105 protein-coding genes, 2 tRNA genes and 5 pseudogenes are annotated in these 113,319 nt (G+C 59.4%); 56 read left to right on the top strand and 56 right to left on the bottom strand.

Annotation, left to right across the window (positions count from 1 at the left end):
• Positions 1-97 precede the first annotated feature (97 nt).
• The 3 genes from pomA to greA all read left to right on the top strand — a co-directional run bounded on the left by pomA (position 98) and on the right by greA (position 2,382).
• Positions 98-856: a flagellar motor protein PomA gene (pomA, locus tag ACPW74_RS14675; protein WP_029314770.1), complete on the top strand. Its 759-nt coding sequence runs from the start codon at positions 98-100 to the stop codon at positions 854-856.
• Positions 857-866: 10 nt separating this feature from the next.
• Positions 867-1,760, top strand: a complete 894-nt coding sequence (locus tag ACPW74_RS14670; RefSeq protein WP_042878323.1) for a flagellar motor protein MotB — start codon at positions 867-869, stop codon at positions 1,758-1,760.
• Between the two features lie 145 nt (positions 1,761-1,905).
• Positions 1,906-2,382: a transcription elongation factor GreA gene (gene greA, locus ACPW74_RS14665; RefSeq protein ID WP_010675378.1), complete on the top strand. Its 477-nt coding sequence runs from the start codon at positions 1,906-1,908 to the stop codon at positions 2,380-2,382.
• A 47-nt stretch (positions 2,383-2,429) separates the two neighbouring features.
• On the opposite strand, the gene ACPW74_RS14660 is transcribed toward greA, so the two are convergent.
• On the bottom strand, positions 2,430-3,023 hold the full coding sequence (locus ACPW74_RS14660; RefSeq protein WP_043153235.1) for a PilZ domain-containing protein: 594 nt from the start codon (positions 3,021-3,023) through the stop codon (positions 2,430-2,432).
• Positions 3,024-3,128: 105 nt separating this feature from the next.
• Positions 3,129-3,425: a ribosome assembly RNA-binding protein YhbY gene (gene yhbY / locus ACPW74_RS14655; protein ID WP_010675376.1), complete on the bottom strand. Its 297-nt coding sequence runs from the start codon at positions 3,423-3,425 to the stop codon at positions 3,129-3,131.
• 97 nt (positions 3,426-3,522) lie between these two features.
• Between yhbY and rlmE the strand changes: the two genes are divergently transcribed.
• The 16 genes from rlmE to ACPW74_RS14575 all read left to right on the top strand — a co-directional run bounded on the left by rlmE (position 3,523) and on the right by ACPW74_RS14575 (position 20,304).
• Positions 3,523-4,152, top strand: coding sequence for a 23S rRNA (uridine(2552)-2'-O)-methyltransferase RlmE (gene rlmE, locus ACPW74_RS14650; protein WP_010675375.1), 630 nt, complete (start codon positions 3,523-3,525; stop codon positions 4,150-4,152).
• 45 nt (positions 4,153-4,197) lie between these two features.
• Positions 4,198-6,150 carry an ATP-dependent zinc metalloprotease FtsH gene (gene ftsH, locus ACPW74_RS14645; protein ID WP_039040290.1) on the top strand — a complete coding sequence of 651 codons (1,953 nt, stop codon included), beginning with the start codon at positions 4,198-4,200 and terminating at the stop codon, positions 6,148-6,150.
• Positions 6,151-6,234: 84 nt separating this feature from the next.
• Positions 6,235-7,080 (top strand): dihydropteroate synthase, encoded by an 846-nt coding sequence (folP, locus tag ACPW74_RS14640; RefSeq protein ID WP_029314768.1) that lies wholly within the window; start codon positions 6,235-6,237, stop codon positions 7,078-7,080.
• An 18-nt stretch (positions 7,081-7,098) separates the two neighbouring features.
• Positions 7,099-8,433 carry a phosphoglucosamine mutase gene (glmM, locus tag ACPW74_RS14635; RefSeq protein WP_039040289.1) on the top strand — a complete coding sequence of 445 codons (1,335 nt, stop codon included), beginning with the start codon at positions 7,099-7,101 and terminating at the stop codon, positions 8,431-8,433.
• A gap of 131 nt (positions 8,434-8,564) precedes the next feature.
• Positions 8,565-9,329: a triose-phosphate isomerase gene (gene tpiA / locus ACPW74_RS14630; RefSeq protein ID WP_104452435.1), complete on the top strand. Its 765-nt coding sequence runs from the start codon at positions 8,565-8,567 to the stop codon at positions 9,327-9,329.
• The gene (gene secG, locus ACPW74_RS14625) at positions 9,330-9,656 is read left to right on the top strand and encodes a preprotein translocase subunit SecG (RefSeq protein ID WP_010633113.1); all 327 of its coding nucleotides are present in this window, start codon (positions 9,330-9,332) and stop codon (positions 9,654-9,656) included.
• 7 nt (positions 9,657-9,663) lie between these two features.
• Positions 9,664-9,748: transfer RNA gene (locus tag ACPW74_RS14620), tRNA-Leu, on the top strand.
• A 91-nt stretch (positions 9,749-9,839) separates the two neighbouring features.
• Positions 9,840-9,916 (top strand) — tRNA-Met (locus ACPW74_RS14615).
• Positions 9,917-10,082: 166 nt separating this feature from the next.
• Positions 10,083-10,541: a ribosome maturation factor RimP gene (gene rimP / locus ACPW74_RS14610; RefSeq protein ID WP_223924460.1), complete on the top strand. Its 459-nt coding sequence runs from the start codon at positions 10,083-10,085 to the stop codon at positions 10,539-10,541.
• A 14-nt stretch (positions 10,542-10,555) separates the two neighbouring features.
• Complete coding sequence (nusA, locus tag ACPW74_RS14605) at positions 10,556-12,058, top strand: transcription termination factor NusA (RefSeq protein WP_010675369.1); 1,503 nt, start codon at positions 10,556-10,558, stop codon at positions 12,056-12,058.
• A 20-nt stretch (positions 12,059-12,078) separates the two neighbouring features.
• The gene (infB, locus tag ACPW74_RS14600) at positions 12,079-14,781 is read left to right on the top strand and encodes a translation initiation factor IF-2 (protein ID WP_043153231.1); all 2,703 of its coding nucleotides are present in this window, start codon (positions 12,079-12,081) and stop codon (positions 14,779-14,781) included.
• A gap of 55 nt (positions 14,782-14,836) precedes the next feature.
• Positions 14,837-15,271: a 30S ribosome-binding factor RbfA gene (gene rbfA, locus ACPW74_RS14595; RefSeq protein WP_010675366.1), complete on the top strand. Its 435-nt coding sequence runs from the start codon at positions 14,837-14,839 to the stop codon at positions 15,269-15,271.
• A gap of 1 nt (position 15,272) precedes the next feature.
• Positions 15,273-16,223, top strand: coding sequence for a tRNA pseudouridine(55) synthase TruB (truB, locus tag ACPW74_RS14590; RefSeq protein ID WP_010675365.1), 951 nt, complete (start codon positions 15,273-15,275; stop codon positions 16,221-16,223).
• A 135-nt stretch (positions 16,224-16,358) separates the two neighbouring features.
• Positions 16,359-16,628, top strand: a complete 270-nt coding sequence (gene rpsO, locus ACPW74_RS14585) for a 30S ribosomal protein S15 (RefSeq protein WP_010675364.1) — start codon at positions 16,359-16,361, stop codon at positions 16,626-16,628.
• A 180-nt stretch (positions 16,629-16,808) separates the two neighbouring features.
• A complete protein-coding gene (gene pnp, locus ACPW74_RS14580; RefSeq protein ID WP_201996361.1) occupies positions 16,809-18,950 on the top strand; it encodes a polyribonucleotide nucleotidyltransferase in 2,142 nt (713 codons plus the stop codon).
• A 142-nt stretch (positions 18,951-19,092) separates the two neighbouring features.
• On the top strand, positions 19,093-20,304 hold the full coding sequence (locus tag ACPW74_RS14575; protein WP_052815990.1) for an MDR family MFS transporter: 1,212 nt from the start codon (positions 19,093-19,095) through the stop codon (positions 20,302-20,304).
• Positions 20,305-20,307: 3 nt separating this feature from the next.
• On the opposite strand, the gene ACPW74_RS14570 is transcribed toward ACPW74_RS14575, so the two are convergent.
• The gene (locus ACPW74_RS14570; protein WP_010675361.1) at positions 20,308-20,661 is read right to left on the bottom strand and encodes a DsrE/DsrF/TusD sulfur relay family protein; all 354 of its coding nucleotides are present in this window, start codon (positions 20,659-20,661) and stop codon (positions 20,308-20,310) included.
• A 160-nt stretch (positions 20,662-20,821) separates the two neighbouring features.
• Here ACPW74_RS14570 and ACPW74_RS14565 point away from each other — a divergent pair, with 160 nt between their 5' ends.
• Positions 20,822-21,214, top strand: a complete 393-nt coding sequence (locus ACPW74_RS14565) for a DUF1090 domain-containing protein (RefSeq protein ID WP_039041125.1) — start codon at positions 20,822-20,824, stop codon at positions 21,212-21,214.
• A gap of 205 nt (positions 21,215-21,419) precedes the next feature.
• On the opposite strand, the gene ACPW74_RS14560 is transcribed toward ACPW74_RS14565, so the two are convergent.
• The 3 genes from ACPW74_RS14560 to ACPW74_RS14550 all read right to left on the bottom strand — a co-directional run bounded on the left by ACPW74_RS14560 (position 21,420) and on the right by ACPW74_RS14550 (position 24,636).
• Positions 21,420-21,668: a YfhL family 4Fe-4S dicluster ferredoxin gene (locus tag ACPW74_RS14560; RefSeq protein WP_010675358.1), complete on the bottom strand. Its 249-nt coding sequence runs from the start codon at positions 21,666-21,668 to the stop codon at positions 21,420-21,422.
• A gap of 1 nt (position 21,669) precedes the next feature.
• Positions 21,670-23,034, bottom strand: a complete 1,365-nt coding sequence (yegQ, locus tag ACPW74_RS14555) for a tRNA 5-hydroxyuridine modification protein YegQ (protein ID WP_010675357.1) — start codon at positions 23,032-23,034, stop codon at positions 21,670-21,672.
• A gap of 397 nt (positions 23,035-23,431) precedes the next feature.
• A protein-coding gene (locus tag ACPW74_RS14550; protein ID WP_117027705.1) for an IS3 family transposase occupies positions 23,432-24,636 on the bottom strand; the annotation gives its coding sequence in 2 pieces (ribosomal slippage) (positions 23,432-24,318 and positions 24,318-24,636; 1,206 coding nt in all).
• Between the two features lie 492 nt (positions 24,637-25,128).
• Here ACPW74_RS14550 and ACPW74_RS14545 point away from each other — a divergent pair.
• The 11 genes and pseudogenes from ACPW74_RS14545 to ACPW74_RS14495 form a co-directional block, all read left to right on the top strand.
• Positions 25,129-26,001: pseudogene (locus ACPW74_RS14545) on the top strand (IS5-like element IS5 family transposase); the annotation flags it as partial.
• A gap of 114 nt (positions 26,002-26,115) precedes the next feature.
• Positions 26,116-30,570 carry an EAL domain-containing protein gene (locus tag ACPW74_RS14540; protein ID WP_069785369.1) on the top strand — a complete coding sequence of 1,485 codons (4,455 nt, stop codon included), beginning with the start codon at positions 26,116-26,118 and terminating at the stop codon, positions 30,568-30,570.
• On the top strand, positions 30,563-32,035 hold the full coding sequence (locus tag ACPW74_RS14535; protein WP_125117135.1) for a GAF domain-containing protein: 1,473 nt from the start codon (positions 30,563-30,565) through the stop codon (positions 32,033-32,035). The genes ACPW74_RS14540 and ACPW74_RS14535 overlap by 8 nt, the downstream gene beginning before the upstream one ends.
• Positions 32,010-32,585 carry a biliverdin-producing heme oxygenase gene (locus tag ACPW74_RS14530; RefSeq protein WP_069785370.1) on the top strand — a complete coding sequence of 192 codons (576 nt, stop codon included), beginning with the start codon at positions 32,010-32,012 and terminating at the stop codon, positions 32,583-32,585. Before ACPW74_RS14535 ends, ACPW74_RS14530 begins: the two co-directional genes overlap by 26 nt.
• Positions 32,586-33,019: 434 nt before the next feature.
• On the top strand, positions 33,020-34,294 hold the full coding sequence (locus ACPW74_RS14525) for an IS4-like element ISApu2 family transposase (protein ID WP_011191341.1): 1,275 nt from the start codon (positions 33,020-33,022) through the stop codon (positions 34,292-34,294).
• A gap of 82 nt (positions 34,295-34,376) precedes the next feature.
• On the top strand, positions 34,377-35,606 hold the full coding sequence (locus ACPW74_RS14520) for a sensor domain-containing diguanylate cyclase (protein WP_059169886.1): 1,230 nt from the start codon (positions 34,377-34,379) through the stop codon (positions 35,604-35,606).
• Positions 35,607-35,749: 143 nt separating this feature from the next.
• The gene (locus ACPW74_RS14515) at positions 35,750-36,697 is read left to right on the top strand and encodes an IS30-like element ISAeca1 family transposase (protein WP_012564931.1); all 948 of its coding nucleotides are present in this window, start codon (positions 35,750-35,752) and stop codon (positions 36,695-36,697) included.
• Positions 36,698-36,728: 31 nt separating this feature from the next.
• Positions 36,729-36,905 (top strand): annotated as a pseudogene (locus ACPW74_RS14510) (IS1595 family transposase); the annotation flags it as partial.
• 69 nt (positions 36,906-36,974) lie between these two features.
• A complete protein-coding gene (locus ACPW74_RS14505; RefSeq protein ID WP_223936901.1) occupies positions 36,975-38,240 on the top strand; it encodes a sensor domain-containing diguanylate cyclase in 1,266 nt (421 codons plus the stop codon).
• A gap of 45 nt (positions 38,241-38,285) precedes the next feature.
• Positions 38,286-39,098 (top strand): annotated as a pseudogene (locus ACPW74_RS14500) (IS5-like element IS5 family transposase); the annotation flags it as partial.
• Positions 39,099-39,174: 76 nt separating this feature from the next.
• Positions 39,175-40,256, top strand: a pseudogene (locus tag ACPW74_RS14495) (IS3-like element ISAs20 family transposase); the annotation flags it as partial.
• Between the two features lie 20 nt (positions 40,257-40,276).
• On the opposite strand, the gene ACPW74_RS14490 reads toward ACPW74_RS14495, so the two are convergent.
• Together ACPW74_RS14490 and umuD are read right to left on the bottom strand one after the other, a co-directional pair.
• On the bottom strand, positions 40,277-41,347 hold the full coding sequence (locus tag ACPW74_RS14490) for a Y-family DNA polymerase (protein WP_232097871.1): 1,071 nt from the start codon (positions 41,345-41,347) through the stop codon (positions 40,277-40,279).
• A 3-nt stretch (positions 41,348-41,350) separates the two neighbouring features.
• A complete protein-coding gene (umuD, locus tag ACPW74_RS14485) occupies positions 41,351-41,773 on the bottom strand; it encodes a translesion error-prone DNA polymerase V autoproteolytic subunit (RefSeq protein ID WP_010676201.1) in 423 nt (140 codons plus the stop codon).
• Positions 41,774-41,865: 92 nt separating this feature from the next.
• On the opposite strand from umuD, the gene vapB reads away from it, so the two are divergent.
• Positions 41,866-42,132, top strand: a complete 267-nt coding sequence (vapB, locus tag ACPW74_RS14480; RefSeq protein ID WP_321203459.1) for a type II toxin-antitoxin system VapB family antitoxin — start codon at positions 41,866-41,868, stop codon at positions 42,130-42,132.
• A gap of 650 nt (positions 42,133-42,782) precedes the next feature.
• On the opposite strand, the gene ACPW74_RS14475 is transcribed toward vapB, so the two are convergent.
• Complete coding sequence (locus ACPW74_RS14475; RefSeq protein ID WP_223936767.1) at positions 42,783-43,919, bottom strand: Fic family protein; 1,137 nt, start codon at positions 43,917-43,919, stop codon at positions 42,783-42,785.
• 699 nt (positions 43,920-44,618) lie between these two features.
• Complete coding sequence (locus ACPW74_RS14470; protein WP_425858267.1) at positions 44,619-45,050, bottom strand: hypothetical protein; 432 nt, start codon at positions 45,048-45,050, stop codon at positions 44,619-44,621.
• Between the two features lie 543 nt (positions 45,051-45,593).
• Here ACPW74_RS14470 and ACPW74_RS14465 point away from each other — a divergent pair.
• Positions 45,594-46,520, top strand: coding sequence for a L,D-transpeptidase family protein (locus ACPW74_RS14465; protein ID WP_041212511.1), 927 nt, complete (start codon positions 45,594-45,596; stop codon positions 46,518-46,520).
• 71 nt (positions 46,521-46,591) lie between these two features.
• Here the strand turns inward: ACPW74_RS14465 and ACPW74_RS14460 are convergent, their stop codons facing one another.
• The 4 genes from ACPW74_RS14460 to fldB all read right to left on the bottom strand — a co-directional run bounded on the left by ACPW74_RS14460 (position 46,592) and on the right by fldB (position 50,987).
• Complete coding sequence (locus ACPW74_RS14460; protein WP_010673739.1) at positions 46,592-46,969, bottom strand: VOC family protein; 378 nt, start codon at positions 46,967-46,969, stop codon at positions 46,592-46,594.
• A gap of 141 nt (positions 46,970-47,110) precedes the next feature.
• A complete protein-coding gene (locus ACPW74_RS14455; RefSeq protein WP_425858265.1) occupies positions 47,111-48,451 on the bottom strand; it encodes a TldD/PmbA family protein in 1,341 nt (446 codons plus the stop codon).
• Between the two features lie 106 nt (positions 48,452-48,557).
• A complete protein-coding gene (locus ACPW74_RS14450; RefSeq protein ID WP_045525639.1) occupies positions 48,558-49,958 on the bottom strand; it encodes a TldD/PmbA family protein in 1,401 nt (466 codons plus the stop codon).
• Between the two features lie 510 nt (positions 49,959-50,468).
• The gene (gene fldB, locus ACPW74_RS14445; protein ID WP_041212516.1) at positions 50,469-50,987 is read right to left on the bottom strand and encodes a flavodoxin FldB; all 519 of its coding nucleotides are present in this window, start codon (positions 50,985-50,987) and stop codon (positions 50,469-50,471) included.
• Between the two features lie 184 nt (positions 50,988-51,171).
• Here fldB and xerD point away from each other — a divergent pair, with 184 nt between their 5' ends.
• Positions 51,172-52,071 carry a site-specific tyrosine recombinase XerD gene (xerD, locus tag ACPW74_RS14440; RefSeq protein ID WP_042014490.1) on the top strand — a complete coding sequence of 300 codons (900 nt, stop codon included), beginning with the start codon at positions 51,172-51,174 and terminating at the stop codon, positions 52,069-52,071.
• A 74-nt stretch (positions 52,072-52,145) separates the two neighbouring features.
• Here xerD and mscL read toward each other — a convergent pair whose 3' ends face one another.
• Positions 52,146-52,556 carry a large-conductance mechanosensitive channel protein MscL gene (gene mscL / locus ACPW74_RS14435; protein WP_010673746.1) on the bottom strand — a complete coding sequence of 137 codons (411 nt, stop codon included), beginning with the start codon at positions 52,554-52,556 and terminating at the stop codon, positions 52,146-52,148.
• A gap of 259 nt (positions 52,557-52,815) precedes the next feature.
• On the opposite strand from mscL, the gene ACPW74_RS14430 reads away from it, so the two are divergent.
• From ACPW74_RS14430 to nqrE, 6 genes are all read left to right on the top strand, one after another.
• Positions 52,816-53,520, top strand: a complete 705-nt coding sequence (locus tag ACPW74_RS14430) for a disulfide isomerase DsbC N-terminal domain-containing protein (RefSeq protein WP_039041117.1) — start codon at positions 52,816-52,818, stop codon at positions 53,518-53,520.
• Positions 53,486-55,216 (top strand): single-stranded-DNA-specific exonuclease RecJ, encoded by a 1,731-nt coding sequence (gene recJ / locus ACPW74_RS14425; protein ID WP_425858261.1) that lies wholly within the window; start codon positions 53,486-53,488, stop codon positions 55,214-55,216. Before ACPW74_RS14430 ends, recJ begins: the two co-directional genes overlap by 35 nt.
• A gap of 149 nt (positions 55,217-55,365) precedes the next feature.
• A complete protein-coding gene (locus ACPW74_RS14420; protein ID WP_425858259.1) occupies positions 55,366-56,547 on the top strand; it encodes a MerR family transcriptional regulator in 1,182 nt (393 codons plus the stop codon).
• Positions 56,548-56,587: 40 nt separating this feature from the next.
• Positions 56,588-57,091: a GNAT family N-acetyltransferase gene (locus tag ACPW74_RS14415; RefSeq protein WP_104455447.1), complete on the top strand. Its 504-nt coding sequence runs from the start codon at positions 56,588-56,590 to the stop codon at positions 57,089-57,091.
• A 306-nt stretch (positions 57,092-57,397) separates the two neighbouring features.
• Positions 57,398-57,691 (top strand): hypothetical protein, encoded by a 294-nt coding sequence (locus ACPW74_RS14410; RefSeq protein WP_010673751.1) that lies wholly within the window; start codon positions 57,398-57,400, stop codon positions 57,689-57,691.
• Positions 57,692-57,882: 191 nt separating this feature from the next.
• A complete protein-coding gene (gene nqrE / locus ACPW74_RS14405) occupies positions 57,883-58,482 on the top strand; it encodes an NADH:ubiquinone reductase (Na(+)-transporting) subunit E (RefSeq protein ID WP_010673752.1) in 600 nt (199 codons plus the stop codon).
• 33 nt (positions 58,483-58,515) lie between these two features.
• Here nqrE and ACPW74_RS14400 read toward each other — a convergent pair whose 3' ends face one another.
• The 16 genes from ACPW74_RS14400 to leuS all read right to left on the bottom strand — a co-directional run bounded on the left by ACPW74_RS14400 (position 58,516) and on the right by leuS (position 73,933).
• Positions 58,516-59,004, bottom strand: coding sequence for a GNAT family N-acetyltransferase (locus ACPW74_RS14400; RefSeq protein WP_408813161.1), 489 nt, complete (start codon positions 59,002-59,004; stop codon positions 58,516-58,518).
• A gap of 146 nt (positions 59,005-59,150) precedes the next feature.
• Positions 59,151-60,116, bottom strand: coding sequence for a lipoyl synthase (lipA, locus tag ACPW74_RS14395; RefSeq protein WP_039041111.1), 966 nt, complete (start codon positions 60,114-60,116; stop codon positions 59,151-59,153).
• A gap of 85 nt (positions 60,117-60,201) precedes the next feature.
• Positions 60,202-60,894, bottom strand: coding sequence for a lipoyl(octanoyl) transferase LipB (lipB, locus tag ACPW74_RS14390; RefSeq protein WP_408813163.1), 693 nt, complete (start codon positions 60,892-60,894; stop codon positions 60,202-60,204).
• Positions 60,895-60,987: 93 nt separating this feature from the next.
• On the bottom strand, positions 60,988-61,251 hold the full coding sequence (gene ybeD / locus ACPW74_RS14385) for a DUF493 family protein YbeD (RefSeq protein WP_010673756.1): 264 nt from the start codon (positions 61,249-61,251) through the stop codon (positions 60,988-60,990).
• A gap of 279 nt (positions 61,252-61,530) precedes the next feature.
• Positions 61,531-62,760, bottom strand: coding sequence for a D-alanyl-D-alanine carboxypeptidase family protein (locus ACPW74_RS14380; RefSeq protein ID WP_039041110.1), 1,230 nt, complete (start codon positions 62,758-62,760; stop codon positions 61,531-61,533).
• Positions 62,761-62,925: 165 nt separating this feature from the next.
• A complete protein-coding gene (locus ACPW74_RS14375; protein ID WP_425858256.1) occupies positions 62,926-63,849 on the bottom strand; it encodes a septal ring lytic transglycosylase RlpA family protein in 924 nt (307 codons plus the stop codon).
• Positions 63,791-64,789 carry a lytic murein transglycosylase B gene (gene mltB / locus ACPW74_RS14370; RefSeq protein ID WP_201887862.1) on the bottom strand — a complete coding sequence of 333 codons (999 nt, stop codon included), beginning with the start codon at positions 64,787-64,789 and terminating at the stop codon, positions 63,791-63,793. The genes ACPW74_RS14375 and mltB overlap by 59 nt, the downstream gene beginning before the upstream one ends.
• A complete protein-coding gene (gene rodA, locus ACPW74_RS14365; protein ID WP_010673760.1) occupies positions 64,789-65,892 on the bottom strand; it encodes a rod shape-determining protein RodA in 1,104 nt (367 codons plus the stop codon). Before rodA ends, mltB begins: the two co-directional genes overlap by 1 nt.
• The gene (gene mrdA / locus ACPW74_RS14360) at positions 65,889-67,802 is read right to left on the bottom strand and encodes a penicillin-binding protein 2 (protein ID WP_010673761.1); all 1,914 of its coding nucleotides are present in this window, start codon (positions 67,800-67,802) and stop codon (positions 65,889-65,891) included. Before mrdA ends, rodA begins: the two co-directional genes overlap by 4 nt.
• A 64-nt stretch (positions 67,803-67,866) precedes the next feature.
• Positions 67,867-68,334 (bottom strand): 23S rRNA (pseudouridine(1915)-N(3))-methyltransferase RlmH, encoded by a 468-nt coding sequence (gene rlmH / locus ACPW74_RS14355; RefSeq protein WP_005298242.1) that lies wholly within the window; start codon positions 68,332-68,334, stop codon positions 67,867-67,869.
• Between the two features lie 21 nt (positions 68,335-68,355).
• Positions 68,356-68,697: a ribosome silencing factor gene (rsfS, locus tag ACPW74_RS14350; RefSeq protein ID WP_010673762.1), complete on the bottom strand. Its 342-nt coding sequence runs from the start codon at positions 68,695-68,697 to the stop codon at positions 68,356-68,358.
• A gap of 212 nt (positions 68,698-68,909) precedes the next feature.
• Complete coding sequence (nadD, locus tag ACPW74_RS14345; RefSeq protein WP_270806833.1) at positions 68,910-69,563, bottom strand: nicotinate-nucleotide adenylyltransferase; 654 nt, start codon at positions 69,561-69,563, stop codon at positions 68,910-68,912.
• Positions 69,557-70,591: a DNA polymerase III subunit delta gene (holA, locus tag ACPW74_RS14340; RefSeq protein ID WP_223919825.1), complete on the bottom strand. Its 1,035-nt coding sequence runs from the start codon at positions 70,589-70,591 to the stop codon at positions 69,557-69,559. The genes nadD and holA overlap by 7 nt, the downstream gene beginning before the upstream one ends.
• Positions 70,591-70,734 carry a hypothetical protein gene (locus ACPW74_RS14335; RefSeq protein WP_043153204.1) on the bottom strand — a complete coding sequence of 48 codons (144 nt, stop codon included), beginning with the start codon at positions 70,732-70,734 and terminating at the stop codon, positions 70,591-70,593. The genes holA and ACPW74_RS14335 overlap by 1 nt, the downstream gene beginning before the upstream one ends.
• Positions 70,735-70,761: 27 nt before the next feature.
• Positions 70,762-71,244 carry an LPS assembly lipoprotein LptE gene (gene lptE, locus ACPW74_RS14330; protein WP_043153202.1) on the bottom strand — a complete coding sequence of 161 codons (483 nt, stop codon included), beginning with the start codon at positions 71,242-71,244 and terminating at the stop codon, positions 70,762-70,764.
• A 112-nt stretch (positions 71,245-71,356) separates the two neighbouring features.
• Positions 71,357-73,933: a leucine--tRNA ligase gene (leuS, locus tag ACPW74_RS14325; protein WP_052816023.1), complete on the bottom strand. Its 2,577-nt coding sequence runs from the start codon at positions 73,931-73,933 to the stop codon at positions 71,357-71,359.
• Positions 73,934-74,175: 242 nt separating this feature from the next.
• On the opposite strand from leuS, the gene ACPW74_RS14320 reads away from it, so the two are divergent.
• Positions 74,176-74,664 carry a zinc ribbon-containing protein gene (locus ACPW74_RS14320; protein WP_041215952.1) on the top strand — a complete coding sequence of 163 codons (489 nt, stop codon included), beginning with the start codon at positions 74,176-74,178 and terminating at the stop codon, positions 74,662-74,664.
• Positions 74,665-74,875: 211 nt separating this feature from the next.
• Here the strand turns inward: ACPW74_RS14320 and lnt are convergent, their stop codons facing one another.
• The 5 genes from lnt to miaB form a co-directional block, all read right to left on the bottom strand.
• Positions 74,876-76,405: an apolipoprotein N-acyltransferase gene (gene lnt / locus ACPW74_RS14315; RefSeq protein WP_223919826.1), complete on the bottom strand. Its 1,530-nt coding sequence runs from the start codon at positions 76,403-76,405 to the stop codon at positions 74,876-74,878.
• Between the two features lie 180 nt (positions 76,406-76,585).
• Positions 76,586-77,467, bottom strand: a complete 882-nt coding sequence (gene corC / locus ACPW74_RS14310) for a CNNM family magnesium/cobalt transport protein CorC (RefSeq protein ID WP_010673769.1) — start codon at positions 77,465-77,467, stop codon at positions 76,586-76,588.
• A 95-nt stretch (positions 77,468-77,562) separates the two neighbouring features.
• Entirely contained in the window at positions 77,563-78,027 is a 465-nt protein-coding gene (gene ybeY, locus ACPW74_RS14305; RefSeq protein ID WP_042865109.1) for an rRNA maturation RNase YbeY, read from the bottom strand.
• Positions 78,024-79,082: a PhoH family protein gene (locus tag ACPW74_RS14300; protein WP_042865110.1), complete on the bottom strand. Its 1,059-nt coding sequence runs from the start codon at positions 79,080-79,082 to the stop codon at positions 78,024-78,026. The genes ybeY and ACPW74_RS14300 overlap by 4 nt, the downstream gene beginning before the upstream one ends.
• 50 nt (positions 79,083-79,132) lie before the next feature.
• Positions 79,133-80,566 (bottom strand): tRNA (N6-isopentenyl adenosine(37)-C2)-methylthiotransferase MiaB, encoded by a 1,434-nt coding sequence (gene miaB, locus ACPW74_RS14295; protein ID WP_010673772.1) that lies wholly within the window; start codon positions 80,564-80,566, stop codon positions 79,133-79,135.
• 224 nt (positions 80,567-80,790) lie between these two features.
• Between miaB and ACPW74_RS14290 the strand changes: the two genes are divergently transcribed.
• From ACPW74_RS14290 to ACPW74_RS14280, 3 genes are all read left to right on the top strand, one after another.
• Entirely contained in the window at positions 80,791-81,954 is a 1,164-nt protein-coding gene (locus ACPW74_RS14290; protein WP_325784073.1) for an FAD-dependent monooxygenase, read from the top strand.
• A 139-nt stretch (positions 81,955-82,093) separates the two neighbouring features.
• On the top strand, positions 82,094-82,660 hold the full coding sequence (locus ACPW74_RS14285; protein WP_319862102.1) for an isochorismatase family cysteine hydrolase: 567 nt from the start codon (positions 82,094-82,096) through the stop codon (positions 82,658-82,660).
• Positions 82,661-82,763: 103 nt separating this feature from the next.
• A complete protein-coding gene (locus ACPW74_RS14280) occupies positions 82,764-83,399 on the top strand; it encodes a cold shock domain-containing protein (protein WP_069652118.1) in 636 nt (211 codons plus the stop codon).
• Between the two features lie 45 nt (positions 83,400-83,444).
• Here ACPW74_RS14280 and ACPW74_RS14275 read toward each other — a convergent pair whose 3' ends face one another.
• A complete protein-coding gene (locus tag ACPW74_RS14275; protein WP_325784071.1) occupies positions 83,445-84,332 on the bottom strand; it encodes a LysR family transcriptional regulator in 888 nt (295 codons plus the stop codon).
• A 114-nt stretch (positions 84,333-84,446) separates the two neighbouring features.
• Here ACPW74_RS14275 and ACPW74_RS14270 point away from each other — a divergent pair, with 114 nt between their 5' ends.
• Together ACPW74_RS14270 and ACPW74_RS14265 are read left to right on the top strand one after the other, a co-directional pair.
• Positions 84,447-84,671, top strand: coding sequence for a hypothetical protein (locus tag ACPW74_RS14270; protein ID WP_010673776.1), 225 nt, complete (start codon positions 84,447-84,449; stop codon positions 84,669-84,671).
• Positions 84,668-85,339 (top strand): HAD-IA family hydrolase, encoded by a 672-nt coding sequence (locus ACPW74_RS14265; RefSeq protein WP_290434698.1) that lies wholly within the window; start codon positions 84,668-84,670, stop codon positions 85,337-85,339. The genes ACPW74_RS14270 and ACPW74_RS14265 overlap by 4 nt, the downstream gene beginning before the upstream one ends.
• On the opposite strand, the gene ACPW74_RS14260 is transcribed toward ACPW74_RS14265, so the two are convergent.
• The gene (locus ACPW74_RS14260; RefSeq protein ID WP_373872474.1) at positions 85,303-86,820 is read right to left on the bottom strand and encodes an MASE1 domain-containing protein; all 1,518 of its coding nucleotides are present in this window, start codon (positions 86,818-86,820) and stop codon (positions 85,303-85,305) included. The two genes, ACPW74_RS14265 and ACPW74_RS14260, sit on opposite strands and share 37 nt — an antisense overlap.
• Positions 86,821-86,927: 107 nt before the next feature.
• On the bottom strand, positions 86,928-87,530 hold the full coding sequence (locus ACPW74_RS14255; RefSeq protein ID WP_425858248.1) for a nitroreductase family protein: 603 nt from the start codon (positions 87,528-87,530) through the stop codon (positions 86,928-86,930).
• 290 nt (positions 87,531-87,820) lie between these two features.
• On the opposite strand from ACPW74_RS14255, the gene ACPW74_RS14250 reads away from it, so the two are divergent.
• Together ACPW74_RS14250 and ACPW74_RS14245 are read left to right on the top strand one after the other, a co-directional pair.
• Entirely contained in the window at positions 87,821-89,365 is a 1,545-nt protein-coding gene (locus tag ACPW74_RS14250) for a diguanylate cyclase domain-containing protein (protein WP_325784070.1), read from the top strand.
• A gap of 241 nt (positions 89,366-89,606) precedes the next feature.
• Positions 89,607-90,080 carry a YMGG-like glycine zipper-containing protein gene (locus ACPW74_RS14245; protein ID WP_039041096.1) on the top strand — a complete coding sequence of 158 codons (474 nt, stop codon included), beginning with the start codon at positions 89,607-89,609 and terminating at the stop codon, positions 90,078-90,080.
• Positions 90,081-90,167: 87 nt separating this feature from the next.
• Here ACPW74_RS14245 and ACPW74_RS14240 read toward each other — a convergent pair whose 3' ends face one another.
• Both ACPW74_RS14240 and ACPW74_RS14235 read right to left on the bottom strand, forming a co-directional pair.
• On the bottom strand, positions 90,168-91,124 hold the full coding sequence (locus ACPW74_RS14240; RefSeq protein ID WP_039041095.1) for a D-2-hydroxyacid dehydrogenase: 957 nt from the start codon (positions 91,122-91,124) through the stop codon (positions 90,168-90,170).
• 119 nt (positions 91,125-91,243) lie between these two features.
• Positions 91,244-92,014, bottom strand: a complete 771-nt coding sequence (locus tag ACPW74_RS14235) for a DUF3530 family protein (RefSeq protein ID WP_182954774.1) — start codon at positions 92,012-92,014, stop codon at positions 91,244-91,246.
• Between the two features lie 310 nt (positions 92,015-92,324).
• Here ACPW74_RS14235 and ACPW74_RS14230 point away from each other — a divergent pair, with 310 nt between their 5' ends.
• The 4 genes from ACPW74_RS14230 to ACPW74_RS14215 are packed head-to-tail and all read left to right on the top strand — an operon-like array spanning position 92,325 to position 95,646.
• On the top strand, positions 92,325-93,365 hold the full coding sequence (locus ACPW74_RS14230) for an isopenicillin N synthase family dioxygenase (protein ID WP_039041093.1): 1,041 nt from the start codon (positions 92,325-92,327) through the stop codon (positions 93,363-93,365).
• Positions 93,366-93,386: 21 nt separating this feature from the next.
• Positions 93,387-94,199, top strand: a complete 813-nt coding sequence (locus ACPW74_RS14225; protein WP_042014517.1) for a MetQ/NlpA family ABC transporter substrate-binding protein — start codon at positions 93,387-93,389, stop codon at positions 94,197-94,199.
• Positions 94,196-94,990 (top strand): methionine ABC transporter ATP-binding protein, encoded by a 795-nt coding sequence (locus ACPW74_RS14220; protein ID WP_425858244.1) that lies wholly within the window; start codon positions 94,196-94,198, stop codon positions 94,988-94,990. The genes ACPW74_RS14225 and ACPW74_RS14220 overlap by 4 nt, the downstream gene beginning before the upstream one ends.
• On the top strand, positions 94,975-95,646 hold the full coding sequence (locus ACPW74_RS14215) for a methionine ABC transporter permease (RefSeq protein ID WP_124244808.1): 672 nt from the start codon (positions 94,975-94,977) through the stop codon (positions 95,644-95,646). The genes ACPW74_RS14220 and ACPW74_RS14215 overlap by 16 nt, the downstream gene beginning before the upstream one ends.
• Positions 95,647-95,740: 94 nt before the next feature.
• Here ACPW74_RS14215 and efp read toward each other — a convergent pair whose 3' ends face one another.
• The 3 genes from efp to ACPW74_RS14200 form a co-directional block, all read right to left on the bottom strand.
• Positions 95,741-96,307, bottom strand: coding sequence for an elongation factor P (gene efp / locus ACPW74_RS14210; RefSeq protein WP_010673788.1), 567 nt, complete (start codon positions 96,305-96,307; stop codon positions 95,741-95,743).
• 45 nt (positions 96,308-96,352) lie between these two features.
• Positions 96,353-97,549: an elongation factor P maturation arginine rhamnosyltransferase EarP gene (gene earP, locus ACPW74_RS14205; RefSeq protein WP_425858243.1), complete on the bottom strand. Its 1,197-nt coding sequence runs from the start codon at positions 97,547-97,549 to the stop codon at positions 96,353-96,355.
• Between the two features lie 95 nt (positions 97,550-97,644).
• A complete protein-coding gene (locus ACPW74_RS14200; protein ID WP_010673790.1) occupies positions 97,645-98,688 on the bottom strand; it encodes a GMP reductase in 1,044 nt (347 codons plus the stop codon).
• Positions 98,689-99,097: 409 nt separating this feature from the next.
• Here ACPW74_RS14200 and ACPW74_RS14195 point away from each other — a divergent pair, with 409 nt between their 5' ends.
• On the top strand, positions 99,098-99,559 hold the full coding sequence (locus ACPW74_RS14195; RefSeq protein ID WP_053288956.1) for an ATP-dependent zinc protease family protein: 462 nt from the start codon (positions 99,098-99,100) through the stop codon (positions 99,557-99,559).
• Positions 99,560-99,626: 67 nt separating this feature from the next.
• On the opposite strand, the gene ACPW74_RS14190 is transcribed toward ACPW74_RS14195, so the two are convergent.
• The 7 genes from ACPW74_RS14190 to ACPW74_RS14160 all read right to left on the bottom strand — a co-directional run bounded on the left by ACPW74_RS14190 (position 99,627) and on the right by ACPW74_RS14160 (position 106,127).
• The gene (locus ACPW74_RS14190; RefSeq protein WP_425858240.1) at positions 99,627-101,066 is read right to left on the bottom strand and encodes an ATP-binding protein; all 1,440 of its coding nucleotides are present in this window, start codon (positions 101,064-101,066) and stop codon (positions 99,627-99,629) included.
• Positions 101,063-101,755: a response regulator gene (locus ACPW74_RS14185; protein ID WP_041215642.1), complete on the bottom strand. Its 693-nt coding sequence runs from the start codon at positions 101,753-101,755 to the stop codon at positions 101,063-101,065. The genes ACPW74_RS14190 and ACPW74_RS14185 overlap by 4 nt, the downstream gene beginning before the upstream one ends.
• Positions 101,756-101,836: 81 nt before the next feature.
• Positions 101,837-102,484 (bottom strand): tetratricopeptide repeat protein, encoded by a 648-nt coding sequence (locus ACPW74_RS14180; protein ID WP_113068846.1) that lies wholly within the window; start codon positions 102,482-102,484, stop codon positions 101,837-101,839.
• 1 nt (position 102,485) lies between these two features.
• Entirely contained in the window at positions 102,486-103,334 is an 849-nt protein-coding gene (locus tag ACPW74_RS14175) for an SDR family oxidoreductase (protein ID WP_039039562.1), read from the bottom strand.
• Positions 103,331-103,987 carry a TenA family transcriptional regulator gene (locus ACPW74_RS14170; protein ID WP_039039563.1) on the bottom strand — a complete coding sequence of 219 codons (657 nt, stop codon included), beginning with the start codon at positions 103,985-103,987 and terminating at the stop codon, positions 103,331-103,333. Before ACPW74_RS14170 ends, ACPW74_RS14175 begins: the two co-directional genes overlap by 4 nt.
• Positions 103,984-105,465, bottom strand: coding sequence for an AMP-dependent synthetase/ligase (locus tag ACPW74_RS14165; protein ID WP_425858239.1), 1,482 nt, complete (start codon positions 105,463-105,465; stop codon positions 103,984-103,986). The genes ACPW74_RS14170 and ACPW74_RS14165 overlap by 4 nt, the downstream gene beginning before the upstream one ends.
• Positions 105,462-106,127, bottom strand: coding sequence for a thermostable hemolysin (locus tag ACPW74_RS14160; protein ID WP_425858237.1), 666 nt, complete (start codon positions 106,125-106,127; stop codon positions 105,462-105,464). Before ACPW74_RS14160 ends, ACPW74_RS14165 begins: the two co-directional genes overlap by 4 nt.
• Before the next feature lie 187 nt (positions 106,128-106,314).
• On the opposite strand from ACPW74_RS14160, the gene ACPW74_RS14155 reads away from it, so the two are divergent.
• Positions 106,315-106,950, top strand: a complete 636-nt coding sequence (locus tag ACPW74_RS14155; RefSeq protein ID WP_425858235.1) for a class I SAM-dependent methyltransferase — start codon at positions 106,315-106,317, stop codon at positions 106,948-106,950.
• 74 nt (positions 106,951-107,024) lie between these two features.
• The gene (locus tag ACPW74_RS14150; protein WP_113977500.1) at positions 107,025-108,245 is read left to right on the top strand and encodes a winged helix-turn-helix domain-containing protein; all 1,221 of its coding nucleotides are present in this window, start codon (positions 107,025-107,027) and stop codon (positions 108,243-108,245) included.
• A gap of 10 nt (positions 108,246-108,255) precedes the next feature.
• Here ACPW74_RS14150 and ACPW74_RS14145 read toward each other — a convergent pair whose 3' ends face one another.
• Positions 108,256-108,897 carry a TetR/AcrR family transcriptional regulator gene (locus tag ACPW74_RS14145; RefSeq protein ID WP_425858233.1) on the bottom strand — a complete coding sequence of 214 codons (642 nt, stop codon included), beginning with the start codon at positions 108,895-108,897 and terminating at the stop codon, positions 108,256-108,258.
• Between the two features lie 94 nt (positions 108,898-108,991).
• Between ACPW74_RS14145 and ACPW74_RS14140 the strand changes: the two are divergent.
• A pseudogene (locus tag ACPW74_RS14140) lies at positions 108,992-109,689 on the top strand (DAPG hydrolase family protein).
• A 109-nt stretch (positions 109,690-109,798) separates the two neighbouring features.
• Here the strand turns inward: ACPW74_RS14140 and frdD are convergent.
• The 4 genes from frdD to frdA all read right to left on the bottom strand — a co-directional run bounded on the left by frdD (position 109,799) and on the right by frdA (position 113,194).
• Positions 109,799-110,155 carry a fumarate reductase subunit FrdD gene (gene frdD, locus ACPW74_RS14135; protein WP_010673803.1) on the bottom strand — a complete coding sequence of 119 codons (357 nt, stop codon included), beginning with the start codon at positions 110,153-110,155 and terminating at the stop codon, positions 109,799-109,801.
• Between the two features lie 112 nt (positions 110,156-110,267).
• Complete coding sequence (locus ACPW74_RS14130; RefSeq protein WP_010673804.1) at positions 110,268-110,666, bottom strand: hypothetical protein; 399 nt, start codon at positions 110,664-110,666, stop codon at positions 110,268-110,270.
• 16 nt (positions 110,667-110,682) lie between these two features.
• Positions 110,683-111,417, bottom strand: a complete 735-nt coding sequence (locus ACPW74_RS14125; protein WP_042065016.1) for a succinate dehydrogenase/fumarate reductase iron-sulfur subunit — start codon at positions 111,415-111,417, stop codon at positions 110,683-110,685.
• Positions 111,410-113,194: a fumarate reductase (quinol) flavoprotein subunit gene (gene frdA, locus ACPW74_RS14120; protein WP_010673806.1), complete on the bottom strand. Its 1,785-nt coding sequence runs from the start codon at positions 113,192-113,194 to the stop codon at positions 111,410-111,412. The genes ACPW74_RS14125 and frdA overlap by 8 nt, the downstream gene beginning before the upstream one ends.
• Positions 113,195-113,319: the final 125 nt, after the last annotated feature.

Below are 113,319 nucleotides of genomic sequence, written 5' to 3'. Positions count from 1 at the left end.
GGCGATTGCGGTGTACCGGGCTTGCTGCCGGGGACGCAATAGCAGAAAATTCAACGCAATATAATGAGACGGCACGTTCGGCGACAGGAGTAGGGATGTGGATTTAGGGAGTCTGATAGGCTTGGTGCTGGGGTTCGGGGTCGTGGTGTACGGCATGTTGCTGGGCGGCCCCATGAGCATGTATGTGGACATGCCATCGGTCTACATCACCATACTGGGGTCCGTGTTCATCTGCATGATGAAATTCAACCTCGGCCAGTTTCTGATGGCCTTCAAGGTCGCGGGCAAGGCCTTCATGTACAAGGGGGACAAGCTCGACGATCTCATCACCAAGGCGGTGGAACTGGCGGATGCGGCCCGCAAGGGGGGCTTTCTGGCCCTGGAGGCGGCGGAGATCCCCAATACCTTCATGAAGAAGGGCATCGACATGCTGGTGGACGGCCATGATGCCGACGTGGTGCGTGCGGTGATGGAGAAGGACATCGAACTGACGTCCGAGCGTCACGCCACGGCCATCAAGGTGTTCCGCTCCCTGGGGGATCTCGGTCCGGCCATGGGCATGATCGGTACCCTGGTGGGGTTGGTGGCCATGCTGGCCAACATGAGCGACCCCAAATCCATCGGTCCGGCCATGGCGGTGGCCTTGCTGACGACCCTGTATGGCGCCATCGAGGCCAACATGATTGCCATCCCCATCGCGGACAAGCTAGAACTGCGCAGCGGCGAGGAACAGTTGAGCCGCACTCTGATCCTCGACGCCATCATGGGGATCCAGGATGGACAGAACCCGAGGGTGATCCAGGCCATGTTGCAGAACTACCTGAATCAGTCCAAACGCAACAACGGGACCGAATAGGAGCGCACAGATGGCAAAGTGCAAGTGCCCGCCTCCCGGATTGCCCGGTTACATGGGAACCTTCGCGGATCTCATGTCTCTGCTGATGTGCTTCTTCGTGCTCTTGCTCTCCTTTGCCGAGATGGATGTGCAGAAGTTCAAGCAGATCGCCGGTTCCATGGAGAAGGCGTTCGGGGTGCAGAACATCCTGGAGGTCAAGGATATCCCCAAGGGAACCTCCGTCATCGCCCAGGAGTTTCGTCCTGGTCGCCCCGAGCCGACGCCTATTGACACCATCATGCAGCAGACCATCGACATGACCCAGACCGAGCTGGATTTCCAGCCTGGGGATGCGGACAAGGCGGGTGGACATGACAAGACCGAAGGCCAGCAGAGCGGTGGCGATACCGCCCAGGAGGCCCAGAAGGCGCAGGAACAGTCCAACACCCTGGCCAAGGCTCTGGCGGAGCAGATGCAGGCCCAGATCCAGGATGGGGCCATCGAGATAGAGGCGCTGGGTCAGCAGATCATCATTCGCATTCGCGAGAAAGCGGCGTTCCCGGCGGGATCCGCCTTCCTGCAACCCCAGTTCTGGCCGGTGATCCGCAAGGTGGCTGCGCTGCTCAAGGATGTGCCGGGGGAGATCACCGTCTCCGGCCACACCGACAATGTGGCCACCGAGGATGAGTTGTTCCAGTCCAACTGGGAGCTTTCGTCCCAGCGGGCGGTGGCGGTTGCCCACCAGATGATCAAGGTGCCCGGTTTTGACGGCAATCGTCTGGTGGTGCAAGGGATGGCGGATTCCCAGCCGCTGGTGCCCAACAACAGCCCGGAGAATCGGCGCATGAACCGACGTGTCGAGATCGCCATCATGCAGGGCAAACCGACGGTGTCGGCTCCGCTTGGCGTCTCGGAATCCAAGTAACGCTGGCCCAAAGCGGGATCCCGCTCGCAGGGGCTGACATGGATTTTGTGGCGGCTTCATATTAAGATGCCCCATCCGAACCGACAGCTGCGGCTCTCTTTTGATTGCCGCAGCTTCTCTTTATAAAGCAACCCAGGTTTCGACTATGAATCATACTCCGATGACTGTTCGCGGCGCTGAAAAGCTGCGTCAAGAGCTCGATTATCTCAAGACCGAGCTGCGTCCCCAGATTATCGAAGCGATTGCTGATGCCCGTGAACATGGCGATCTGAAAGAAAATGCCGAATACCATGCCGCCCGCGAGCAGCAGGGTTTCTGTGAAGGCCGCATTCAGGAAATCGAAGGCAAGCTCTCCAATGCCCAGATTATCGATGTCACCAAGATTGCCAACAATGGCCGCGTCATCTTCGGCGCAACCGTGACCCTGCTCAAAAGTGAAACGGAAGAGGAAGTGGTCTACCGCATCGTGGGAGACGACGAGGCGGACATCAAGCAGAACATGATCTCCGTGAACTCCCCCATTGCCCGCGCCCTGATCGGCAAGGAAGTGGATGACGTTGCCATCGTCAAGACGCCGGGTGGCGATGTGGAGTACGAGATCCTGGAAGTTGCCTATCTCTGATTGAACGTCGGGGAAAGAGACAGGGGAGCCGGGCTCCCCTGTTGTCTTTAGTCACCCTGATAGGCCTGGACGAAGGCGTCCTGGTGGCGCTGGAAGAGCCAGTCCCGCAATTGTTCCTGATCCTCCTTGCCCAGCCGGAACTGGACGGCCCAGTCATGGTAATGTTGATTGGCATCCACGTGCCTGACGAGGGTGCCTGTCATGGCCAGGGGAGGGAGATCCTCGATGCGAAGGTATCCGCCAAGTGGATCTCCCTTGGCAGAGGAGTCCGGCAAGCCGGCCACGATGAGACCGCCAAGGGAGAGGCTGTATACCTCGTACTCCGCGTCTTCGGTGCAGAGCACGGCCTTTTCGTCGAGTCGCCAGGCGCGCAGATGGGGCGAACCCAGCTCGGTAATGGTCGGCGCGGCGATGCGCAGCTCGGCGTGGCCCTCCTCTGCCTGGGTGCAGTGGAGCGGGAAACGCAATTGGTAGCCGGCGATGCGGGCTTCGAGTGTCAGAGGCTTGGCTCGCTGCAACAGGCTTTGGAGAGGAAGGGGCAGGGTGCCGCGCAGGTATTGGCTGGTGGCAATGTCTTCATCGTTTCCCAGGTCCCGCAGCATGGCCAGTTCTTCATCGGTGAGGAGCTGATGCTTGTCCATAGTGGGTGTCCACGGCTATTCATCGCAGGTTAAGGGCCTGGTAACTATTTTGGCAAGCGACTTGGGAAGAAGGGAAATGAAGGAAAGAGCGAATGCTCTTTCCTGTTACTTGCGCGGCAACTGGATCTTGGGCTCTTTGGCCTGACGGTAGATGGTCAGTACATGGCCCATGCTCTGTACCTTGATGGCGCCGGTCTCGCGAACGATGGCATCCATCACCAGCTGTTTCATCTCACGATCTTCAGACGCAACCTTAACCTTGATCAGCTCGTGGTGGTTCAGGGCCAGATCGATCTCGGCCAGCACCCCTTCGGTCAGACCGTGTTGTCCCAGCAGGACGACCGGCTTCAGACTGTGGGCCAGGCCCTTGAGGTACTGTTTCTGTTTATTGTTGAGAATCATGGCAATTTCTTCATAAGTCAGGGTTGAAAGGGGCGTATTCTACCCCCACTTAGCCCTTAATACTAATAACCCTTGTGGTTTTTTAAAGTCGACAATCATGACCCAGAAAAAACGTTCCCCCAGTTCAACCCGCTGGTTAAAAGAACATTTCGACGACCAATACGTCAAGAAAGCCCAGAAGTTGGGACTGCGCTCTCGCGCCGTTTTCAAGATCGACGAGATCCAGGGCAAAGACCGGCTGCTCAAGCCGGGGATGACGGTAGTGGACCTGGGGGCTGCTCCCGGTGGCTGGTCCCAATTTGCCATCGACCAGGTCGGTGACAAGGGGCGCGTCATTGCGTGTGATATTTTGCCGATGGATTCCATTGCCGGTGTCGATTTCCTGCAAGGGGACTTTCGGGAGGAAACTGTACTCGGCGCCTTGCTGGAGCGAGTCGGCCCCGACAAGGTGGATGTCGTCATGTCGGACATGGCGCCCAACATGAGCGGTACCCAGCAGGTGGATCAAGCCCGTGCCATGTACCTGGTGGAACTGGCGCTGGACATGTGCAATCAGGTCCTGAGCAGTAATGGCAGTTTTGTAGTCAAGGTGTTCCAGGGGGAAGGGTTTGATGCCTATCTCAATGAAATACGTAGACTTTTCTCTGTCGTCAAGATTCGAAAACCAGACTCGTCCCGTGCTCGTTCACGAGAAGTCTACATTGTGGCTACCGGTTTTAAACTGTAGTACCCTAACCCTCATCGTTAACTGTCAGTCTGCGAGGTCATTGATTTGAGTGACATGGCGAAAAACCTAATCCTGTGGCTGGTCATCGCCGTCGTGCTGATGTCGGTGTTCAATAGCTTCAGCCCCAGCGATACCACCAGTCGCCAGCTGGACTATTCCAGCTTCGTGAAAGAAGTGACCCAGGAGCAGATCCGTGAAGTGCGGATGGATGGCAAGGTCATCAATGGCGTCAAGCGCACCGGTGAACGTTTCACCACCATCATTCCTGCGCCGGATCCCCAACTGCTCAACGACATGCTCAACCATAACGTCAAGGTGATGGGTGAGAAGCCGGAAGAACCATCTCTGATCACGTCCATCTTCATCTCCTGGTTCCCGATGCTGTTGCTGATCGGTGTCTGGGTCTTCTTCATGCGTCAGATGCAGGGCGGCGGCGGCAAGGGTGCCATGTCGTTCGGCAAGAGCAAGGCTCGCCTGATGAGCGAAGATCAGATCAAGACTACCTTTGCCGACGTAGCCGGTTGTGACGAGGCAAAGGAAGAGGTCAAGGAGCTGGTCGACTATCTGCGTGACCCGACCAAATTCCAGAAGCTGGGTGGCAAGATCCCGACCGGCGTCCTGTTGGTAGGTCCTCCCGGTACCGGTAAGACCCTGCTGGCCAAAGCCATTGCAGGCGAGGCCAAGGTGCCGTTCTTCACCATTTCAGGTTCGGACTTCGTGGAAATGTTCGTGGGTGTCGGTGCCTCCCGGGTGCGTGACATGTTCGAACAGGCCAAGAAATCCTCCCCCTGCATCATCTTCATTGATGAGATCGATGCGGTCGGTCGCCAGCGTGGCGCCGGTCTGGGTGGTGGTCACGACGAACGTGAGCAGACCCTGAACCAGATGCTGGTTGAAATGGATGGTTTTGAAGGCAATGAAGGCATCATCGTCATCGCCGCCACCAACCGTCCCGACGTACTGGATCCTGCGCTGCTGCGTCCAGGTCGTTTCGACCGCCAGGTCGTGGTCGGCTTGCCGGATGTTCGCGGTCGTGAGCAGATCTTGAAAGTGCATATGCGCAAGGTACCGCTGGCGGATGACGTCAATCCGGCGCTGATTGCCCGTGGTACCCCTGGTTTCTCCGGTGCCGATCTGGCCAACCTGGTGAACGAGGCTGCCCTCTTCTCTGCTCGCGAGAGCCGCCGAGTGGTCTCCATGCTGGAGTTCGAAAAGGCGAAGGACAAGATCATGATGGGGGCGGAACGTCGCTCCATGGTGATGAAAGAGTCCGAGAAGGAGATGACGGCCTATCATGAAGCGGGTCACGCCATCATTGGTCGCGTGGTGCCGGATCATGACCCTGTCTACAAGGTCTCCATCATTCCGCGCGGCCGTGCGCTGGGTGTGACCATGTACCTGCCGGAACAGGACCGCTGGAGCCACTCCAAGCAGCATCTGGAGTCCATGATCTCCAGCCTGTATGGCGGTCGTCTGGCGGAAGAGCTGATCTACGGTGCCGAGAAGGTATCGACCGGTGCATCCAACGACATCGAACGTGCCACCGACATCGCTCGCAAGATGGTCACCCAGTGGGGCATGTCCGAGCGTCTCGGCCCCATGCTTTACGCAGAAGAGGACGGTGAAGTCTTCCTCGGCCGCAGCATGGCCAAGGCCAAGCACATGTCTGACGATACCGCCCGCATCATCGATGCAGAGGTCAAGCAGGTCATCGATCGCAACTACGATCGTGCCAAGCAGATCCTGCTGGACAACATGGATGTGCTGCACACCATGAAAGATGCATTGATGAAGTACGAGACCATCGATGCCAAGCAGATCGATGATCTGATGGCGCGTCGCGAGGTCCGTGCTCCCAGCAACTGGCATGATGAGCATGGTGACACCCCGCAAGGCGGTGCCAGCGTGAACAACGGGCCGGAGGCCAAGGCGCCGACTGAAGAGGGCAGTGCACCTCTGAGTGACATCGACAAGGCGAACGATGTCCCGGCCAAATAAGTTGTCATGATACAAACCCCGGGCTTGCCCGGGGTTTTTCTTTGCACGAAGAGTTTGCCGCTCTTGTTGGAGGTAGTTGAAGCAATGCAGTTAATCAGCAAGGGACGTCCCCTTTCTCTCGACCGTCCCCATGTCATGGGCATTCTCAATGTGACGCCGGACTCCTTTTCAGATGGTGGCCGCTTCAAGCAGATCGATCTGGCGTTGGGTCATGCCCGCGACATGGTGGCCGATGGGGCCACCCTTATCGATATAGGTGGCGAGTCGACCCGCCCGGGCGCCCCCGACGTGAGCGAGCAGGAGGAGCTGGACAGGGTCATCCCCGTGGTGGAGCGCATGGTCGCCGAGCTGGATGTGATGATCTCCCTCGATACCTCCAAGGCGATTGTCATGCGGGAGGGTTGTGCTGCAGGTGGTCACCTCATCAATGATGTCCGCGCCCTGCAAGAGCCGGGAGCGCTGGGCGCGGCGGCCGAGGCTGGCGTACCGGTATGCCTCATGCACATGCAGGGGCAGCCCCGTACCATGCAGGTGGAGCCGCACTATGACGATTTGCTGGGGGAGGTGAGAGCCTTCTTTGACGAGCGGATTGCCGCTTGTCTGGGGGCCGGTATCCCGCGTGAGCATCTGGTACTGGATCCAGGCTATGGCTTTGGCAAGACGCTGGCGCACAACTATCAGCTGCTGGCACAGCAGGCGTCACTGCTCGATTACCAACTTCCGCTCTTGGTGGGCATGTCACGAAAGTCTATGATAGGCAACCTGCTTGACCGCCCGGTAGCCGAGCGGTTGGCTGGTAGTCTGGCCTGTGCCCTGATCGGGTTGCAACATGGCGCCAGGATCATCCGGGTGCACGACGTGCGGGCCACCATGGATGTCTTGCGTACAGGCTGGATGACCATGACGGGACAAGATTTCATATCCAAATAGAAAAACGAGAAACAGACAATGACCAGAAAGTACTTCGGCACCGACGGCGTGCGCGGCAAGGTGGGTGAATACCCGATTACCCCGGATTTCGTCATGAAACTGGGCTGGGCCGCCGGCAAGGTGCTCTCCAAGAAAGGGACCAAGAAGGTGCTGATCGGCAAGGATACCCGTATCTCCGGTTACATGCTGGAGTCGGCACTAGAGGCGGGGCTCTCCGCCGCCGGTCTCAAAGCCATATTGATGGGACCCATGCCCACCCCGGCGGTTGCCTACCTGACTCGCACCTTCCGTGCCGAAGCCGGCATCGTCATCAGTGCATCCCACAACCCCTATTACGACAACGGCATCAAGTTCTTCTCCGCCGACGGCACCAAGCTGCCCGATGATGTCGAGCTGGCCATCGAAGCCGAGCTCGACAACGAACTCAAGTGCGTGGAGTCCGCGGAGCTTGGCAAGGCGCAGCGCATCGATGATGCGGCTGGTCGCTACATAGAATTCTGCAAGAGCACCTTCCCCTCCAATCTGAGCCTGGAAGGGCTGAAAATGGTGGTGGATTGCGGTCATGGTGCCACCTACCACATCGCCCCTTCCGTCTTCCGCGAGCTGGGTGCCGAAGTCATCGCCATCGGCTGCAGCCCGGATGGGCTCAACATCAATGACGGCGTCGGTTCCACCGCACCGGAGGCGCTGGCCGCCAAGGTCCAGGAATGCAAGGCAGATCTCGGCGTCGCCTTCGACGGTGATGGCGACCGTCTGGTGATGGTGGACAGCACTGGTTACATCATCGACGGGGATGAGATCCTCTACATCATCGCCCGGGATGCCCTGCGCCATGGCCGCCTCAAGGGTGGTGTGGTGGGCACCCTGATGGCCAACATGGGGTTGGAGCTGGCACTTCAGACCCTGGGCATCCCCTTTGCCCGTGCCAAGGTGGGTGACCGCTACGTGCTTGAGATGATGAACGAGAAGGGCTGGCGCATCGGGGGCGAAAACTCCGGTCACATCATCTGCCTGGATCAGACCACCACGGGGGATGGTATCGTCGCCGCCCTGCAGGTGCTGACGGCCATGCGCAGTGCCGAGATGCCGCTGGCCAAATTGCGTTCGGGCATGAGCAAGTTCCCGCAAGTGCTGGTCAATGTGCGCTTCGCCGAAGGCAAGGATCCGCTGACCTCCAGTGCCGTTCAGCAGGAAGTGGCGGCAGTGGAGCAGGAACTGGCCGGCCGTGGCCGGGTGCTGCTGCGCAAATCCGGCACCGAACCCCTGATTCGGGTCATGGTCGAAGGTGAACACGAACAGCAGGTGCGCGATATGGCAGAGCGCATCGCCAAACAGGTCGAATCGGCGTTTTAATGAACAATCAAGGCGGCTTTTTAGTCGCCTTGGTTGTATCTTGTTCAAACGATTCGAAAATTTGAAAATAGCACTTGTCAGCTGAGCATCCTCTGGATATTATCAGCCCCGCTTTCGCAAGGGAGTTGCCGATGGGACATCGCAAGCCGTTTGTAGCAGCCAACTGGAAGTTACACGGTAGTAGGTCGCAGTTAGAGCAGTTTACGAGTCAGTGCACAGAGCGCATTGATGAAGACGTAGATGTGGTCTTGTGTCCATCCCATGTGCATCTCGGTTTCACGGCCGAACTGCTCGGTGAGCAGGGAAGAGTGAAGCTGGGGGCTCAGAACGTGAGCCAGCACAGACAAGGCGCTTATACGGGTGAAATCTCGTGTGAGATGCTGGTCGAGGCAGGTTGCCGATATGTACTTGTTGGCCACTCCGAGCGCAGGCGTCTCTTTGGTGAGACCAGTTTTATCGTCGCAGAGAAGTTTGCGGCAGTCAGAGCAGCAGGTCTGATACCCATACTTTGTCTGGGTGAGTCAGGTGCGGCGAGGCAGGCAAGAAGAACCTTCGAGGTGATTGCCGAGGAACTGGACATCGTCATAGAGAAAAATGGCGCGATGGCTTTCGATAATGCTATCATCGCCTACGAGCCAATCTGGGCTGTAGGTACAGGTAAATGCGCCACACCCGAGCAGGCACAAGAGGTTCATTCCTTTATTCGCAGTCGCTTGGCGGAGGATACTCCGGTAATAGGTGAGAAAGTCAGAATCATCTATGGTGGGAGTGTGACACCGGCCAATGCACAAGATTTGTTTGCGCAGCCCGATATTGATGGCGGCCTGATAGGCAGGGCAAGTCTTGATGGCGAGGCGTTTTTAGGAATAGTTGAAGCGGCAAAGGGTGCAAGTTAAATGTACGAGATTCTTTTGGTCGTTTATCTGCTGGTATCGCTGGCTCTGATTGGTCTGGTGATGATTCAGCAAGGTAAAGGGGCTGATATGGGCGCCTCCTTCGGCGCAGGGGCATCGAATACAGTGTTCGGCTCCGGTGGTTCAGGAAGTTTCCTGACCCGCACAACAGCGATTTTGGCTACTCTGTTTTTCTTGATTAGTCTGGTTCTGGGTTCCATGTCCAGCAACAAGGTCAAACAGGGTAGTGAATGGGAAAATCTGCAACAGACTCAACAAGTTGAGCAGAGCAAAGCGCCAGTGAAGAAAGATACTGACGTTCCCGAGTAAGAGTTTTGCCGTGGTGGTGGAATTGGTAGACACGCTATCTTGAGGGGGTAGTGCTCTAGGGTGTGCGGGTTCGAGTCCCGCCCACGGCACCAATTAAGCAGTGAACCCGGGTAACCGGGATGTTATAGCCGCTGAGTCTTGTCTCACGAGAGTGAAGTGGCTATAATCTCGCACGATTTCGGACGCGGGGTGGAGCAGCATGGTAGCTCGTCGGGCTCATAACCCGAAGGTCGTCGGTTCAAATCCGGCCCCCGCAACCAAATTTCACGCATTTCCTACGCTCAGGAAGGCGGTCGCTGCGAGGCGACAATCAGGGTAAAGCGCCAAGCCCCGATTTGACATCGGGGCTTTTTGTTATGTGCAATTTACTCTGAATCTATTTCTATCTGGGCTATATGCCCTTTTTTCGTTTTTCGGAGGGTGACTTTGGCTACGTTGGAACAACGTTTGACCGATCTGCTCGAGGCTCCGGTCGTTGCCTTGGGTTTTGAACTGTGGGGTATCGAGTTTATCCGTGCGGGTAAGCACTCGACCCTGCGCGTTTTCATCGACTCGGAGCAAGGCGTGACGGTGGAAGACTGTGCCGAGGTGAGCCGCCAGGTCGGCGCCATCATGGATGTCGAAGATCCCATCACCGAGGAGTACTACCTTGAGGTGTCTTCCCCGGGTCTGGATCGTCCACTGTTCAAGGTCGCCCAGTTCGAAAAATACGTTGGCCAGGAGGCGGCGGTAACGCTTCGGATGGCAACAAACAACCGCCGCAAGTTCAAAGGCGTAATCAAAGCCGTGCAGAGGGACATGATCACTCTGACGGTAGATGGTAAGGACGAGGTGTTGGCTTTCACCAATATCCAAAAAGCGAACATAGTGCCGAACTTTGGTTAACGAGGCTATCGGATATGAATAAAGAGATTTTGCTGGTCGTTGACGCTGTGTCCAACGAGAAGGCTGTCCCCCGCGAGAAGATTTTCCAGGCTCTGGAGACTGCGCTGGCGACTGCGACCAAGAAAAAATACGAAGGCGAGATTGAAGTGCGTGTCGAGATCGATCGCAAGACCGGTGACTACGACACCTATCGCCGTTGGGTCGTGGTGGCCGATCAGGCTTCCATGGAGAACCCGTACGGGGAAATCACCCTCGAAGCCGCTCAGATCGAGCAGCCGGATATCCAGATCGGCGACTATGTTGAAGACCAGATTGACTCTGTGACCTTCGACCGTATCACCACCCAGACCGCCAAGCAGGTCATCGTGCAGAAAGTGCGCGAGGCCGAGCGTTCCCAAGTCGTTGACCAGTTCAAGGACAAGGAAGGCACCATCATCAGCGGCGTGGTCAAGAAGAGCAACCGCGACAACGTGATCCTGGATCTGGGCAGCAATGCCGAAGCCGTGATCTTCCGTGACGACATGCTGCCCCGTGAGACCTTCCGTCCCGGCGACCGCATCCGTGGCCTGCTCTACGCCGTGCGTCCGGAAGCCCGTGGTTCCCAGCTGTTCGTCAGCCGCTCCAGCCCGGACTTCCTGAAAGAGCTGTTCCGCATCGAAGTGCCGGAAATCGGCGAAGAGATGATTGAAATCATGGGCGCCGCCCGTGATCCGGGTTCCCGCGCCAAGATCGCGGTGAAGACCAACGATCGTCGTATCGACCCGATCGGTGCCTGTATCGGCATGCGTGGTGCCCGCGTTCAGGCCGTCTCCGCCGAGCTGAGCGGTGAGCGTGCCGACATCGTGCTGTACGATGACAACCCGGCCCAATACGTGATCAACGCCATGGCGCCAGCCGATGTGGCCTCCATCATCGTCGATGAAGACAACCACACCATGGACATCGCCGTGGAAGCCGCCAACCTGGCCCAGGCCATCGGCCGCAACGGTCAGAACGTGCGTCTTGCCTCCCAGCTGACCGGTTGGGAACTGAACGTGATGACCGTCGAGGACATGCGTGCCAAGCACCAGGCCGAGAACGACCGCATCATGAACCTGTTCACCAGCACCCTCGACATCGACGACGATTTCGCCGGCCTGCTGATGGAAGAGGGCTTCTCCACCCTGGAAGAGATCGCCTTCGTCCCGGTCAACGAGCTGCTGGCCATCGACGGTCTGGATGAAGACATGGTCGAAGAGCTGCGCAAGCGTGCCAAGGATGCCCTGACCACCAAGGCCCTGGCCAAAGAAGAATCCTTTGAAGGCGTCGAGCCTTCCGAAGAACTGCTCAATCTCTCCGGCCTCGGCCGTGAAATGGCCTATGCCCTGGCCGCTCGCGGCGTCGGCACCCTGGAAGATTTGGCAGAGCAAGGTATCGATGACCTTGCCGACATCGAAGAGTTGACCGCCGAGAAGGCAGGTGAGCTCATTATGGCTGCTCGCAATATCTGTTGGTTCGGAGAAGAGCAGTCTGAATAAGGTCAAACGGAGGAAAATGAATGGCAGAAGTATCAGTTAAGCAACTTGCCACTGACATCGACACGCCGGTTGATCGTCTTCTCCAGCAGTTTGTCGATGCCGGCATCGTGAAGAGCAAGGCCGACGACATGGTCAGCGAGTCTGAGAAACAGACTCTACTGGCACATCTGAAGAAACAGCATGGAGGTGACGAGGTCACCGCACCTGCTCGCATGACCTTGCAGCGCAAGACCAAGAGCACTCTGAGTGTTCAGGGGACTGGCGGCAAGAACAAGGAAGTGCAGGTAGAAGTGCGCAAGTCTCGCACCTATGTAAGACGCTCGGCGCTGGAAGATGAACAGCGCCAGGCGGAAGCCGAGGAAACAGCGCGTTTGGAAGCAGAAGAAAAAGCTCGTCGCGAGGCCGAAGAGAAGGCCCGCCTCGACGCTGAAGAGAAGGCTCGCCGTGAGGCTGAGCAGGCTCGTCGTGAAGCTGAGGAAAAGGCGCGGATCGAGGCACAACAGAAGGCTCGACAGGCTCAACAGCCCGCCAAAGCAGCCGGTAGCACAGCTCAGCAAGAGGCAGAAAAGATGGCCAAGCGCGAAGCAGAAGAACTGAAGCGCCAACAGGAACAGACAGCTTTGCAAAAAGCTGAAGAACTCGCCGCGAAGAAAGCCGAAGAGGCTCGCATCATGGCGGAACAGAATGCGGCCCGCTGGGCTGAAGAAGAAGCGGCTCGCGCCAAAGAGAGCAGCGATTACCATCTGACCACCAACAAGCACGCGCAAGCGGCCGAAGATGAGTTGGATCGTAAGGAAGAGACCAGCCGTCGCACGGCTGCCGCTGCCAAGGCGCCGAAGAAAGTCGGCCGTCGCGAAGACGACCGCAATGACCGCAACTCCCGCGATCCCCGTGCCCGCAAAGGCAAGCGTGGCAAGATGGCCATGCCGAACGCCATGAAACACGGCTTCAACAAGCCGGCTGCCGTGGTCAACCGTGACGTCGTCATCGGCGAGACCATCACAGTGGCGGAGCTCGCCAACAAGATGGCCGTCAAGGGCGTTGAAGTCATCAAGGTGATGATGAAGATGGGTGCCATGGCCACCATCAACCAGGTGATCGACCAGGAGACCGCTCAGCTGGTCGCCGAGGAGATGGGTCACAAGGTAGTGCTGCGCCGTGAGAACGAGCTGGAAGAGGCGGTACTTAGCGATCGTGACGAGACCTCCGAAGCCAAGCCGCGCGCGCCGGTCGTGACCATCATGGGTCACGTCGACCACGGCAAGACCTCGCTGCTGGACTATATCCGTAAAGCCAAGGTCGCCGCAGGCGAAGCCGGTGGCATTACCCAGCACATCGGTGCGTACCACGTACAGACCGACAGCGGGATGATCACCTTCCTGGATACCCCGGGTCACGCAGCGTTTACCTCCATGCGTGCTCGTGGTGCCAAGGCGACCGACATCGTTGTGCTGGTTGTTGCAGCTGACGACGGCGTGATGCCGCAAACCATCGAAGCTATCCAGCACGCCAAGGCGGCCGGTGTGCCGCTGGTTGTTGCGGTGAACAAGATCGACAAGCCTGAAGCGGATCCGGATCGCGTCAAGACCGAGCTGGCCCGTTACAACGTCATGTCCGAAGACTGGGGTGGTGATTGCCAGTTCGTGCACGTCTCCGCCAAGTCTGGCGAAGGCATCGACGACCTGCTGGAAGCCATCCTGATCCAGGCCGAAGTCCTGGAGCTGAAAGCGGTGGTTGACGGCATGGCCAACGGCGTCGTGATCGAATCCTTCCTGGATAAAGGTCGTGGTCCGGTTGCCACCGTGCTGGTACAGGAAGGTACTCTGCGTCAGGGCGACATCGTGCTGTGTGGTCTTGAGTACGGCCGGGTTCGCGCCATGCGTGATGAACTGGGTCGCGAGATCAAGGAAGCAGGTCCCTCTCTGCCAGTGGAAATTCTGGGTCTGTCCGGCGTTCCCTCTGCCGGTGACGAAGCCACGGTCGTGCGTGACGAGAAGAAAGCCCGTGAAGTGGCGCTCTACCGTCAGGGCAAGTTCCGCGAAGTCAAGCTGGCTCGCCAGCAGAAGGCCAAGCTGGAAAACATGTTTGCCAACATGACCGAGGGCGAAGTGTCCGAAGTGAACGTGGTGATCAAGGCCGACGTACAAGGCTCTGTGGAAGCGATCTGCGATGCGCTGGTCAAACTCTCCACCGACGAAGTGAAGGTGAAGATCGTGGGTTCCGGCGTAGGTGGCATCACCGAAACCGACGCGACCCTGGCCGCGGCTTCCAGCGCCATCCTGGTGGGCTTCAACGTCCGTGCCGACGCTTCTGCGCGCAAGGTCATCGAATCCGAGAGCCTGGATCTGCGTTACTACTCCGTCATCTATGACCTGATCGACGAAGTGAAGCAGGCCATGAGCGGCAAGCTGGCTCCTGAGTATCGTCAGGAGATCATCGGTCTGGCTGAAGTGCGTAGCGTCTTCAAGTCGCCGAAGTTCGGCGCCGTTGCCGGCTGTATGGTCACCGAAGGTGTGGTCAAGCGTTCCAACCGCATTCGCGTTCTGCGTGACAACGTGGTTATCTATGAAGGCGAGCTGGAATCCCTGCGCCGCTTCAAGGATGACGTCAACGAAGTTCGCAACGGCTACGAGTGTGGTATCGCGGTCAAGAACTACAACGACGTGCGCGAAGGCGACCAGATCGAGGTGTACGAGACCGTTGAAATCCAACGGACTCTGTAAGCCGAGCGTTAGACAAAATAGGGGGCCGCGGCCCCCTTTTATCGCAGGATAGAATATGGCCAGAGAATTCAGCCGGACCCGTCGGGTCGGACAGCAGATCCAGCGTGAAATCGCGCTGATCCTGCAGCGCGAGGTGAAAGACCCGCGCATCGGCATGGTGACCGTCTCCGACGTGGAGGTCTCCAAGGACCTCAACTATGCCAAGGTTTATGTCACCTTCTTGCAACTGGAGAATGACGCCGAGCGCATCAAGGAAGGGCTCAAGGGCCTGACCGAGGCTGCCGGTTACATCCGCAGCCTGCTTGGTAGCGCCATGCGTCTGCGGGTGGTGCCCGAGCTGCGTTTCTACTACGACCAGACCCTGGTCGAGGGGATGCGCCTCTCCAACCTGGTGACCAACACTGTGCGTGAAGACAAGCGTCGCATGACTGAAGCCGGTCGTGACGAAGAGCAATCCGCACCGGATGACACGACTGAGGATAACGCCTGAGATGTCTCGTAGACGTCGTTTCAAAGGCCGTGACGTACACGGCATCCTGCTGCTGGACAAACCGACCGGCCTGACTTCCAACGATGTGTTGCAGAAGGTCAAGCGGATCTACAACGCCGCCAAGGCTGGCCATACCGGCGCCCTGGACCCCCTGGCCACCGGCATGTTGCCGATCTGCCTCGGGGAGGCCACCAAGTTCTCCCAGTATCTGCTGGAAGCGGACAAGCGCTATGAGGTGACCGCCAAGCTGGGCGAGCGCACCAACACCAGCGACTCCGACGGCGAGGTGGTCTCCACCCGCCCGGTGAACGTGGCCGTGGGCACCCTGATCGAGGCGCTTGACCAGTTCCGCGGCCCCATCATGCAGGTGCCGTCCATGTACTCCGCCCTCAAGCACAACGGCCGCCCGCTCTACGAATATGCCCGTGAAGGGATCGAGATCGAGCGGGAAGCCCGTCCCATCACCATCTTCGAACTCAAGCTGCTCGGCTTCGAGGGGGACGAGGTGAAGCTGGAAGTGCATTGCAGCAAGGGTACCTATATCCGCTCCCTGGTGGACGATCTGGGGGAAGTGCTGGGCTGTGGCGCTCACGTCACCCAGCTGCGTCGCACCCAGGTGGCGAGCTACCCCTACGAGCGGATGCTGACCCTGGAGCAGCTCGAGTGTATCTTCGAGCAGGCCAAGGCCGAAAGCATTCCGCCGCGGGAGCAGTTGGATCCCCTGTTGCTGCCGATGGACACCGCCGTGGCCTCTCTGCCCGAGGTGAACATGCTGGTCGCCGTGGCCGCCTATGTGAACCAGGGTCAGGCCGTGCAGGTGGCAGGTAGCCCCCAAAGTGGCCAGGTCCGCATGACGGTTGGCCCGGAGCGCGAATTCATCGGGGTTGGCGAGATCGATGACGAGGGGCGCGTGGCGCCCAAGCGTCTGGTTCGCTACCACGACGAGGAGTGATCCTCAGGCGGTATCGGTCTGTCACGCGTCTTTCCCGTTGCGAAAAGGGGCGGGGACGATTATGATACCGCCCTCATTTCACGGCTGAATTAGAGATTGGCTGTGAACCTTTAAACACTCTACTGGAGTAATACCATGTCTCTAAATGCTGAGATCAAAGCTCAAATCGTTGCCGACAACGCTCGTGGCGCCAACGACACCGGTTCCCCCGAAGTGCAAGTTGCCCTGCTGACTGCCCAGATCAACCATCTGCAAGGTCACTTCAAGGAGCACGCCAAGGATCACCACGGTCGTCGCGGTCTGCTGCGCATGGTTTCCCAGCGTCGTAAGCTGCTGGACTACCTGAAGCGTAAAGACGTTCAGCGTTACGCTGCTCTGATCGCCAAGCTGGGTCTGCGTCGTTAATCGACCATCAGATTTCGCAAAAAAGGGGAACCGCGAGGTTCCCCTTTTTTATTGCCCGTTTCAAACAGGATGCAGGCCGTTGCCTGCCTCACAGAATTGACGTCCGCGCTTACCTTTTGATGCGAATCAAGTATACTTGCACGCGAATTTAAAGCGCCAAATTGTTAAAAGGAAATTCACGTGAATCCTATTGTAAAGTCATTCCAGTACGGTCAACACACCGTCACACTGGAAACCGGTGTGATGGCCCGTCAAGCCACTGCGGCCGTCATGGTCAGCATGGACGATACCTGTGTCTTCGTGACTGTCGTTGGCAAGAAAGAGGCCGATCACGGCCGTGATTTCTTCCCGCTGACCGTCAACTATCAGGAGCGTACCTATGCTGCTGGTCGTATCCCGGGTGGTTTCTTCCGTCGTGAAGGCCGTCCGAGCGAGGGTGAGACCCTCATCTCCCGTCTGATCGACCGTCCCATCCGTCCGCTGTTCCCGGAAGGCTTCCTCAATGAGGTTCAGGTGGTTGCCACCGTCATGTCCGTGAACCCGGCCGTTTCTCCCGACATCGTTGCCATGATCGGTGCCTCCGCGGCCCTGGCCATCTCCGGCATCCCGTTCGGCGGCCCGATCGGTGCAGCCCGCGTGGGTTACATGAACGGCCAGTACGTGCTGAACCCGACCACCACCGAACTGCCCCAGAGCGATCTGGATCTGGTGGTTGCCGGTACTGCCAATGCGGTGCTGATGGTGGAATCCGAAGCGGCCATCCTCTCCGAGGAGGTGATGCTGGGCGCCGTGGTCTACGGTCACGAGCAGATGCAGACCGTGATCAACGCCATCAACGAATTCGCTGCCGACGTCGGTACCAAGCCCTGGGACTGGACCCCGCCTGCCGTCAACGAAGCGCTGAAAGCCAAAGTTGCCGAACTGGCCACCGCTGAACTGGGTGAAGCCTACCGCATCACCGAGAAGGCTGTTCGCTACGAAACCATCGCTGCCATCAAGGGCCGCGTGGTCGAGCAAGTCATCGCATCCGGCGTGGAAGAAGATGCCAAGAAGATCGGCGAAGAGTTCCACAGCCTGGAGAGCCGCATCGTCCGTGGTCGCGTAGTACGTGGTGAGCCGCGTATCGACGGTCGCGATCCGGAAATGATCCGCGCCCTCTCCGTCGGTACCGGCATTCTGCCCCGTGCCCACGGTTCTGCCCTGTTCACCCGTGGTGAAACTCAGGCCATCGTGGTGGCCACGCTGGGTACCGAGCGTGACGCCCAGAACATCGACGAGCTGACCGGCAATCGCGCCGATCGCTTCATGCTGCACTACAACTTCCCGCCCTACTGCGTCGGCGAGACCGGCATGATGGGCAGCCCGAAGCGTCGTGAGATCGGTCACGGCCGTCTGGCCAAGCGCGGCGTTGCTGCCGTGATGCCGAGCGCCGCCGAGTTCCCGTACGTGGTGCGCGTGGTCTCTGAAATCACCGAATCCAACGGTTCCTCCTCCATGGCGTCTGTCTGTGGTTCCTCCCTGGCGCTGATGGATGCCGGTGTGCCGATCAAGGCCTCCGTTGCCGGTATCGCCATGGGTCTGGTGAAGGAAGAGGAAGGTTTCGTCGTGCTGTCCGACATCCTGGGTGACGAAGATCACCTGGGCGACATGGACTTCAAGGTAGCCGGTACCAGCGAAGGTGTGACCGCGCTGCAGATGGACATCAAGATCGAAGGCATCACCAAAGAGATCATGGAGATTGCGCTGAAGCAAGCTCGTGGCGCTCGTCTGCACATCCTGAAAGTGATGGACGAAGCTATCCAGGCTCCCCGTGCCCAGATCTCCGATTTCGCACCGCGCATCCACACCATCAAGATCAATCCTGAGAAGATCAAGGATGTGATCGGCAAGGGTGGTTCCGTGATCCGTGCACTGACCGAAGAGACCGGCACCAACATCGAGCTGGATGATGACGGTACCGTTCGCATCTCCGCCGTGGCCAACGAAGCCGCCATGGAAGCGATCCGCCGCATCGAGGCCATCACCGCCGAGATCGAAGTGAACCGCATCTACGAAGGCAAGGTCGTGCGCCTGGCTGACTTCGGCGCCTTCGTCAACATCCTGCCGGGTAAAGACGGTCTGGTGCACATCTCCCAGATCACCGATGCCCGCGTGCAGAACGTGGCAGACTTCCTGAAAATCGGTGACGTGGTGAAGGTGAAGGTACTGGAAGTGGACCGTCAGGGCCGTGTGCGTCTCTCCATCAAGGAAGCGAACGCACCGACCGAAGCGGCTGCTGCTGCTCCTGCTGCCGTTGCCGTCGAAGAGCCGGCTGCCGAATAAGGCTGCCGTATGTGAAAGAGCCGACCCTTGGGTCGGCTTTTTTGTGCCTGTCGCCCGGTATGGCGCAGATTGTCTCCTTGTTCCTTTTGGCGCCCCTTGATATAAGGGACGACCCCGCTTCGTTGGCAAAAGGAATTGCAGCATGTCATGGGCCTACCTCAGGCAGTTTCCTTCCCTGGTCTGGATCGTCATCCTGGGCACTTTCATGGTGCGTACCACCTTCTTCATGGTCTGGCCCTTTCTCTCCATCCTGCTCTACCGTGACTACGGACTTTCGGCGACCCTGATAGGCCTGATCCTGGGGGCCACGGCGGCGCTTTCCACGCTTGTCAGCTTCTATGGCGGCTGGTTCTCGGACAAATGGGGGCGGCGCAACATCCTGCTGTTCGGCTGCCTGGTTTCCGCCGCCAGCGTGGCCCTGCTCGGCCTCTCCCACCAGGTGGGCTGGCTGGCACTCGGAGTGATCGGCAGCGGACTCTCCTACGGGCTCATCGACTCACCGGGCAAGGCACTGATGGCCGACAATCTGGCCGAGCCCAAAGCCCGTGAGCTGGCGCTGCACCTGCGTTATTTCCTGCTCAACCTGGGGGCGGCCATCGGTCCTCTGCTCGGCGTCACCTATGGCCTGAGCGCGCGTCAGGAGACCTTCCTGTTGCTCAGTGCCAGCTATCTGCTGCTTGGCATCGTCTTTGTCATCGGGTTCAGGCTGGCAGGTTGCCACACCAGCCAGGCGGCCGGGCCCGGCATGCGTGCCGTGCTGCGGGTGCTCTGGCAGGACAGGGGGTTTCTGCTGCTGATCATGGCCAATCTGCTGCTGATGCTGGTCTATGCCCAGTTCGAGTCGCCCCTCATCCAGTATCTGACCCGCGCGGGGACGCCGGAGGTGGAGCGGCTCATCGGCTGGCTGGTGACGACCAACGCGCTGACCATAGTGATGCTGCAGTTCCCCCTGCTGCACCTGACTGCCCGCTGGTCCACGCGGCACAAGCTGCAACTCGGGGTGGCGCTCTTTCTCGGCGCCCAGTTGCAGTTTGCGCTGGGGGATACCGCCATCTGGTGGCACTGGATAGTGGCGGTGATCCTCCTGAGCGTCGGGGAGTGCATCCTCTTCCCCTTGCTCAATGTGCTGATCGATCAGATGGCGCCTGGTCATTTGAAGGGGAGCTATTTCGGGGCGGCCTCCATCTCCGGACTCGGGGTGGCCATGGGGGCCTTGCTGGGAGGCTGGGTGCTGGCCCACTGGGGCGGGAGCTGGCTTTACGCTCTGATGGCGCTGCTCTGCCTGGTGATCCTGATGCTCTATGGTCTGAGTACCCGGACCTCGCGCCCTGCGCTGGTCCGGGCTGGGCCCTGACGGCTAGAAGGTCAGCACCTTGTCGGCGGCCAGAGTCCATTGGGCCAGCAAGGGGAGGGTGCCTATCTCTATGCCCTCGACAAGGGGTAGCGGGGTGATGCCGCGCGCATCGGTGCAACTCTTGCAAAGCCGGATCCGGGTGCCCTGAGCCAGCAGTATCTCCAGCATCTGGCGCAGGTTGTAGCCCTCGGCCGGAGCCTGCCCGGCCAGAGCAGCAGTGACGGCATCCGACATCAGGAAGAGGTTGAGGTCTACCTTTCCCTCCTCTTTGAGGGCGATGCCGAGGCGCAGGGCATTGAACAGGGACTCGCTGCCATAGGGGGCGCCGTTGGCAATGATGAGAATGTGTTGGGTCATGTGACTCTCCTGATTGAAAGGGCCATTGTAGCCTCGGCGAAAGCGGCCCGGCATGATGCAGAGCACACTCTGTCGTAGCCCGGCCCCGTGTGTCTTGACCTCACACAGGGAGTCAGGTCTCATGGACGGCCATCCAGTATGACAGAACAAAGAGGTTGTTATGTGGAAGATCGCCGGAATAGGCTTATTGTTGTTGGCCGGACAAGCCTATGGTAGTGAAAACATCGGCTGCAAGGCCAGACAGCAGGCCGTGACGGATCAGCTTGCGTTCGCCAGGGCGCACAACAACCAGGAGCAGGTAGCCGGTCTTGAGCGGGCACTGCGCAACCTGGAGGCCCATTGTACCGATGCCGGGCTCCTTGAGGAGCAGCAACGCAAGGTGGTCAAGCAGAGGGAAGAAGTGGAAGAGCGGCTGGCCGAGTTGCAGAGCGCACGGGTATCGGGCAAGCCGGACAAGATTGCCAAGAAGCAGTCCAAGCTGGAGGAGTCCCAGGCCGAGTTGCTGGAAGCCCAGCGCGAACTCGAGGCGCTGCAAAAACTGGTCAAACCCTGAGGGAAGGGCAGCGCAATAGAAAAAGCCGGGCATGCCCGGCTTTTTCTATTTCTGGATAATGCACCCGCGAGTGTCAGACGCTGACTGCCTGTGCATCCGCACGAATTTCTCCATCAGCTGATCTTCGGTTTCCCACCCGATGGATGGGATCCCGGAGGATGCCGTCCATGGGGCGCAGACGCTGATGCAGGTGCAGGTGCTACAGCTACTGCCTGTGCATCCGCACGAATTTTTCCATCAGCTGATCTTCGGTCTCCACATGGGCGGGATCCCAGATGATGCAGTCGATGGGGCAGACGCTGATGCAGGTGGGCTTCTCATAGTGGCCGACGCATTCGGTGCAGCGATCCGGGTCTATCTCGTAGATCTTGCTCCCCAGGGTGATGGCCTGGTTCGGACACTCCGGATCGCACATGTCACAGTTGATGCACTTGTCGGTGATGAGCAGTGCCATCTCAGGCCGCCGAGTGAGGTTGACGGGTATCCTCGCGCTCGCCGAGGTTGCGCAGCAGGATGCCGTAATTCACGTCGATCTCCTTGGGAACCGGGACGTAGACCACGTGGCCGTTGCCCGGCGCGGTGTCGATGAGCTCGCCCTTGCGGTTCTGCATCTGCTCCAGGTTGAAGCTGAGGTTGCCCTGGGGGGTCATCAGCTCCAGGCTGTTGCCCAGCAGGAACTTGTTCTTCACCTCGACTTCGACCATGTCACCGTTGCGACCGGTGATCTCGCCGACGAACTGCTGGGTGTCGGAGACGGAGTAACCGTAGTCGTAGTTCTGGTATTCGCTGTGGTTGTGACGGCGCAGGAAGCCCTCGGTGTAGCCGCGGTGGGCCAGGTTCTCGAGGGTGCCCATCAGGGTCGGATCGAACGGACGGCCAGCCACCGCATCGTCGATGGCCTTGCGATAGACCTGGGCGGTACGGGCGCAGTAGTAGAAGGACTTGGTACGGCCTTCGATTTTCAGCGAATGAACGCCCATTTTGGTCAGGCGCTCGACGTGCTCGACGGCGCGCAGATCCTTGGAGTTCATGATGTAGGTGCCGTGCTCGTCTTCAAACGCAGTCATGAACTCGCCCGGGCGGTTGGACTCTTCCAGCAGCACCAGGGCATCGGTCGGCTTGCCTGCGCCCAGGGTCGGATCCACCTTTTGCACGGCGATGGGCTCCTGGCGGTGGACGATCTGGCCCACGTCATCTTCCTTGCCCTCGTGCACCTTGTACTCCCAGCGGCAGGAGTTGGTGCAGGTGCCCTGATTGGGGTCACGCTTGTTGATGTAGCCGGAGAGCAGGCAGCGGCCGGAGTAGGCCATGCACAGCGCCCCGTGGACGAAGACTTCCAGTTCCATCTCCGGCACCTGCATGCGGATCTCCTCGATCTCGTCGAGAGACAGCTCGCGGGATAGGATGGCACGGGTCAGTCCCATCTGATGCCAGAACTTCACCGTGGCCCAGTTGACCGCGTTGGCCTGCACCGAGAGGTGGATAGGCATGTCGGGGAAGGCTTCGCGCATCATCATGATGAGACCGGGATCGGACATGATGAGTGCATCCGGCTTCATATCCACTACAGGGCGCATGTCGCGGATGAAGGTCTTGAGCTTGGAGTTGTGGGGCTGAATGTTGGCCACCACATAGAACTGCTTGCCGAGGGCATGGGCCTCGTTGATGCCGAGCTGCAGATTCTCGTGATCGAATTCGTTGTTGCGTACCCGCAGGCTGTAGCGCGGCTGGCCCGCATAGACGGCGTCTGCGCCATAGGCATAGGCGTAGCGCATGTTCTTGAGGGTCCCGGCAGGGGAGAGCAATTCTGGTCTGAACATGTTGGACTCTTTTATCTGATTGCAAATCAGGAAGGCACTACCTAATAGCGCCGAATAATCAATGACTTACATTGATTTTTTTGGTGTGTATAGTCGTGTATAGTTGGGATCTCCCAACACCCTAATATTTTACCACCAAACCCAGCTGCCAGCCACGCACACAGCTTGGCTGAGTTGATTTCGGATGCATCCGTGCTAGCAGAGCGGTAGGTCGCAACATATGACTTGTGTCGAACTCATCCGGAGCTTGCTAGAAGGGAACTACTAGCTGATGCGAGATCAACAGACACTATTGGCCTCATGGGCTGGGTCATTTTTGTTTTTTGCGGACTATGAGTTGAACGGAAATGTGGTAACGACTGGATTTGACCCCATAGATCCAGACACTTTTTCCCGCTTAGGGTTGTGATACCCGACTGCGCAGAAATTCCCGAGGTGAACGGTATCCCAAGGCGCTGTGCGGGTGGTGTTCGTTATAATGCTCAAACGCGATGGCCAAATTGCCTACCGCTGTTCGGCTATCTGGTTTCGGCATCATCTCGATATAGTCTCGCTTCATCGTCTTCACGAAGCTCTCCGCTATACCGTTGCTCTGTGGGCTTCTCACCGCCGTCGTTCTGGGCTCCAACCCGATTTCTCGTGCAAACGCGCGGGTCTCATGGGCTCGATACGCCGAGCCATTATCAGTCAGCCACTCCACCGGTGATGCCGGCAACGCATCCCCGAAGCGTCGTTCGACAGATCTCAGCATGACATCTTGCACCGTGTCACTGTCGTAACCCCCGGTGCTGGCAGCCCAGTCCAACGCCTCCCTATCGCAGCAGTCCATGGCGAACGTGACTCGTAGTTTTTCACCGTTATCGCAGCGAAACTCGAAGCCATCCGAGCACCAACGTCGATTGCTCTCTTTGACGGCAACACGCCCCTTATGTGCCTGCTGGGCCAATGGTGCAGCCGGTTTTCTTTCCAGCAGCAGGCCATGCTCTCTCATGACGCGATATACCCGTTTGGCGTTTACTACAGGCTGTCTTGTTGCCTCTGACTGACGCCGTAACAGCGCCCAGACCCGGCGATAGCCATAGGAGGGAAGTTCTGCCATCGCCTCCATGATACGGCCAAGTAAGGCTGCATCATCACGCTGGCGATGATGACGACCATCTTGCCAACCTGGTTTGCGATGAACACGAACGGATAGCTGCGCACGCGATACATTAAGGGCCTGGCTCACAGCACTTAATCGTCGTCCCCCGGCAACAAGGGCGCATGCGCAATCCATTTTTTTGCTCGACCATACTCCACGGCTTCTTTGAGGATCTCGTTCTCCATGGTCTTCTTCCCGAGCAGACGCTGGAGCTCTCGGATCTGCTTGATGGCAGCAGCCAACTCGGAGGCTGGAACAACATCCTCACCGGCGGTGATCGCCGTGAGAGAGCCTTCCTGGAATTGTTTACGCCATTTGAAAAGCTGGTTGGCGTTGACGTCGTGCAAGCGAGCGACATGAGATACGGTCATTCCGGGCTCAAAGGTCTGCTGCACGATGGAGATCTTTTCCTGCGGAGTCCGGCGTCGACGGCGCTCAGCCCCTGTTAACACTTCGACCATTTTCTCGTTGCGACTAGTACTGAACATAGTTCCAAGACTACCTCTTAAATTAAGAGGGGCGAAGTGTCTGGATCTTCAAGGGGCCAATCTAACGACAGGTAGTTATGGACAACAATAGAGATACACTAATGTCATTTTCTTGGATGTGGCCCTATGCAGCGTAAGCTGCAATCATCAAAGCCGTCGCGTATACGAAATGGCCAAGCCACTTTCGATATCACTCCCTCTTTAGATGATATCTGGCACTCCTTCCCCGCCCGACGCCCAGCGTCAGACAGCCATGAACGAAATCGTTAAAGTAATTTATGGGTACACAGGAGATATTCAGCGGAGATGTATATGTCACGAAAAATGGAGTTTCGAAGCTGTTCATCATGACTGCGGAGTATCACGCACATGAGCGGGCACTACATCAGCATGCTAGGGAAGGTGCGAACAAGTCCCTGATATGAGATCATGTTTGTCATCTGGAGCCATGGAACAGGGTTCATCATGAGTCATCAACTTACCTTCGCCGACAGTGAATTCAGCAGTAAGCGCCGTCAGACCAGAAAAGAGATTTTCTTGTCCCGCATGGAGCAGATTCTGCCATGGCAAAACATGGTGGAAGTCATCGAGCCGTTTTACCCCAAGGCTGGTAATGGCCGGCGACCTTATCCGCTGGAAACCATGCTACGCATTCACTGCATGCAGCATTGGTACAACCTGAGCGATGGCGCGATGGAAGATGCTCTGTACGAAATCGCCTCCATGCGTCTGTTTGCCCGGTTATCCCTGGATAGCGCCTTGCCGGACCGCACCACCATCATGAATTTCCGCCACCTGCTGGAGCAGCATCAACTGGCCCGCCAATTGTTCAAGACCATCAATCGCTGGCTGGCCGAAGCAGGCGTCATGATGACTCAAGGCACCTTGGTCGATGCCACCATCATTGAGGCACCCAGCTCGACCAAGAACAAAGAGCAGCAACGCGATCCGCAGATGCATCAGACCAAGAAAGGCAATCAGTGGCACTTTGGCATGAAGGCCCACATTGGTGTCGATGCCAAGAGTGGCCTGACCCACAGCCTAGTCACCACCGCGGCCAACGAGCATGACCTCAATCAGCTGGGTAATCTGCTGCATGGAGAGGAGCAATTTGTCTCAGCCGATGCCGGCTACCAAGGGGCGCCACAGCGCGAGGAGCTGGCCGAGGTGGATGTTGACTGGCTGATCGCCGAGCGCCCCGGCAAGGTAAGAACCTTGAAACAGCATCCACGCAAGAACAAAACGGCCATCAACATCGAATACATGAAAGCCAGCATCCGGGCCAAGGTGGAGCACCCGTTTCGCATCATCAAGCGACAGTTCGGCTTCGTGAAAGCCTGATACAAGGGGTTGCTGAAAAACGATAACCAACTGGCGATGTTATTCACGCTGGCCTTAACAAGATATAACTCAAATGAATCAAAAAGTAATAATTATTGGGTGTGGAATAGCATGAATTTAATCATTACAGCCATTGGGGCTTCAGCGGGTGGGCTTGAGGCGATTAGCGCACTGCTCACCCTGCTCACCAGAAACGATGACATGTGCTTTGTGGTGCTTCAGCATTTATCGCCCTCGCATCGCAGTATGATGGCTGAAATCTTACAACGTTCAACTGCGCTCTCTGTTAAAGAGATGGAAGATCAGGACGAACCCTTGCCCAATATGGTGTTTGTGGTGCCTGCGCACAAAAATGCCGGTTTTGAGAATGGTCGATTTACCTTGTCAGCCATTTCGCAACCGAATAACCCGAAGCCATCGATTAACTATTTTTTTACAGCATTAGCGGAAGAAAAAAGAGATCGCGCGATTGGCATTATTTTGTCGGGAACGGGTTCTGATGGCTCATTAGGTTGTCGGCAAATTCACAATATGGGCGGCATCACGATAGCGCAAAACCCCGATGGTGCGAAATATGATGGAATGCCACGTTCGGCCATCGAATCGGGTGTAATCTCGCACATTATGAGCATTGCAGAAATAGCGCAATACCTGTCTAGTATTGAGGTTGCCAATAACGCAGTCGATGCGCTGCTGCATGATGATTTGCGGGTTCAACAAATCATCGAGTTGCTTAATGAACGCTTACAGCGTGATTTTACCGGTTATAAAAGTGCGACGTTGATTCGACGCATACAGCGACGTATCAGTGCCGTGCAAAGTGTTGGGTTAAACGAATATCTGGCCTTTCTAACCAGTTCAGACAGCGAAGCCGAGCTTTTAGCCAACGATTTGCTGATTTCAGTAACCGCCTTTTTTCGCGATAAAGAGGCTTACAAGGCACTTGAAGCAACGCTCAGGCAATCCAATACGGCAGCCGAAGACGAGTTTCGCATTTGGGTTGCCGGTTGTGCGACCGGTGAAGAAGCCTATTCGCTGGCGATCATGATGTATGAAATCTGGCTGGATAGAGATAAAAAGCCAACGTTGCAGATATTTGCTACCGACATTGATGATGCGGCCCTTGAAACCGCACGACGTGGGTTATATCCGGCAATTGCGTTAAAAGAATTAAGCCAAGAGTTAGTTGAGCGTTATTTTAATAAACGCGGCGCGTATTATGAAATTATTAAACCACTGCGAGATGCAATTGTTTTTGCCAAGCATAATTTAGTCAATGATCCACCATTTCTGCGTTTAGATGTGGTCTCTTGTCGTAATGTTCTTATTTATTTTGACACCGCACTTCAAGCGAAAGTATTACAAAACTTTCACTTTGGTTTAAAAAAGAATAGTTTACTGTTTCTTGGTCGCTCAGAAACAGTGGCTCAAGCCGACAAGCTATTTAACTCTCATGATGCGCGAGAACGAATTTTTTCTAAAACGGGAGAAATACAGGTTTTGCCACTAACAAAAGTAGTGAGTGGTACAATAAAGGTAAAAAATCAGAAAAAGAGTGATCAACAAGACGCGTTATTCAATTTTTTGATTAATAATTATAAATTAACTCTTGCCGTATGTGATCGTGAAGGCAATGTATTACATACTAGGGGTCATGTGGAGCAGTTTTTCTTATTTCCATCAGGAGTTACTAAATATAATTTATCAGATGTGCTGCACCCATCTGTTCGTGCAGATGCCATCTCTTTATTTCATAAAGTGCAAAGAAATAGATCTAAGTGTGAAAGCCAGAAACGGCATATAAATCATCAACACATCAAATTTATTGTTTCTATTTTAGAGCAAGAAAATTTTGAATCCTATTTGTTAGTGTTTCAAATTGAAAATGAAGAGAGTAAAAGTGTTTCATTAATATCGTCTGACACGCCTTCATTTAATAATGATGATTTAAAAAATGAGTTAATTAGCACTCGTGAGCATTTGCAAGCGTTGGTGGAAGAGTTAGCCACAGCTAATGAAGAGATGCAGGCCTTAAATGAAGAGGCGCAAGCATCGAACGAAGAGCTGCAAGCCACTAACGAAGAGTTGGAAGCCGCCAACGAAGAGATGCAGGCCACCAATGAAGAGTTGATCAGTGTTAATGAAGAGTTGAATGTTAAAACCGGTGAATTGGCCAAACTCTATGAAGAGTATTCCCATCTTTATGACGCGTTAGAGTTTCCTATTTTAGTGTTTGATAAAGAGTTGCGTTTAATTCGTTTTAATGCAGGGGCGGCACAATATTTTTCATTACGATTAACGGCGCATTATCAATCGGTGGAGAAAATTAATTTTCCTGATGAATTTAATGAGCTGGCGACCTTATTAGGTAAAACCTTATCGCATGGTGATAGACAAAGCGCACTGATTCAGCATCTGAATCGTTATTTTCATCTGATTATCACGCCGGGGTTAAATCAGAAATCAGAGGTGATTTCGTTGGTTGTGACCATGATCGATGTCAGTGATTTGATCAATGCGAAAAATAAACTGTCGGCATCTGAGCATCGCTTAACTGCCTTAATGGAGCACACAAGTATTATTTTCTCCATGCGTGATCTGCATGGGCGATATCTCTATGTGAATAAGCGATTTACTGAGTGTTTTGACGTTGATGAAGCCGATTGCATTGACAAAACAGATTTCTCTATTTTCCCCACTGCGTTTGCAGGGGCATTATGGGGTGCATCGATCGAGTCGTTACAAACTGAAAACCCGATAGTGCGCGAGTATTATTTTAATAATAAAAATCAAAATAAATTTTTCTCGATTAAACATCAAACATTGCGTGATAGCGATAACCACCCGATTGCGTTAATTATTGAAGGTGAAGATATTACTGAGAGAAGAATTCAAGAGTCACAATTAAGAATTAATGCTCGGATTTTTGAACAAGCCGGTGAAGCTATTGTTGTGATGGATAAATGCGGAATTATTACCTCTGTAAACTCTGCATTTTATAAAATTACACAATTTGATGAGTGTGATGTAATAGGGCAACCGGCCAGAGAAATTATTTTTAACTCGACAGGTACGTCTGATATTTATGATGAGATCAGCTATTCGATTAAAACTGATGGCAGTTGGAAAGGGGAAATTTTAAGTAAACGCAAAGGTGGTGAGGTTTACCCTGAATTGCTCACTATTAATCGAGTTGAAGATTTTCAAGGTAACCCTGAACATCTGGTGGCCGTTTTTTCTGATATATCGCAGATTAAAAACTCACAAAAAGACATTGCTTATCTGGCCGAACATGACTCACTGACGAATTTGCCAAATCGTGCCACGTTTGCGAATAAATTAAGAAAACAATTAGCAGAATCTTTGGATAATAATAGAACCAATGCACTGTTATTTATCGATTTAGATAATTTTAAAAACATTAATGACACGTTGGGTCATGATGTGGGCGACCGCGTATTGCAAATTGCGGCATCTCGATTACGTCATATCATTAACAGCAATGATTTTATTGCCCGTTTAGGTGGTGATGAGTTTACGATTATTTTATCTGACACCACCACCGAAGATGCAGCCGCAGTGGCCAAAAAAGTGATTGATGAAATGTCACTGGTTTATGAGGTGGCTAATCGTCAGCTCTTTATTTCGGCTAGCATTGGCGTAGCGATATCACCCATGGATGGTCATGACGAGCATAGCTTATTAAAAGCAGCTGATGCTGCGATGTATAAAGCCAAAGAAAATGGGCGAAATCGTTTTGCTTTTTTTGAGCCTGAATTGCAAGTTAAATTGCTGCGTCAAGCAACGCTTGAACGGGCAATGCGTGTTGCGATTGAAAATAATCTGTTTTATCTCGTATATCAGCCGAAATTTTTGATTAATGACAAACTCGATATTGTCGGCGCAGAGGCATTGATCCGCTGGGATGACCCTGAAGTTGGCAGTGTATCACCAGCTGATTTTATTCCCCTTAGCGAGAAGAATGGGTTGATTTATGAAATAACGCGCATTGTTATTCATACTATTATTCAGCAATTGGTGCAATGGCGGAAAGAAGGGCTTAAATTATTACCAATAGCATTTAATTGTTCGACCAGAAGCCTGCATGAACCTGATTTGGCTGATTTTGTTCTATCATTAATGCGAGAAAATAGCCTTCCATTTGAACTGCTACAAATTGAGATCACAGAAACGGTATTACTGGATAACAGCCAAGTGGTTTTATCCAACTTAGAACGTTTAAATTATCATGGCATTAAAATTAATATTGATGATTTTGGCACTGGTTACTCATCACTCAGCTATTTAAAACGGCTGAATATATCAACACTGAAAATCGATCAGAGTTTTGTCTCTGGCTTAGGCAATGACTTAGAAGATGAAGTGATTACCGAGGCGGTATTAAGCATGGCCAAATCATTTTCATTGGAAACGGTGGCAGAGGGTGTTGAAACAGAAACGCAGCTGTGTTGGTTAAGGCAACATGGTTGTCATGTCGCTCAGGGTTATTATCTTGCTAAACCGCTGACGACTAATGCTTTCAAGGAGTACCTGACTCTTGAATGAAAAAAATACTTTTCTCTGTGCGTGCGAGCAAGAGGAATTGCATTTATCTGGGGCTGTGCAGTCATTTGGTGCGTTGATTCTTACCGAAGAGAATGGCTATGTCACACACGTCTCAGTGAATACTGATGCAATTTGCACGTCGGCCATTCCGGGTCAATTTATTGATCCACGTTTGGCAAAGCTTTCGGCTAGTCTGGGCGTGCAAGTGGGTAGTAATAAGATAGTCGCTTGGCACGATCAGGGCTTTAATGGCTATATCTTGATGACAAAAAGTAAAAACAAAAGCATTATTTATGAGTTTTACCCGAGTGATATCAAGCACAATAACGTTATATGCACGCGCTTTGATTTTTTAGAAAAGCCTAATTCAGACAGTGAATTGTCATGGCTGCAAAAACGGTTAGTTGATTATATTTCTGAAGCGACTGGTTTTGAGCGGGTGATTTATTATCAGTTTATGCACAATGGCGATGGTGAAGTAATTCATGAGTCAGTGTCATCATCACATATTGGCTCTTACATTGGATTACGCTTTCCAGCCAGTGATATTCCACGCATTGCTCGCGATCTCTATGTCTTAAACCCTTGGCGTTATATTTATAATGCACCCGATATAACCACGCCAGTTGTCGGTATTACCCCTTCTGCGCCTGATTTAACCTATGCCTCGTTGCGCAGTGTCTCGCCGGTGCATGTTGTGTATATGGGAAATATGGGGGTGAATACCTCAATCTCTTTTCCTGTGATATTACATGGTGAATTGGCGGCGTTAATTACCTGTCACCATTCAACGCCACATTATATTGAGCTACCAATGTTGGAAGAAATTAGCTCACATGTTCAACATTATTCGATGATACAGTCATCGTATCTAGCGCAAAAAAAAATAAATTTACTCGATGGGCTTGGTCGTTGGAAAGCCGACACGCGCATTAAATTATTTAAAATGATTGATGACACAAACCAATGGGCGGAATTAGCCATTTGGTTAATGGATTCTTTTTCAGCATCCGGCATTATGTTCTGTGTGAATGATAATTATTGGGGCTATGGCACGATTCCCAATGAAGAAGCCTTTGCCGTTCTTGATGACTATTTTGTGCACTCAAAAATACAGATTTGGAGCGAGCACGCCTTATCGAAATCATTTAAATCGATTCTGTTATCACCGCTCGCTGGCGTATTAGGCGTCACGGGAATGGCGGACGCAGAGTGTCATGTTCGCCTGCTGTTATTTCGCAATGAGCACATTGAAAGTATTTCATGGGGTGGCAACCCGAATAAACCAACGAATTCGCACGATGGCGCTATTGGTATTTCGCCACGCATTTCATTTGAAAAATGGGTTGAAAAAACAGTCGGTAAATCGAAAGTGTGGAGTCAAAAGAACCAGCTCCAAGCCCTTAAGTTACGAGAACTATTATTAGAGGTTGAGCGATATGTCCAACAATCTGGAACAATTTAGACAAGGTTTAAAAAAAGCCCATGCTGATTTGGAAATGGAGCCGCCGTTTCGTGCGGTATCCGGCCATACGGTGACTATGGCGGATGTAAAAAACTTTCTCTCTATTTTGCATCGTTTTTATCAAGCCGCCGATAACCACATCATTCATTCCCCCTTTGCGATTGATGGGCTCTATCAGCGCCGCGCTGATCTATTGGCTGAAGATATTAAAAACATCGGCGGCGAGCCCGTGTTTACGGGGGCGTGTGATGTGGCTATGCCTGCCATTGATAGCGAAGCGCAGTGGTTGGGTGTGGTTTATACCATCGAAGGCTCTGCGGCGGGTGGGCGTTATCTGTTGCGGCATTTACGACATCAATTGCAAGAGAACCTTGGGGCCTGCACCTCGTTCTTTACGACGATTTCGGCAAGTTATGAAACGCATTGGCCGAAAGTCATCGCTGCTTTTAATGAAAAAGTGAACACTGATAGCGATGTTGAACACGCGATCTCTGCTGGGGTGAGCGTTTTTGACGATTTGGTGCTGATCTCAAAACGCTTACCTGTGTAACGGGCCTTTTCACGGGTTTCCTCGATACAGATCTTTCCTTAATACTGCTATCTCCTCGATCTTTCCCTGCATGTTGGCATTGGTTATGGCCAACATGTTGGATCGGCGTGCCACACAACGTTGAGCCACTTCACAAAGCTGACATTGTAACAGTTCACTGGGACTACGTTGACAACAACAACTCTTGGGAAAGTGCGAACAAGTATCCCACGAACAAAAAATGAAAATTTTAGTCATTTAATATCAATGGGTTACCAGTAAATGCTCTCGTGCCATATGACTTATTCGCACCTTCCCTAGATGGAGATCACGATCTCAAGGTATTATTCGCATCATGTACAGGATCTTTAGCTACAACCAATTGAAATAGATAGAAAAAAGGCTTCGTTTGTGATCTGATTTAATCGCAAAAAAAAACCGACACACCCGAAGCCATGACTATTATCAATGCAACCCAGTACCTCAAGCAACTTCTTAGCTCTTCTGAACTCAACCGGATCGGTAAATTTACCGGTTTTTGTCAGCGACTCCGGGATATCCAGCCTGCGAGACTACTCCCGGCTCTGCTCTCAGGGCTTGGTTGCGACAAGGTGGATGGTATTGCTGGTTTGCATCGCCATTTCAATGCGTTGCAGCTCCATGATACTGACCAAATAGCGTATAAACCCTTTCACAACCAGTTACGCAAGCAGGGTTTTCCCTTGTTCATGCGCGCACTGGTTGAACGAGCCATCGCCTTACGCCTCAAGGAGTGTCTACCGGACGCCCACGGACTGGCAGGCTTTGAGCAGGTACTGCTGCAGGACGGGTCGTCATTCGCGTTACATCCGCAATTGGCAGAACATTTCCCGGGCCGATTCAATAAGCACAGCCCCGCTGCGGTAGAGTGTCATATGACCATGTCCTTGCTGGACCAGTCGCCGATATCGATGAGTATCACGGCGGATACCGAATCGGAGCGCAAGCATCTTCCGGCCGCAAATTCGTTAAATAACAAACTGTTATTGGCGGATGCCGGTTACATCAGCCGCGAGTACTTTGCTGATGTGACCAAAGCCAAAGGAAGCTATCTGGTCAGAGGGAGTCAAAATCTCAATCCCAAAGTACAGGCAGCTTACCGACAGGACGGCAGGGAAATGCCCAAGTTACTCGGAAAAAAGCTCAAGGATATCGATCGGAGAAGCTGCAGAGCCGAGGTTCTGGATCTGGATGTGAGTTCGGGAAAGTATAAATATCGACTCATAAGACGTTGGTTTGCAGAGGAAAAACGGTTCTGTATATGGATGACCAATCTTCCGCGTGAGCGATGGCCAGCCGAGAAGGTGATGGCATTGTATCGTTGCCGTTGGCAGATCGAACTGTTGTTCAAAGAGCTGAAATCACATAACCGGTTGAAGGCGTTCGCGACACGACAAAAAGCGATAGCGGAAGGCTTGATCTGGGCTAGTTTGCTGGCCTTGCTGGTCAAACGTCGGCTGGCGCTGACGCTGATTGGCAGCGCGGAGTTATCGATGCTGAAGATTGCCAAAAACAGCGCGCTTTGGTTAATGCCGATATTGGCGAGCATCATCCATGGTGCGTGGCAGGAAATAACAGAGAAGTTGGAGTGGGCAATGGTGTATTTATCCAAAAACGGCAAAAAGAGTAGGCAGAGAAAATCCAAGCAAAACAACACGTTAGACGGTATTATTAATTCGCTTGCCGCTTAAGGTTCTGTACATGTTATTCGCATCATCGATTAAACAGACGTTATGCTACAAAAAGTCAACGCAGTACCGATAAGGACAAGATATGAACGATGTAACACTATCAGTTCAACGGTTAGCTTCATACAGAGAAGCCATAAAAAAAATTAAACAAGGCAAATGTTCCTTATCTTTCCCGAAGGATACCAACATAGAATCCATTCTCGATTTTGAATCTGATCTTGTTCAGTTGGCTGCCTGGCTTGATGCCCGACTTGATGGGGTTAATAAAATTCAAGAAATATCCACTGAAATCAGTAAAGGCAGTGTTCTTGATGAGGTTTTAAATCGCATATATGACACATTTCATGAAATAATACCTTATGATAGGATCGGCTGCGCATTAATATCTGATGATTATGAGCGGGTTTTCGCTCATTGGACAAAAAGCAATTACCCAGAAAAAGTAATGATCAAAAATGGATATACTGCTTTTTTAAGTGGTAGTAGTTTAGAGGGGATACTAACCACGCAACAACCCCGCATTCTTAACGACCTGCAACTATATTTAGCTGAAAACCCTAACTCATTATCAACTAAATTAATAGTTGCTGAAGGCATTCAATCAAGTTTAACCTGCCCGCTCATTGCAGATGGTAAGCCTATCGGTTTCATTTTCTTCTCTAGCAAAGAAAAAAACACATACATTGATGCCCACCAAAAAATATTTATTAACCTTGCAAGGCAAATATCATTTTTAGTCGAAAAAAGCCGTCTTTATCAACGCATCTATGACATAAACAATCAGTTGGTAAATGCATTGGCGCAACTCAAAGAGCAGTCTTCTCGGGATGCACTTACTGGTGTTTTTCATCGGGGCGCTATAATGGAATTCCTAAAAAACACCATCGAAAAAGACACAAGAAAAAAACAGCCTACTACTGTAATACTTGCTGATATAGATCATTTCAAACATGTCAACGACACATATGGTCATGTTGCTGGTGATACAGCGCTGAAGGAGGTCAGTAAAAGTTTAACTAACCACTTAAGGAGTCATGATTGTGTTGGGCGTTATGGTGGTGAGGAGTTTTTAATTATACTGGGTGAAACCAATGCCACAGATGCTCTGTTAATTATAGAGCGTATCCGTCAAGCAATTTCTGATCTAAAGTTTGAAAGGAATGAAGGCAATTTTTCTGTCACCATGAGCTTTGGTATTGCCTGTTCAGATAATACCTCACATATAAAGACTGAAGAAACATTACTACTAGAAGCGGATAGTGCTTTATATCATGCAAAAAACGAAGGTAGAAATCGTGTATGTATCGCATAAAAAGATTTAATTTGGCTTGAATAGTGAGAATCGGCATCCGTGAATTCAGATAATAAGTGCAATGCCCATGGTGCATAGGAGAGAGGCGGTCAACTACCAGTTAGGGTACGCTTCTTCTCGCCAAAGAAACAAAGCGATACACCATGAAATACCAGCAGTTGACCGAGGGGCTACGATACCAGATTGCCTGCCTCCGTGACCATGGCCTGTCACAGGCCCGCATTGCCAAACAGCTCGGGGTTCATCCATCGACTATCAGTCGTGAGCTTCGTCGTAATTGTGCTGGGCAGGCCTATCAGCCGCAGCAGGCTCACCAACTTGCCACGGCACGACGGCTGACGAGTCAGAAGCGTACTGTCCCGTCTGATACCATCGACTTTGTTTGCATGGCGCTGGTCGCGGACTGGAGTCCCGAGCAAATCAGTGGCGTTGGAGACATGATTAACTGCCCGGTTAGCCACGAGTGGATATACCGCTATGTGGCACGCGACAAGGCCAACGGTGGCACGCTATACCGGCATCTGCGTCAGGGTCACAAACGCTATCGCAAGGGTAAGAACAGCAAACGCAGTGTCATTCCCAATCCGGTATCGATTGATGAACGCCCTGCGATAGTCAATGAGCGGAGCCGTGTGGGAGATTGGGAAGTCGATACCGTGTTGGGTAAGCAAGGCAGCGGTGCAATAGTGAGTCTGTTGGAGCGTAAGAGCCGGCTCTACCTGGTTCAATACGTTCCCAGCAAAACAGCCAGCGCGGTGGCGGACACCATTATCAGCATGCTGAAACCCTACCAGGCACATGTCCATACCATCACAGCTGACAATGGTAGCGAGTTTGTCGAACATGAACGTGTTGCAGCAGAGCTGGAAGCGCAGGTGTACTTTGCGCATCCATACAGTGCATGGGAACGGGGACAGAATGAGAATAGCAATGGTCTGCTGCGGCAATATGTGCCCAAAGGCAGTGATTTGAGTGTGGTGACAGCAGAGGCACTGTCAGCCGTCGAAAAGCGGCTGAACTTCAGGCCGCGCAAATGCTTGGGATTTAAACAGCCACAGGTGGTTTTTGACGAACTTCTGAAAGCAGCCTGATTTTTAATCGGGAATTGCACTTCGAAGTTGAATTCGCGGTTGCCATACGCTCGGAGCGAAGCATTTACCAAGGCATCTTGCTGAATACTGCTTCCGGTTTAATCATCGTTTTGACCTCAAGAGCATGTTGGTTGAATTGGGGCATGCAGTCGTGGCAAGCCCTCCGATGCCATATCGGCTCTTGAAGCTGGCTGAGGGTCATGGGTAATCAGGTAAGGCCTTGATTATATAAGCTGTTCATGTCAGTCTTTTGTTTTCAGCGGAAGAGAAAAATTCGATGGGAAGTTCTGAACTTAGCTTGCTGAAAATGGCGATTATGCAGTCTTGGAACGCGGTTGTGATTACCAGTGCTGACAGGGCAGCAGGATATCCTGTAAAAATTGCGAACCCTGCTTTTTGTCAGATGACAGGTTACGCAATTGATGAGTTGTATGGTCAGTCATTGAAGAAGTTACAAGGCCCTGCTACAGATCAGGAGGTGATTAACCGGCTTAGAAGTTGTCTTACCAGTGGTGAATACTTCGAGGGTATGACTACTAATTACCGCAAAGACGGTTCGCCATATTTGGTGCGCTGGAATATCTCACCGGTACGAGATGAGGTGGGTGACATCACGCACTTTGTTTCAGTGCAGCAAGATATGACTGCTTATGCCAAGGTAGAAGATACCAGTAAAATTCTTGGTCAGGCACTGGATGCCGCAGCAGAGCCGATACTCGTTACCGATGCGCATGCAAAGATAATCTTTGCTAATCAATCGTTTATCCAGGTTAGCGGTTACGAAGAATCAGAATTAATCGGCAATACACCAACACTTTTCAAGTCAGGCTTACACGACGATGACTTTTATAAGAACGTAAAAGCGTCTTTAATGACAGCAAAGACGTTCCAGGCAATTTTCATTAATAAACGTAAAGACGGTACCTTGTATCATTCTGAGCAGAGTATCTCCGCTATCAAAGACCAAGCTGGTAACATTACTAACTATGTTTGTGTTGGAAAAGATGTCACTGAGCGACTTCGTGAAGAGCAGGCGCTTCGTGAATCGGCAACAGTGGATCAACTAACTGGTTTGTTTAACCGCAATCATGGTAAGGCGTTGTTAAGTGAGGCTTATAGCTTTACTCTTAGCCGGGAAGAGTCCATGAGTCTCATTCTTTGCGATATTGACCACTTTAAGCAGATTAATGATAGCTTTGGGCATCCTGTTGGTGATCAGATTTTAGCTCAAGTATCGGGTCTGCTTCGAAAGTCGGTTCGGGGTAATGATCGGATAATTCGTTGGGGCGGCGAGGAGTTTTTGATCCTGCTTGAGAATTGCACTGATATGGTCGCGGCAGAATTAGCTGAACGTTTGCGATTGCGAATTGCTTCAGAGCAGTTTCAGAATGTAGGCAAGGTCACCGTGTCACTGGGAGTTGCATCATTATTTCAGAAAGAAAGTTTAGAGCAGCTGATCAGCCGTTGCGATGAAGCCTTGTATAAGTCAAAACGTAATGGTCGAAACCAACTAACGTTAGGGAAGGTGCGAACAAGTCCCTGATATGAGATCATGTTTGTCATCTGGAGCCATGAAAAAGGGTTCATCATGAGTCATCAACTTACCTTCGCCGACAGTGAATTCAGCAGTAAGCGCCGTCAGACCAGAAAAGAGATTTTCTTGTCCCGCATGGAGCAGATTCTGCCATGGCAAAACATGGTGGAAGTCATCGAGCCGTTTTACCCCAAGGCTGGTAATGGCCGGCGACCTTATCCGCTGGAAACCATGCTACGCATTCACTGCATGCAGCATTGGTACAACCTGAGCGATGGCGCGATGGAAGATGCTCTGTACGAAATCGCCTCCATGCGTCTGTTTGCCCGGTTATCCCTGGATAGCGCCTTGCCGGACCGCACCACCATCATGAATTTCCGCCACCTGCTGGAGCAGCATCAACTGGCCCGCCAATTGTTCAAGACCATCAATCGCTGGCTGGCCGAAGCAGGCGTCATGATGACTCAAGGCACCTTGGTCGATGCCACCATCATTGAGGCACCCAGCTCGACCAAGAACAAAGAGCAGCAACGCGATCCGCAGATGCATCAGACCAAGAAAGGCAATCAGTGGCACTTTGGCATGAAGGCCCACATTGGTGTCGATGCCAAGAGTGGCCTGACCCACAGCCTAGTCACCACCGCGGCCAACGAGCATGACCTCAATCAGCTGGGTAATCTGCTGCATGGAGAGGAGCAATTTGTCTCAGCCGATGCCGGCTACCAAGGGGCGCCACAGCGCGAGGAGCTGGCCGAGGTGGATGTTGACTGGCTGATCGCCGAGCGCCCCGGCAAGGTAAGAACCTTGAAACAGCATCCACGCAAGAACAAAACGGCCATCAACATCGAATACATGAAAGCCAGCATCCCCCCGGTGTCAGAATAGTTGTCGCCTAATCTGAATAATCTAAATGTGAAGACCGGGGGCGGATAAAGAGTGTCGAATGGCTCGTTATTCAAGTGAGCGCAAGGCTGCTTTGCTCAAGAAGCTGCTGCCGCCCATCAATATGTCGGTGGCCGAGTTGGCTCGGCAGGAAAACATCAGCGAGGTCACTCTGTATAATTGGCGCAAACACGCCAAAGACGGAGGGTCTCCTGTGCCCGGGGACAACAAACTGACCGATGAATGGCCCGCCGAGGCCAAGTTCGCCGTCGTGCTGGAAACCGCTGCGCTTTCCGAGATTGAACTCAGTGAGTACTGCCGCCGTAAGGGTCTCTATCCCGAGCAAGTCCAGCAATGGCGCCAAGCCTGTATTCTGGGCCAGCAATCCGCTCGTACCTTACAACAGGCGCAGAAGGCACAGGCCAAAGCGGACAAGAAGCGTATCCGGCAACTGGAGCAAGAGCTGCGGCGCAAAGACAAGGCCCTGGCCGAGGCGGCAGCTCTGCTGATATTGCAAAAAAAGCTCGATGCCTACTGGAGCAACGTCGACGAGGACAACTGACCTCGTTGCCAGAGCGGCAGCAATACGTTGCATGGTGGCGCGAAGCGCTTGAAGCTGGCGCCCGCAAGCATCCTGCGGCCGAGGTGTTGGGGCTGAGTCTGCGCACGCTCCAGCGCTGGTTGGCCGGGCCTGAGCTGAGTGCCGATAGGCGACCGGATGCGGTTCGTTCCATACCTGCTCATGCATTGAGCCCAGAGGAGCGGCAGGCCGTGCTGGACGTCTGCAATAGCCAGGAGTTCGCCTCGTTGCCGCCGAGTCAAATTGTGCCACGGCTGGCCGACCAGGGGCGCTACTTGGCCAGTGAGTCGAGCTTCTATCGCATCTTGCGGGCGGCTGACCAGCAGCACAGGCGTGGCCGGAGCCAACCACCGCGTCATGTGCCGGTACCAACCAGCCATACCGCGACTGGGCCCAATCAAGTGTGGTCCTGGGATATCACCTACTTGCCGTCACTCGTGCGCGGCCAGTATTACTACCTCTATCTGATAGAGGACATCTACAGCCGCAAAGGGGTGGGCTGGGAAGTGCATGAGCAAGAGTGCGGTGAACGGGCGGCGGCGTTGCTGCAACGGAGCTGCATATTCCGGTCGAAAATGAACACCTATTCCGGTTTAAAATGAACGCTGATTCCGGCTTGCGTGTACACCGATTCCGGACACCTCAGTGCACGTACTCTGATATCAGATGAACCGTCCTGTTCCAACAGCGCCCTAGTATCGTTAGTAGGTACAGCCAACTTGGTGCTCACCTGGTTGCCGTAGTAGGGCTCTTTGTCATTGAAGGGGCTGGTGCGAATGAATAGAGTGGCATGGCGACAGCACATTCCCTCTGCCCGGAGTTTTTCAGCTGCACGTTCCATATATCCTGCGAGGGCTTGATGCATGGAATTCATGTGTGTGATCCGTTCACCGAATGATCGGGAGCAGATGATCTGCTGTTTGGCTTGTGTGTCCTGCTCCAGGTTGGCGCATGGATAGCCGCGTAGCTCTAGCACGGTTCGCTCAACAACGACCCCATAACGATGCCGTAGGTTTTTACCATCGACAGCGACTAGGTCCGCCACACTATTGATCCCGTGCGCTTCGAGCCTGGTGGTCAGTTTTCTACCTATTCCCCATATTTCCCCGACCGGAGTGATAGCCATCAAACGCGCTCGACGTGCCTCATCACGCAAATCAACCACTCCACCAGTCGCAGGCCACTTCTTCGCGGCGTAGTTTGCCAGCTTGGCGAGTGTCTTGGTTGGCCCGATCCCGACGCCGACTGTGAGTCCAGTCCATTGCTGTATTCGTTCACGGATCTGACGACCATATGCTGTTAGGTCTCCCGCCCATGATTCGTTCAGTTCAATAAACGCCTCATCAACACTGTACACCTCGACAGTCGGCACCATGCCTTCCAGCGTGGTCATTACGCGCTGTGACATATCACCATAGAGGGCGTAGTTGCTCGAGAACCAAACACCGCCTACGGCCTCGAAGAACTGACGGATCTGGAAGTAGGGAACACCCATCTTGATGCCAAGCGCCTTGGCTTCTGCCGAGCGAGCCACAACGCAGCCGTCGTTGTTCGATAGCACCACGATCGGGCGCCCCTTGAGGTCTGGCCTAAACAGGCGCTCGCAGGACGCATAGAAGTTGTTCACATCGACGAGGGCAATGGCGTTGGGCATGGTTTACCCCAGTTTGGTCTTGTGGAGCACATAGGTTACGACGCCAAAAATTTCTAGTTCCTGCCCGTCCAATAGATGGATGGGTTGGAAATCCGGATTGGCGGGTAGCAGGGCAGGGAACGGGCGTTCTTGCAGCTGTTTGACCGTGAATTCTCCATCAAGGCAGGCTAGAACGATAGCGCCGTGGCGGGCCTTGAGCGCCCTATCTACGATCAAAAGATCCCCGTCATTGATGCCCTTTTCCACCATGCTGTGGCCACTGGCCCTGACATAGAAGGTGGCAGCGGGATGCTCAATACAGATCTGGTTCAGATCTATGGTTTGCTCAATATAGTCCTGTGCTGGGCTAGGAAAGCCGCAAACCACAGGGGACAGAAAAAGCGGCAGCTCTAGAGCGTCCGGGGTTGGATGTGGGATGGCGAACATGGTGGCTCACTGGTTACTGTTTTTATATACAGTATAGCCGTATTGCATAACGTGTGCATCCGGTGTCAGTTGACATACCGGGCCCATTAGCTATGTTCGGTTCACATGGTACTGTGTTCATAGGACGCGTGATGGAATCAACAGTTTTTAGGTGTGGTCGTGGCCAGGGGGTATACCTGCCCGAGGCAGTGGCCCTGCCAGATGAGGTCACGCATGTTGAGATCGTCGTGGTTGGTCGTACTCGCATAATCACACCTGTAGGTGAGTCCTGGGATAGGTGGTTTGATGAGCCTTGTATGAGCGCCGACGTCATGGCCGAACGTGAGCAGCCAACCGCCCAGGAGCGAGAGAAACTCTGAGGTTGGTCCAGCAGGGTAACTGAGTTGCGTAGCTGAGAGGGATTGTTTTTATATATATAGATAAAGCGTATCCCTCTCACCTGAAAAGGTGAATAGCTATGGCTATCATTCTCGCGTAGCGAGGATTGTTCATAGATCTGTCGGTACTCGCCCCCAGGCAGGATAGCTAAGTAGCCATTTTTTCTAGGTTGCACCACTGGTCGTGGTGCATGTGATCCAGTTCTGTATCTACAATGCTGGCGATTGGTCTCTCCTCTGTAGTGGTTTCAGCCGCTGCAATTTTGGACAGTATGCGACATGCCGAGAACTGCTCTAGGGAAAGTGCGAACAAGTATCCCAAGAACAAAAAATGATAATTTTAGTCATTTAATATCAATGGGTTACCAGTAAATGCTCTCGTGCCATATGACTTATTCGCACCTTCCCTCGAGTGATCTTGCAAAATAGAGCGAACTCTGCTTGCTCTTTCGGTGTGATGAATAAAGATGCGGGGCGTTCTTGCCCAAATCGATGCTTCGGGATGGAACTAACTGAGAAGGCGAGAATCCGATCGGCACTCCCCCCTACAAGTTAGCATTCATGGACAAGGTGCAAGTGTCTGGCTCTATGGGGCAAATCCAGTAATCACCCACCTCATATTATAAATTGGCTTACTTTTCAGGTGTCAATTTGAGCCGATATCGTGTGTTTCTGCCTCCACCAGGCTCTTTTTCTAGGCAGTTTTTTTCCAGTAGATCAGTAAGATGGCGCGTGGCTGTAGATTTGCTCACCTGAGCAATAATTTGATACTGACTGGCACTAATGCTCTGCAAACAGCGATCATCATCACTGCCTATCAAATAGTTCAGGATCATTACCTGTTCAGGGCACAATTGGTCATTAGCGTGTTGCTGCCAGAAACGTTGCCGGGCCAGAGTTTGGGTGCATGATTGTTGTGCCTGTTCCAGCGTGACGTTGAGTGTGTCCAAAAACCAAACCAGCCAAGGGGTGATATCCAGACCACCTCTCTGGGTCTGCTCCAGAGCGCGATAGTAATCAGCTCGACGCTCAAAAATCACTGTCGAAATTGCATACAGACTGATGCTCTGGTTGTCGGCCTGAGAGAGTGCAAGATCGGTGAGGGCTCGGCTAATCCGTCCGTTACCGTCATCAAACGGATGTAACGTGACAAACCAGAGCTGACAGATGGCGGCTCGCAGTAATGGATCTAGGCAGGGATCATCGAAACTGGTATTGAACCAGTCGATGAAAGTGGCCAATGCCTGCCCTAGTCCCTCACGTGGTGGGGCTTCGAAATGCACGATGAGTCGATCACGTGCTCCGGATATCACCTGCATCGGCTCATCACCACGCAGCTGGCCAACGCGTATCTGATGCGATCTCCGGTCATCTGCGGGAAAAAGCCAGCGATGCCATTGCAGCAGGCGTTCAAGCGTCAACTGCTCATCGCTGCTAATTGCATCCACAATCATGGCGGCCAGCCCCTCGGATCTAACTGAGGTAGGGTAGTGTGACTGCTCCACTATCCCGAGGCGACATGCCAGAGATGCACGTAACGACTGCGCGTTCAGTTGCTGATTCTCGATAGCTGAGGACGCGACGATATTGGCCAGCAGCGTATCTAGGGCATGTGTCTGATGCGCCAGTGTTGTGCTGTGAGCTGATAAATGAAGGCCCTGGAGTAGTCCCAGATTGCGGTGTGCCAGACGTAGCCTTGGCAGTAACTGCTTATCTTGCCAGCAAAAATGAGGCCAGTTCTCGTGTTGCCAGATCCAGTCTACGGTCATCGATAATCTCGCTGATTTTGTGTCGCGGGCAAGCAGTATAATGCCAACAATGAGCCGAATTGACACCACATTCGGCTCGCGATATGAGCCGATAATAGCCCTCATTCGGCTCATTCCACAACTCACAGGGCTGGTCTACTGGGTGTCGGAGAGGCTCGGGGCGAGAATGGACTCTTGGACAGTGCCACTTACTAGGTTATGATTTGTCTCGGCTGACCGGCCAGACTTTCGCACGAGTCAAAATGGTTACTACTCTCAAGCCACATGATCTCAACCTCAAATCCTCACCTTGGATGGATTAAACGTGCGATGTATACCCCAGGGTAGGACTAGGAGATTGGATCATGACCATCAAAGCATTCGTCCACACAACCCAGCTTGAGCTCAAAGATGTACTAGGGAAGGTGCGAATAAGTACCCTATGTGCCAAAACTAAAAAGTTTAGCCATTTAATATCAATAATTTAGAATGGTGTGTTTTTGTGCCAAGTGACTTGTTAGCACCTTCCCTAGCCTCAATTGCACTTACATCCAACGCAACCTGCCATTTCGTATTACTGAGCAGAATCGCATCAGCTTGCAATGACGCGTAAGTACTGTAGCCATAGGCCGCAGCAATCATCTCGTAGATATGACTACGTTTGAGGGAGATGCCTAGGGAAAGTGCGAACAAGTATCCCACGAACAAAAAATGAAAATTTTAGTCATTTAATATCAATGGGTTACCAGTAAATGCTCTCGTGCCATATGACTTATTCGCACCTTCCTTAGAGCGCTTCAAGTAGAATTGAACGATTTCATTCGCTATTGTTTTAAACGTAATACCCTTTTTAAGCGCAACACCACTCGATAATTTAATTTTTAACATCAGTGCTATTTGATGTGCTTCGGACGTTGCATCTCGTAAGTCGAGTTTCCGTGTGCTCTGACGATAGTCATAAATGCCATCTGCTGGTTGATGGACTCTACAGTGCCATCTGGAGCTGCCTTTTTGTTTGAATAGTGTTATGCCCCCGCCCAAATCATGACGATTTTTGAACGTGCTCTGACTGTCAGCCTCGATCCTCTCTGCCAGCATTCTAGCCAAGTCATGTACAGAAAATTTACTCAACACATCGATCAAATCGCTCATGAGAAGCCCCTAATACTCAACGCAGTCTCATACTAGCATTGTGTATAGTTCCATGGATATCAATTTGAAGATTGTTGTAAGTGACTGAATTTATGGCGGTATGTTATATTGCGTTCTGATTGCAAATCAGGACGGCGCCACCTGATGGCGTCGTGTGGGTTCATCGGTGGCGCGACCGTCTTCGACGCACGGCCATCCGATGGGGGTACATCGGAGCAGGAGGTGACTCGATACTCCGGATATACGGGGTGCGAGATTGTACTCGTGACCGCCTCGTCATGCAATTTGGGACGACCCTGGCATACCTGCGCCATGTTCATTTTACGCTCAGACTGGGGTTGCTAGAGTGCAAGGGGTGAAAGAGGCCCCCGAGTTGGCGGTGAAATGGATCTTTTCGGCGAAAAAGACCATCTCCAAGTTGAAATTTTGCCCTGCTCGGGAAAGAATGCGCGCTCGGTTGTTGGTCCCCGGTGACGGGTCCACAAGAGACCGATGATGAGCAGGGCAAAGGCCCACAGGAACAGGAAACCATACAGGAATTTTATGAATCCCCTTCGCATTGCCGCTTCGGCTCTTTTATGTACGCTGGCGCTGGTCAGCCAGCAGGCCGCCGCCGTTGAATACCAGCTGCCTGCAGCCAACAGCCGCCTGATCGGTGAGAACCAGGAATACGTGGTGCCCGCAGACAACCGTCCGCTGGAGCAGATCGCCTCCGACTTCCAGCTGGGTCTGACCAACATCATGGAAGCCAACCCGGGCGTCGACCCCTACCTGCCCAAGGCGGGCAGCACGCTGATCATTCCCCATCAGCTGATCCTGCCCAACGCTCCCCGCGAAGGGATCGTCATCAACGTGGCGGAGATGCGTCTCTACTACTACCCGAAGGGCAAGAACGTGGTGCATGTGCTGCCCATCGGCATCGGCCAGCTCGGGGTCAACACCCCGGAGAACTGGATCACCAAGGTTGAGCGCAAGCGTGCCAACCCGACCTGGACCCCGACCGAGAACATCCGTCGCCGCTACGCCGCCCAGGGCAAGACCCTGCCCGCGGTCTGGCCGGCCGGCCCGGACAACCCCATGGGCCTGCATGCGCTCTACATCGGCAACCTGTACGCCATCCACGGCACCAACGCCACCTTCGGCATCGGTCTGCGGGTGAGCAGCGGCTGCGTGCGCCTGCGCGCCGACGACATCAAGTACCTGTTCGATCACGTGCCGGTCGGCACCCGCGTCCAGTTCGTCAACCAGCCGGTCAAGACCACGGTCGAGCCGGATGGCGGTCGCTACATGGAAGTGCACGAGCCGCTGTCGCGCACCGAGGAAGAGTTCAACTCCACCGCCTCCGTGCCGCTGCCCATGACCCCGGCTACCACCCGCTTCATCGCCCACGCTGACAGCGATTCCAACGTGGTCAAGCAGGTGCTGGAACAGCGTACCGGCATCCCGACCCGCCTCAATCCAGAGGCGTAATGGCCGGCAAGTGCAGTTAAACAACAACGGCGACCATCAGGTCGCCGTTGTTGTTTCTGCGTATCCGGACGTCAGCTGGCTGGTGGGGCATAGAGGGCAAGCCAGTTGCCTTCGGTATCCTCGATGATGACCCTGGACCCATGACCGCTGCCGATGCTGTGCAGAGGCTCCAGCACCCGCCCGCCGAGCCGTGGGACCAGCAGCTCCGCCTCCTGCAGCCTGTCACCGAGGGAGAGATAGATGAGGGGACCGGCACCGCCGGGCTGGTGATATTTGTCCATGGGGCCGAGACAGGCCGCCGCGTTGCTGCCGTCGTGGCGCAGCATGGCAAAGCGCATGGTCTCTTCCTGGATGGGGGTGACCTGCACATCAAGCAGGGCCGAGTAGAAGTCCATGGCACGATCCAGATCCCGTGTCGGAATGTCGGCCCAGACCAGGGTGTTGTCCATCGTCGTATTCTCCAGAGTTCCCGGCCAACGCGGTCGGTGGCTCTTTGAGGTTAGAAGTGGCCGTCGGGAGGCGCCATGGATAAAAAAGCGGCGCCTGATGGCGCCGCTTGAAGGGGGAAGAGCCGAGTAAGGCTCCCCCTCTTATTTGCCGGCAATGCTGAGCCCGCCAAAGCGGATCAGCGGGGCATAGAAGTCCTTGCCATCGTCGTGGTGCAGCTGGTTGCCGACCGCTTCCAACTCCCCGAGCAGGCGATAGAAGTTGCCTGCCACCGTGATGCCGCGTACCGGCGCCACGCGCTCGCCATTTCGACAGAGGAAGCCGGAGGCGCCGAACGAGAAGTCGCCGCTCACCGCATCGGCCCCGGAGTGCAGGCCGTCCAGCTTGACCAGCTCCAGGTACTCACCGCTTTGTACCTCGGCCTCGCCGTGGGGGCCGAGCCCGAATACCAGGTGACGAGGGGCCACGTCCAGGGCACTGCGGGCACTGCGGGCGGCTGCACCGTTGCTCGTCACGCCGAAGTGGCGGGCGGTGGCGCTGTTGTGCAGCAGGGTCTTGAGCTCCCCCTCGCCGATGAGCAGGAGATCCGAAGTGGCGGCCCCTTCGCCGTCAAACGCCTTGATTTTCATGCCCCCCGGCATATAGGCACGGCTCTCCAGGGTGAGCCAGCGAGAAGCCACGCTTTGGCCCAGCTTGTCGCGCCAGGGGTTGATCCCCTGCTGGGCCCACTTGCCAGACAGGGCGGACTGGAAGCAGCCAAACAGGCTGGCAAAGCAGTGGGTGCTGAAGATGACGCTGTAGCGACCGCTCGGCACCGCCTCACCCATCAGCAGGCCATCGGCCACGGCGTGGATCTGGCGGATGAGAGGCTGGCTCTCCAACTCGTCGAAGCGCCGTGCGTACTGTCCCTGGTAGTGCATGGACTGGCGGCCCTCCCGCTCGATGAGAGCGGAGCTGTGGCAGCCGACGCTGAACTCCTGATGTTCACAGATGCTGCCCTGGCTGTTGGCAAGCCAGAGGCGGCTCTCCCCCTCGAAGAAGCCGTTGTAGGGGGCGCCGGTCACGTCCGGCAGGGCCAGCATGTCGGACTCGAGGCGCAGGGTCAGGGCGATCTTCTCTTCCACCGCCGTGGTGTCGGTCTGATGTATCTCGGCGCAGTCGGTGATGAACCTGCTCTGCTGCACTGTGATGCGCTGATCCGGGTCCACCTTGGCGAAGCGGCTCGCATCGAGCGCATCCTGCACCATGGCGTCCAGGGCCGACGCGTCGAGGGACTCGGAATAGGCGATGCCGACCCGGCCTTCCTTGATGAGACGAATGCCGATCTGCTGGCTGCTGGTGACCTTGTATTCACTGAGCTCGCCCTTGTCGGCCTTGAGGGAGAAGGCCTTCTCCTGATTGGCGATGACGTCTGCCTCGGCACCCAGATCGGCGACCTGGTCCAATAGACGGGCAAGCAGTTGGTTCATGTCGAGTTGGCTCATCAGGCGTTCCCTCCGACCAGGATATTGTCAACCTTGAGCGGCGACGGGCCGACTGAAACGCGAATGAGGCGGGAGATGGAACCGCACAGAGTGTAATGGATGTTCATCAGGCGTTCCCTCCGACCAGAATGCTGTCAACCTTGAGCGGCGGTTGGCCGACCGAGGCGGGAATGGATCCGGAGACCGAGCCGCACATGCCGGCGGAGAGGGCCAGATCGCGCCCCACCATGGAGATCTCCTTCAATACCTGCGGGCCGGTGCCGATCAGGGTGGCCGACTTGAGGGGCCGGGTGATCCTGCCCCCCTCGATGAGGTAGGCCTCCTGCACGTTGAAGTTGAACTCGCCGGTACCGGGCTGCACAGAGCCCCCCCCCATCCGCTTGGCATAGATGCCGTGCTCCACGGTTGCCAGCATGTCGTCGAGGCTGTAGTTGCCCGGTTCGATATAGGTGTTGCGCATGCGGGAGGCGGGGGCGAACTTGTAGGATTCCCGGCGCCCGGAACCGGTGCGGGCGTAGCCGGTGCGAAGGGCCCCCATTCTGTCCACCAGGAAGCCGGTCAGCACGCCGTCCTTGATGAGCTGGGTGTGCTGGGTCGCCATCCCCTCGTCATCGACGTTGATGGAGCCCCAGGCGTTGCCCTGCAAGCCCTCGTCCACCGCGCTGACCGCGGGGTTGGCGATGAGCTGGCCCATCTTGTCGTGGAACACGGATGCCTTCTTGGCCACCGAGGTGGTCTCCAGCAGGTGACCGCACGCCTCGTGGAAGATGACGCCGCCAAAGCCGCTCTCCATGATGACCGGCAGCTTGCCGCTCGGGCAGGGGGCGGCTCCCAGCTTCACCAGTGCCTGGCGGGTGGCGGTGAGAGCCAGCTCGCGGGGATCGATGCTCTCGGCATGCTCCCATCCCTTCATGGCACCGGGGGCTTCATAACCTACGCTCTGCTCGCCCCCGTCCAGGGCGATGGTCTGGGCCATGATGCGGTTGTAGTGGCGGCGATCGCTCACCTGCACCCCTTCGCTGTTGAAGATCTCCACCTCCTGCTCCCAGCCGAGCACGTTGCCAGAGAACTGGCTCACCTTGTCGCTCTCGGCGCGGGCCGCAGCGTCCATGGCATGCAGGTAGGCGATCTTCTGTTCCAGCAGCTTGTCGGCCGACAGCGGCAGAGCGATGGGGTTGCGGTCGGTCAGGCGGGTGAAGTCAAAGGCGGTGGCGGTGACCACGGGGTCACGCCTGTCCTTGGCCGCCAGCAGGGTAACGATGCGCAAGAGCTCGTTGCGATCGGCCAGATTGGTGTAGCCGTAGAGCACCTTGTGGCCGTAGCACAGGCGAACGCCGATACCGAAGTCGAGACCACCGCTGATGTTCTCTATCTGGCTGGAGAGCAGGCTGAGCTGGCTGCGGCGCTTGCGCTCCACAAACAGCTCGGCGAAGTCGGCACCCAGCGCCAGCGCGTGATCGAGCACGTCGCGGGCGATGGCGGGGGCCAACAGGGAGAATGAAGTCATAGAATATCCTTTTCTGGTCTGTCCGTTTGCTTCCGACACCCGGCGTTGTGTTGTTATGGGGTGTCGACCTCATTGTTGCAGACCAGAAGCAAAAAGTCGCTATAGCGTCAGCCGATGATACCAAACGAGAAAATCGGTGCGATTTATGCGCCCGGCAGCCCGAGCGCAGGCTACCGGCAGGGGAGGTTGGCGCCGCTCATGGCGCTCGTTTTTTATGAGGTCGGCCCACTGCTCTATACGGGGTCGGTCTGGTCGCCCATTGGCCGGCGTCGTTGAACATCCAGGCGGCCAGGATCAGAGCAGTTCGTGGATCTCGCTCAGGATCTGGTCGACCCACTGCTCGATACGGGGTCGGTCTGGTCGTCCATTGGCTGGCGTCGTCGAACATCCAGGCGGCCAGGATCAGAGCAGTTCGTGGATCTCGCTCAGGATCTGGTCGACCCACTGCTCGATGCGGGGTCGGTCTGGTCGTCCATTGGCTGGCGTCGTCGAACATCCAGGCGGCCAGGGTCAGAGCAGTTCGTGGATCTCGCTCAGGATCTGGTCGACCCACTGCTCAATACGGGACTCGGTCTGGTCGTACTGGTTGGCGTCATCGAGGGCCAGCCCGACGAAGTGACGGCCATCGTCGATGAGCGCCTTGGAGGCATCGAACTCGTACCCCTCGTTGGGCCAGTAGCCCACCAGCTTGACTCCCTTGGGGACCAGCTGATCGTGCAGCAGGCCGAGGGCATCCTGATACCACTCCCCATAGCCCAGCTGATCGCCCATGCCAAACAGGGCGATGATGCGTCCCTCCAGATGCAGGTCGGCGATGTCTTCCCAGCGGGATTCCCAGTCCTCCTGCAGCTCGCCGAAGTCCCAGGTGGAGATGCCCAGGATCAGGATGTCGTACTCCTGCATGCGGGCGAGGGGCACATCCTTGATGTTGTGGAGATCGACCAGCTCGGGGCCGATGAGGGCGCGGATCTTCTCGGCGGCCATCTCGGTGTAGCAGGTGGTGGAGCCATAAAACAAACCTATCTTCATCGCTCTTCTCTTGATCGCAGTCGGCAAGGGGCGTGACCGGCACAGCGGCGCCCGGGGGGGAGGGCGCCAGTCTAGCAGATTGCGCCGGGCTCTTCACCGCCTGAGGGGATGTGCAGCCTTGCCTTGCGGCCCGGGTGGGTCGGCACGTTACAATGGCGACCTGTTTCCCTGAGCGCGGCGCACCATGAGCAAAGCAGAATCCCATCCCCTGATCGAGCCGTTTCTCGACGCCCTCTGGCTGGAGCGTGGGCTTTCCGACAACACGGTCAGCTCCTATCGCACCGACCTGGAAAAATTTGCCCTCTGGCTCGATGAGCAAGGCGGTTCCCTGCTGCTGGCGGGGCTGGACGACATCCAGCACTACCTCGCCTGGCGGGTGGACCATCAGTTCGCGGCCAGCAGCACGGCCCGTTTCCTCTCGGCCCTGCGCCGCTTCTACCAGTACCTCAATCGCGAGAAGCTGCGCAGCGACGATCCCACCGTGCTGCTGGAGGGGCCAAAGCTCCCCAAAAAGCTGCCATCGGATCTGAGCGAAGCCGAGGTGGAGGCGCTGCTGCAAGCCCCCCTGGTGGACGATCCGCTGGAGCTGCGGGACAAGGCAATGCTCGAGCTGCTCTACGCCACCGGGCTGCGGGTGTCCGAGCTGGTGGGGCTGACCGCCGAACACGTCAGCCTGCGCCAGGGGCTGGTGCGGGTGGTGGGCAAGGGCAACAAGGAGCGCCTGGTCCCCATGGGGGAGGAGGCGGTGCACTGGCTGGAGCGCTACTACCGGGAGGGGCGCACCCTGCTGCTGGGTGGCACCAGCTCGGACGTGGTGTTCCCCTCCAAGCGGGCCCGGATGATGACCCGCCAGACCTTCTGGCACCGCATCAAGCTCTATGCCCTGAGAGCCGGCATCAGGGGGGAACTCTCCCCCCACACCCTGCGTCACGCCTTCGCCACCCACCTGCTCAATCACGGCGCCGATCTGCGAGTGGTGCAGATGCTGCTGGGCCACGCGGATCTCTCCACCACCCAGATTTATACCCACGTGGCCAACGAGCGGCTCAAGGCACTGCACGGCCAGCACCACCCCAGAGCCTGAGCGCCTCATCGGCCTTGCAACAAAAAACCGCCCGAAGGCGGTTTTTTTTTCAGCACACGACAGGGAGGAAACGGTTATTTCCCCTGCTGGGATTTCAGCAAGTCGCGGATCTCGGTCAGCAGCTCCTGATCCTTGGTGGGGCCGGCCGGGGCAGCGGCTTCCTCTTCCTGCTTCTTCTTCAGGGTGTTGATGGCCTTGAGCCCCATGAAGATGGCGAAGGAAATGATCAGGAAGTCGATACAGGTCTGGATGAACTTGCCGTAGGCGATGACCACGGCAGGGGCATCCCCTTCGGCGGCCTTCAGGGTCACGGCGAGATCGCTGAAATCCACGCCCCCCAGGATCAGCCCGATGGGGGGCATGATCACGTCTCCCACGAAGGAGGAGACAATCTTGCCAAAGGCGGCACCTATGATGATACCTACCGCCATGTCGATCACATTGCCCCTGGATGCAAAGGCCTTGAACTCTTGAATCAGACTCATTTTTCCCCCTAGAAATAGACAACGTGCCACCTGAGCGCACGTCGATTTGAATAATAAAACATCAGCAAAACAGAGGGATGACTAAAGATGTCTCCCGTCGTCCTGATTAGCTTGCGGGGCTCAAGCCCGATTGGCAACCTGTCATCCCGTAATTTTTTCTTGCGGACGTTATTAATCGATCACTAATTAAGGTCTTTGGGAGAGGGAATTGTCTGGGTTACCTTATGATACCCTTCAATCATGCCAAGTGAATGAGCTGATGCGATATTTACTGCTGGGAATGATGCTGCTGTGCGCTTTTGCGGCCAGCGCGGGGATGGACCCCCATGTGTTGAAACAGACCATAGAGCAGCGCCTCGGTGTGCAGGTCTACCTGGTGGACGAGACCCCCATGCCGGGCCTCTATCTGCTGGGCACGGCCCAGGGACTGCTCTACAGCGATGCCAGGGGAGACTATGTGCTGCAGGGCTCCATGCTGGATCTGGCCCACGACATGAGAAACCTCACCCGGCTCAGCCAGCAGCAGCAACGCAGGCTGGCGCTCTCCCAGATAGGGGAGGCCCGGCTCTGGCTCAAGGCCACCCCTGAACGCCACCGCCTCACCCTGTTTACCGATCTCGCCTGCGGTCCTTGCCGCATCGCGCTGGAGGAGTTGCCCCGCTTGCAGGCGAGGGGCGTGAGCGTGCAACTGCTGCCTGCGCCTGTCGCCGCCTCGGATCAGGCTAGCTGGTGCGATCCCGGTCTGCTGCGCGAACTCAACTTCAGCGATCGTTTGCCTGAGAGCGGCTGTAATGCGATCCTTGCCCATCATATCGGCCTGAGCCAATGGCTCGGGATCAAGGCGTCACCGAGCTGGGTCCTGCCCAATGGCGACCTGGTACGCGGTTACCAGAGCCCCGAACAACTGCTCAAGATACTGGATCACATCAATGCCCCTGCAAATCCGTCGTCGTCCGCGAGTTGATGATTCCCATCTGCCCGCCACCCTGCACCCGCTGCTTCGCCAGATCTTCGCCAGCCGCGGGGTAGAAGACCCTGCCCTGCTGGAGCGCAGCGCCAACCAGCTGCTGCCGCCCCAGCGTCTGTTCGGCATGGCGCAGGCGGTGCCGCTGCTGGCCGAGGCGCTGACGGCGCAAAAACGCATTCTCATCGTCGGTGACTTCGACTGCGATGGCGCCACCAGCTCGGCCCTGTGCGTGCTGGCCTTGCGCGCCATGGGGGGGCACCACATCGATTTTCTGGTGCCCAACCGATTCGAGTTCGGTTATGGCCTCACCCCGGAGATCGTCGAGCTGGCGGTGGCCCGCGGCGCCGAGTTCCTGATCACGGTGGACAACGGCATCTCCAGCATCGCCGGGGTGGCGGCGGCCAAGGCGGCAGGCATGCAGGTACTGGTTACCGATCACCATTTGCCGGGTCAGGAGCTGCCTGACGCCGACGCGATAGTGAACCCCAACCAGCATGGCTGCGACTTCCCCTCCAAGTCCCTGGCCGGGGTCGGGGTCGCCTTCTATCTGATGGCGGCCCTCAACACCCATCTGCGCCAGAGCGGCTGGTATGAGCGCCAGGGGCTGCGCGCCCCCAACGTGGCGGATTACCTGGATCTGGTGGCCCTCGGCACCGTGGCCGACGTGGTGGCGCTGGATGGCAACAACCGCATCCTGGTTCATCAGGGTTTGCAGCGGATCCGGGCCGGCCGTTGTCGCCCCGGCATCCAGGCGCTGGTGGATGTGTCGGGCCGCGACGGTCGTCGCCTGTGCGCTGCCGATCTCGGCTTTGCGCTGGGGCCGCGCCTCAACGCGGTGGGCCGACTCGATGACATGTCCCTCGGGGTCGCCTGTCTGCTCTGTGACGACATCAACCTGGCGCGCCAGTTCGCCTCCGAAATGGACAGCCTCAACCAGGAGCGCAAGGAGATCGAGCAGGGGATGCAGCAGGAGGCGCTCGCCACTTTGGAGCAGATCCGTTTTCGTGACGGCGAGGTGCCCTCCGGCATCGTGCTGCACCGAAACGAGTGGCATCAGGGGGTGGTGGGGCTGGTGGCCTCCAAGGTGAAGGAGAAGTACTACCGCCCGGTCATCGCCTTTGCCGAGAGCAGCGAGACCGAGCTCAAGGGATCCGGGCGCTCCATCCCGGGGGTGCACCTGCGCGATGCGCTGGAACTGCTCGATACCCGCCACCCCGGCTTGATGGGCAAGTTTGGCGGCCACGCCATGGCGGCCGGGTTGACCCTGCCCAAGGCCAATATCGAGGCGTTCGGTCGGGCCTTCGAGGCGGTCATCGGCGAGCTGGTGACCCCTGAGCTCTTGACCGGGGTGCTGCTCACCGATGGCGAGCTGCTGCCCGATGAACTGAGTCTGGAGCTGGCGGAGCTTATTCGCGCCTCCGGCCCCTGGGGTCAGGCCTTCCCCGAGCCGCTGTTTGACGGCGAGTTCGTGCTGGTGCAGCAGCGGCTGGTGGGGGAGAAGCACCTCAAGATGATGCTGACCACGGATTCCGGCCACGCGGTGGATGCCATCGCCTTTGGCGTCGACTTGCAGCGCTGGCCCGATGTCTCGGTGAAGCGGGTGCGGCTGGTCTACCGGCTCGACGTCAACGAGTGGCGCGGCAACCGCAGCGTGCAGTTGCTGGTGGAGCATCTGGAAGCCGCCGGCCTCTGATCCCGCGAGTCTCTCTTGCTGCCGATGACGGCCACCTCAGGGTGGCCATTTTTTATGGTGTGAACCCGGATGTTGTCGTTGACCCGTCTATTGCTTCACAGTTTAAGCTTCCCTTCATCGGGTCACAGACCCCTTAGCGAGTGGTTGTCATGAAAATATCCGAACTGGCCCGGCGCTGCGGCCTGGCCCGCTCCACCCTGCTCTATTACGAGAAGCTGGGGGTGATTGCGGGCACGAGGGGCGCCAACGGCTATCGCCACTACGACGATGACGATCTGCAGCGGCTGCGGATGGTACAGGCTCTGCAGGCCGGCGGGCTCAGCCTCAAGCAGTGCCTCGCCTGTCTGGCGGGCGAGCTGGAGCAGGCAACGCTGGAAACCCGGGTCAGGGAGCTGGATGAAGAGCTGGCGCGGATGCAACGCGCCCGGGATCTGCTGGCGGATCTCGCCGGTTTGCGTGCGCACTCCGGCGACGAGTTCAAGGCCTGGCAGCGGCAACTGCAGCATCAAGCCCCGCAGGCTTACTTTGCCTGGGTGATGAAGCAGGGATTCAGTGAAAAAGAGCGTTATCACCTGCAGTGGCTCAGCAAAGACATGAATGAACATGAACGTTACATCCGGGATTTCAAGCTGCTGCTGGATGGCATGAGCTATTGGGGGCCGGGCGATAGCCTCTTCACCCAGCAGCAATTTGCCGCGCTGCCCAGCCAGCCTCGCCGGATCCTCGACATGGGCTGTGGGCGCGGCGCCGCCACCCTGGCGCTGGCACAGGTGACGGACGCCCCCATCGTAGCCATCGATCTGGACGAGGAGGCGCTGGCCGCCGTGGCGAGATCGGCCAGTGCGGCGGGGCTGAATCAGGTCACTACTCTGTGCGCCAACATGGCGGCGCTGCCGGCAGACCTGGCCCCCGCCGATCTCATCTGGGCCGAGGGGAGCGCCTACACCATCGGGGTGGCCAATGCGCTCAAAGCCTGGCGGGCACACCTTGCCGGCCCTGCTGCCTGCCTGGTGCTGAGCGACCTGGTGTGGCTGACGGACACGCCGCCAGAGGAGGCGCTGGCGTTCTGGCAGCGGGATTATCCCGCCATGCAGACCCTGGCGGGCCTGCTCAAAACGGTGAAGGAGGCGGGTTATCGCTGCCTGTGGCACACCCCGTTGCCGCAAAGGGCCTGGCACAACTATCTGGATCCCATCGAGCGCAATCTGGCGCGCCACAGTGCCGAGCTGGGGGATAGCCCAGCCTGGCAGGACTTGAGCCGGGAAGTGGCCATCCACCGCCAACACCTGGGCAGCTACGGCTATGTGATCTGCTGCCTGCAGGCAGTCTGATCAGGCCATCCATTGCAAGATAACAAACGGAGAAAACCTTATGAGCATCATCATTCGGCCCGAAACAGGCGCCGATCACGACGCCATTGAAGCGCTGACCGTGGCCGCGTTCCTCAATGCCCCCCATACCGATCACAACGAGCAGCTGATCGTGCGCGCCTTGCGCCAGGCCGGGGCACTCAGCCTGTCGCTGGTGGCGGAGCTGGAGGGGCAAGTGGTCGGCCACCTCTGCTTCTCGCCGGTGACCATCAGTGATGGCAGCCCGCACTGGTATGGTCTTGGTCCCATTTCGGTCTCCCCTGCGCTGCACGGCAAGGGGCTGGGGTCACGGCTGATGGAGGCGGGTCTGGCCGAGCTCAGGGGGATGAGTGCGGCCGGCTGCGTGGTGCTGGGGGAGCCCGGCTTCTACGGCCGTTTCGGTTTCGTGCCCGAGCCGGGGTTGACGCTGCCCGGCGTGCCGCCCGAGTACTTCATGGCCCGCTTGTTCGGCGCTGCCATGCCCAGTGGTGAAGTGCGCTACCACCAGGCCTTCCAGCAGGGGTGAGCCCTCACCTTGAGGAAGATGAAAGTCGCTTTCTCAAGGTGGTGCAACCTTGTCGGTTTTAGGGAATGGGGCGGTGTTTAATATCAACCTTTCTGATATCTCATGGTGGAAAATGCAATAAGTGACGGTATTGTGATATATTCCACCTGTAATTTTTCTTGACGGACAGCCCCCTTGTCATCCTCTCGCCGCCCCTCGTCATGGCCGATGGTGCTTGCCATCGCCTGCCTTCTCTGGCTTGCCGCTGCGGCGGCGGCAGGGGTCGTTGCAACGCCGGGAATGGAGACGCAAGGGCAGGAGCGGCCGATGCTGTTCCATGAGCCAGCGAACCCGGGGCTTGCCGACAACGTCAGCCTGCCGCCCGCCTCCCAGTGGCGGCTCGGTTTCGAACAGGGACGGCGACTGGAAGGGGCCGCTCATGCCGAGCTCTACCAGATGCTGCTGGCCTGGTTCCAGCACGAGATCCTCGGCCTGCTCTGCGGCCTGCTGTTTTTCCTGCCTCTCATCTATCTCAGGCAGCGGCCCGACTACTTCGGCGCTCTGCACACACGGCGGCTTCGCTGCCACCACCTGCAATATCGCTTCTGCCAGGGCGACTAGGTTCACCAGCCGGGCGCCCGCCCGTTTGATCCCCGTCATTGAGTACCGCTGACCGGGCTGCTCGGCAGTCTGGCGGCTGCCGTGGTCATTACCGGGTGCTGCGCCAGCTCTCTCTGTAAACGTCATCTTCGCGACTGGCCGTTGGCCGGGCGCGGACATGCTCTTATTGCAACCAAGTGGTGAACTCATTCATGGACTATTACGTCAATCTCTTCATCCAGTCGATCTTTGTGGAAAACCTGGCGCTGGCCTTCTTTCTTGGCATGTGCACCTTCCTGGCCGTTTCCAAGAACATCAACACCGCCTTCGGTTTGGGCATGACGGTGCTGGTGGTCATGGTGATCGCCATCCCCCTCAACAACCTGATCTACCGCCATATCCTGCGTCCCGAGAGTACCTTCCTCGGGGAGTTTGATCTGGGCTTTCTCGATTTCATCGTCTATATCGGGGTGCTGGCGGCGCTGGTGCAGGTGATGGAGATGGTGCTCGACAAACATTTCCCGGCGCTCCATCACGCGCTCGGCATCTATCTGCCGCTGCTGACGGTGCACTGCGCCATCTTCGGCGGGGTGATGTTCATGGCCCAGCGGGATTACGACTTCATCGAATCCGTGGTCTACGGGGCGGGCTCAGGGCTGGGCTGGCTGCTGGCCATCGTCGCCATTGCGGGGTTGCGCCAGAAGATGAAGTATTCGGATGTGCCCGAGGGGCTGCGGGGGATCGGCATTACCTTCATCGTGGCGGGGCTGATGTCTCTCGGCTTCATGTCTTTTTCCGGCATCTCGCTCTGAGCCATGGGCCGGGTGGTGGCCCAATGAAGGTGCTCAATCCAGACGCTTTGCCATGTTGTAGCCCGTGATGGTGAAGCCCAGCGCCTGATAGAGCGCCAGTGCCCTCGGGTTGTCATGGGCCACCCTCAGCTTGATCTGGCGGATGCCTAGGGGGGCGAGCTGCGCTTCCAGGGCGGCCATGGCTGCCTTGCCGAGGCCGCGACCACGATGGGGCGGTGTCACATAGAAGTCGTAGATGAAGGTGGTGCCGGCGGCGCCGTCGATGGCGTGCCAGAGATAGCCCAGAGGCTCGCCCGGTGCGTTCGAGGCTTCAGGTACCATGGCGAGCAGGTGATGACTCGGGGTGGCGACACCCAGTGGCAGGAGCTGCTGCAACGAGGCGTCGGCCTGACGGTGGGCGTCAGGCAGCGCCATCCCGTGGTTGTTGGCAAGATCCTGGGCGTATTCCTCGATGAAGTAGTCGCGATAGGCGGGAAAGTCTGCGTCACGCAGGGGGATCAGGCGAACGGTGAGAGTCGGCATCCGGCACAGCACTCCAGAGAAGGGGAGTGGCCACGTTACGCCAGAACGGCGCCAATCACAAAGGGACAACCGCTGCCTGCGAGGTGACGGCGATAAAAAAAAGAGCGCCCAGGGGCGCTCTTTTTTCTGCCAGCAGGAAAAGAGGCTTATTTGACCTCTTCCCCCTTGGCTTGCAGGTCTGCGTGGTAGGAGGAACGCACGAAGGGACCGCAGGCGGCGTGGCTGAAGCCGAGATCCATGGCCACATCCTTGAGTTCGTCGAACTCTGCGGGCGGCACATAACGCTTCACCGGCAGGTGGTGGCGGCTCGGTTGCAGATACTGGCCCAAGGTCAGCATGTTGACGCCGTGCTCGCGCAGATCCTTGAGTACCTCGACGATCTCCTCGTTGGTCTCGCCAAGGCCCATCATCAGACCGGACTTGGTCGGCACGTGGGGGTGCATCTCCTTGATGCGGCGCAGCAGCTCCAGGGACCACTTGTAGTCGGCACCCGGACGGGCAACCCGGTACATGCGCGGGGCGGTTTCCAGGTTGTGGTTGAAGACGTCAGGCGGGGTCTCGCGGAACACCTCCAGCGCCTGCTCCATCCGGCCACGGAAGTCCGGGGTCAGGATCTCGATGCGGGTCTGGGGGCTGTGCTCGCGGATCTCGCGGATGCAGTCGGCGAAGTGCTGGGCACCGCCGTCCCGCAGATCGTCGCGGTCCACCGAGGTGATCACCACGTACTTGAGGTTCATCTCCTTGATGGTGAGTGCCAGCTTCTTCGGTTCCTCCGGATCCAGCGGCAACGGACGGCCGTGGGCCACGTCGCAGAAGGGGCATCGGCGGGTACAGATGGCGCCCATGATCATGAAGGTCGCGGTGCCGTGGTTGAAGCACTCCGCCAGGTTGGGGCAGGAAGCCTCTTCACACACAGAGTGCAGCTTGTTCTTGCGCAGGGTGCTCTTGATGTGCTCGATCTTCTGGCTCGACGGCGGCAGCTTGATCCGCATCCACTCCGGCTTGCGCAGCACTTCCTCGTTGGGATCCGGCATGAATTTCACCGGGATCAGGGCCATCTTGTCGCCATCGCGCAGCTTGACGCCCGGCTCCATACGAACGGGTTTGCTCATGATTCACTCTCGGTGTTTGTTATTGTCTGGTTGATAGCCACCAGGGTCATCTCTGTGCCCTCATGGCCAGGCAGCATGGGCTTGCTCATGCCGCCTCTTCGGTATTCGTGATCTCTTGGTAGCCAATCAGGCGGGCCAGCTCCGTCACCAGCAGGGACTGTGCCTCGGCGACGCTCTGCGGGCCGCCCAGGGCGCTGGTCTGGGTCATGGCCATACCCGCATAGCCGCACGGATTGATGCGCAGGAAGGGGGTCATGTCCATGTTGACGTTGAGAGCCAACCCGTGGAACGAGCACCCCTTGCGAATGCGCAAGCCCAGGGACGCCAGCTTGGCCTCCATGCCCAGATCGCTCTTCACGTAGACGCCCGGGGCATCGGCCTTGGCGTAGGCCTCGATATTGCTTTTGGCGAGCGTGTTGATGATGGCGGTTTCGAGGCAGGTCACCAGCTCCCGTACAGAGAGCTTGCTGCGGCGCACATCCACCAGCACGTAGAGCACCAGCTGGCCCGGGCCGTGATAGGTCACCTGGCCACCGCGATCACTCTGCACCACCGGGATGTTGCCGGGGGCGAGCAGGTGTTCGGCCTTGCCGGCCTGACCCTGGGTGTAGACGGGGTCATGCTCCACCACCCAGAACTCGTCCGGGGTGTCGGGGGTGCGATTGTCGGTGAACGCCTTCATGGCGTCCCACACCGGCTGGTAGGGGCGACGGCCCAGCTGTCTGACGAGCAGTTGGCCGACTGACGGTTGTGGCTCGGCGGGCGTTTCGAGTGACATCTTTCCTCACTGGCGGCGCGGTGTCGGTACGGTCGCCGCTGCGACCGGGCGGCAAATAATCAGTCGCCCCGGTGGCGGGGCGAGAGAGGCAACTTACAGGACGTAACGAACCAGCTCGATCTTGCCAAGGGCGGTATACATGGCCTCGATGTGTTCCTTGCTCTGAGCGGTGACCGTCACCCGTACCGAGTGATAGTTGCCCTTGGAGCTCGGTTGAACGGTCGGGCTGTAGGTGCCGGGAGCATGTTGCTGCAGCACTTCCACCACCATGTCGGGCAGGGCGGGATCGGCCACGCCAAGCACCTTGAACGGGAACTTGCAGGGGAACTCCAGCAGTTCATCAAACTTGGTATTCATCTACTTCACCTTTCTGGGTCGCCGGGAAGCGGCGTCATCTTTACGTCTTTGAGGGCCGCCGAAACGGTCCCCTCATCTGCCCCCAGGGGACAGTTCCCAGTCTATATGGGCATGAGCCGCCTCGGGATCAAGACCCGGCGGTGCGGCAAGACGTGGAAATGCTGCTTTTTACCACAAATCGTCAGTCGGCGGAACCTGCAGATTACAGGGTTATTGACTGGACAGACCGCAAAAGACAGCAGCGGCGCCTGTTGGCGCCGCTGCTTGAGGAAGGGTCTGTTACTTGAACCAGCTGGAGACCAGCATCACCAGGTAATCCCACAGGCGGCTCATCAGGCCACCTTCCTGCACCTCTTCCAGGGCAACCAGGGGAACCTGCTTGATCTCCTTGTCCCCTTGCTTGAGGTACACGGTGCCGACGCGCTGGCCCTTGGCCAGGGGCGCCTTCAGCTCGCTCTCCAGCTGGAAGTCCGCCTTGAGGTTGTTGCCCTGGCCACGGGTGACCAGCACGGAGACGTCCTTGTCGACCCCCAGCTTCACTTCAGACTTGTCGCCCATCCAGATCTTCTGGGTGACCAGTTCGGTGCCCGCCTTGTAGGGGGTCAGGCTCTGGAAGAAGCGGAAGCCGTAGGTGAGCAGCTTCTTGCTCTCGGCAGCGCGGGAGGCCTCGCTGTTGGCCCCCATGACCACGGCGATCAGGCGCATGCCTTCGTTGTTGGTGGCAGAAGAGACCAGGTTGTAGCCGACCTGGCTGACGTGACCGGTCTTGATGCCGTCAACCTGCAGGGATTGGTCCCACAGCAGGCGGTTGCGGTTGTGCTGGGTGATGCCGTTGAACACGAAGGACTTCTGGGAGTAGATCTTGTACTCCTCCGGCTGATCGTGGATCAGGGCCTGACCCAGGCGGGCCATGTCGCGGGCGGTACTGTAGTGGCCCTCTTCATCCAGGCCGTGGGGGTTCTTGAACTGGGAGTCCTTCATGCCGAGCTTGGCGGCCCAGGCGTTCATCAGGCTGGCGAAGGAGTCGGTGCTGCCCGCCAGATGCTCGGCCATGGCGACACAGGCGTCGTTGCCGGACTGGATGATGATGCCCTTGTTCAGATCATCGACGGAGACCTGCTTGCCCACCTCGATGAACATCTTGGAGGAATCGGAGTAGTTCTTGGACCAGGCGTTCTGGCTGATGGTCACCATGTCGGTGCCCTTGATGTTCCCTTTGTGCAGCTCGTCGCCGACGATGTAGGAGGTCATCATCTTGGTCAGGCTGGCGGGGGGCAGACGCTCGTCGGCGTTCTGCTCGGCCAGCACCTGGCCCGAGAAGTAGTCGATCAGGATGTGGGCCTTGGCGGAGATCTCGGGCGCGGCAGGCACCACCATGGGGGCGCTGTTCAAAGTGGGGACCGGCTGGGCACTCGGCAGGGCCGAATCCGGGGTCGGAACAGGCTGGTTGGCCTGAGCGGTGGCGCTTAACAGGGAGGCCAGAATAACGGAGCGGGCAAATTTGGACATCTTGAAATTCCTGGTGCCTGGATGGGATGTACCCAAGTTGAAAAAAAGCGGGCCCCACTATACCAGATGTGCGTGTCGGTCATAGTCCGAGATGCGACCTGGACGGGATTTTATGGGATGGTCCCCGACCTCGCGTCGTATCCCGGCGCGAGGTCGGGGCGGGTATCAGGGCACGATGAAGGCCTGCTCCAACCCACCCTGGCGGATCTGCTCGAGCAGAGGGGCCTGCTTGTCGCTGGCCACGGGTCCGAGCAGGACGCGGAAGACGGAGCCATGTGCCACCACCTGGTACGGCACGCCATAGCGCTGGGTCATCACCTTGCCCATGGCCTCGGCCCGCGCCTGCGAGCCGCTGGCGAGCACCTGGATCATCTTGCCCTGGGTCGCACCGGCCTTGGGGGGGGAGACGGTGGTGGTTGCCGTGGCGGCAGGAGCAGGCGCGGCCTTGGCCGGTGCCGTGGGGGCCGGCGTCTCGTTCACGAAGGAATTGGCTGCTGGCGCCGCAGGCTCCATGGGCGTCATCGGGGTCATGGGCACCATCTCCACCATCTGATCCGGCTGATCGGTGATGAGTTCGAGGCGCACCCGGGCCTCACCCCCTTCCACCATCTCCAGTTGCGCGGCGGCGGCGTGAGAGAGATCGATGAGGCGATCGCTGCCGAAGGGGCCGCGATCATTGACGCGTACTATGGTCTCCAGACCGTTGTCCAGATTGGTGACCCGCACGTAGCTTGGCAGGGGCAGGTTGCGGTGGGCGGCGCTGAACAGGGTGCTGTCCTGCACGTCGCCGTTGGCAGTCTTGTTGCCGTCCAGATCCCGGGAGAGCCAGCTGGCAGTGCCTTCCTCGCTGTAGTGCTTGATGTCGCGCCACACCTCAAACTTCTGCTTTCCGATCCAGTAGTCCCTGTTGCCGCTCTCGCTCATGGGTTCGGGGCGGGGAATGGCGCCGGTCGCCTGGGGGATCTCGATGACCTGGGGCTTCTCCTGGGGAAAGGGCTCCGGGGGCAGCGGCTGGGGTTCGGGTTGGCTGCTACAGGCGGCCAGCAACAAGGTCAGGCTGAGGGGAAGAAGTTTGTGGCTGTAATGCATAAGCGTCCTGGATTGCTTGACTGAGTTGATGCACCGCCATCGCATAGAGAGGGCTGCGATTGTAGCGGGTGATCACGTAAAAATTGTGGCGCGCGACCCAGTATTCCGGTCCTTCGGCCTGCTCCATCGCCAGCAGTTTTACCGGTGTCTCGGGTGACGGCGGTGTGGCGACTTCAATGCCCGCAGCGGCCAGCTCTGCCCAGCGGTGCCTTAGCTCGGGCTCGGGTGCAAGCAGGGTACCTACTGGCGCCAATCCGATCAAGGCGGGCTCCACCACCGGCTCGCCCCAGCGCCAGTGGTGCAGGGCGAAGTAGTTGGCCACGCTGCCGATGGCATCTGCCGGGTTGGCGAAGAGATCCCGCTTGCCGTCTCCGTCGAAGTCGACCGCGTAGTGGCGGTAGCTGGAGGGCATGAACTGGCCCATGCCCATGGCGCCGGCATAGGAGCCCTTGAGGGTGGTGAGCGGCCACTTCTCTTCCCGGGCAAGCAGCACCAGCTGGGCAAACTCCTTGGCGAAGAAATCCGCCCGTTCGGGGTAGTGGAATCCCAGGGTGTAAAGGCTGTCGAGCACCGGATGGCGGCCCATCTGTCGACCGTAAAAGGTCTCGATGCCGATGATGGCGACGATGAGGGAGGCGGGGACCTGGTAGGTCTGCTCGGCCCGTGCCAGGGTGGAGGCATGGCGCTGCCAGAATCCCACTCCGTCCCGGATGCGCTCCGGGGTGACGAACAGCGGCCTGTAGCGGTGCCAGGGCTTGGCTTCCCAGGGGCGGCGAATGGTGTCCAGCACCTCCTGGCGCAGGCTGGCCTGGGCGGCGGCGGCCTGCAACTCTGCCAGCGGCACCTGCTGCTGCTCGGCCAGCAGGCTGAGCCGGGCCGGCGAGACGGCAGCACCCGCCGTCAGGGTACACAGAGATAGAGCCAGCCAGCCGAGCCGCATCAGGCGAGCAGCCGCCTGTGGGTCTGGATGGACATCAGTACGCCGAAGCCCGCCATCAGGGTCACCATGGAGGTGCCGCCGTAGCTCACCAGTGGCAGGGGAACCCCTACCACCGGCAGGATGCCGCTTACCATGCCCATGTTGACGAACACATAGACGAAGAAGGTCAGGGTCAGGGCGCCTCCCAGCAGGCGTTCGAAGCTGTTCTGGGCCTGCATGGAGATAAACAGGCAGCGGCTGATGATGTAGAGGTAGATGACCAGCAAGAGGGCCACGCCCACCAGACCGAACTCCTCGCTGAAGACGGCGAAGATGAAGTCGGTGTGGCGCTCTGGCAGGAATTCGAGCTGGGACTGGGTGCCTTGCAGCCACCCCTTGCCGAACACGCCGCCGGAGCCGATCGCAATCTTGGACTGGATGATGTGATAGCCGCGACCGAGCGGGTCCTTCTCCGGGTCCAGCAGCATCAGCACCCGCTGGCGCTGGTAGTCGTGCATCAGGAAGAACCAGAGTACCGGCATGAAGGCGCAGATGAGCAAGACCGCGAGCCCGATGAGCCACCAGCTGATCCCCGCCAGGAAGATGACGAAGAAGCCGGAAGCGGCCACCAGGATGGAGGTGCCGAGATCGGGTTGGGCCGCGATCAGCAGGGTGGGCAGCAGCACCATCACCAGGGCGATCATCACATGACTGAACTTTGGCGGCAGGGAGTGTCGGCTGAGCCAGGCGGCCACCATGATGGGCATGGAGAGTTTCATCACCTCGGAGGGCTGGAACTTCATGAAGCCGAGATCGAGCCAGCGCTGGGCCCCCTTGCCGATATGGCCGAACACGTCCACCGCGATGAGCAGCAGCACCACCACCGCAAACAGTGGCACCGACCAGCGGGCATAGAGGGAGGGTGGCAGCTGGGCCATGCCGATCATCAGACCGAAGGCCAGGGCGCCGCGCACCAGCTGGCGCACGATGGAGTCGAGATCCTGGCCCGAGGCGGAGTAGAGCACCACCATGGAGAGGGCCATCAGGGTCAGCAGGCCGAGCAGCAGCGGCAGGTCGATGTGCAGCTTGTACCAGATGCTCTGCTGGCGGGCAGAATTACTCATTGGGAAACGACCTCACTCGGTTGGGACGGCTTTTCCGGTGCCGGTGGCAACTGGGGTTCCGGCGGGAGCAGATAGGCATCCAGCATGTGGCGGGCGACCGGTGCCGCCATGGCGCTGCCGCCCCCGGCGTTTTCCAGCACCAGGGCGACGACCGCCTTGGGTGCCTCGAAGGGGGCGAAGGCGACGAACAGGGCGTTGTCGCGGTGCTCCACCTTGGTGGTGGCCGCGTTGTAGACTTGGTTCTCCTTGAGGCCCACCACCTGGGCGGTGCCGGACTTGCCCGCCGCCTTGTAGGGGGTATTGGCGAAGGCGCGGCGCCCCGTCCCTTCGTGGCCGTTGATGACGCGCCACATGCCGTCCTTGGCCACCTGCCAGTAGGTATCGCTCTTGGCGGCGATGGCCACGTTCGGGTTGATGGGGGCGTTGACCACGCCATCGGAGGAGGCGGTGCTCTTGAGCAGGTGCGGCGTCACGTCGTGACCGTTCTGGGTCAGGATGCTGATGGCCTTGGCGAGCTGGATCGGGGTGGCGCTCCAGTAGCCCTGGCCGATGCCGATGGAGATGGTGTCCCCCTGGTACCAGGGTTGACGCCAGCGGGCCATCTTCCAGTCCCGGGAGGGCATGACGCCCCGGGTCTCTTCATAGAGGTCCACGCCGCTGTACTGTCCGAAGCCGAACTTGGTCATGTAGCTGTTGATCTTGTCGATGCCGACCCGGTAGGCGAGATCGTAGAAATAAGTGTCCGCAGACACTTCGATGGCGCGATAGACGTCGAGCCAGCCGTGGCCCCAGCGGCGCCAGTCCCGGAACTTCTTGGTGGTGCCCGGGATGGAGAAGCTGGGCCCGCCGAAGTAGCGGTAATTGGGAGTGATCGCCCCCTCGTTGAGCCCCATCACCGCCATCATGGGCTTGACGGTGGAGGCGGGGGCATAGATGCCCTGGGTGGTTCGGTTCACCAGCGGCCGGGCGGGATCGTTGAGCAGCGCCGAGTAGTTGGCGCTGGAGATGCCGGTCACGAACAGGTTGGGGTCGTAGCTCGGGCTCGACTCCATGGCCAGGATGGCGCCGGTGTTGGGTTCCATCATCACGATGGCGCCCCGGCGGCCGGCCAGCAGCTCCTGTGCCTTCAACTGCAGGCGGATGTCGATGTTGAGGTAGATGTCCTTGCCGGGCTCGGGGGGCTGGAATTTCAGGGTGCGCACCACCCGGCCGCGGTTGTTCACCTCGACCTCCTGATAACCCGCCACGCCGTGCAGCTGATCCTCGTAGTACTTCTCCACCCCCTGTTTGCCGATGTCCTTGGTGGCGGCATAGTTGGCGAGCTTCTCCTCCTTCTCGAGGCGCTCCACGTCACGGGTGTTGATCTTGGCCACGTAGCCCAGGGCATGGGTCAGGGTATCGCCGAACGGGTAGTAGCGCTTGAGGTAGGCCTCGATGCTGGCCCCCGGGTAGTTGTGCTGGTTGACCGAGAAGAGGGCGACCTGGTATTCGGTCAGCTTCTCGAACAGGGGCACGGGCTTGAAGCGGCGCTGACGTTTGACCTCGGCCAGGAACTTCTCCTTGGTCCCCTCCGGCAGGGCCAGCAGGGTGATGAGGTCGTCCGCGGTCTTCTCCAGGTTCTCGGTCTCTTCGGGCACGATCTCCAGGCTGTAGACAGGGCGGTTTTCCGCCAGCAGGACACCGTTGGCGTCGTAGATGAGGCCACGGGGCGGCGCCACCGGTACCACACGGATGCGGTTGTCGTTGGATCGGGTCTGATAAGTTTCGTAAGACTCTACTTGCAGGTAGTAGAGGTTAGCCAGCAGCACCAGCATGAGGGTGACCATGCCGATGTAGGCGACCAGGGTGCGCCGGAAGAACAGACGTCCCTCGGCACTGTGATCGCGCATTTCAATGCGATTCTTCAGCATGCCGTTACCTTGTGGCTGACGTGCGGGTGAGAGAGGAGAAATGCATGCTCAGGGTCGGCATGGGTCACTCTCTGTGATAAGGGTGATTGGTGGTGATGCTCCAGGCGCGATAGAGGCTCTCGGCCACCAGTACCCGCACCAGGGGATGGGGCAGGGTCAGGGGCGAGAGCGACCAGCTCTGCTCCGCAGCAGCCTTGCACTCGGGGGAGAGCCCCTCCGGGCCACCCACCAGCAGCGCCACGTCCCGGCCATCCAGCTTCCAGGCTTCCAGTTGCACGGCGAGCTGCTCCGTGGTCCAGGGCTTGCCCGGAATGTCCAGGGTCACGATACGGGAGCGGCCGGCGGCGGCCAGCATGGCTTCCCCTTCCTTTTGCAGGATGCGGGGAATGTCGGCATTCTTGCCGCGCTTGCCTGCGCCGATCTCGACCAGCTCGAACGGCATGTCTTTGGGGAAGCGGCGACGGTACTCTTCGAAGCCATGCTCTACCCAGGCAGGCATCTTGGTGCCCACGGCAATCAACTGGATCTTCATCTTTGGTTACGCTGTCGCCCTTTATTGCGAATTGACCTGGGCGGCGCCGCTCCAGAGTTTTTCCAGCTGGTAGAAGTCGCGGTACTCATCCTGCATCACGTGGACGATGACCGACCCCATGTCCACCAGCACCCACTCACCGGTGAGTTCCCCTTCCACGCTCAGCAGGTCGAGCCCCGCATGACGGGCCTCGCTGGCGAGGTTGTGGGCGATGGCACTGACGTGACGATTGGAGTTGCCGGAGCAGATGATCATGGTGTCCGTGATGCTGGATTTGCCGCGCACATCGAGGGTGATGATGTCGCGGCCTTTCATGTCATCGATCTTGTCGACGATAAAGGCGAGCAATTCTTGGCCTTGCAATGTCTTCTCCTATCTTCCGGCGCCAGAGGGCGGCGGATTATATCATGGTCACTCCCGTTTCCCAGCCTGGCAAAGGGAGCATCGCCGGGGGCGCCGTCCCGTGGGGGAGGGGCCCCTTGACGATCACTATAGTGTGCAACCCGGCCTGGCAATAGTCAGGGCCGGGCCCGGTGCGCCCGGACGTGTCGGCTGACCCGCCTGCGTGGCGCCGTTTACTGCGTTGCCGATGAGCGGTAGAGCCCGTGGCGCCGGATATAGTCGGCGACCGGGTTGGGCAGCAGGTATTTGGGATCCTGGCCTGCCGCGAGCAGGGCACGCAGGCGTGTGGCCGACAGCTCGACCGGCAGATTGTCACAAAGCCAGACATGACCGTGGCGCTGGCGATGGAGAGCCCGAATGTCCCGGGTCTGGTGGCGGGCCAGCAGCTCGGCCACCTGGACGGGATAATCCGGTTGCCAGCCTGGGCGGCAGCTCACCACCAGGTGGGCGTAATCGAGCAGCTCCTGCCAGCGGTGCCAGCCCGGCAGGCCGAGCAGGGAATCCATCCCCATCAAAAAGCAGAGCGGGGTGTCCGGCAGCTCGCTCCTCAACTCGACAAGGGTGTCGATGGTCCAGGAGGGAGTGTCGCGCCTGAGCTCCCGCTCATCCACCACGAATCCCGGGTTGTCCGCTGCAGCCAGCGCGACCATGGCGAGCCGCTGCTCGCTGGAGCAGAGCGGATTGGCCCGGTGGGGCGGGATATGGTTCGGGAGCAGGCGCACCTCAGCCAGACCCAGGGCGTCCCGGGCCTCGATGGCGGGCCTCAGGTGGCCGATGTGAATGGGATCGAAGGTGCCGCCGAGGATCCCGATGGGCGGTGTCAGCATGATTCCGTCTCCAGCAGGGGGAGCGGGGTTCCGTCACGAAAGCCGAGGGCGATGGTTTGCAGCATCAGCCAGGCCTGCTCGGTGTCGAAATGGCGCTGGGCATGGTCCAGCCGGGCCATCAGTTGCCAGAGCTGCCGGATCTTGGGGAAGGGAAGCCGGGTCAGCGCCTGCTGGATGAGCTGCTGGCGGCTCTGCCAGATGCGCAGGCGGCTGAAATGCTCCACCAGGGGCTGTCCGGCGCGGGCGGCCAGCGCCAGCTCGGTGAGCTGCTCCAGCTCGCGGCACAGGGTCCAGGCCAGCATGCCGGGTTCTGTGCCCTCGGCGCGCAGGGCCAGCAGGATGCGCTGGGCCCGGTTCACTTTTCCTTCCAGCAGGGTATCGACGAGCTGGAAGGGAGTGAAGTGGGCGTGGCGGATGATGGTCTCCTGCAGATAGGCGACGCTGATGGGCTGGGGCGGCGAGAGCAGGGTCAGCTTCTCGATCTCCTGGCTCGCGGCCAGCAGGTTGCCCTCGTAGGCGTGGCACATGAAATTGACCGCATCCGGCAGCGCCTTGAGGCCGAAGCGCTGAAAGCGGGCGCTCATCCAGCGCGGGAAGAAACGGGGCTCGGGGTGGTTGACCGGTACATAGGTGCCGCTCTGGCTCAGCTTGTCGAACCAGGACGCCTTCATCTGGGTCTGGTTGAGGCGGGGGCCCGAGAGCACCAGCAGCAGGTCGGGGTGGAGCTGCTTGCCAATGTCGCTGATGCGGGCGGCGAGATCCTTGTCGATCTTTGCGGGCAGCTCCAGCTCGATGATCTGGCGGGCCGAGAACAGGCTCATGGCCTGGCAGGCATCGTAGACCTGGTTCCAGTCCAGCCCCTGTTCCACCACGAAGCTGTGGCGTTCATCGAAGCCCTGTTTGCGCGCTACCTGGCGCACGGCGTCGACGGCTTCCAGCTTGAGCAGGGGCTCGTCCCCAAAAATGAGATAGCAGGGCTTGAGCCCAGCCTTGAGATGATCCGCGAGTTGTTCAGGGTAAATCCGCATCAGAACCTGGCCTGGTTGAGGGGGAAGGATGCACGGTCGATGGCTTGCTCATTCTTGAACAGGAAATCGTCCCCGAAAATGAGATAGCAGGGCTTGAGCCCTGCCTTGAGATGATCCGCAAACTGCTCGGGATAGACTCTCATCAACACCCTCTCATCAAGATACGCGCATCAGAACTTGACCTGACTGAGCTGGCGAATAACCAGGTTGGCGGCCTGCTCCTGCATCTCCTTGCCCAGCTGCTCCTGCTCGCGGGAGGAGGCGAGTGCCGCATCCGGCTTGTTCAGGAAGCTGCGGTTGAAGGTGATGGGGAAGACCTGGGTCGGTTTGCCCGGCATGACCACGGTGAACTGGGTGCTGTAACTGAGCAGGTATTCGCGGTCCTGGCCGATGGAGTCGACGGAGGCGACCTGGCTGCGGCTACGAACCCCGGCCAGGGTCAGCACCGGGATACCCTCCTTGTCGGCGAGTTCGACGCCAGCGGCCTTGAGACGGGTGGTGACCAGTCGGTAGAAGTCGCTCTTGTTGTCACCGACCACTTTCATGGTCATCAGCTCGGGGGGAATGGCGGTGCCCCGCATCTGAAAACCGCAGGCCTGCAGCAGCAGTCCTGCCAGCACGATGGCCATCCAGCGCGTGAAGATGGTGCCCATAAAAAATCCTCTTTGCATGAAGGGAAGAGCGGCGGGCGCAGGGCCCGCCGTCATCATCCGTGTGTCGTCAGCCCCTGGCCCGGACCGTCGGCCGCCGCCAGGGGAGGCGTCATCAGTTGGCCACGATGTTGAGCAGCTTGCCCGGCACGTACACGACTTTGCGCACGGTCAGACCGTCGGTGAACTTCTGTACGGACGCATCGGCCATGGCCAGCTTCTCGACGTCGGCCTGGCTTATCTCGGCCGGCACGGTCAGCTTGCCGCGCATCTTGCCGTTGATCTGCACCACCACCAGCTTCTCGGTCTCGACCATGGCCGCTTCGTCAGCCACCGGCCAGGCCGCGACATCGATGTCCCCTTCCTTGCCCAGCATTTTCCACAACTCGAAGCCGATGTGCGGGGTGATGGGGTAGAGCATGACCACGACCGCTTCCAGCGCTTCCTGCATCAGGGCGCGATCCTGAGCGTCACTGCCCAGTTTGGCCAGGTTGTTCATCAGCTCCATGATGGCGGCGATGGCGGTGTTGAAGGTCTGACGGCGACCCACGTCGTCGCTCACCTTGGCGATGGTCTTGTGCAGCTCGCGGCGCACGGCTTTCTGGTCGCTGGTGAGGGCGGCGACGTCCAGTGCGGCAACGGCGCCACCGGATACGTGCTCGAAGGTGATGCGCCACAGGCGACGCAGGAAACGCTGGGCACCTTCCACGCCGGAGTCGGACCATTCCAGAGTCATCTCGGCCGGAGAGGCGAACATCATGAACAGACGGACGGTATCGGCGCCGTAACGCTCCACCATCAGCTGCGGGTCGATGCCGTTGTTCTTGGACTTGGACATCTTGGTCATGCCGGAGTGCATCACTTCACGACCCTCAAGGTCGACAGCCTTGGTGATGCGGCCCTTGTCGTCACGCTCCACCTTGACGTCGAGGGGGCTGACCCAGACGTTGCCGCCCTTCTCATCCTTGTAGTAGAAGGCGTCGGCCAGCACCATGCCCTGGCAGAGCAGGCGCTTGAACGGCTCGTCGCTGTTCACGAGGCCCGCATCACGCAGCAGCTTGTGGAAGAAGCGGGCATAGAGCAGGTGCATACAGGCGTGCTCGATGCCGCCGATGTATTGATCCACCGGCAGCCAGTGGTTGGCAGCCGCCGGATCCAGCATGCCCTTGTCGTAGTCCGGGGAGCAGTAGCGGGCGTAGTACCAGGAGGACTCCATGAAGGTGTCGAAGGTATCGGTCTCGCGGAACGCTTCCTGGCCGTTATACGTGGTCTTGGCCCACTCGGCGTCGGCCTTAATGGGGCTCTGGATACCGTCCATCACCACGTCTTCCGGCAGCAGTACCGGCAGTTGATCTTCCGGGGTCGGCACCACGGTACCGTCCGCCAGGGTCAGCATGGGGATGGGAGCGCCCCAGTAGCGCTGACGGGAGACACCCCAGTCGCGCAGGCGGTAGTTGACAGTGCGCTTGCCCTTGCCGAGCCCTTCCAGCTTGTTGGCGATGGCATCGAAGGCACCCTGGAAGTCGAGACCGTCGAATTCGCCGGAGTTGAACAGTACGCCCTTCTCGGTATAAGCCGCTTCGCTCACGTCGACGTCGCCATCAACCGGCTTGATGACAGGCTTGATCTCGAGGCCGTACTTGGTGGCGAATTCGTGGTCACGCAGGTCGTGACCCGGTACTGCCATCACGGCGCCGGTGCCGTAGTTCATCAGCACGAAGTTGGCGACCCAGACGGGCACCTTGCGGCCATCCAGCGGGTGAATGGCGTAGAGGCCGGTGGCCATGCCCTTCTTCTCCATGGTGGCCAGTTCAGCTTCGGCCACCTTGGTGTTCTTGCACTCTTCGATGAAGGCGGCCAGCTCCGGATTGTTCTGGGCTGCCTGCAGCGCCAGCGGGTGACCGGCGGCGATGCCCACATAGGTCACACCCATGAAGGTGTCCGGACGGGTGGTGTAGACCTCGAGGTGCTCGGCCTGACCGTCGATATTGAAGCTGATGTTGACCCCTTCGGAGCGGCCAATCCAGTTGCGCTGCATGGTCTTGACCATCTCCGGCCAGCCTTCCAGATTGTCGATGTCGTTCAACAGCTCTTCGGCGTAGTCGGTGATCTTGATGAACCACTGGGGGATCTCTTTTTGTTCCACCGGGGTGTCACAGCGCCAGCAGCAGTTGTCCACTACCTGCTCGTTGGCCAGCACCGTCATGTCGTTCGGGCACCAGTTGACGGAGGAGGTCTTCTTGTAGACCAGACCCTTCTCGTAGAGCTTGGTGAAGAACCACTGCTCCCAGCGGTAGTAGTCCGGCTTGCAGGTGGCCAGCTCCCGATCCCAGTCATAACCCAGACCCAGCATCTTCAGCTGGTTCTTCATGTATTCGATGTTTTCGTAGGTCCAGGGGGCCGGCGCCGTGTTGTTCTTGATGGCGGCGTTTTCTGCCGGCAGGCCGAAGGCGTCCCAACCGATGGGTTGCAGCACGTTCTTGCCATTGAGCCGTTGATAACGGGAGATCACATCACCTATGGTGTAGTTGCGAACGTGCCCCATGTGTAGACGACCAGACGGATAGGGGAACATGGAGAGGCAGTAGAACTTTTCCTTGTCTACTTTCTCCACCGCCTTGAAGGTTTTCTTGGCATCCCAGTGCTTCTGCACTGCTGGTTCTATGGATTGGGGAACGTATTGCTCTTGCATTGGTGACATCCGGATCTGTGAAATGAATAGATAAAACGGCTGGGAAATCCCGATAGAATACCCATATCCTGCGGCGGCAACAACCGCCAGCATCCGCCCGGTCTCGGGCCAGGTCTGGTACCCGCGAGGATTTGCAGAGCCGCGAGAGTCGCAACGAAGTGAGAATGGCAACCGCCGCCCGTATCCGCCGAGCCCGAGGTCAGGGTCTGGCTCGATCGGGATTCAGCAGAGGAGTGATGGCCATGGACAAACGTCGACAAGGGTATGAAGCCTTTATCGCCCAGCTCAAGAAGCAGTGGGAAGAGACGGAAGCGTTTCAGGGAGAGCGCCTCAACCGGATGATCGCCAAGGTGCAGGCCTATCTGGAGGCGGCCGGGGATCTGACCCAGGACGAGCTGGCGCTGATCGCCGAGTATGTGAAGCGGGATCTGGGCAACTATGACGAGGGGCGCAAGGATGAGCAGGTGGAGGAGTCCGCCTTCATGCTGGCGCTCAAGGACACCGCCTGGTCCTGGCTGGCAGACGTGACCGACCGCACCCAGGTGGAGTGGCAGGAGTTGGCGGACGAGCTGGAACACAAGGGGGTCTACCGGGCGGGGGACTGGGTGGGACTCGGGGTGCTGGTGTGCGATCACTGCGAGTGGCGCCATACCGTGCTGCACCCGGAGCAGCTTGGCACCTGCCCCGAGTGCGGGGCCGATGAGTATCACCGTGAGCCGCTGTCACCCTGAGAACCAATCCACGCTCTTGCTGCGAGGCCGTGATCAAGGCTCATGTGCTGCTCGGAATCCTCACGTATATCTATACGCTCCGGTTCCTGCGCTGCTCTTCACCTTGTTGACGACCTCTCGTTACAGATCGTGAACAGGTTCTGAGCTGGCGGCAGACTGCCATACAGAGAAGAGGCGCCCATGGGCGCCTCTTTTTATGTTCTTAACATGCTCAGAGCGTGCGCGCCCAGGGGTGGGCGCGGGGGCGCAGCCACAGGGCCAGCCCCAGCAGGGCGGCGGCCAGGCCATACATGGGCCAGCTGCCAAAACGCAGATAGGGGGTCATGCCGTGGGCGGGGCGTACCTCGGCACGCAATACTCCAGCCTCGAACTGCGGGATCTGGGCGATGATGCTGCCGTCTATCTCGGTGACGATGGTGATGCCGGTGTTGGTGTCGCGCAGCAGTGGGCGGGCCAGCTCCAGGGCGCGCATGCGGGCGATCTCCATGTGCTGCCAGGGGCCGATGCTGGTGCCGAACCAGGCGTCGTTGGAGACGGTCAGCAGGAAGTCGGTATCCGGCTGCACGTTGCGGCGCACCTCGTCCGGGAAGATGATCTCGTAACAGATGGCGGCGGCAAACTTGAGCCCCTTGGCGATCAGGTTCGGCTGCACCTCGTCACCCCGGCTGAAGGAGGACATGGGCAGGTTGAAGAAGGGGGCGATGGGACGCAGCAGATCTTCAAAGGGTACGAACTCGCCGATGGGCAGCAGGTGGTACTTGTAGTAGCGGTTCTTGTGCTCGTAGTAGTAGGACTCCTTGCCCTCAGCATCCTGTACCCCCATGCCGAGCACGGTATTGAAGAAGCGCTGCTGTTTCAGATCGTAATGGATGATCCCCGCCAGCAGGCCGGTGTCGTTCACCTTCATCGCCTTGTCCAGGCTCTCCAGATAGGTACCCATCTCCTTCTCGATGGCCGGGATGGCGGACTCCGGCCAGACGATGATGTCGGCATCCTGGTTCTCGCGGCTGAGATCCTGATACTTGCGCACGGTCGGCACCAGGGCCTCCGGATCCCACTTGAGGGACTGCTCGATGTTGCCCTGCACCAGCGCGACCTTGACCGGCTCACCCCGGGTCACCCAGTTGAGCTGCATCAGCCCCTGGGCGGCGCCCACCAGGGCGACGGGGAGCAGCAGCCAGGCCGGCTTGCGGTGCTGCCATACCAGCCAGAGGGCGGAGGCGGTGAGCAGCAGGGCGAGGGTGATGCCCTGCACCCCGAGAAGGGGAGCGAAGCCCTTGAGGGGGCCGTCTATCTGGGTGTAGCCGAACCAGAGCCAGGGATAGCCGGTCATCACCCAGCCCCGCAGCCAGTCGGCCATCAGCCAGAGCGCCGGGAAGGCGAGCAGCCAGCGGCTCCAGTGGCGGCCGGCAAAGAAGCGGGCGAAGAGCCAGCAGGCCAGGGTCGGGTAGAGGGAGAGATAGGCGCAGAGCCCGGCCAGCAGCACGAAGGCGGCTGGCAGCGGAATGCCGCCAAACTCCGTCATGCTGACGTGGATCCACCACTGCCCGGGCAGGAACAGACCCATGGCGTAGCCGAAGCCGCGCCAGGCTGCCTGTTTGGGGGTGGCCTTGTCCAGCAGGGCGTAAAGGCCGAGCAGGGAGGGGATCACCAGGGGCCAGTAGCCGAAAGGGGAGAAGGCCAGCACGGCGATGGCGCCGCTGGCAATGGCAAACAGGCTGGTCAGGAGTTTCGATTTCACGGGGGATCGGGGCTCGAATTGGACTGAATGAAAACACAATGGCCGACATCTTAACCGCAAACCGGGTCAACGGCGAGCCTCGCGGTCGGCGTGGGCCAAGTGGCGGTAGCGCGGCGGGAGAGAGGCAAAAAAAGCGCCCCTGACGAGAGGGGCGCGGGATGTGCGTGGTGCTGGGCGGGATCAGGACTCCGGCTGCGCCGCCGCATGATGCTCGGGGATCTTCACCTGCAACTGTTGCAGGCGACGGCGATCGGCGTGCATCACCTTGAACAGGTAGCCGTCGAGTTCGATCTCTTCACCCTTCTTGGGCAGGTGGCTGAAGGCGTGCATCACCAGACCGCCGACGGTGTCCACCTCTTCATCGCTGAACTGGGTGCCGAAGAAGTCGTTGAAGTCCTCGATCTCGGTCAGCGCGCTCACCGAGAAGACCCGCTTGCTGATGCGGCGGATCTCTTCCGGCTCGTCCTCGATGTCGTCGAACTCGTCGTCAATCTCGCCGACGATGAGCTCCAGAATGTCCTCGATGGTCACGAGACCGGAGACACCGCCAAATTCGTCCACCACGATGGCCATGTGGTAGCGCTCTTCCCGGAACTCCTTGAGCAGGCGATCGACCCGCTTGCTCTCCGGCACGATCACCGTGGGACGCAGGATCTTCTCCAGCTGGAGCGGTTCGCTGGCATGCTGGCCGCCAAAACCGAACGGCAGCAGATCCTTGGCGAGCAAGATGCCCTCCACGTGATCCTTGTCTTCGTTGATCACCGGGAAGCGGGAGTGGCCGGATTCGATGATGACTGGCAGGAACTCGTCCACCGGCTGGGACTTCTCGATGGTCACCATCTGGGAGCGGGGGATCATGATGTCACGCACGCGCAGCTCGGCAATTTCGAGCACGCCCTCGATCATGTCCTTGGTGTCCTGATCGATGAGGTCCCGCTCTTCGGCATCGGCGATGACCTCTACCAGATCGTTGCGGTCTTTTGGCTCGCCCTGGAAGAGTTGGCTGAGTTTGTCGAGCCAGGTTTTCTTCGGCGAGCCGGTACTAGGGTGATCGTCGGTCATTTTCTCTCTTGGTTACTCGTATGAACACACTTGAAATCGTTGTGGCTATATGAGGATGGGCATCGGCTGTTTCAAGACGATGACCATCCGGTTCGTTACTCTTCGTCGTTCAGATAAGGATCGGCGAAGCCCAGTTCCTGCATGATGTCGCGCTCGAGCTGCTCCATCTCCTCGGCTTCCTCGTCCTCGATATGGTCATAACCTAGCAGATGCAGACTGCCATGCACAACCATGTGAGCCCAGTGGGCCATCAGGGGCTTGCCCTGTTCGACGGCTTCGGCCTCGACCACCTGGCGGCAGATCACCAGATCCCCGAGCAGGGGCAGCTCGAGACCCGGTGGCGCCTCGAAGGGGAAGGAGAGCACGTTGGTGGGCTTGTCCTTGCCACGATAGGTGTGGTTGAGCTCGCGGCTCTCCGCCTCGTCCACCAGGCGCACCGTCACCTCGGCCTCGGGCTGGAAGCCCAGAATGGTGCCGTCGAGCCAGCCTTGCAATTGGGCCTCGCTCGGCAGGCCGTCCGGGCTGGCGCAGGCCAGTTGCAGATCCAGGGTCACGCTCATTGGGCACTCTCTTTGCTGGTGTTCTCGTTGCGGGGAGTGGCTGCGTTCTTCTCGGCCGCCTGCTGGGCATCGAATGCCTCGTAGGCCTGCACGATGCGGGCCACCACGGGATGGCGCACCACGTCCTTGGACTCGAAGAAGTTGAAGGAGAGGCCATCGACCCCCTGCAACACCTCCAGGGCGTGGCGCAGACCGGATTTGGTGCTGCGAGGCAAGTCCACCTGGGTGATGTCGCCGGTCACCACCGCCTTGGAGTTGAAGCCGATGCGGGTCAGGAACATCTTCATCTGTTCCGTGGTGGTGTTCTGGGCCTCGTCCAGGATGATGAAGGCGTCGTTGAGGGTGCGGCCGCGCATGTAGGCAAGCGGCGCCACCTCGATGACGTTGCGCTCCATCAGCTTCTCCACCCGCTCGAAGCCCAGCATCTCGAACAGGGCGTCGTAGAGGGGGCGCAGGTAGGGGTCCACCTTCTGGGAAAGATCGCCGGGCAGAAAGCCGAGCTTCTCACCGGCTTCCACCGCCGGGCGGGTCAGCAGGATGCGGCGGATCTCCTGGCGCTCCAGGGCATCCACGGCGGCGGCCACGGCGAGATAGGTCTTGCCGGTCCCGGCGGGCCCGATGCCGAAGCTGATGTCGTGGCGCACGATATTGGCGATGTACTGGGCCTGGTTCGGGCTGCGGGGCTTGATGAGACCGCGTTTGGTCTTGACCGTGACCTCCTTGCCGTAGGGCAGGGAAGGGGCGGGTTCGTCGTCCTGCTCCAGCACGCGGGACTCCTGCACCGCCAGGTGCACCATCTCGGGGGTGATGTCGCTCACCTTGCTCCCCTTGAGGGGCTGGGTTTCCACATAGAGGTGCTTGAGGATGACGGCAGCCGCCTCCACCTGGGCCTGCTTGCCGATCACTTGGAAGTGGTTGTCCCGGTAGCTTATCTCGATGCCGAGACGGCGCTCCAGCTGCTTGAGGTTGTCGTCAAAGGGTCCGCACAGGCTGGCGAGGCGCTGGTTGTCGGCGGGTTCAAGGTGCAGATTCAGGGTGGAGATGTGTCGGCTCAAGGTGTCCTCTTATCGGTTGTTCCCCCGCCAGGGGGCGGGGGAGAGAGTCATCAATGGGGTCTGAAGGCCGCAACGCCCAGATCATCGGGCACGTTGTCAGGACGACGGGCGAGGATCTCGCTCGGGGCCGTGGCGATGCGCAGGTTCATTTCGTCCTCGCCGCGGATGAAGCGGCCGCGCAGGGAGTAGGGGCGTACGTCGGTGATCTCCACGTCGGCGAAGCCGCCGATGAGGCGGTGCGGCCCCTCGAAGTTGACCACCCGGTTGTTCTCGGTGCGGCCACTGAGCTGCATGGGATCCATCTTGGAGGGCCCCTCCACCAGGATGCGCTGCACCGAGCCCAGCATGGCGCGGCCGATGAGCATGGACTGGTGATTGATGCGGTTTTGCAGTCGGGTCAGGCGGGCCTTCTTCACTTCCATGTCGACGTCATCGGGCAGGTCCGCGGCCGGGGTGCCGGGGCGCGGGCTGTAGATGAAGCTGAAGCTCATGTCGAAGTTGATCTCCTCGATGAGTTTCATGGTGGCCTCGAAGTCTTCGTCCGTCTCGTTCGGGAAGCCGACGATGAAGTCGGAGCTCATGGTGATGTCGGGACGCACGGCGCGCAGGCGGCGGATCTTGGACTTGTACTCCAGCACGGTGTGCGGGCGCTTCATCATGGTCAGGATGCGATCCGAGCCGCTCTGGATGGGCAAGTGCAGGAAGCTGACCACCTCGGGGGTATCACGATAGACCTCGATGATGTCGTCGGTGAACTCGACCGGGTGGCTGGTGGTGTAGCGAATGCGGTCGATGCCGTCGATGGCAGCCACCAGGCGCAGCAGTTCGGCGAAGGTGCAGACCTCCCCGTCGAAGGTCGGCCCCCGGTAGGCGTTGACGTTCTGGCCGAGCAGGTTCACTTCGCGCACCCCTTGCTGGGCGAGCTGGGCGATTTCATAGAGCACGTCATCCAGCGGTCGGCTCACCTCCTCGCCACGGGTGTAGGGCACCACGCAGAAGGAGCAGTACTTGGAGCAGCCTTCCATGATGGAAACGAAGGCGGTCGCCCCCTCGGCACGGGGTTCGGGCAGGTTGTCGAACTTCTCGATTTCGGGGAAGGCGATGTCCACCTGGGCACCGCGCCCCTCCTGCACCTGCTTGATCATGGTCGGCAGGCGGTGCAGAGTCTGGGGTCCGAAGACGATGTCCACATAGGGCGCCCGGCTGCGCAGGTTCTCCCCTTCCTGGGAGGCGACGCAGCCGCCCACCCCGATCACCAGCCCCGGTTTTTTCGCCTTGAGCTTCTTCCAGCGACCGAGCTGGTGGAACACCTTCTCCTGGGCCTTCTCGCGGATGGAACAGGTGTTGAGCAGCAGCACATCTGCCTCTTCCGGCTCCTCGGTAAGCGTGTAGCCATTGCTGGCATCCAGCAGGTCCGCCATCTTGGACGAGTCGTACTCGTTCATCTGGCAGCCCCAGGTCTTGATATGAAGTTTCTTGCTCATTGCTTCTCGTGACTGGTTTTGAAATCGGCAGGGTCAAAGGACCGGCCATTTTACTCCGCAATCCCGGTGCTGACCAGTCTGGGGCCGCCCGTCGCCATCAGGGCCGGCTTGTCGTCGGCAATTGCGCATCCCTCTCACTGTTTCTGCCGCCTCCTTGCGTTATCATGCCCCATTCGGTTCGGCCCTTGCCCCTTATCGCGGGGACTCCTTGCAGGAATCAAGTTATGGAACAGTGTGATATCGCCATCGTCGGCGCCGGCATGGTGGGCGCCGCCACCGCCTGCCTGCTGGCGGCAGAGGGGTTCTCGGTGCGGGTCATCGAGACCCGGTTGCCCGAGCCCTATGCCCCCGAGCAGCCGCTGGATCTGCGGGTTTCCGCCATCAGTCAGGCCTCGGTGGCGCTGCTGACCCGGGCCGGAGCCTGGCAATATCTGCAGCAGATGCGGCTGTGCCCCTATCGCCGGCTGGAGACCTGGGAGCTGGACGGCTTCGCTACCCGCTTCGACGCGGTGGATCTCGGGCTGCCCCAGCTCGGCTACATCATCGAAAACCGGCTGATCCAGCTCGCCCTGCTGAAAAGGATGGAGGATTTCCCGACCATCCAGACCCATACCCCGGCGGCGGTGACGAGTCTGCGCCAGGGTGCGGATGACGCCGTGCTGACCCTGGATGACGGCACCGAGCTGCAGGCGCGCTGGGTGCTGGCCTGCGACGGTGCCGAATCCCACACCCGGCGATTGGCCGGCATCGGGGTGTCGCGTTTCGAGTACCGCCAGCATTGCATGCTGATCAACATCGACACCGATTTTGCCCAGGAAGACATCACCTGGCAGCAGTTCACCCCGAGCGGCCCGCGCGCCTTCCTGCCGCTGCCGGGCCGCCATGGCTCCCTGGTCTGGTATGACAGCCCGGCCCGCATCCGGGCGCTGGCCGCCATGAGCAACGAGGCCCTGGCCGTCGAGGTGCGCCGCCACTTCCCGAGCCGCCTTGGCGGTTTCACCGTGACGGCCAAGGGGAGCTTCCCCCTGGTGCGCCGCCACGCCAACGACTATCACGCCGGGCGAGTGGTGCTGCTCGGGGATGCGGCCCACACCATCAATCCGCTGGCGGGGCAGGGGGTCAACCTCGGTTTCAAGGACGTGGCCTGCTGGGCCGGGTTGCTCGGCAAGGCGGGGGCGCAGTGGCACGAACTGGTGCTGGCCGGGCGTTACGAGGGGCGACGCCGCCCTGACAACCTGCTGATGCAGTCGGGGATGGATCTCTTCTACGGGGTCTTCAGCAACGAGATAGGCCCCCTCAGGCTTGCCCGCAACCTGGCGCTGAATCTGGCGGACAAGGCGGGCCCCCTCAAGGAGATGGCGCTACGCTATGCGCTTGGGCTGGTATGAGGCAGTGCGTGGCACTGCCAGGTGCCAATCGGGTGGCATATCAATCCGTGTGATGGTGCCAGCCGGTTTTTTATATGGCCGCGAGGAGTGATCCAGGCGGCGCAGGGGCAAAACGGCCTCAGGCAAGGGGGAGCACACCATGAACAAGGCATTGCTGGTGATCGATTTCATCAACGACATCGCCCACCCGGACGGGCGCATCGCCGCCTCGGCGGCCCAGGTGATCGAGCAGGACGCCATTGCGCACGCCAATCAGGCGCTGGCCCATGCCCGCGCTCACGGCTGGCTGGTGGTGCTCATCAAGGTGGGGTTTGACGAGGGCTATCTGCTGCAACCCAAGGGCTCCCCCATGTTTGGCCGTGCCCGGCAGTTCGGGGCCCTCTCCCTGGCGGACAGCGGCACCGACTTTCACCCGGAGCTCGATGTGCAACCCGGGGATCTGGTGCTGACCAAACCCAGAGTCAGCCCCTTCTACGGCACGGCGCTGGAGCCTGCGCTACGGGCCAATCGCATCGAGCATCTCTATGTGTGCGGCGTGAGCACCAGCTGGGCCATTCAGGGGGCGGTGCGAGATGGTCACGATCGGGACTACACCATCACCATCCTGGAGGATGCCTGCGCGGCGGCGGATGCCGCAGAACACCAGGCTTCCCTGCGCATGCTCGGTCGCATTGCCGAGATCATCAAGGTCGCGGAGCTGCTCTGACCACTCGTATCTAATCCACTCATTTTTCATGCCAATGCTCTGTTGAAACCGAACCAATTTCGGGCAACATGAGTGGAACCGTACTGGCCACAAGGATGAGGACATGCGTTATCAGGGCAGGATCGCGAGCTGGAATTCACAACGCGGTTTCGGGTTCATCAAGCAGGAGCAGGGCGGTGCCGATCTTTTTGTTCACATCACCACCCTGCAATTCGATGGCAGGCCGCCGGAGGTGGGGGAAAAGGTTTCCTATCTGATCGGGAGCAGCAAGGATGGCAAGCCTTGTGCCGTACAAGTGTTCTTTCCCGACCGCCCGCTCTCGCTGGCTGGCGGACCTATGCCATCCATGCCGGATCGTGGGAGCAGGGAGGATTTGAGCCCTCGGGCACCACACGCCACCACATATAGAACCCGGGAGTATCATGCTCCTCGTCGCAAGGGGAGCTGGGGTGGCAAGTTAATCCCCCTATTGGTGCTGGCGGGGTTGTTCTCCCTCTATTCCCGCTTCTCGGCCGAGTTTGCCTCACTTCCATCCTTTCCCTCTTTTAGCCAGGAGGACAGTACTTCGAACAGTACGGTTCAGGTTCCGACTTTTGTTCGTCAGTGCGATGGCCGTCAGCATTGCTCCCAGATGACTTCCTGCGAGGAGGCGACCTGGTTTTTGCAAAATTGCCCCAATACCAAGATGGATGGGGAAGGAGACGGCATCCCCTGCGAGCGGCAGTGGTGTGGCCATTAGCCAGCCGTTATGTACTTCAGGATTCCGGTTTGGGCTGCGCTCCTCTCAGAGGCTGTGGCTCTGCGGATATGCCACCCTGACCAGGGCCAGAAAGCGATCCCGGATGGGATCGGCAAATTCCGGGTTCCACACCAGGCTGATTTCCCATTCCGACCAGGGGCCGGAGAGGGGGTAGAGGGTCACCTCCTTGCCTGCGATGAACCCCACGCTGCGCGGCAGGATGGCGTTGCCGATACCGGCGGCCACCAGGGCGACCAGGGTCTGGATGTCTTCCGCCTCCTGGATGAGACCGGTCAGCCGGTTGGCGCCGAGAAAGCGGGCGATCTGCTGGCTGAGACCCGGGCAGCGATGGCCCACCATCTGCAGCAAGGGATCGCGGATCAGCGCCCGCTCCAGGTCGAAGTCCGGCCCTGCCACCTGGGTGGGGACGGCCAGCACCAGTCTGTCCGTCAGCAACCTGTGTTCCCTCAGCTGCGGCGCATCAGGCCGTCGCATGAAGCCCAGTTGCAGCCTACCCGCCAGCAAGTGCTCCTGCTGGATGGCGGAGGTGGTGTCCCGCAGGTGAACCAGCACGTCGGGGGCCTGCTGCTTGAAACGGGCTACCAGGGAGGGGGCCAGTGCGAAGCTGGAGAGCCCGAACCCGATGTTGAGGCGTCCGGCGGCACCGCTTGCCAGCGCCAGGGCATGCTGCTCGAATCCCTTGCCGTGATCCACCAGAGCCATGGCCTGGGGCAGCAACTGGAGGCCGATGGCGGTCAGCTCGGCCCCGTGGCGGCCCCGGTTGAACAGGGTGCTGCCGAGGGCCTGCTCCAGCCCCTGGATCTGCTTGGTCAGGGCCGGTTGCGTCACAAAAAGCCGGCTGGCCGCCTCCCGGTAGTTGGCACTCTCGGCCAGCATGACGAAGGCCTGCAATTGTCTCAGGTCGAATCTCATTCCATTTGGTTATCCAATGTGGCGATTTATTGATTATAAATTATCTAATCTCCTTGTTCTAATGGTCTCGAAACGGGCCTGCTTGCCCGCTGTTCAGTCACAAGGAGTCATGTCATGTCGAGCGAACGCTATCTGTTTTTGATCAAGGGGAGCCTGGTGATGGCTCAGCCACTGGCCGCACCGGAGACCGGGGAGCTGCTGACCAGTCTGTTGCAGCAGGGGTTCGTCGTCGCCCCCTTGCCGGTGTGGGCCAGCAATGCGGAGCAGGCGCTCGCCTGTTACGAGGCCGCTGCCCAGCGGCAGGTCTTCGCCGATGCGCTGGCGGGGAGAGCCCTGTGAGCGCGGTGCGCGTGAAGGCCGCGGCCCTGCTGCTGGACATGGACGGGACCCTGGTCCACTCCACCGGCGACGTGGAAGTCGTGTGGCGGCGCTGGTGTCAGCACCATGGGCTGGATCCCGCTCCCGTGCTCGCCATGTGTCACGGCGTGCGCTCACGGGAGGTGATAGGGGCCCTGGCTCCCCAGCTGGATGTGGCAGTGGAGGTGGCCCTGCTCGACGATCTGGAGATGGAATACGCTGCGGCGCCGATGCCCCTGGACGGTGCCCGGCGACGGCTCGAACAGCTGCCGTCGACGCGCTGGGCGCTGGTGACTTCCGCAAGCCGGAGAGTGGCAGAGCACCGGCTGCTGCACGCCGGATTGCCGCTGCCCCGACTCCTGGTGTGTGCCGGGGATGTGGTACGGGGCAAGCCGGATCCCGAGCCTTATTTGCTGGCTGCCAGCCGGTTGGGACTGGCTCCGGCCGATTGCCTGGTGTTCGAGGATGCACCAGCGGGCATCGCCAGCGCCCTGCAGGCGGGTTGCCAGGTGGTGCAGATGGGGGGAACAAGGCGGTATGACGACAGGCTCAAGGGCTGGCTGCGGGACTGGCGCGGGATCGAGATCGAGGTGGCACCAGACGGGCTCCATCTTCATCTGCCCGCCCCGCTGCCGGCAGAGGCCGGATGATGACGACAAGGGGCACGCCATTCAGGCGCCGCAAGATTGCCCGATGCTGGGGGAAGCCTGCTCGGCCGAATAGCGTTCCACCCGGTTGCGGCCATTGTGCTTGGCCAGATAGAGCGCCTGATCGGCGCGAGAGAGCAGCTCGTCCAGATTGAAGGGGCCCTCTTTCTGGGAGGCGATACCGATGCTGACTGTGATGCAGACGGCGGGCTCGGCTCCCTTTTCTTCCCCTGGCTGCGCGACGATTTTTCGCAGCCGCTCGGCAACTGCCATGGCCTGCTCCTCGCTGAGGCCGGGCCAGATGGCCACGAACTCCTCTCCCCCCAGGCGACAGAAGAGATCCCCGGTCGAAGCTGGTCGCGCACACGGGCCGCGAAGCTGCTCAACTGGTTGTCCCCCTCTTCGTGACCGTGACGATCATTGATGCGTTTGAAATGATCGATGTCCAGCATGCAGATCGCCACAGGGTAGCGCTGCACCGTGAGGTGCTGGAGCAGTTCGTTGGCGGCCGACCAGAAGCCGGCCCGGTTCAGCGCACCGGTCAGGTGATCGTGGTGGGCCAGGTGTTTCATCTCCCGCAGCAGGCTGTTGCGGGCCGCCATGATGCTGGCGGCGGTCAGGGGGGTGAGAGCGATCAACATGACCCCTATCCGGACGGAGAACATCCAGTACTGGGTCTGGACATCGTGATTGATGACGAGGTGGCCGTTTGAGAGGGCGATCAGGATCAGGGTGCTGTAACTCAGGGTCAGCAGGCTGGTGGCGAAGACGGAGTAGGTGACGGCGCACCAGAGCAGCGCCGGTACCGGGAAGACGATGGATCCCGGCCCCTCGACGAGCAGGGTGAGCAGCAGGGAGGCCACCAGGCTCAGCAGCGGCATCAATCTGGTCCAGGAGAACTCGGTGCGGTAGAGGAGGGTGCGCCAGGGGGGCACGCTGTCATGGGGAGGCAGTGTCAGGAGCACCGGCAGTATGGTCATGTAGTTCACCAGCTCGCTGGCAAACCAGAAGCCCAGCCCGTAGAGCGGGGGGCCCAGAGACAGGATGGGATTGATGATGGCGCCGACCACGCCGGCGGCGAGGGAGGCGGCCAGGGTGTTTCGCAGCAGGAGCACGAGGGAGGTGGGGCGCCTGAGGAGCTTGTCGGCAGGCGCGAGCCGATGCATCAGCAGATACCCGACGCCGATGCCGGCCAGGTTGCCGCAGGTCAGCAGGATGGTTTTGAACAGGGGCTCGCCGGTGAAGAGGGCGGCGAGAAAAAAGCCCAGTATGCCGCCGGCCCAGCCCGCCGGGGTGGCCAGGCGTGGATAGCGCACCATACAGCCGAGCAGGACCGCATTGGCAGGCCAGAAGGCCGCCAGCAGGTTGGGGGGGCGGGTGAAGATGCCGATCAGCGAGAACAGCAGTACCAGGGCGGCGACACACAACAGAGCGGACAAGGGCGTCAATGTGCATGAGGTACGTTGGCGTGCGATGTCCCCCATGGGGACCTCCTGACAAGAGAGCGTTTGTTCAGAGTATGGCTGGCACGTGACAAGGGTGAACGAGGGGGAGAGAAGAAAACGCCCCCTGGTGGAGGGGGCGTGAAGGCTTACTTGAAGACCCGGAAACGCACGTCGTCGCCAATGAAGGTCTTGTCGCCGGCAGGTTGCTCTATGCTGCCAAAAGGCATCTGGGCACGGAGCAGCCAGCTGGCGGGCAGGTCCCACTCCTTGCGCACCGCATCGTCGATGAGCGGGTTGTAGTGTTGCAGGGAAGCGCCGATGCCCTCCTGGGCCAGGGTGGTCCAGACCGCGAACTGGGCGATCCCGGTGGCATGTTCGGACCAGATGGGGAAGTTGTCGGCATAGAGAGCGAATTTCTGCTGAAGATCCTCGATGACGGCGGTGTCTTCGAAGAAGAGCACGGTGCCAGCCCCGGCGCGGAAGCTGCCGTTGATCTTGGCTTCACTCTGGGGATAGGCCTCCGGCGGCACTATCTTCTTGAGCTCCGCCTTGACGATGTCCCACAGCTTGTGGTGCTGCTCGCCGAACAGGATGACGGCGCGGGAACTCTGGGAGTTGAACGAAGAGGGGCTGTGCTTGACGGCATCCTTGATGAGGGCGGTCAGCTGGGCCTCGGAGTGGGTCACCCGGTTGCCCAGGGCATAGATGGTACGACGTGCTTTGATCTGTTCGATAAACGGACTGCTCATAACATCTCCTTGGTTGATGAATCATCACCGCCAGCGTTGCCGACAAAGGTCATCTGGCTCCGATTTCTCGAGTCATCGACTATAGCACCTTGCGGGCAATAAACCGTCAACGAGGAGTAATGACTGTTTCTACTTTTTATGGATATTCACATGACGGATGTGAATATGGCCGCGAGACACCTTGATATCTTTTTTATCATTAGCAGTGGATGTTAATGACTTCAATCAATATCTTTTGCAGATTTTTAATCTATAAAATTCATCCAATATGACATTTTATAGAGATTGACATGACGGCGGCGCTGATCAAGGAACGCTATTACATACTGACTCCGCTGTCGTTTCTCCTGGGAGGGCTGGTGCTGATCGCCACCCTGTTGCTGGCGGCAGCCAGCTACCTGAGCAGCATCGACAAGACGGTGGCGGGTTACGGTCACATGCTGGCCGCCCTCGACGCCACCCTGCTCCAGGACATGGCGCAGGACAACCGCCGCCAGCTTGGCGTACTGGAGGCGTCCCTGGACAAGCAGGCCATCGCTGCCGGGGCATCGGCCATCAATCCCATCTGGGCCATTGCCCATCAGTTCAAGTACGACGCCCACTTCCTCTATTTCTACAACGCGCGCACCCATCGGCTCGACAGCTATCCCGACTGGCAGCAACCGGAGGGCTACCGGGCACAGGCGCGGCCCTGGTACCAGACCCTGTCCGGCGAGGGTGATGATCTCGTCTGGTTCGGTCCCTACCCGGCGTTCGATTTGGCCGGAGAGGTACTGACCCTCATCAAGCGGGTCAAGGATGATGAGGGGCAACTGCTTGGGCTGCTGATGGTGGACATGTCGTTCAGCGCCTTGCAGGGGGCGTTGCACCGGGCAGTGGGTGAGGACCCGGTGGCCCTCTACATCACCGAGCGCAAGGGCGGCAAGCTGGTGGTGGGGCACAATTTGTCGCTGTTGCCGCCCCATCTCGAGCGGGAGACGCAGGCGGCTGGGCTGGACGGGTTCTGGGCCGGTCGCCACCTGCAACACGCTCTGGAGGGGATGGAGTGGGATCTCAACGTCTATCTCCCCCCCTCCCATTTTCATGAAAACCTGCAAGACACCCTGCTGATGGTGGTGCTGCCCGCCCTGGCGCTGCTCTGCATCTGGCTGTGCAGCCTGTGCTTTCTGATGCGGATCTTTCGCCAGGAGCAGGCGCTGGTGCAGGGCTCGCTCAGCGGCCTCATCCGGGATGAGGCGCGAAAGGAGATCCAGCGGCGTCAGCGAACCTGGTTCGTGCACGGCAGCCTGGGAGAGATAGAACAGGTGCGAAACAGCCTGCTGCAAGGGCAGGATGCCCTGCTCCACGACCCCCTCACCGGCATCCTGAACCGGCGAGCCTTCGATCAGCAGCGGGCCGGACTGGAGCAGGCGGGGAGGCCCTACTGGCTGGTGCTGTTCGATGTGGACAACTTCAAGCGCGTCAACGACAGCTGGGGACACGGTGTGGGGGATGCGGTGCTGTTTCGGGTAGCCACCATCATGGCGAGAACCCTGGGGGATGAGCAGGTCTACCGCATCGGGGGCGATGAATTTGCGGCCTTGCTGCCCTGGGAGCAGGCGGAGGTGGAATGCCGCCTGACCCACCTGCTCGGTCGGGTGAAGGCCCTGAAATGGCGGGAGTTCGCCGACGCCATCACCCTGAGCGCCGGCGGCGCGCGCTATCCGGATGATGCCCTGACGCTGCTCGAGCGGGCCGATGCCTGCCTGTACGAGAGCAAGCACCAGGGGCGGGATTGCTGGCATCTGGCGGCGTCGTTGCCCGTTGACGGGGAGGTTGTGACAGTATCTGTCTGACGGTGATCGCTGCAAAAAAGGGCCTTTGGGCCTAGAAAAGGGTCATGACGGGGATGATTTCTCGTGTGACCTTTTTTTTTGATGTGGTTTCAGGTGGTTAGCCTGCTTTCTTGCATTGTGTCGCGAACCGGAGACAGGGAGGGCTGGCCGTGAGGTGCCCCTTGCGGCAGTGGCGCAGGTCAGGGGGCTTTGTATAGTGTAGGGAAAAATAATCAATCATCAGGTTTGACAGGAGTACCCCATGAAAATGAAACCGTTTGGCATGAGCGCACTGGCGCTGTTGGGGGCGTTGCTGTTGGGCACAGGACAGGTGCAGGCATCCGAGACCCTCAATACCATTCTCGGCGGCGGAGCCGGCGGGGTGGCGGGCACCATGATCGGCAAGGAGCTGGGTGGCGACACCGGCGCCCTGGTGGGGGCCGCCCTGGGGGGCGCGGCCGGTGGTGCGGCCACGGCCAATAGGGGCAACAAGAACGAAGCTGCGCTCGGCGGCGCCGTCGGTGCCCTGGGCGGGGCAGCCATCGGCAAGAGCGTCGGTGGCAGCACGGGCCAGCTGATCGGCGCCGGTATCGGTGGTGCCGGTGGCTCCGCCATCGGAGCCAGGACCGGGGATGGTCACGAGAGCCGCGGCGATCGCTATTACGATGACAGGCGCTATCACAAGCACCACAAGAAACACAAAAAGCACCGCAAGCACAGATGGCATGACGACTGATGCCGCGGCAAGCTGACCGACAAAAAGGGGCCCTTGGCCCCTTTTTTTGATCCCGCTGCCGGCCCGTAAGGGGCGGCGAGCGGCCTCTTACACCAGCCGGTGCTGGCGCCTGCCAAGGGAGAAGGCGTTGATGTTGTCGATGAGCTGATCCGCGAGGCGCTGCATCGACTCTTCGCTGGCCCAGGCCACGTGGGGAGTCAGGATGAAGTTGGGGTAACGCAGGGCCTGCATCAGGGGGTGATCCGGAGGCGGCGGCTCGACGCTCGCCACATCGAAACCGGCGCCCCCCAGACGGCCGTTGCCGAGGGCTTCGAGCAGCGCCTGCTCGTCCACCAGGCCGCCACGGCCCACGTTGATGAGCAGGGCACCCGGTTTCATCAGGGCCAGCTCCCGCTCCCCGATGAGATGGCGGGTGTAGGGGGTGAGCGGGCAGTGCAGGCTGATCACATCCGAACTTTGCAGCAGGGCATCCAGGGGCAGCCTGTCGTCATCCCCCGGGGAGCCGACCTGGCTCTGGGCATAGTAGACCTCCATCCCGATGGCGCTGGCCCGCTGTCCCAGCGCCTGTCCCAGGGTTCCCTTGCCGATGATCCCGAGGCGCTTGCCATGCAGATCCGTGATGGGGTGGTCGAAGAAGCAGAACTGGCCGCTTTGTTGCCAGCGCCCCTCCAGCAGGGACTGGCGCCAGGCGAACAGGTTGCGCGACAGGGCGAGCATCAGGGCCATGGCGTGCTCGGGGACGGAAGGACCCGAGTAGTTGCGGATATTGCACACGGCGACATTGGCGGCGCGGCACGCCTCCAGATCCAGGTTGTCGCTGCCGGTGGCGGCCAGGGCGATCAGGCGCAGTTCGGGCAGCTGGGCCAGTTCATCGGCCCCGATGCGTACCTTGTTGATGATGGCGATGCTGGCGCACTTGAGCCGCTCCACCACCTGATCCGGCGCCGTGGTCGGGTAGCTTTGCCAGTGATGGGGAAAATCGGGGCGGCGCAGATTGATGCCGGTGTCCAGTGTGTCGCTGTCGAGAAACACGATTTGCTGCATGAAGCCTCCTGCCATTGGTTCGGACATGATGCCAAACATGGAGGGCGGCTGACCAGCGCGGTGGCATCGGGCCAAGTCCGATGGGGAAGGTAAAGGCGGGGGCTGTGCCTCGGAGGGCCTCAGATCCAGCCCAGGTGCGTCAGCCAGCCCTGGATGCGCCCCGGCGTCTCCTCCAGATCCATCAGGGCATAGGGGCGGTAGTTGAGCTTGTGGCTGCGGCGGCTCTCGCTTCTGCGGGCTTCGGCCGCCAGCAGGGGCCAGCGTCCTCCCTCCTCCTGATAGAGATCCAGGGTAGGGATGCTGCCCTGGGCTATCTGCTTGGCGAGGGTCTGGTTGCTCAGCTGGTTGGGGAAGAAGCCATCGAGCAGCACCAGGGCATCGGGGGCGGGCAACTGCTCGCTGGCGATGAGGTTGGCGGCCCAGGCGGCGCTGGTACCCTGGGCCAGCAGCAGCTTGAAGCCCCCCTCCTGCAGCTTGGCATCCCCCAGCTTGCTGATGCGGGAGGCAAACTGCTTGCGAAAATCGTCGATGACCTGCTGTTTCTTCTCGGCGGCGGGGTCGAGCTCGGTCTGCTGCGGCGAGGGGAGCAGCAGCAGGGTATCGAAACCGAGGCGCCCCAGCTCCCGGGTCAGTTGCCACAGCTGGCCGCTGCGCTGCCAGTCGGGCAGCAGGATGACCAGACCCACGTAGTTGTCGCTGTCGTGCTTGGCAAACAGTACCTGTTGCTTGTCCACCCTGGTGCTGTCGGGTATTCCCTGCCAGTCGCTGCTCTGCCAGTAGTCGGGGGGAACCAGGGGGGCTAGATCCGGGGCGGCGCCTGACGGTGCCTGCCCGGCGCCGTGGGCGGCAAAAGCAAGCAGGGTCAGCAGCAGATAGGGGCGAAATGTCATGGGGGATCCTCCAGCACTCCCTCATAGCGGCCTCGCCGGGGGTTTCTTTAGGGCAAGGGGGCACATCGGCATCGGCGGTGGCGAAGAGGGTCTGACCGGCGGGCCGGACACGGGCCCGGGATTGTTCCAAATGGCAAAGCATTCCCGGTTTTGATTGTTCCATCCCGTGACCCATACATGGTTCAGTAAGGGCAGGCAGACAGGGGGGCCGGGGCATGTTGTCACTGGCCGCAGGCGGAGAATTCTTCCCCCTGTCTCGTCAGAACGAGAGGTTCACCCTCACTTTCCATCGACAGGGAGCGTTATCGCCATGAGCACCTTGGTTCACTTGCCCATCCTCGACCTGAGGCAGCTGGATGCCTCGCCCGACGCCCGGGCCGATTTTCTGGCATCGTTGCGCGATGCCGCGAGAGAGACGGGATTTTTCTACCTGACCGGCCACGGCATCGATCCCGAGCTGCAACAGGAGGTGCAGCAGCTGTCGCGGGCCTTCTTTGCGCTGCCTCTGGCGGCCAAGCAGCAGGTCGCCATGATCCACTCTCCCCATTTTCGTGGCTACAACCGACCGGGGGCGGAGCTGACCCGGGGTCAACCCGACTGGCGAGAGCAGTTTGATATCGGTGCCGATCGCCCTGCCTTGCCGCGCGCGGCGGGCGACCCGCCCTGGTGGCGGTTGCAGGGGCCGAATCAGTGGCCGGAGGCGCTGCCGACACTGCAACCCGTGCTGACGCGCTGGCGTGGGCAGATGACCCGCATGTCCCGTACCCTGCTCGGGGCTTTTGCCGAGGCGCTCGCACTGTCGCCAGATGCCTTCGATGCCCTGCACGGAGAGCGTCCCAACGAACATATCAAGCTGATCCGCTATCCCGGTGAGCGGGGCGCCACCCAGGGGGTCGGTCCCCACAAGGATTCGGGCTTCCTGAGCTTCCTGCTGCAGGATGACCAGCCCGGCCTGCAGGTGGAGGTGGCGCCGGATCACTGGATCGATGCGCTCCCGCTCCCCGGCACCTTTGTGGTCAACATCGGTGAGCTGCTGGAGCTCGCCAGCAACGGCTACCTGCGGGCGACCGTGCACCGGGTGGTGCCGTCGGCGCCGGGGCAGGAGCGTCTCTCCATCGCCTTCTTCCTGGGGGCCCAGCTCGACGCCGTGGTGCCCGTCTATCCGCTGCCCGAGGCACTGGCCCGTGAAGCCAGGGGGCCTGCCACCGACCCGCACAATCCGCTGCTGCGGGAGGTGGGCTGGAACTACCTCAAGGGGCGGCTGCGTTCCCACCCTGACGTGGCATTGCGCCACCATGCCGATCTGTTGCCGGCGCCCCGGGCGCTGGCGGTCGGCGAAACCACCCATTGATTGCATGGCAAGGAGCACAAGATGAACAAGCACGGACTGTTTTCCCTGAGCGGCCTGGTATTGGCCCTCGGACTCTCTCTCTCCGCCCAGGCAGCCCAGGCGCTGCGGGTTGCCGCGGATCCACTGCCCCATGCGGATATCCTCGGCGAGGTGAAACGCCAGGACCCTTCGCTGGATCTGCAGGTGATCGAGCTCAGCGGCGGCATCAATGCCAATGCCCTGCTGGTGGCGGGTGATGTGGATGCCAACTATTTCCAGCACGTCCCTTACCTGCGGGATCAGGAGAAGGCGCTCGGCACCGAGCTGGTGGTGGCCGCGACCGTACACGTGGAGCCTCTTGGCATCTATTCGAAGAAGTTCAAACACCTGAGGGAGGTACCGGAAAAGGCGGTGATCGCCCTGCCCAACAATGTCACCAACCTGAGCCGGGCCCTCTATCTGTTGCAGCATGAGGGGCTCATCACCCTCAAGGCCGGCCATGAAGATCCGGCGCGGGATCTGGCGACGGTACACGACATCGCCACCAACCCCAAGGCGCTCAGGATCCTGGAGATCGAGGCGCCGCAGCTGCCGCGCTCCCTCGACGACGTGGATCTGGCGGTGATCAATGGCAACTATGCCCTGGAGGCGGGGTTGGAGCCTGCTCGCGATGCCCTGGGGCTGGAGAGCGCCCAGAACAATCCCTACGCCAACATCCTGGTGACCACCCCGGCGCTCAAGGATGATCCGCGGATCCGCCAGTTGGCGCGGGACCTGGAGTCCAGGGCGATCGCCGACTTCATTCGCAAGAGCTACAAGGGGTCGGTGATCCCGGTGGCCGGGCGGCAGTCATGATAGTGCTGGAGGGGCTCGGCAAGCAGTACCCGGGGCACGGGCAACCCGCTCTGGAGGGGGTGTCGCTCGAGATTCCGGATGGGGCCATCTACGGCATTCTCGGGCGCAGCGGGGCGGGCAAGAGCACACTCATTCGTTGCCTCAATCTGCTGGAGCGGCCAAGCCGGGGCCGCATCCTGTTCGATGGCCGCGACATCACGGCCCTGGAGGGGGCGGCCTTGCGCCGCCACCGTCAGGGGACCGGCATGATTTTCCAGCACTTCAATCTGCTGCACGCCCGCAGCGTGGAGGAGAATGTGGCGGTCCCGCTGGAAATCGCCGGAGTGGCGCGCCGGGAGCGGGCGGCCCGGGTCAGCGAGCTGCTGGAACTGGTGGGGCTTGGCGAGCACCGTCGCGCCTTTCCCTCCCAGTTGTCGGGGGGGCAGAAGCAACGAGTGGGCATCGCCCGCGCCCTGGTTGCCAATCCGCGCCACTTGCTCTGTGACGAGGCGACCAGTGCCCTGGATCCGGAGACCACGGAGTCGGTGCTGGCGCTGCTTGCCGACATCAACCGCCGCCTCGGGATCACCATAGTGCTTATCACCCACGAGCTGGAGGTGGTCAGGGCCATCTGCGATCACGCAGCATTGCTTGAACGGGGTCAGCTGGTGGAAAGCGGCGCTCTGGGCACCCTGCTGGCCAACCCCGACTCCCGCGTGCGGCAGGCCCTGTTGCCGGATCCCGAGATCCTGCGGCGTTTCATGGCGCGTCACGGAGTCACAGAGGAGGTGCGTTTATGCAGAGTCGCCTGAGTGTCGATGCCTTGCTCGAACTGATGTATCAGGGGTCGCTCGAAACGCTCTACATGGTGGGGGTGGCGGCCGTGTTCACTCTGTTGCTGGGGCTGCCGACCGGGGTGATGCTGGTGGTGACCCGTCCCGGGGGCGTGCTGCCCTTGCCCCGTCTCAACATGGTGCTGGGGATCGGTATCAACATCGGGCGGTCGCTCCCCTTCGTGGTGCTCCTGATCGCCCTGATCCCCCTGACCCGGCTGGTGGTCGGCACCTCACTGGGCAGCACCGCCGCCATCGTCCCCATCACCCTGGGGGCCTTCCCCTTCTTTGCCCGGGTGGTGGAGAGCGCCCTCGATGAGGTGGACAAGGGGCGCGTCGAAGCCGTGCTCGCCATGGGGGGCAGCGGCTGGCACGTGGTCGTCAAGGCGCTGCTGCCCGAGGCCTTGCCGGCGCTGCTGGCCGGACTCACCCTGACGGTGGTGATGCTCATTGGCTTCTCCTCCATGGCAGGGGTGGTCGGTGGTGGTGGGCTCGGGGATCTGGCGATCCGCTACGGCTACCAGCGCTTTGATGACAAGGTGATGGCAGGGACCGTGGTCATGTTGCTGCTGCTGGTGCAACTGGTACAGGGGGTGGGGGACAGGCTGGTGCGGGCACTGGCCCATCGCCGCTAGGGGCACGGCTTCTCATCAGGCCGGCCGTGAGGTGCCAGCCAATAAAAAAGCGAGCCTTGGCTCGCTTTTTTTGCAATCACATCAAGGGGTCAACTTAGTTGACGCGACGCTTGAATTCACCGGTACGGGTGTCGATTTCGATCTTGTCACCGATCTCCACGAAGGCGGCAACGGCCAGCTCGTAGGAGGTGCCCTTCAGGCGGGCAGGCTTGGTCACTTTACCGGAGGTGTCGCCACGGGCGGCCGGCTCGGTGTACTCGACTTCACGCACGATGGTGGTCGGCAGTTCTACGGAGATGGCTTTCTCGTTGTAGAAAGTCACTTCGCAGAGGTCTTCCATGCCGTCTACCAGGTAGTTCAGGGCATCACCCAGGTTGTCTTTCTCGACGTCGTACTGGTTGTACTCGGTGTCCATGAAGACATACAGCGGGTCGGAGTAGTAGGAGTAGGTGCACTCTTTACGCTCCAGCTGAACGACTTCCAGCTTGTCGTCTGCCTTGAAGACGGTCTCGGTGGCGCTGCCGTTCAGCAGACCCTTCAGCTTCATCTTGACCACGGCGGAGTTACGGCCGGATTTGTTGAATTCAGCCTTCTGGACCACCATCGGCTCGGTGCCGATCATGACTACGTTACCAGCGCGGATTTCCTGTGCGGTTTTCATGTAAAAAATTCCTGTTCGTGAAACGGACGGATAAAAACTGCCAGATTATATACGGCTTTCTAAAAATTTCACCAACCTCGTGACGAGATCCCCGTCCGCCAGCAGCCTCTGTGGCCAGGTGCGCCCATGTTGCTGCCATATGGCCGCGTATTGCGGCCATTGTGCCCAGAATTCACCGGTGTGTTCCCCCCGGTTGAGGGCATGGTTGAAGCGGCGCAGCCACTGACCGGCCGGCGCTGGCAAGGGGGAGAGGTAGTGGTCGAGAAAACCGTCCAGCTTGACCATGTGGGCATCCTCTTCCTGCTGGTAGATGTGCCAGAGGAAGGGGCGCCCCGCCCACTGGGCCCGCACGAAGGAGTCCTCCCCGCGCACCAGGTTGAGATCGCAGCTCCACAGCAGGCGATCGTAGCCCCTCTGATCGGTCATCGGCAGCAGCTTGATGGTGAGGTTGCCCGCCTGGAGCAGCGCGCCTGCCTTGGCCGTCGGAATGGCCTCTGCCAGCCCTGCGCCGATGAGCACGTCGTCGAGGGAGCGCCCCAGCGGCAGCAGCAGGGTGACGGGGGTGACGCTCTGGCGCCAGCCCTCGACCAGGCTCCTGAGCGCCTCGCTCTCGTAGGTGAAGAGGCTGACCCGCAGCTCGTCTTCTCGTTGGGGCGGCAGGCCGAGGCTGGCCCAGTAGGCGGCCAGTCCCGCTTCATCCTGTTGCCAGCGCTCGCGCTCGACGATAAGGCCGTGCTCGCACAAGAGGCCGCCCGTTTTCTGCGTGAAACCCGGGAAGAAGAAGTACTTGTCGAGGCGCTGGCTGCCGACCTGCTGGGGCGAGGCGAGGCCATGGCAATCCTCGACCCAACTCTCGGCCGAGAGGTATTCGAGGTTGATCCAGCAGGGGGGCGTGGTCTGCTCGGCCATGCGTTCGATAAAGGGGGCGGGCAGCTCGCAGGCAAACGCCTCGATGACCACCCTGGCCGGGGTCATGTCGGCGGGGAGGCGCTCGTGCCAGTGCTGGACATAGATGCCATCGACCCACTGACCGTCCTGTGCGGGGTCGAGCGCCGGGCAGATGCGGGCGAAGCTAGCCAGATCGTCCACCCAGAGCCGCACCTGCACCTCACTCTTCTGCGCCGGGAGCGCGCCTTCCTGTTTGAGCTGGCGGGCGAGTCGCCAGGTGACGCCGATGTCACCGAAGTTGTCGACGACGCAGCAGAAGATGTCCCAGTCGAAGGGGGGGAGAGGGCTTGTCATGGCGCGGGATCCCAGATGCAAAAAAACCGGTGCGCAGGGTAGCACACCGGTTGGTCGGCTTCTAACCGTCAGCGCGTGACGGGGTCTGTGGCAGGTTACTCCTTGCCGTAGACGTTGTTCTCCTGCTCGCGCACCCGGATGAAGGTGGTGCGTTTGGTGAGCTCTTTCAGCTGGCTGGCCCCCACATAGGTGCAAGTGGATCGCACCCCGCCCAGGATGTCGCGCACCGTGTTCTCCACCGGGCCACGGTAGGGCAGCAGCACGGTTTTGCCTTCGGAGGCGCGATACTCGGCGACGCCGCCGGCGTGCTTGTCCATGGCGCTGGCCGAGCTCATGCCGTAGAACTTCATGAAGGGCTCGCCATCGACCTCGACGATTTCACCGCCGCACTCTTCGTGAGCGGCCAGCATGCCCCCCAGCATCACGAAGTCGGCGCCGCCGCCGAAGGCTTTGGCCACATCCCCCGGGCAGGTGCAGCCGCCGTCACCGACGATCTGGCCACCCAGGCCGTGGGCCGCATCGGCACACTCGATGATGGCGGAGAGCTGCGGGTAGCCGACCCCGGTCTTGACCCGGGTGGTGCAGACCGAGCCCGGGCCTATGCCCACCTTGACGATGTCGGCGCCTGAGAGTATCAGCTCCTCCACCATCTCGCCGGTCACCACGTTGCCCGCCAGGATGACGTGGTTCGGGCAGGCCTCGCGGATCTTGCGCAGAAACTCGACGAAGTGCTGGGAGTAGCCGTTGGCCACGTCCACGCAGATGAAGCGCAGGGCGCTGGACATCGCGAGGATCTGGCGGGTCTTGGTGAAGTCCTCCTCCGAGGTGCCGGTGGAGACCATCACATGGCCCAGCAGGGCCGGGTCGGTCTCATTGACGAAGGTTTGCCACTGCGCAAGGCTGTAGTGCTTGTGCACCGCCGTCATCATCTCGAAGCTGGCCAGGGTACGCGCCATGGCGAAGCTGCCGACGGTATCCATGTTGGCGGCGATGACGGGCACGCCCTGCCATCGGGTCTGGGTGTGCTTGAAGGTGAACTGGCGGGTCAGGCTGACTTGGGAACGGCTCTTGAGAGTAGAGCGCTTGGGGCGAAACAGGACATCCTTGAAACCGAGCTTCAAGTCTTCTTCGATACGCATTGCGAATTCCTTATTGAGCCTTGTGTGAGAGGTCACTTTGCAGTGGCAACTTTTCGGCAGGCGCAAAAAAACCGGTGGTTTTCAGGCCCTCCGGTTTACAGCAGTGTAGGCAAAAATCCCGTCAGAACAAGACTGATAATTCACGCACCGCTGTGGTAGCCTTTGGCGTCACAACCTGAGGATGGCCGCCAGCGTCATCCAGCACCCTGTTCTCCCCTCGTTTCCCTGCTGCATTCCCCACTCACGCGCCGTGCCCGGCATGGATTGTCGCCTGTTGGCACCGCGTCCAGAGCCCGCTCCCCTGCACGCCAGAATCCGGTTGACCCGGCAGTTGGCTGTGATACATCTGGGCGCAAGACTGACAAGGCGAGAGAGCAAGATGGGCAAGAGAATGGTGGTGGCGGCCATGATGTGGGCGCTGTGCGGCAGCGCGATGGCGGCCCAGACCAGCTATGGCTGGATCGAGAAGGGGGTGCTGATGCCCTACGGAGTGGCGGTCAAGATGAAGCTCGATACCGGTGCTCTCACTTCGTCGCTGGATGCCCGCGACCTGAAGCATTTCAAGAAGGATGGCAAGCCCTGGGTGCGCTTCAACCTGGTGCTGACCGATGCCAATACCGACAAGGTGGTGCGCCGGAGCGTGGAGCGACCGGTGGAGCGCAGCGTGACGGTGCGCGGGGCGGGCGGCATGGAGCAGCGCCCGACGGTGACCATGTCCGTCTGCGTCGGGGACCAGGTCTACAAGGAGTGGTTCACCCTGCGGGATCGCAGCAAGATGATCTACCCGGTGCTGCTGGGGCGCCGTCTGCTGGCGGAGCTGGGACCGGTGGATTCGAGCCGGACCTTCACGGTACAGCCCACCTGCGACTAGGGTGGGGCTGCCATGAAAAACGGGGGCCTGGCCCCCGTTTTTCATGGCGTGCGCAAAGGCTGACCCCTCATGCCTGGCGCGAGACGGGCAGCAGCACGCTCACTTCGAGCCCCCCTTCAGGCCGATTGTGGATGTCGAGATCCGCTCCGTGAAGCTGGGCGATGCGCGAGACGATGGCCATGCCAAGGCCCACGCCATCCCCCTGCTGGGGATTGACCCGGAAGAAGCGTTCGCACAACCGGGAGAGGGCGGCGGTGGGGATGCCGGGGCCGTTGTCCCGCACATCCACCCGGATCCGGTTGCCCACCTGGCTCACCACCACGGCGACCTCGCCGCCCACCTGGGTGTAGCGCAGCGCATTGTCGATGAGGTTGCCGAACATCAGCTCCAGCAACATCGCCTGTCCCATTACCTGCACCTGTTCGGCGCCCTCCAGGGACAGCTGTTGATCCTTTTTCAGGGCGATGGGGGCCAGGGTCGCCAGGGTGCTCTGCAACAGGGGGTGCAGAGGGAGGGCGGTGAGGGCCGGGCTCTGCTGGTTGTCGATGCGGGCCTGGGTCAGCAACTGGCGGATCAGCCGATCGCTGCGATCGAGGGCCAGGAGCATCTTGCGCAGGGCCTGCTCCCGGCTCTGATCATCCTCGGCCGTCATGGCGTTCTCGCTGTGGATGCGCAGTACCGCGAGGGGGGTGCGCAGCTCGTGGGCGGCCTCGTTGGTGAACTGTTTCTCCCGATCCAGGGTGTCAGCGAGGGCGTGCATCAGCCGGTTGATCTCCCCCACCAGCGGCGTCAGCTCCTCGGCCTTGATGGCGAGATTGAGGGGGCTCAGGTTGGCGGGATGACGCTCGCCGATGGCTTGCGCCAGCTGGTGCAGCGGTGACAGTCCCCGGGTGATCAGCCACCACAGCAGACCGAGCAGGAAGGGCAGGGTGATGAAGAGGGGCAGCATGGTGAGGGTGGCCATCTTGCTGGCCAGCTCGCTGCGTTCGTCATCCCGCTCCGCCACGATGAGCCAGGTCTGTTCACCTTCGTTGTAGAGGGTAAAGGTGCGCCACTCGTGGTGATCCTTGGTCTCGCTGTTGAAGCCCCGCTCCAGGGTGGTCAACGGTTGGGCCGGGGCATTGGGCGAGCGCAGCAGCACGGCGCCCTGCTCGCTCAGCAACTGGAAGTAGAGGTTGTGCTCGAATTCATGGCCATAGGGGGTGAACTCGTTGTCCTGACCGAACTGGAAGAAGCCGCCCTTCTCGATGTGGGGCGTCTCGGGGACGGCCTGCACCCACTCCTGGTACACGGTGCCGTTGCGCGGCAGCTCGCCGCTCTGCTTGAGATAGCGGCTGAGCAACTGGTTGGTGATGCGGGCGGACTGGGCGAGACGGGCATCAAACAGCTCTTCCATTTCGTGGTTGGCCTGCAGGTAGCCGATAAGGCCGCTGATGGCGAGGCTGAGGCTGACCAGGGCCAGGATGCCGGAGAGCAGGAAACGGCGGATGGAACGGACACGGCTCATGGGGCGGAGGCTCCTCTTGCGCCCTGGACGTCGAGCTGGGGCACGATGTAACCGACGCCGCGAATGTTGCGGATGAGCTCGGGGAAGAATTTCTTGCGCAGGTGGTGAATGTGCACCTCCACCGCGTTGCTCTCTGCCCCCTCGTCCCAGCCGTAGAGGCTCTGTTGCAGTTGATCCCGGCTCAATACCCGGCCGCTCTGGGTGATGAGCTCCTGCAACAGCTTGTACTCATGGGGGGTGAGCTTGACCGGCTCGCCCCGATAGGTGACCTGTTGTGACGCGGGGAAGAGCTGCAGCTCCCCGTACTCCAGCACCGCCTGGGCCTGCCCCTTGCTGCGCCGCACCAGGGCGCGCAGCCGGGCGTTGAGCTCCTGCAGGGCGAAGGGTTTGACCATGTAGTCGTCGGAGCCTGCATCCAGCCCCAGTACCCGGTCGTCCAGGGCATCACGGGCGGTCAGGATGAGCACGGGCAGGGTCTGCCCTTCCCGGCGCAACTTGCGCAGCAGGCTGATGCCGTCGATGTCCGGCAGGTTGAGATCCAGGACAAGGGCGGCAAACTCCTCGCTCTTGAGCGCCGAGAGGGCCGGCATCCCCTGCTGGAGCCAGTCCACCGTGTAGCCGCTGCTGCGCAGGGCATCCACCATGCCGTCTCCCAGCATCACATCATCTTCCACCAACAGGATCCGCATTGTTCTCTCCCTCAAACGACACTGCCCACCAGTATGCAAGCTGGTGGGCAGAGTTGAAATAGCGCACTGTGCTGCTTGTGTTTACAGCTTGGCGAGACGCTCGCGAATTTCCATTCTGCGGCCCTCGTCCGCCACCTCGCGGCCAGGGCGGGCCGGGGCGGCCAGGGCCTTGTCCAGATAGACCTTCGCCTGTGCCTTGTCACCCTGATCCAGCAGGAAGTCGCCGTAGAAGAAGTTGGGGTCGATGCCGGTGGGATTGATGGCCAGCGCCTGCTTGAGCAGCTTCTCCGCCTTCTCGTCGTCTCCAAAGCCCACCGGCCAGCCCGGCACCTGGTAGTAGAGGGAGCCCAGGCTGGTGTAGGCCGAGCCTTCCAGCGCCTTGGGATCCTGCTTGATGGCGATCTCGAGCTTGGCCTTGGCCTCCTTCACCAGACCAAGGGCGCCGAGGCCGCCCTTGGCCCCCGCCCAGGTGCTCTTGACGATGGCGGACCAGATCAGCAGATCGGTGCGAAATGCCTCCTTGGCGCTCGCCTCATCGGCCTTGGCACTCAGGCTCTCCAGGCAGCTCTCCTTGGCTTTTCCGGTCTGCTGGTACTGGCAGTGGGCCCACTCCTGCTGAATGGTGGGCAGGGCATCGGCGGCCTGGGCCAGACCGCTTGCCAGCAGGCCTCCCAGGGCGAGCAACAGGGGGCCGTGACCAAATCGGGGACGGAAAGTGGTGTGCTTCATCTCAATGTTCCTTCTCGTTTGTCGCACAGGCGGGATCGCTCCTGTGATCGGGGGCTGGGGAGGCGGTGCGGCGGGCGTGGCGCTCGATGATCGGGCGCTGCTTGGCCAGGGCCATGTCCACCAAGGCGGGCAGCAGGCCGTTGAGCCGCACAAAGAGCTTTTCCGGCCAGCCGAGCCAGCGGCGGCGTGTCTCGTTGCACAGGGCGATGACGGCCTCCTCGGCCACGTCCTGTGGGCTGTCGGTCCGGGTGCCGAGCTCGGCATTCATGGCATAGGCCGCCTCGGAATTGAGGTGGGTGCGGGTGGCGCGAGGGGCAAAGTGCAGCACCTTGATGCCGGTTCCCTCCAGCTCCCGCCCCAGGGACTCGCTGAAGCCGCGCATGGCGAACTTGCTGGCGCAATAGACGCTGTAGCCGGCAAAACCGATGGCCCCGAGGCTGGAGCCGATGTTCATGATGATGGCGGGCTTGCGCAGCCGGGGCAGCAGGGCCCGGGTGAGCTGGATGGGCGCCTCGACGTTGAGCAGCAACTGGCGTGTCACCTGCTCGCTGCTCTGATCTTCCAGCCAGGCGAACTGGTTGCAGCCTGCACTGTTGATGAGCACGTCCAGCCCCTCGTCCAGGGCCGGATGTTGCAGCAGCTGCGCCCGCTCATGGGGAGAGCCAAGATCGGCCGTCACTGTCTGGTGGCGATCCGGATGAGGCAGCTCCCGGCGCAGGCGCTCCAGGGCGCTGGCCCGACGACCGTGCAACAGCAGATGGGCACCCTGGGCCGCCAGTTCATGGGCCAGGGCTTCACCAATGCCGCCACTGGCGCCAGTCAGCAGTATGCGTTTGCCTTCAAGCTTCATTGGCAGGATCCCGTGAGCTGATAGAGCATGTCGCCATAGAGGCGGTAGACCACCTTGGCGGCGTGAATGATGGCGGCCTGATCGGCGGCATCTTCCACCCGGTTCATCAGGGATTCGAAGAATTTGAGGTGCTCCTGGTCCAGGGCCCCGTGGGAGCTCAGGTAGCTCATGGCCTGGGGCGGCAGACCCAGACCGCTCTTGAGCTGGTCGGCGACGGTCAGGGCGATGGCGACGCTGGTGCCTTCCAGCACCTGCACCATGCCGAAGAACCCCATGGGGTTGCCGCGCTGGATCTGGTCGTAGAGGAAGGCCACCATCAACTCGATGGGCAGGCCCGGCTGGCCGTGGCGCACCGCCTCGGCATCACCGCCGCAGGCACGGATGTCGTTCAGGATCCACTCCTGATGGCCGTACTCCTCGTCGATGTACTCCCTGATGGCGCCACGCACCCATTCGTACTCCTGCCCCAGCTTGCCGCCGGTGGCCATCAGGAGCGGCACCGTGTGGCGCACGTGGTAGTAGGCCTGTGCCAGGAAGGCGAGGTAGGTGTCACGGCTGATGTCGCCGCGGCGGCAGGCCTCGATGATGGGGGCGTTGAACAGGCGCTCGCGCTCGCAGGCGGTGGCTTGTTGCAGGGTCTGGTAGAAGCTCATGAGGTCTCTCCTGTGAGGCATTGGCTGATCTGCCGGGAAAAATGGTGATAAATCTCGTTGCGACGGGGGCGCCCGTTGGCCGTCAGGAGGCCGGGGAGCTGATCCAGGGCGACCGGCAACCAGTGATGGATGCGGGCGTAATCGGGCAACTGCTGGTTGAGCCGGGCAATCTGCTCTGGCAATTGGGACTGGCTGCCCGGCAGCGGCTGGATAAGGGCCACGTTGGCGGGCTGACCGTCACCGAAGATGACGATGCGGGCGATGGCCGGGCAGAGCTGGGCCTGGGCTTCCACCCACTCCGGGGAGAAGTTGCGGCCAAAGGCGGTGATCTGCACGTTCTTCTTGCGCCCCGTGATATGGAGATAGCCCTCCTCGTCGATCCGACCCAGATCCCCTGTGGCGATCTGGCTGCCCGTCTCGCCTTCTTCCCCCAGGTAGCCCAGCATGGCGCTGCCGCTGACCATGACTTCGCCGTCTGCGGCGATCGTCACCTGGCAGTGGGGCAGGGGCAGGCCGACGCTGCCGGGACGATCCCCGTGGGGGCCGTTCAGGGCGACCACGGAGCCGCATTCGGAGAGACCGTATCCCTCATAGACCGGCAGCCCCGCCGCACGGGCGTGAGCGATGAGTTCGGGGGCGACCTTGCCGCCGCCCACGGCGACGAAGCGCAGGGTGCCGAGCTGTGTCGCCAGGGCAGGGGTATTGAGGCACAGGGCCAGCAGCAGGCGCAGCAACTCGGGTACCAGCACCAGGCTGTGGCTGGGCCAGCGCAGCAGTGCCTGGGCCAGGGCCGCAGGATCCAGCTTGCTGGAGCCCGAGAAGCCGAGTTCCCCCAGGGAAGGGATGCGGCTGCAGGCGCCGGTCAGCAGCGGTACATACAAGCCGGTCAGGTTCTCCAGCAAGGTGGTGAGGGGCAGCAGGGTCAGGTGTTTCTCAACCCGGGCAGGGGCCACCCGCAGGGCAAGGGATCCGCAGACCGCCGTCATCTGTTCCAGCGACAGGCAGACCCCCTTGGGCTGGCCCGTGGTGCCCGAGGTATAGGTGATCTTGGCGGTGCCCGCCGGCAGCTCGGGCAGGCTGGTTGGGATGCGGCGCCACAGGGGCACGGCCTGCTCATCCGGCCTGCCTGCCATCAGCACGAGCGGCGCGGCCGCCTGCCATCCCTGGTGCTCGGGCCCCACCAGGGCATCGGCCCCGCAGCTTTCCAGCAGCCAGGCCTGTTGCGCCGGGCTGAAGAAGTGAGGCACGGGAATGACCACTATCCCGGCCCGGGTGCAGGCCAGATCGATCAGGGCCCAGGACAGACCGTTGTCGAGCTGCAGGGCCAGGCGGCGAATGCCGGCGTGCTGCAAGCGGTCGGCCAGGCGCTGGATCTGCTGCCACAGGGTCCGGTAATCCAGCTCTCCCTGGCTGCCTTGCAGTGCGGGCTGTCGCGGCGTCAGGCTGTCGTGGCGGGCGATGGCGTCGAACAGGCTCATTGAGCGCACCTCTTGTCATGGCCGGCCTGGTCAAAAAGCATGGGCATGGGCCCCAGCAGGTTGAGCAGCAGGCTGCTCTGGGCGAGCACCTCGCGCCCCTGGTTGAGGTCGCCCGCCATGACCCTGGGCTGACAGCGGTAGTACTCCCCCCAGGCGCTGGCGTCTTCCCCGACCTGGTGGGCCTCTGCGAGTGCCAGCTCCACCGGGTTGAGGCGCAGCCGGGCAAAGCTGTTGCGAAGCTTGGCGGTGCCGGTGAACACCACGTAGTCCAGGGCGTTGTCGCACAGCAGTCGGCACAGGGCGGCAAACATCAGGCGGGCATTGCCCGGCTCGCGGCAGGCGAGGTTGCCCACTTCGATGATGCGGCTGCGGGCCGGACGTACCCCGAGGCGGGTTTCGATGGCGGCCTCGACGGGCTGTTCCAGGTACTGCTCCAGATAGAGGGGCTGCTCACGCTCGCCATGGCTGGCCTGGTTGAGGCCGCAGGCGCCGACCAGCACGCCGTCTGCCCGGTAGAGTCCGAGCAGGCAGGGCAGAAAATGGGGGATGCGGGCGTTGAATTCGAGGGTGTAGGCGGCCTGGATATAGGTTTGCAGCGCCATGACCTGCTGCTCTGATTCGGCCAGGATCAACCTGTAGGGGGCTTGGATCTCGCTGGTCATGGTTGGCTCCTTCTCTTGGAATGGCTTGAGAGTAAAAGGGCAAACTTAAGAAACCCTTAAGGCGCAAAAAAAGACGAAAAAATCTGGCGGGCGGTGAAAGGGGATCGACGGGGGCACAAGACAAAACAGTTGCCAGCGGCGGGCGCGGCAGGCAATCTGCCCCGCTGTCGCCACCCGAGGAGTCCCCATGCCAGCCCCTTGCCCTCTCTGCTCGTCCTGCCGAAGTTACCCCCTGCCGGTGGCAGGCAAGGCGTATCACCGCTGCCTGGCGTGCGAGCTGGTCTGGCTGGATGAGGCGGATCACCTGGACGAAGCGGCCGAGAAGGCGGTCTACGACGATCACGACAACCGGGTGGACGATCCCGGCTATCGCCGTTTCCTGATGCGGGCCTTCGGGGAAGTGCTGGCCCGGGTGCCGCCTCCTGCCAGCGGCCTCGACTTTGGCTGCGGCCCGGGCCCGGCGCTGGTCGCCATGGGGCGGGAGTCGGGCTTCGAGATGGCGGGTTACGACAAGTTCTATGCCGACGACCCCGAGTGCCTGACAAGGCAATACGACTTCATCACCAGCACCGAGGTGATAGAGCACATCGCCACCCCCCGCGCCGTGCTGGACACGCTCTGGGGCTGTCTCAAGCCCGGCGGGGTGCTGGTGTTGCAGACCCAGCGGGTGCTGGGGGACGAGCGCTTCAAGACCTGGCGCTATCGCCACGATCCCACCCATATCGTCTTCTTCGCCGAGGCCTCATTCCGTGCCCTGGCTGTCCGCTGGCAGGCAGCGGTCGAGTTTCCTCATGCGGATGTGGCGGTGTTCACCAAACCCTGAGCCGGGCGTTTTCATTTGGCCATGAGTTGGGCATGCTGGTGGCCTGATACCCAGGAACGGATGCCCCTATCTCCATGTCGATCCCCCACCTCTCATTGCAAGACGCTCGCCACCTGCAACTGGCGGCCCAAGGGCTGCTGACCCCGCGCCGCGCCAGAGCAACCCCCGCCGACCTGCTCGCCTGCATTCGCCGCATGGCGTTGCTGCAGATAGACACCATCTCCGTGGTGGCCCGCAGCCCCTATCTGGTGCTGTTCAGCCGTCTCGGCCACTACGATCCGCGCTGGCTGGAACAACTGCTGGCCGATGGTGACCTCTTCGAATACTGGGCCCACGAGGCCTGTTTCGTCCCCCGGGAAGATTACCGGCTGCTGCGCCATCGCATGCTGGATCCCGCCGCCATGGGCTGGAAGTTCTCCGCCCAGTGGCTCAAGACCCACGGCGGCGAGATAGCGCAGATAGTGGAGCGCATTCGCCAGGATGGCCCGGTGCGGGCGGCAGACTTCGAGCGCAAGGGGGACAAGGGCAACGGCTGGTGGGACTGGAAGCCCGAAAAGCGCCACCTGGAGGTGCTGTTTACCGCAGGCCAGCTGATGGTGCGCGAACGGCGCAATTTCCAGCGGGTCTACGATCTCGCCGAGCGGGTCATGCCGGAGTGGAATGACGAGCGGGATCTGCCGAGTCCTGATCTCGCCCGGCGGGACATGGTGCGAGCCAGTTGCCGGGCGCTGGGGCTGGTCAAGACCGGCTGGGTGGCGGATTACTATCGCCTTAAACGGGGGAAATACGACGCCCTGCTCCACCAGCTGGCGGACGAGGGGGAGCTGTTGCCGGTACGAGTGGAGGGGTGGCAGCACGGAGCCTTCGTTCACGCCTCCCTGGCCGATGAACTGGTCCGGGCCCAGGCGGGCTCCCTCAAGGCGAGCCACACCGCCGTGCTCTCGCCCTTTGACCCGCTGGTGTGGGATCGCAAGCGGGCCAGCGAGTTGTTTGGTTTTGACTATCGCATCGAGTGCTATACCCCGGCCCCCAAGCGCCAGTACGGTTATTTCGTGCTGCCGTTGCTGCATCGCGGCAAGCTGGTGGGCAGGATGGACGCCAAGGCCCATCGCAAGGAGGGGGTGTTTGAGGTCAAGAGCCTCTATCTGGAAGACGGGATCAGGGTGACCCGGACCCTGGCCCAGGATCTGGGCAAGGCCATCCAGAAGCTGGCGGAGTGGCACCAGACCCCGCTGGTGCGTTATGGCAACGTTCCTGCTCCCTTGTTGGCTCAATGGCAGGAGGTGGCACGCTGAGGAAGGACGCCTACCCTCGCATCAAGCCGGGCAGGACCAGGGCTACGGCGGCGGCGATGCGCGCGCGGATGCCGCTGCCCGGCGCCAGCAAGCCGAGCGCCATCTGGCGCAGCGGCTCCGCCATGGTCATCGCCAGCAGCAGGTCGCTGGTTTGGGCGGTGTCCAGCTCGCGCAGCCAGCCCAGTTGCTGCTGGCGCTGTAGCCACGCCGCCAGCGTCGCTCTGCCGCGGGCAATGCCGTTCTCCTGATAGGCCGCCAGCAGGGCATCGCGCCCCGCGAACTCATGCTGCAGCAGTCGGAACATGCCCACCGCCGGTGCGCTCAGCACCTGGCTGGCAATGGCTTGCAAGCCCTGCACCAGCATCTCTCCCAGTACCTCGGGGTGGGTTGCATCCTGCTCGAAGGCCGGTTGAAAGGCATCGGTCCAGCTGCGCACCGCCTGCGCTACTAGCTCGTCGCGATTGGCGGCGAAGCGGTAGAGAGTCTTCTTGGCAACCCCCGCCTCTTTGGCCACCGCATCCACGGTCGCAGCGTTGTAGCCCCCCTTGAGCAACAAAGTCAGCGTCGCCTCGGCGAGGGCGGAGCGAAGGTCGGCTTCCGGGGTGACCGGACGGCCTCGTGAGCGTGTTTCTTCATCGTTCTGGTGCGACATGATGGGCTCCTGGAAAGCATTGACAGACCCAGCATACAGGCATAGCGTAATTTAAGAAACGAATTTCGTTTCCTAAATTTATGGGAGTCATATCATGCATCCTTCTGCCTTGTTTGCCCCCTGGGGCGTCAATGACATCAACGAGTTGCTCAGTCCGCAACCCCTTCGCCTGGAAATGGGTCTGACCCGCAGCACCGACGGCCTGCTGACGGTCGCCATCCGCACCGATCTGCACGGTTGCAAGGGGCGCATGCTGGATTGGTGGTTCACCTTCTTCGAGACGACCCAGCACATCAGGTGGTGGCACCCCCACGACCACGTCGAGCACCGGGGCTGGGATCATCACTGGAAAAAGGGGAGCGCTATGTGGGAGCCAGCATAAAGGCGGTGGAGTGGCTTGCCGAGCTGCCGCCGGTGGCAGCTCGCCTCAAGTTCCACGGTGCCGAAGAGGTGTTCGCCCCGCAATCGCTACAGGAGGCGCGGGAGACGCAGGCTCTCTCTGCCGCCATCTGCGCCCGTATCGGCTTTGGCAACGAGGTGGCGCTGGATGACAACGGTGCGCCGCTGGATGGCGAGATGCTGCACCTGGCGCGGGATACCCCCTATGGCTGTGTGCTGCGCAGTCGTTTTCTGCTGGGCAAAGCCTGCGCCAACCCGCTTGACGAGGTGCCGGACGAGGTAGGTTTCAACCTGATGCGCCACTGCTACAGCGAGTTCAGCTATCTGGCGCAGTTTCTGCCGTCGCTCTACTACGCGGAAAACGGTCGTGAACCGGCACCGCGACTCTGGTGACGGATGCCGAACGAGCGTGCAGGCCAGCTGCCGGATGGAGATGAACCGCGGAAGATGGTCATAAAAAAACCGGGCACTGGGCCCGGTTTGTCATGCAGTCAGGATGTGCTTACTGGAGCACCAGCACCATCAGCAGGCCGACGGTGATGGCGGACACCAGGAAGGCGAAGCCATAGAACACATAGTGGTGCAGCTTGGTGGTGTGGATCCCCAGATCATGCAGGCCGTGGTAGATGCGGTGCATGCCGTGCCAGACGGGCAGGGCGATGATCACCAGCAGGATGCAGGCACCCCACCAGGAGCTGGCGAATGCCAGCACGCGCTCGTAGCTCATGGTCTCCACGTCCATGATGCCCATGGGCACCAGCAGACCTGTGATGAGGACAATGACCGGCAGCAGCATGGCAACCACCATGCCACCCGCACCAAACAGACCCCAGTAAATTGGCTCGTCAGAACGTCTCATATTTTTTCCTCAAATCATGATTGAGTGATCGTGGCCAACGTTTCTGAGTGAGAGCCCGGTACCAAACAGACACCAATAACCGGGTTCGTCAGAACGTCTTATGGTTTTCTCCTCAGGCCACGATGATCAGGACAAGCAGGGATACCGCCGCCAGCGCCACATACTGGGCGATGACGATCGGCTTCTCCGGCACCAGGTCTTCACCACGGAAGATGCGCATGGCTTTCGGAGCCAGGGCGAACCAGGTCTTGGCGTGGAACAGGCAGGCTGCCAGGGCGATGACGTGGAACAGGATGGCAATGGGGCTTTGCAGGGATTCCAGCCAGCCGTTGAATGCCTCCTGACCCTGTACCAGCCGCAGCAGACCCCACATCAGCACGACGGCGTAGATGGAAACGAAGATGCTGGTGCCTTCGCGGATCATGTAACCGGTGTAGAAGGCATTCTTCAGCCACCAGTCTTTCTTCATCTCGCGCACGTAAGGCTTACGTTTGCTCTCAGTGTTGTTCATGGTCTCACTCCTGGTCTCAATCCGGCTTGAACATGGCGATCATGTAGTCCTTGGCGCTCTCGACCTTGCCAAGCTGGATGGCGGCGGCCGGATCCACGCCTTTCGGGCACACTTCGGAGCAGTAGCCCACGAAGGTACAGCCCCAGACGCCCTCGTCCTGGCTGATGATCTTCATCCGCTCCCTGGACGCGCTGTCGCGGTTGTCGGCGTTGTAGCGATAGGCCAGTGCCAGGGCCGCCGGACCGGTGAACTTCTTGTTGATGCCATATTGCGGGCAGGCCGCGTAGCACAGACCGCAGTTGATGCACATGGAGAACTGGTGATACTTCGCCATGTCAGCCGGCGTCTGGGTGTACTCGCCGTCGCACAGGCTGCGCGGCTCGGACGGGATGATGTAGGGCTTGATGCTCTCCAGCTTCTCGATGAAGTCGGACATGTCGACCACCAGATCGCGCTCGATGGGGAAGTTGTTGAGCGGTTCGATAGTCATCTTGCCCGGCAGGTAATCCCGCAGGAAGGTCTTGCAACCGAGTTTCGGAATGCCGTTGACCATCATGCCGCAGGAGCCGCAGATCGCCATCCGGCAGGACCAGCGGAAGCTCAAGGTGGAGTCCAGATGATCCTTGATGTATTGCAGCGCATCCAGCAGGGACATCTCTTTGAGGTAGGGCACCTGGAAGGTCTGCATCCAGGGCTCGTTATCCTGCTCGGGACGGTAGCGCAGGATTTCAATTTCGATCATCTCAGCCATTCTTCTTAGCCTCGTCTTGTTTCTCACCCTCGGAACCGTACACGCGCTTGGCCGGTTGGGATTTAGTGATCTTCACATCGGAATAGTCGATGGTCGGGGCCCCTTCGCCGTTGTAGAAGGAGAGAGTGTGCTTGAGGAAGTTGACGTCATCGCGCTCCTCGTAACCGTCCAGACGCTGGTGGGAACCGCGGGACTCTTTGCGGTTGATGGCGGAGTGCGCCATGGCTTCCGCCACGTCCAGCATGTAGCCCAGCTCGATGGCGTACAGCAGGTCGGTGTTGAAGACCGAGGACTTGTCGTTGATCTTGATCTTCTTGTAACGGGCTTTCAGCTCGTTGATCTTGTCGATGGTGCCCTGCATCAGCTCTTCGGTACGGTAGATACCGACACCGGCTTCCATGGACATGCCCAGTTCGTTGCGGATATCCGCCGGGTTTTCGGTGCCGTCGATGTCCAGCAGGGAGAGGTGCTGCTTGATGAGCGCCTCGGCCTTGGCGACCAGCGCCTGGGTGTTGCCGTGTTGCTGGGTGGCGGCAAACTCGGCTGCCTGCTCACCGGCCACCTTGCCGAAGACCACGATCTCGGACAGGGAGTTGGAACCCAGACGGTTGGCGCCGTGCAGACCGACGGAGGCACATTCGCCAGCGGCATAGAGACCGGCCAGACGAGTGGCGCACTTGCCGTCAGTTTCTATGCCACCCATGGTGTAGTGGGCGGTCGGACGTACCGGAATCGGCTCTTTCACCGGATCCACACCCACATAGGCCTTGGCCAGTTCGCAGATGAAGGGCAGACGCTCTTTCAGGTACTTCTCGCCAAGGTGGCGCAGGTCAAGGTGAACCACGTCGCCCATGGGGCCCTGGATCACGCGGCCTTTTTGCTGCTCCTGCCAGAAGGCCTGGGAGAGACGGTCGCGCGGACCCAGCTCCATGTGCTTGTTCTTTGGCTGGCCGACCGGGGTTTCCGGGCCCAGACCGTAATCTTGCAGGTAGCGATAGCCATCCTTGTTCAGCAGGATGCCACCCTCACCACGACAACCCTCAGTCATCAGGATGCCGGTGCCCGGCAGACCGGTCGGGTGATACTGGACGAACTCCATGTCCCGCAGCGGTACGCCGTGGCGGTAGGCCAGGGCCATGCCGTCACCGGTGACGATGCCGCCGTTGGTGTTGTAGCGATAGACACGACCTGCGCCGCCGGTGGCCAGCACCACGGACTTGGCCTGGATGAAGCGGGTGATGCCGTTCTGGATGTCAAAGGTGACGACACCCTGGACACGGCCATCTTCCACGATGAGATCCAGACAGAAGTGCTCGTCGAAGCGCTTGATGGTCGGGTACTTGATGGAGGTCTGGAACAGGGTGTGCAGGATGTGGAAGCCGGACTTGTCGGCGGCGAACCAGGTGCGGGGGATCTTCATCCCGCCGAAACGGCGAACGTTAGCCTTGCCGTCCGGTTTGCGGCTCCAGGGGCAACCCCAGTGCTCCAGCTGGATCATCTCGTTGGTGGCGTTGTTGACGAAGTACTCGACTACGTCCTGCTCACACAACCAGTCACCACCGGAGACGGTGTCGTTGAAGTGGTTTTCCAGGGAGTCGTCATCACGAACGACGCCTGCGGCGCCACCTTCGGCGGCCACGGTGTGGCTGCGCATCGGATAGACCTTGGAAATCAGGGCGATTTCCAGCTCCGGGTGGGCTTCTGCAATGGCGATTGCGGCACGCAGGCCACCGCCACCGGCACCGATGATGGCAACATCGGTCTTGATAATATCCACATCTGCCTCCTTAGGGATAGATTTGCTGGGCACGATTTTGCTCTATGAAAAAAATTCAGGCTTGATGCAAGTCAAACTGCTTTGTTTTAGTGCTTGGCAACGGTGATTTTTATTACAACCACCCC

The organism is Aeromonas sp. INTO2 (assembly GCF_049860605.1).
Taxonomy (GTDB): domain Bacteria; phylum Pseudomonadota; class Gammaproteobacteria; order Enterobacterales; family Aeromonadaceae; genus Aeromonas; species Aeromonas caviae.
Note: the sequence above shows the minus strand (reverse complement) of the source record. Positions and strands in the feature narration are given on the sequence as shown.

Bases quoted from the DNA above. Each gene is read 5' to 3' on its own strand.
- nqrE (WP_010673752.1), top strand. From the start codon at position 57,883: ATGGACTATTACGTCAATCTCTTCATCCAGTCGATCTTTGTGGAAAAC.
- ACPW74_RS14565 (WP_039041125.1), top strand. From the start codon at position 20,822: ATGTGGAAGATCGCCGGAATAGGCTTATTGTTGTTGGCCGGACAAGCC.
- lipB (WP_408813163.1), bottom strand. From the start codon at position 60,894: ATGTCACTCGAAACGCCCGCCGAGCCACAACCGTCAGTCGGCCAACTG.
- rodA (WP_010673760.1), bottom strand. From the start codon at position 65,892: ATGAGTAATTCTGCCCGCCAGCAGAGCATCTGGTACAAGCTGCACATC.
- ACPW74_RS14420 (WP_425858259.1), top strand. From the start codon at position 55,366: ATGAAAATATCCGAACTGGCCCGGCGCTGCGGCCTGGCCCGCTCCACC.
- folP (WP_029314768.1), top strand. From the start codon at position 6,235: ATGCAGTTAATCAGCAAGGGACGTCCCCTTTCTCTCGACCGTCCCCAT.
- ACPW74_RS14190 (WP_425858240.1), bottom strand. From the start codon at position 101,066: ATGAGCCGTGTCCGTTCCATCCGCCGTTTCCTGCTCTCCGGCATCCTG.
- ACPW74_RS14415 (WP_104455447.1), top strand. From the start codon at position 56,588: ATGAGCATCATCATTCGGCCCGAAACAGGCGCCGATCACGACGCCATT.
- ACPW74_RS14560 (WP_010675358.1), bottom strand. From the start codon at position 21,668: ATGGCACTGCTCATCACCGACAAGTGCATCAACTGTGACATGTGCGAT.
- efp (WP_010673788.1), bottom strand. From the start codon at position 96,307: ATGAAAACCGCACAGGAAATCCGCGCTGGTAACGTAGTCATGATCGGC.
- ACPW74_RS14375 (WP_425858256.1), bottom strand. From the start codon at position 63,849: ATGCATTACAGCCACAAACTTCTTCCCCTCAGCCTGACCTTGTTGCTG.
- ACPW74_RS14455 (WP_425858265.1), bottom strand. From the start codon at position 48,451: ATGAGCCAACTCGACATGAACCAACTGCTTGCCCGTCTATTGGACCAG.
- ACPW74_RS14320 (WP_041215952.1), top strand. From the start codon at position 74,176: ATGGACAAACGTCGACAAGGGTATGAAGCCTTTATCGCCCAGCTCAAG.
- ACPW74_RS14165 (WP_425858239.1), bottom strand. From the start codon at position 105,465: ATGAGCCTGTTCGACGCCATCGCCCGCCACGACAGCCTGACGCCGCGA.
- ACPW74_RS14175 (WP_039039562.1), bottom strand. From the start codon at position 103,334: ATGAAGCTTGAAGGCAAACGCATACTGCTGACTGGCGCCAGTGGCGGC.
- ACPW74_RS14130 (WP_010673804.1), bottom strand. From the start codon at position 110,666: ATGAACAACACTGAGAGCAAACGTAAGCCTTACGTGCGCGAGATGAAG.
- ACPW74_RS14185 (WP_041215642.1), bottom strand. From the start codon at position 101,755: ATGCGGATCCTGTTGGTGGAAGATGATGTGATGCTGGGAGACGGCATG.
- ACPW74_RS14490 (WP_232097871.1), bottom strand. From the start codon at position 41,347: ATGCCCAACGCCATTGCCCTCGTCGATGTGAACAACTTCTATGCGTCC.
- lipA (WP_039041111.1), bottom strand. From the start codon at position 60,116: ATGAGCAAACCCGTTCGTATGGAGCCGGGCGTCAAGCTGCGCGATGGC.
- holA (WP_223919825.1), bottom strand. From the start codon at position 70,591: ATGCGGATTTACCCTGAACAACTCGCGGATCATCTCAAGGCTGGGCTC.
- ACPW74_RS14465 (WP_041212511.1), top strand. From the start codon at position 45,594: ATGAATCCCCTTCGCATTGCCGCTTCGGCTCTTTTATGTACGCTGGCG.
- ACPW74_RS14540 (WP_069785369.1), top strand. From the start codon at position 26,116: ATGAATTTAATCATTACAGCCATTGGGGCTTCAGCGGGTGGGCTTGAG.
- greA (WP_010675378.1), top strand. From the start codon at position 1,906: ATGAATCATACTCCGATGACTGTTCGCGGCGCTGAAAAGCTGCGTCAA.
- ACPW74_RS14290 (WP_325784073.1), top strand. From the start codon at position 80,791: ATGGAACAGTGTGATATCGCCATCGTCGGCGCCGGCATGGTGGGCGCC.
- ACPW74_RS14275 (WP_325784071.1), bottom strand. From the start codon at position 84,332: ATGAGATTCGACCTGAGACAATTGCAGGCCTTCGTCATGCTGGCCGAG.
- ACPW74_RS14200 (WP_010673790.1), bottom strand. From the start codon at position 98,688: ATGCGTATCGAAGAAGACTTGAAGCTCGGTTTCAAGGATGTCCTGTTT.
- ACPW74_RS14530 (WP_069785370.1), top strand. From the start codon at position 32,010: ATGTCCAACAATCTGGAACAATTTAGACAAGGTTTAAAAAAAGCCCAT.
- ACPW74_RS14410 (WP_010673751.1), top strand. From the start codon at position 57,398: ATGCTGTTCCATGAGCCAGCGAACCCGGGGCTTGCCGACAACGTCAGC.
- ACPW74_RS14575 (WP_052815990.1), top strand. From the start codon at position 19,093: ATGTCATGGGCCTACCTCAGGCAGTTTCCTTCCCTGGTCTGGATCGTC.
- ACPW74_RS14240 (WP_039041095.1), bottom strand. From the start codon at position 91,124: ATGCAGCAAATCGTGTTTCTCGACAGCGACACACTGGACACCGGCATC.
- ACPW74_RS14125 (WP_042065016.1), bottom strand. From the start codon at position 111,417: ATGGCTGAGATGATCGAAATTGAAATCCTGCGCTACCGTCCCGAGCAG.
- ACPW74_RS14245 (WP_039041096.1), top strand. From the start codon at position 89,607: ATGAAAATGAAACCGTTTGGCATGAGCGCACTGGCGCTGTTGGGGGCG.
- ACPW74_RS14525 (WP_011191341.1), top strand. From the start codon at position 33,020: ATGACTATTATCAATGCAACCCAGTACCTCAAGCAACTTCTTAGCTCT.
- yhbY (WP_010675376.1), bottom strand. From the start codon at position 3,425: ATGATTCTCAACAATAAACAGAAACAGTACCTCAAGGGCCTGGCCCAC.
- ACPW74_RS14255 (WP_425858248.1), bottom strand. From the start codon at position 87,530: ATGAGCAGTCCGTTTATCGAACAGATCAAAGCACGTCGTACCATCTAT.
- ACPW74_RS14220 (WP_425858244.1), top strand. From the start codon at position 94,196: ATGATAGTGCTGGAGGGGCTCGGCAAGCAGTACCCGGGGCACGGGCAA.
- ACPW74_RS14520 (WP_059169886.1), top strand. From the start codon at position 34,377: ATGAACGATGTAACACTATCAGTTCAACGGTTAGCTTCATACAGAGAA.
- rbfA (WP_010675366.1), top strand. From the start codon at position 14,837: ATGGCCAGAGAATTCAGCCGGACCCGTCGGGTCGGACAGCAGATCCAG.
- nusA (WP_010675369.1), top strand. From the start codon at position 10,556: ATGAATAAAGAGATTTTGCTGGTCGTTGACGCTGTGTCCAACGAGAAG.
- glmM (WP_039040289.1), top strand. From the start codon at position 7,099: ATGACCAGAAAGTACTTCGGCACCGACGGCGTGCGCGGCAAGGTGGGT.
- ACPW74_RS14335 (WP_043153204.1), bottom strand. From the start codon at position 70,734: ATGAGAGTCTATCCCGAGCAGTTTGCGGATCATCTCAAGGCAGGGCTC.
- ACPW74_RS14660 (WP_043153235.1), bottom strand. From the start codon at position 3,023: ATGGACAAGCATCAGCTCCTCACCGATGAAGAACTGGCCATGCTGCGG.
- ACPW74_RS14400 (WP_408813161.1), bottom strand. From the start codon at position 59,004: ATGCCGACTCTCACCGTTCGCCTGATCCCCCTGCGTGACGCAGACTTT.
- ACPW74_RS14450 (WP_045525639.1), bottom strand. From the start codon at position 49,958: ATGACTTCATTCTCCCTGTTGGCCCCCGCCATCGCCCGCGACGTGCTC.
- yegQ (WP_010675357.1), bottom strand. From the start codon at position 23,034: ATGTTCAGACCAGAATTGCTCTCCCCTGCCGGGACCCTCAAGAACATG.
- ACPW74_RS14215 (WP_124244808.1), top strand. From the start codon at position 94,975: ATGCAGAGTCGCCTGAGTGTCGATGCCTTGCTCGAACTGATGTATCAG.
- ACPW74_RS14145 (WP_425858233.1), bottom strand. From the start codon at position 108,897: ATGTCGCACCAGAACGATGAAGAAACACGCTCACGAGGCCGTCCGGTC.
- ACPW74_RS14460 (WP_010673739.1), bottom strand. From the start codon at position 46,969: ATGGACAACACCCTGGTCTGGGCCGACATTCCGACACGGGATCTGGAT.
- ACPW74_RS14515 (WP_012564931.1), top strand. From the start codon at position 35,750: ATGAAATACCAGCAGTTGACCGAGGGGCTACGATACCAGATTGCCTGC.
- ACPW74_RS14230 (WP_039041093.1), top strand. From the start codon at position 92,325: ATGAGCACCTTGGTTCACTTGCCCATCCTCGACCTGAGGCAGCTGGAT.
- ACPW74_RS14225 (WP_042014517.1), top strand. From the start codon at position 93,387: ATGAACAAGCACGGACTGTTTTCCCTGAGCGGCCTGGTATTGGCCCTC.
- mscL (WP_010673746.1), bottom strand. From the start codon at position 52,556: ATGAGTCTGATTCAAGAGTTCAAGGCCTTTGCATCCAGGGGCAATGTG.
- ACPW74_RS14195 (WP_053288956.1), top strand. From the start codon at position 99,098: ATGTGGGCGCTGTGCGGCAGCGCGATGGCGGCCCAGACCAGCTATGGC.
- ACPW74_RS14270 (WP_010673776.1), top strand. From the start codon at position 84,447: ATGTCGAGCGAACGCTATCTGTTTTTGATCAAGGGGAGCCTGGTGATG.
- tpiA (WP_104452435.1), top strand. From the start codon at position 8,565: ATGGGACATCGCAAGCCGTTTGTAGCAGCCAACTGGAAGTTACACGGT.
- ACPW74_RS14430 (WP_039041117.1), top strand. From the start codon at position 52,816: ATGCGATATTTACTGCTGGGAATGATGCTGCTGTGCGCTTTTGCGGCC.
- ACPW74_RS14180 (WP_113068846.1), bottom strand. From the start codon at position 102,484: ATGAAGCACACCACTTTCCGTCCCCGATTTGGTCACGGCCCCCTGTTG.
- ybeD (WP_010673756.1), bottom strand. From the start codon at position 61,251: ATGAATACCAAGTTTGATGAACTGCTGGAGTTCCCCTGCAAGTTCCCG.
- frdD (WP_010673803.1), bottom strand. From the start codon at position 110,155: ATGAGACGTTCTGACGAGCCAATTTACTGGGGTCTGTTTGGTGCGGGT.
- rpsO (WP_010675364.1), top strand. From the start codon at position 16,359: ATGTCTCTAAATGCTGAGATCAAAGCTCAAATCGTTGCCGACAACGCT.
- fldB (WP_041212516.1), bottom strand. From the start codon at position 50,987: ATGAAGATAGGTTTGTTTTATGGCTCCACCACCTGCTACACCGAGATG.
- earP (WP_425858243.1), bottom strand. From the start codon at position 97,549: ATGACAAGCCCTCTCCCCCCCTTCGACTGGGACATCTTCTGCTGCGTC.
- ACPW74_RS14380 (WP_039041110.1), bottom strand. From the start codon at position 62,760: ATGTCCAAATTTGCCCGCTCCGTTATTCTGGCCTCCCTGTTAAGCGCC.
- ACPW74_RS14160 (WP_425858237.1), bottom strand. From the start codon at position 106,127: ATGACCAGCGAGATCCAAGCCCCCTACAGGTTGATCCTGGCCGAATCA.
- ACPW74_RS14235 (WP_182954774.1), bottom strand. From the start codon at position 92,014: ATGACATTTCGCCCCTATCTGCTGCTGACCCTGCTTGCTTTTGCCGCC.
- leuS (WP_052816023.1), bottom strand. From the start codon at position 73,933: ATGCAAGAGCAATACGTTCCCCAATCCATAGAACCAGCAGTGCAGAAG.
- umuD (WP_010676201.1), bottom strand. From the start codon at position 41,773: ATGTTCGCCATCCCACATCCAACCCCGGACGCTCTAGAGCTGCCGCTT.
- ACPW74_RS14505 (WP_223936901.1), top strand. From the start codon at position 36,975: ATGGGAAGTTCTGAACTTAGCTTGCTGAAAATGGCGATTATGCAGTCT.
- rlmE (WP_010675375.1), top strand. From the start codon at position 3,523: ATGACCCAGAAAAAACGTTCCCCCAGTTCAACCCGCTGGTTAAAAGAA.
- ACPW74_RS14470 (WP_425858267.1), bottom strand. From the start codon at position 45,050: ATGAGCGATTTGATCGATGTGTTGAGTAAATTTTCTGTACATGACTTG.
- xerD (WP_042014490.1), top strand. From the start codon at position 51,172: ATGAGCAAAGCAGAATCCCATCCCCTGATCGAGCCGTTTCTCGACGCC.
- ybeY (WP_042865109.1), bottom strand. From the start codon at position 78,027: ATGAGCGTGACCCTGGATCTGCAACTGGCCTGCGCCAGCCCGGACGGC.
- ACPW74_RS14250 (WP_325784070.1), top strand. From the start codon at position 87,821: ATGACGGCGGCGCTGATCAAGGAACGCTATTACATACTGACTCCGCTG.
- ACPW74_RS14670 (WP_042878323.1), top strand. From the start codon at position 867: ATGGCAAAGTGCAAGTGCCCGCCTCCCGGATTGCCCGGTTACATGGGA.
- ACPW74_RS14150 (WP_113977500.1), top strand. From the start codon at position 107,025: ATGTCGATCCCCCACCTCTCATTGCAAGACGCTCGCCACCTGCAACTG.
- ACPW74_RS14475 (WP_223936767.1), bottom strand. From the start codon at position 43,919: ATGACCGTAGACTGGATCTGGCAACACGAGAACTGGCCTCATTTTTGC.
- ACPW74_RS14170 (WP_039039563.1), bottom strand. From the start codon at position 103,987: ATGAGCTTCTACCAGACCCTGCAACAAGCCACCGCCTGCGAGCGCGAG.
- lptE (WP_043153202.1), bottom strand. From the start codon at position 71,244: ATGGGCACCATCTTCACGCGCTGGATGGCCATCGTGCTGGCAGGACTG.
- infB (WP_043153231.1), top strand. From the start codon at position 12,079: ATGGCAGAAGTATCAGTTAAGCAACTTGCCACTGACATCGACACGCCG.
- ACPW74_RS14280 (WP_069652118.1), top strand. From the start codon at position 82,764: ATGCGTTATCAGGGCAGGATCGCGAGCTGGAATTCACAACGCGGTTTC.
- ACPW74_RS14155 (WP_425858235.1), top strand. From the start codon at position 106,315: ATGCCAGCCCCTTGCCCTCTCTGCTCGTCCTGCCGAAGTTACCCCCTG.
- truB (WP_010675365.1), top strand. From the start codon at position 15,273: ATGTCTCGTAGACGTCGTTTCAAAGGCCGTGACGTACACGGCATCCTG.
- ACPW74_RS14285 (WP_319862102.1), top strand. From the start codon at position 82,094: ATGAACAAGGCATTGCTGGTGATCGATTTCATCAACGACATCGCCCAC.
- ACPW74_RS14260 (WP_373872474.1), bottom strand. From the start codon at position 86,820: ATGGGGGACATCGCACGCCAACGTACCTCATGCACATTGACGCCCTTG.
- mrdA (WP_010673761.1), bottom strand. From the start codon at position 67,802: ATGCTGAAGAATCGCATTGAAATGCGCGATCACAGTGCCGAGGGACGT.
- secG (WP_010633113.1), top strand. From the start codon at position 9,330: ATGTACGAGATTCTTTTGGTCGTTTATCTGCTGGTATCGCTGGCTCTG.
- rlmH (WP_005298242.1), bottom strand. From the start codon at position 68,334: ATGAAGATCCAGTTGATTGCCGTGGGCACCAAGATGCCTGCCTGGGTA.
- corC (WP_010673769.1), bottom strand. From the start codon at position 77,467: ATGACCGACGATCACCCTAGTACCGGCTCGCCGAAGAAAACCTGGCTC.
- mltB (WP_201887862.1), bottom strand. From the start codon at position 64,789: ATGCGGCTCGGCTGGCTGGCTCTATCTCTGTGTACCCTGACGGCGGGT.
- ACPW74_RS14570 (WP_010675361.1), bottom strand. From the start codon at position 20,661: ATGACCCAACACATTCTCATCATTGCCAACGGCGCCCCCTATGGCAGC.
- recJ (WP_425858261.1), top strand. From the start codon at position 53,486: ATGCCCCTGCAAATCCGTCGTCGTCCGCGAGTTGATGATTCCCATCTG.
- nadD (WP_270806833.1), bottom strand. From the start codon at position 69,563: ATGCTGACACCGCCCATCGGGATCCTCGGCGGCACCTTCGATCCCATT.
- miaB (WP_010673772.1), bottom strand. From the start codon at position 80,566: ATGAGCAAGAAACTTCATATCAAGACCTGGGGCTGCCAGATGAACGAG.
- vapB (WP_321203459.1), top strand. From the start codon at position 41,866: ATGTTCGGTTCACATGGTACTGTGTTCATAGGACGCGTGATGGAATCA.